108 protein-coding genes, 1 tRNA gene, 2 pseudogenes and 1 riboswitch (2 of these 112 running past the window's edge) are annotated in these 112,694 nt (G+C 64.6%); of the genes and pseudogenes, 71 read left to right on the forward strand and 40 right to left on the reverse strand.

The window, feature by feature from the left end; translation table 11 throughout:
- The 4 genes from PSO31014_RS07020 to PSO31014_RS07035 form a co-directional block, all read left to right on the forward strand.
- On the forward strand, positions 1–256 hold the 3' portion of the coding sequence (locus PSO31014_RS07020; protein WP_150550950.1) for a porin. Its footprint begins 941 nt before the window's first position; the window shows 256 of its 1,197 coding nt (coding positions 942–1,197); its start codon lies off the left edge, out of view; the stop codon is at positions 254–256.
- Between the two features lie 840 nt (positions 257–1,096).
- Positions 1,097–1,342, forward strand: a complete 246-nt coding sequence (locus tag PSO31014_RS07025; protein WP_150550951.1) for a hypothetical protein — start codon at positions 1,097–1,099, stop codon at positions 1,340–1,342.
- A gap of 261 nt (positions 1,343–1,603) precedes the next feature.
- A complete protein-coding gene (locus PSO31014_RS22620; RefSeq protein ID WP_246176457.1) occupies positions 1,604–2,437 on the forward strand; it encodes a helix-turn-helix domain-containing protein in 834 nt (277 codons plus the stop codon).
- A gap of 578 nt (positions 2,438–3,015) precedes the next feature.
- Positions 3,016–3,393 carry a helix-turn-helix domain-containing protein gene (locus PSO31014_RS07035; RefSeq protein WP_150550952.1) on the forward strand — a complete coding sequence of 126 codons (378 nt, stop codon included), beginning with the start codon at positions 3,016–3,018 and terminating at the stop codon, positions 3,391–3,393.
- A 97-nt stretch (positions 3,394–3,490) separates the two neighbouring features.
- On the opposite strand, the gene PSO31014_RS07040 is transcribed toward PSO31014_RS07035, so the two are convergent.
- Entirely contained in the window at positions 3,491–4,327 is an 837-nt protein-coding gene (locus PSO31014_RS07040; protein WP_150550953.1) for an alpha/beta fold hydrolase, read from the reverse strand.
- 152 nt (positions 4,328–4,479) lie between these two features.
- On the opposite strand from PSO31014_RS07040, the gene PSO31014_RS07045 reads away from it, so the two are divergent.
- The 11 genes from PSO31014_RS07045 to PSO31014_RS07095 all read left to right on the forward strand — a co-directional run bounded on the left by PSO31014_RS07045 (position 4,480) and on the right by PSO31014_RS07095 (position 18,005).
- Complete coding sequence (locus tag PSO31014_RS07045) at positions 4,480–5,031, forward strand: YaeQ family protein (protein ID WP_150550954.1); 552 nt, start codon at positions 4,480–4,482, stop codon at positions 5,029–5,031.
- Between the two features lie 287 nt (positions 5,032–5,318).
- A complete protein-coding gene (locus PSO31014_RS07050; RefSeq protein ID WP_150550955.1) occupies positions 5,319–6,263 on the forward strand; it encodes a 2-hydroxyacid dehydrogenase in 945 nt (314 codons plus the stop codon).
- Between the two features lie 49 nt (positions 6,264–6,312).
- Positions 6,313–7,254 (forward strand): hydroxymethylglutaryl-CoA lyase, encoded by a 942-nt coding sequence (locus PSO31014_RS07055; RefSeq protein ID WP_150550956.1) that lies wholly within the window; start codon positions 6,313–6,315, stop codon positions 7,252–7,254.
- Between the two features lie 58 nt (positions 7,255–7,312).
- Positions 7,313–7,831: a YbaK/EbsC family protein gene (locus PSO31014_RS07060; protein WP_150550957.1), complete on the forward strand. Its 519-nt coding sequence runs from the start codon at positions 7,313–7,315 to the stop codon at positions 7,829–7,831.
- A gap of 22 nt (positions 7,832–7,853) precedes the next feature.
- The gene (locus PSO31014_RS07065; RefSeq protein WP_150550958.1) at positions 7,854–8,096 is read left to right on the forward strand and encodes a DUF1289 domain-containing protein; all 243 of its coding nucleotides are present in this window, start codon (positions 7,854–7,856) and stop codon (positions 8,094–8,096) included.
- 34 nt (positions 8,097–8,130) lie between these two features.
- The gene (locus PSO31014_RS07070; protein ID WP_017233243.1) at positions 8,131–8,562 is read left to right on the forward strand and encodes a MaoC family dehydratase; all 432 of its coding nucleotides are present in this window, start codon (positions 8,131–8,133) and stop codon (positions 8,560–8,562) included.
- A gap of 43 nt (positions 8,563–8,605) precedes the next feature.
- Positions 8,606–9,529, forward strand: coding sequence for an MBL fold metallo-hydrolase (locus PSO31014_RS07075; protein ID WP_150550959.1), 924 nt, complete (start codon positions 8,606–8,608; stop codon positions 9,527–9,529).
- Positions 9,530–9,899: 370 nt separating this feature from the next.
- On the forward strand, positions 9,900–10,847 hold the full coding sequence (locus PSO31014_RS07080; RefSeq protein ID WP_150550960.1) for an NAD(P)H-dependent flavin oxidoreductase: 948 nt from the start codon (positions 9,900–9,902) through the stop codon (positions 10,845–10,847).
- 352 nt (positions 10,848–11,199) lie between these two features.
- A complete protein-coding gene (locus tag PSO31014_RS07085) occupies positions 11,200–13,305 on the forward strand; it encodes a hypothetical protein (protein ID WP_150550961.1) in 2,106 nt (701 codons plus the stop codon).
- Positions 13,306–13,703: 398 nt separating this feature from the next.
- Positions 13,704–15,662: a hypothetical protein gene (locus tag PSO31014_RS22360; RefSeq protein ID WP_217424909.1), complete on the forward strand. Its 1,959-nt coding sequence runs from the start codon at positions 13,704–13,706 to the stop codon at positions 15,660–15,662.
- Positions 15,663–15,827: 165 nt separating this feature from the next.
- Complete coding sequence (locus PSO31014_RS07095) at positions 15,828–18,005, forward strand: hypothetical protein (RefSeq protein ID WP_150550962.1); 2,178 nt, start codon at positions 15,828–15,830, stop codon at positions 18,003–18,005.
- A gap of 95 nt (positions 18,006–18,100) precedes the next feature.
- Here PSO31014_RS07095 and PSO31014_RS07100 read toward each other — a convergent pair whose 3' ends face one another.
- The 5 genes from PSO31014_RS07100 to PSO31014_RS07115 form a co-directional block, all read right to left on the reverse strand.
- Entirely contained in the window at positions 18,101–18,949 is an 849-nt protein-coding gene (locus PSO31014_RS07100; RefSeq protein ID WP_150550963.1) for a 3-hydroxybutyryl-CoA dehydrogenase, read from the reverse strand.
- A gap of 62 nt (positions 18,950–19,011) precedes the next feature.
- Positions 19,012–19,185 carry a hypothetical protein gene (locus PSO31014_RS22365; protein ID WP_174976423.1) on the reverse strand — a complete coding sequence of 58 codons (174 nt, stop codon included), beginning with the start codon at positions 19,183–19,185 and terminating at the stop codon, positions 19,012–19,014.
- A 110-nt stretch (positions 19,186–19,295) separates the two neighbouring features.
- Positions 19,296–20,336, reverse strand: coding sequence for a porin (locus tag PSO31014_RS07105; protein WP_150550964.1), 1,041 nt, complete (start codon positions 20,334–20,336; stop codon positions 19,296–19,298).
- 463 nt (positions 20,337–20,799) lie between these two features.
- Positions 20,800–21,081 carry a hypothetical protein gene (locus tag PSO31014_RS22370; RefSeq protein WP_174976432.1) on the reverse strand — a complete coding sequence of 94 codons (282 nt, stop codon included), beginning with the start codon at positions 21,079–21,081 and terminating at the stop codon, positions 20,800–20,802.
- 288 nt (positions 21,082–21,369) lie between these two features.
- The gene (locus PSO31014_RS07115; RefSeq protein WP_150550966.1) at positions 21,370–21,879 is read right to left on the reverse strand and encodes a hypothetical protein; all 510 of its coding nucleotides are present in this window, start codon (positions 21,877–21,879) and stop codon (positions 21,370–21,372) included.
- A 659-nt stretch (positions 21,880–22,538) separates the two neighbouring features.
- Between PSO31014_RS07115 and PSO31014_RS07120 the strand changes: the two genes are divergently transcribed.
- Positions 22,539–23,000: a hypothetical protein gene (locus tag PSO31014_RS07120; RefSeq protein WP_150550967.1), complete on the forward strand. Its 462-nt coding sequence runs from the start codon at positions 22,539–22,541 to the stop codon at positions 22,998–23,000.
- 168 nt (positions 23,001–23,168) lie between these two features.
- Positions 23,169–23,573: a hypothetical protein gene (locus PSO31014_RS07125; protein WP_150550968.1), complete on the forward strand. Its 405-nt coding sequence runs from the start codon at positions 23,169–23,171 to the stop codon at positions 23,571–23,573.
- 78 nt (positions 23,574–23,651) lie between these two features.
- Here the strand turns inward: PSO31014_RS07125 and PSO31014_RS07130 are convergent, their stop codons facing one another.
- Both PSO31014_RS07130 and PSO31014_RS07135 read right to left on the reverse strand, forming a co-directional pair.
- The gene (locus PSO31014_RS07130) at positions 23,652–24,233 is read right to left on the reverse strand and encodes an IMPACT family protein (protein ID WP_150550969.1); all 582 of its coding nucleotides are present in this window, start codon (positions 24,231–24,233) and stop codon (positions 23,652–23,654) included.
- A gap of 23 nt (positions 24,234–24,256) precedes the next feature.
- On the reverse strand, positions 24,257–25,126 hold the full coding sequence (locus PSO31014_RS07135; protein WP_150550970.1) for a PhzF family phenazine biosynthesis protein: 870 nt from the start codon (positions 25,124–25,126) through the stop codon (positions 24,257–24,259).
- Between the two features lie 377 nt (positions 25,127–25,503).
- Here PSO31014_RS07135 and PSO31014_RS07140 point away from each other — a divergent pair, with 377 nt between their 5' ends.
- From PSO31014_RS07140 to PSO31014_RS07185, 10 genes are all read left to right on the forward strand, one after another.
- A complete protein-coding gene (locus tag PSO31014_RS07140; protein ID WP_150550971.1) occupies positions 25,504–26,223 on the forward strand; it encodes a pirin family protein in 720 nt (239 codons plus the stop codon).
- 212 nt (positions 26,224–26,435) lie between these two features.
- Positions 26,436–27,860 (forward strand): F0F1 ATP synthase subunit beta, encoded by a 1,425-nt coding sequence (gene atpD, locus PSO31014_RS07145; protein WP_150551219.1) that lies wholly within the window; start codon positions 26,436–26,438, stop codon positions 27,858–27,860.
- Positions 27,861–27,874: 14 nt separating this feature from the next.
- Positions 27,875–28,306, forward strand: a complete 432-nt coding sequence (locus PSO31014_RS07150; protein WP_150550972.1) for a F0F1 ATP synthase subunit epsilon — start codon at positions 27,875–27,877, stop codon at positions 28,304–28,306.
- Positions 28,303–28,626 (forward strand): AtpZ/AtpI family protein, encoded by a 324-nt coding sequence (locus tag PSO31014_RS07155; RefSeq protein ID WP_150550973.1) that lies wholly within the window; start codon positions 28,303–28,305, stop codon positions 28,624–28,626. The genes PSO31014_RS07150 and PSO31014_RS07155 overlap by 4 nt, the downstream gene beginning before the upstream one ends.
- On the forward strand, positions 28,619–28,912 hold the full coding sequence (locus PSO31014_RS07160) for an N-ATPase subunit AtpR (protein WP_150550974.1): 294 nt from the start codon (positions 28,619–28,621) through the stop codon (positions 28,910–28,912). The genes PSO31014_RS07155 and PSO31014_RS07160 overlap by 8 nt, the downstream gene beginning before the upstream one ends.
- The gene (locus PSO31014_RS07165) at positions 28,909–29,607 is read left to right on the forward strand and encodes a F0F1 ATP synthase subunit A (protein ID WP_150550975.1); all 699 of its coding nucleotides are present in this window, start codon (positions 28,909–28,911) and stop codon (positions 29,605–29,607) included. The genes PSO31014_RS07160 and PSO31014_RS07165 overlap by 4 nt, the downstream gene beginning before the upstream one ends.
- Positions 29,604–29,849: a F0F1 ATP synthase subunit C gene (locus tag PSO31014_RS07170; protein ID WP_150550976.1), complete on the forward strand. Its 246-nt coding sequence runs from the start codon at positions 29,604–29,606 to the stop codon at positions 29,847–29,849. Before PSO31014_RS07165 ends, PSO31014_RS07170 begins: the two co-directional genes overlap by 4 nt.
- Before the next feature lie 8 nt (positions 29,850–29,857).
- Positions 29,858–30,604 (forward strand): F0F1 ATP synthase subunit B, encoded by a 747-nt coding sequence (locus PSO31014_RS07175; protein WP_150550977.1) that lies wholly within the window; start codon positions 29,858–29,860, stop codon positions 30,602–30,604.
- Positions 30,567–32,144, forward strand: coding sequence for a F0F1 ATP synthase subunit alpha (locus PSO31014_RS07180; RefSeq protein WP_425494855.1), 1,578 nt, complete (start codon positions 30,567–30,569; stop codon positions 32,142–32,144). The genes PSO31014_RS07175 and PSO31014_RS07180 overlap by 38 nt, the downstream gene beginning before the upstream one ends.
- Positions 32,113–33,033 carry a F0F1 ATP synthase subunit gamma gene (locus PSO31014_RS07185; protein ID WP_246176473.1) on the forward strand — a complete coding sequence of 307 codons (921 nt, stop codon included), beginning with the start codon at positions 32,113–32,115 and terminating at the stop codon, positions 33,031–33,033. The genes PSO31014_RS07180 and PSO31014_RS07185 overlap by 32 nt, the downstream gene beginning before the upstream one ends.
- Before the next feature lie 235 nt (positions 33,034–33,268).
- On the opposite strand, the gene PSO31014_RS07190 is transcribed toward PSO31014_RS07185, so the two are convergent.
- Positions 33,269–34,519: a GTP-binding protein gene (locus tag PSO31014_RS07190; protein WP_150550978.1), complete on the reverse strand. Its 1,251-nt coding sequence runs from the start codon at positions 34,517–34,519 to the stop codon at positions 33,269–33,271.
- Positions 34,520–34,933: 414 nt separating this feature from the next.
- Between PSO31014_RS07190 and PSO31014_RS07195 the strand changes: the two genes are divergently transcribed.
- From PSO31014_RS07195 to alkB, 5 genes are all read left to right on the forward strand, one after another.
- Positions 34,934–35,344 carry a copper resistance protein CopC gene (locus tag PSO31014_RS07195; protein ID WP_150550979.1) on the forward strand — a complete coding sequence of 137 codons (411 nt, stop codon included), beginning with the start codon at positions 34,934–34,936 and terminating at the stop codon, positions 35,342–35,344.
- Positions 35,344–36,333 carry a copper resistance D family protein gene (locus PSO31014_RS07200; protein ID WP_150550980.1) on the forward strand — a complete coding sequence of 330 codons (990 nt, stop codon included), beginning with the start codon at positions 35,344–35,346 and terminating at the stop codon, positions 36,331–36,333. Before PSO31014_RS07195 ends, PSO31014_RS07200 begins: the two co-directional genes overlap by 1 nt.
- A gap of 88 nt (positions 36,334–36,421) precedes the next feature.
- Complete coding sequence (gene ada, locus PSO31014_RS07205) at positions 36,422–37,627, forward strand: bifunctional DNA-binding transcriptional regulator/O6-methylguanine-DNA methyltransferase Ada (protein WP_246176475.1); 1,206 nt, start codon at positions 36,422–36,424, stop codon at positions 37,625–37,627.
- The gene (locus PSO31014_RS07210; RefSeq protein WP_150550981.1) at positions 37,624–38,364 is read left to right on the forward strand and encodes a 2OG-Fe(II) oxygenase; all 741 of its coding nucleotides are present in this window, start codon (positions 37,624–37,626) and stop codon (positions 38,362–38,364) included. Before ada ends, PSO31014_RS07210 begins: the two co-directional genes overlap by 4 nt.
- The gene (gene alkB, locus PSO31014_RS07215) at positions 38,361–39,020 is read left to right on the forward strand and encodes a DNA oxidative demethylase AlkB (protein ID WP_150550982.1); all 660 of its coding nucleotides are present in this window, start codon (positions 38,361–38,363) and stop codon (positions 39,018–39,020) included. The genes PSO31014_RS07210 and alkB overlap by 4 nt, the downstream gene beginning before the upstream one ends.
- A 48-nt stretch (positions 39,021–39,068) precedes the next feature.
- On the opposite strand, the gene PSO31014_RS07220 is transcribed toward alkB, so the two are convergent.
- Positions 39,069–39,689 (reverse strand): NAD(P)-dependent oxidoreductase, encoded by a 621-nt coding sequence (locus PSO31014_RS07220; protein ID WP_150550983.1) that lies wholly within the window; start codon positions 39,687–39,689, stop codon positions 39,069–39,071.
- A gap of 213 nt (positions 39,690–39,902) precedes the next feature.
- Between PSO31014_RS07220 and PSO31014_RS07225 the strand changes: the two genes are divergently transcribed.
- Together PSO31014_RS07225 and PSO31014_RS07230 are read left to right on the forward strand one after the other, a co-directional pair.
- Positions 39,903–40,832, forward strand: a complete 930-nt coding sequence (locus tag PSO31014_RS07225; protein ID WP_150550984.1) for a LysR family transcriptional regulator — start codon at positions 39,903–39,905, stop codon at positions 40,830–40,832.
- Positions 40,833–41,061: 229 nt separating this feature from the next.
- A complete protein-coding gene (locus tag PSO31014_RS07230) occupies positions 41,062–42,780 on the forward strand; it encodes an acid phosphatase (RefSeq protein ID WP_150550985.1) in 1,719 nt (572 codons plus the stop codon).
- A gap of 204 nt (positions 42,781–42,984) precedes the next feature.
- On the opposite strand, the gene PSO31014_RS07235 is transcribed toward PSO31014_RS07230, so the two are convergent.
- Positions 42,985–43,440, reverse strand: coding sequence for a MarR family winged helix-turn-helix transcriptional regulator (locus tag PSO31014_RS07235; RefSeq protein ID WP_150550986.1), 456 nt, complete (start codon positions 43,438–43,440; stop codon positions 42,985–42,987).
- A 192-nt stretch (positions 43,441–43,632) separates the two neighbouring features.
- Here PSO31014_RS07235 and PSO31014_RS07240 point away from each other — a divergent pair, with 192 nt between their 5' ends.
- The 6 genes from PSO31014_RS07240 to PSO31014_RS07265 all read left to right on the forward strand — a co-directional run bounded on the left by PSO31014_RS07240 (position 43,633) and on the right by PSO31014_RS07265 (position 48,680).
- The gene (locus tag PSO31014_RS07240) at positions 43,633–45,321 is read left to right on the forward strand and encodes an FAD-dependent monooxygenase (protein ID WP_150550987.1); all 1,689 of its coding nucleotides are present in this window, start codon (positions 43,633–43,635) and stop codon (positions 45,319–45,321) included.
- 29 nt (positions 45,322–45,350) lie between these two features.
- Positions 45,351–45,545: a DUF2783 domain-containing protein gene (locus PSO31014_RS07245; RefSeq protein WP_150550988.1), complete on the forward strand. Its 195-nt coding sequence runs from the start codon at positions 45,351–45,353 to the stop codon at positions 45,543–45,545.
- 98 nt (positions 45,546–45,643) lie between these two features.
- Positions 45,644–47,053, forward strand: a complete 1,410-nt coding sequence (locus PSO31014_RS07250) for an MFS transporter (RefSeq protein ID WP_150550989.1) — start codon at positions 45,644–45,646, stop codon at positions 47,051–47,053.
- Between the two features lie 72 nt (positions 47,054–47,125).
- Positions 47,126–47,914, forward strand: a complete 789-nt coding sequence (locus tag PSO31014_RS07255) for an NYN domain-containing protein (protein WP_051060351.1) — start codon at positions 47,126–47,128, stop codon at positions 47,912–47,914.
- A gap of 81 nt (positions 47,915–47,995) precedes the next feature.
- Positions 47,996–48,072 (forward strand) — tRNA-Val (locus PSO31014_RS07260).
- Positions 48,073–48,377: 305 nt separating this feature from the next.
- A complete protein-coding gene (locus tag PSO31014_RS07265; protein ID WP_150550990.1) occupies positions 48,378–48,680 on the forward strand; it encodes a hypothetical protein in 303 nt (100 codons plus the stop codon).
- 87 nt (positions 48,681–48,767) lie between these two features.
- Here the strand turns inward: PSO31014_RS07265 and PSO31014_RS07270 are convergent, their stop codons facing one another.
- Entirely contained in the window at positions 48,768–49,661 is an 894-nt protein-coding gene (locus PSO31014_RS07270) for a LysR family transcriptional regulator (RefSeq protein ID WP_150550991.1), read from the reverse strand.
- Between the two features lie 146 nt (positions 49,662–49,807).
- Between PSO31014_RS07270 and PSO31014_RS07275 the strand changes: the two genes are divergently transcribed.
- The 7 genes from PSO31014_RS07275 (at position 49,808) to PSO31014_RS07305 (ending at position 58,206) form a co-directional block, all read left to right on the forward strand.
- Entirely contained in the window at positions 49,808–50,497 is a 690-nt protein-coding gene (locus PSO31014_RS07275; RefSeq protein WP_150550992.1) for a glutathione S-transferase family protein, read from the forward strand.
- A 16-nt stretch (positions 50,498–50,513) separates the two neighbouring features.
- On the forward strand, positions 50,514–51,488 hold the full coding sequence (locus tag PSO31014_RS07280; RefSeq protein WP_150550993.1) for a pyridoxamine 5'-phosphate oxidase family protein: 975 nt from the start codon (positions 50,514–50,516) through the stop codon (positions 51,486–51,488).
- A gap of 481 nt (positions 51,489–51,969) precedes the next feature.
- Positions 51,970–52,818, forward strand: coding sequence for a DMT family transporter (locus tag PSO31014_RS07285; RefSeq protein ID WP_150550994.1), 849 nt, complete (start codon positions 51,970–51,972; stop codon positions 52,816–52,818).
- Positions 52,819–52,923: 105 nt separating this feature from the next.
- A complete protein-coding gene (locus tag PSO31014_RS07290; RefSeq protein WP_150550995.1) occupies positions 52,924–53,820 on the forward strand; it encodes a LysR family transcriptional regulator in 897 nt (298 codons plus the stop codon).
- 112 nt (positions 53,821–53,932) lie between these two features.
- The gene (argG, locus tag PSO31014_RS07295) at positions 53,933–55,267 is read left to right on the forward strand and encodes an argininosuccinate synthase (protein ID WP_150550996.1); all 1,335 of its coding nucleotides are present in this window, start codon (positions 53,933–53,935) and stop codon (positions 55,265–55,267) included.
- Positions 55,268–55,483: 216 nt separating this feature from the next.
- Positions 55,484–56,878 (forward strand): HdeD family acid-resistance protein, encoded by a 1,395-nt coding sequence (locus tag PSO31014_RS07300; protein ID WP_150550997.1) that lies wholly within the window; start codon positions 55,484–55,486, stop codon positions 56,876–56,878.
- Positions 56,879–57,033: 155 nt separating this feature from the next.
- Positions 57,034–58,206: an alpha/beta fold hydrolase gene (locus tag PSO31014_RS07305; RefSeq protein ID WP_150550998.1), complete on the forward strand. Its 1,173-nt coding sequence runs from the start codon at positions 57,034–57,036 to the stop codon at positions 58,204–58,206.
- A 280-nt stretch (positions 58,207–58,486) separates the two neighbouring features.
- Here the strand turns inward: PSO31014_RS07305 and PSO31014_RS22915 are convergent, their stop codons facing one another.
- The 4 genes from PSO31014_RS22915 to PSO31014_RS07325 all read right to left on the reverse strand — a co-directional run bounded on the left by PSO31014_RS22915 (position 58,487) and on the right by PSO31014_RS07325 (position 62,297).
- The gene (locus PSO31014_RS22915) at positions 58,487–58,657 is read right to left on the reverse strand and encodes a DUF6726 family protein (protein WP_315973487.1); all 171 of its coding nucleotides are present in this window, start codon (positions 58,655–58,657) and stop codon (positions 58,487–58,489) included.
- Positions 58,658–58,875: 218 nt separating this feature from the next.
- Entirely contained in the window at positions 58,876–59,157 is a 282-nt protein-coding gene (locus PSO31014_RS07315; RefSeq protein ID WP_150551000.1) for a DUF1653 domain-containing protein, read from the reverse strand.
- 66 nt (positions 59,158–59,223) lie between these two features.
- On the reverse strand, positions 59,224–59,994 hold the full coding sequence (locus PSO31014_RS07320; RefSeq protein ID WP_174976433.1) for a bestrophin-like domain: 771 nt from the start codon (positions 59,992–59,994) through the stop codon (positions 59,224–59,226).
- A 218-nt stretch (positions 59,995–60,212) separates the two neighbouring features.
- On the reverse strand, positions 60,213–62,297 hold the full coding sequence (locus PSO31014_RS07325) for an ATP-dependent helicase (RefSeq protein WP_150551002.1): 2,085 nt from the start codon (positions 62,295–62,297) through the stop codon (positions 60,213–60,215).
- 166 nt (positions 62,298–62,463) lie between these two features.
- Here PSO31014_RS07325 and PSO31014_RS07330 point away from each other — a divergent pair, with 166 nt between their 5' ends.
- On the forward strand, positions 62,464–63,414 hold the full coding sequence (locus PSO31014_RS07330) for a DUF72 domain-containing protein (RefSeq protein ID WP_150551003.1): 951 nt from the start codon (positions 62,464–62,466) through the stop codon (positions 63,412–63,414).
- On the opposite strand, the gene PSO31014_RS07335 is transcribed toward PSO31014_RS07330, so the two are convergent.
- Positions 63,411–64,748 carry a voltage-gated chloride channel family protein gene (locus tag PSO31014_RS07335; RefSeq protein WP_150551004.1) on the reverse strand — a complete coding sequence of 446 codons (1,338 nt, stop codon included), beginning with the start codon at positions 64,746–64,748 and terminating at the stop codon, positions 63,411–63,413. The two genes, PSO31014_RS07330 and PSO31014_RS07335, sit on opposite strands and share 4 nt — an antisense overlap.
- Positions 64,749–64,854: 106 nt before the next feature.
- Positions 64,855–64,933, reverse strand: a riboswitch (Fluoride riboswitch).
- A gap of 155 nt (positions 64,934–65,088) precedes the next feature.
- Here PSO31014_RS07335 and PSO31014_RS07340 point away from each other — a divergent pair.
- A complete protein-coding gene (locus PSO31014_RS07340; protein ID WP_150551005.1) occupies positions 65,089–65,649 on the forward strand; it encodes a restriction endonuclease in 561 nt (186 codons plus the stop codon).
- A gap of 252 nt (positions 65,650–65,901) precedes the next feature.
- A complete protein-coding gene (locus PSO31014_RS07345; RefSeq protein WP_150551006.1) occupies positions 65,902–66,255 on the forward strand; it encodes a hypothetical protein in 354 nt (117 codons plus the stop codon).
- A gap of 51 nt (positions 66,256–66,306) precedes the next feature.
- Here the strand turns inward: PSO31014_RS07345 and PSO31014_RS07350 are convergent.
- The 4 genes and pseudogenes from PSO31014_RS07350 to PSO31014_RS07365 form a co-directional block, all read right to left on the reverse strand.
- Positions 66,307–67,464: pseudogene (locus tag PSO31014_RS07350) on the reverse strand (cysteine desulfurase family protein); the annotation flags it as partial.
- A gap of 206 nt (positions 67,465–67,670) precedes the next feature.
- Positions 67,671–68,768: a saccharopine dehydrogenase family protein gene (locus PSO31014_RS07355; protein ID WP_174976434.1), complete on the reverse strand. Its 1,098-nt coding sequence runs from the start codon at positions 68,766–68,768 to the stop codon at positions 67,671–67,673.
- 312 nt (positions 68,769–69,080) lie between these two features.
- Positions 69,081–70,220 (reverse strand): nickel/cobalt efflux protein RcnA, encoded by a 1,140-nt coding sequence (locus tag PSO31014_RS07360; RefSeq protein ID WP_150551223.1) that lies wholly within the window; start codon positions 70,218–70,220, stop codon positions 69,081–69,083.
- Between the two features lie 123 nt (positions 70,221–70,343).
- Positions 70,344–72,386 (reverse strand): aconitase family protein, encoded by a 2,043-nt coding sequence (locus PSO31014_RS07365; RefSeq protein WP_150551009.1) that lies wholly within the window; start codon positions 72,384–72,386, stop codon positions 70,344–70,346.
- Positions 72,387–72,696: 310 nt separating this feature from the next.
- On the opposite strand from PSO31014_RS07365, the gene PSO31014_RS07370 reads away from it, so the two are divergent.
- A complete protein-coding gene (locus tag PSO31014_RS07370) occupies positions 72,697–73,683 on the forward strand; it encodes an SLAC1 anion channel family protein (protein WP_174976435.1) in 987 nt (328 codons plus the stop codon).
- 81 nt (positions 73,684–73,764) lie between these two features.
- Positions 73,765–74,091, forward strand: a complete 327-nt coding sequence (locus PSO31014_RS07375) for a DMT family transporter (RefSeq protein ID WP_130024625.1) — start codon at positions 73,765–73,767, stop codon at positions 74,089–74,091.
- Positions 74,092–74,170: 79 nt separating this feature from the next.
- On the opposite strand, the gene PSO31014_RS07380 is transcribed toward PSO31014_RS07375, so the two are convergent.
- Positions 74,171–75,130, reverse strand: coding sequence for a GlxA family transcriptional regulator (locus PSO31014_RS07380; RefSeq protein WP_150551010.1), 960 nt, complete (start codon positions 75,128–75,130; stop codon positions 74,171–74,173).
- A gap of 189 nt (positions 75,131–75,319) precedes the next feature.
- On the opposite strand from PSO31014_RS07380, the pseudogene PSO31014_RS22625 reads away from it, so the two are divergent.
- A pseudogene (locus PSO31014_RS22625) lies at positions 75,320–75,650 on the forward strand (transposase); the annotation flags it as partial.
- 234 nt (positions 75,651–75,884) lie between these two features.
- Here PSO31014_RS22625 and arsN2 read toward each other — a convergent pair.
- Positions 75,885–76,343 carry an arsenic resistance N-acetyltransferase ArsN2 gene (gene arsN2, locus PSO31014_RS07390; RefSeq protein WP_174976437.1) on the reverse strand — a complete coding sequence of 153 codons (459 nt, stop codon included), beginning with the start codon at positions 76,341–76,343 and terminating at the stop codon, positions 75,885–75,887.
- A gap of 317 nt (positions 76,344–76,660) precedes the next feature.
- Between arsN2 and arsH the strand changes: the two genes are divergently transcribed.
- On the forward strand, positions 76,661–77,431 hold the full coding sequence (arsH, locus tag PSO31014_RS07400; protein WP_150551013.1) for an arsenical resistance protein ArsH: 771 nt from the start codon (positions 76,661–76,663) through the stop codon (positions 77,429–77,431).
- 3 nt (positions 77,432–77,434) lie between these two features.
- Positions 77,435–77,764 carry an ArsR/SmtB family transcription factor gene (locus PSO31014_RS07405; RefSeq protein ID WP_343039574.1) on the forward strand — a complete coding sequence of 110 codons (330 nt, stop codon included), beginning with the start codon at positions 77,435–77,437 and terminating at the stop codon, positions 77,762–77,764.
- Positions 77,765–77,994: 230 nt separating this feature from the next.
- Here the strand turns inward: PSO31014_RS07405 and PSO31014_RS07410 are convergent, their stop codons facing one another.
- Positions 77,995–78,336: an ArsR/SmtB family transcription factor gene (locus PSO31014_RS07410; RefSeq protein WP_150551014.1), complete on the reverse strand. Its 342-nt coding sequence runs from the start codon at positions 78,334–78,336 to the stop codon at positions 77,995–77,997.
- 232 nt (positions 78,337–78,568) lie between these two features.
- On the opposite strand from PSO31014_RS07410, the gene PSO31014_RS07415 reads away from it, so the two are divergent.
- Together PSO31014_RS07415 and arsB are read left to right on the forward strand one after the other, a co-directional pair.
- Complete coding sequence (locus tag PSO31014_RS07415) at positions 78,569–79,084, forward strand: arsenate reductase ArsC (protein ID WP_150551015.1); 516 nt, start codon at positions 78,569–78,571, stop codon at positions 79,082–79,084.
- A gap of 2 nt (positions 79,085–79,086) precedes the next feature.
- Complete coding sequence (gene arsB, locus PSO31014_RS07420) at positions 79,087–80,160, forward strand: ACR3 family arsenite efflux transporter (RefSeq protein WP_150551016.1); 1,074 nt, start codon at positions 79,087–79,089, stop codon at positions 80,158–80,160.
- Positions 80,161–80,194: 34 nt separating this feature from the next.
- Here the strand turns inward: arsB and PSO31014_RS07425 are convergent, their stop codons facing one another.
- The 8 genes from PSO31014_RS07425 to PSO31014_RS07460 all read right to left on the reverse strand — a co-directional run bounded on the left by PSO31014_RS07425 (position 80,195) and on the right by PSO31014_RS07460 (position 88,131).
- Positions 80,195–80,335, reverse strand: coding sequence for a helix-turn-helix domain-containing protein (locus PSO31014_RS07425; protein ID WP_150551227.1), 141 nt, complete (start codon positions 80,333–80,335; stop codon positions 80,195–80,197).
- A gap of 175 nt (positions 80,336–80,510) precedes the next feature.
- A complete protein-coding gene (gene arsC, locus PSO31014_RS07430) occupies positions 80,511–80,939 on the reverse strand; it encodes an arsenate reductase (glutaredoxin) (RefSeq protein WP_150551017.1) in 429 nt (142 codons plus the stop codon).
- Positions 80,936–82,018: an ArsO family NAD(P)H-dependent flavin-containing monooxygenase gene (locus tag PSO31014_RS07435; RefSeq protein WP_150551018.1), complete on the reverse strand. Its 1,083-nt coding sequence runs from the start codon at positions 82,016–82,018 to the stop codon at positions 80,936–80,938. Before PSO31014_RS07435 ends, arsC begins: the two co-directional genes overlap by 4 nt.
- Before the next feature lie 465 nt (positions 82,019–82,483).
- Positions 82,484–84,313 carry a glutamine--fructose-6-phosphate transaminase (isomerizing) gene (gene glmS / locus PSO31014_RS07440; RefSeq protein WP_150551019.1) on the reverse strand — a complete coding sequence of 610 codons (1,830 nt, stop codon included), beginning with the start codon at positions 84,311–84,313 and terminating at the stop codon, positions 82,484–82,486.
- A gap of 118 nt (positions 84,314–84,431) precedes the next feature.
- Entirely contained in the window at positions 84,432–85,793 is a 1,362-nt protein-coding gene (glmU, locus tag PSO31014_RS07445) for a bifunctional UDP-N-acetylglucosamine diphosphorylase/glucosamine-1-phosphate N-acetyltransferase GlmU (RefSeq protein ID WP_150551020.1), read from the reverse strand.
- Positions 85,794–85,904: 111 nt separating this feature from the next.
- Complete coding sequence (gene ttcA, locus PSO31014_RS07450) at positions 85,905–86,849, reverse strand: tRNA 2-thiocytidine(32) synthetase TtcA (protein WP_150551228.1); 945 nt, start codon at positions 86,847–86,849, stop codon at positions 85,905–85,907.
- Between the two features lie 13 nt (positions 86,850–86,862).
- On the reverse strand, positions 86,863–87,258 hold the full coding sequence (locus PSO31014_RS07455; RefSeq protein WP_150551021.1) for a dihydroneopterin aldolase: 396 nt from the start codon (positions 87,256–87,258) through the stop codon (positions 86,863–86,865).
- Between the two features lie 21 nt (positions 87,259–87,279).
- Complete coding sequence (locus PSO31014_RS07460; protein ID WP_174976438.1) at positions 87,280–88,131, reverse strand: SDR family oxidoreductase; 852 nt, start codon at positions 88,129–88,131, stop codon at positions 87,280–87,282.
- 258 nt (positions 88,132–88,389) lie between these two features.
- Here PSO31014_RS07460 and PSO31014_RS07465 point away from each other — a divergent pair, with 258 nt between their 5' ends.
- The 3 genes from PSO31014_RS07465 to PSO31014_RS07475 all read left to right on the forward strand — a co-directional run bounded on the left by PSO31014_RS07465 (position 88,390) and on the right by PSO31014_RS07475 (position 90,974).
- Positions 88,390–89,604, forward strand: a complete 1,215-nt coding sequence (locus tag PSO31014_RS07465; RefSeq protein WP_150551022.1) for a class I SAM-dependent methyltransferase — start codon at positions 88,390–88,392, stop codon at positions 89,602–89,604.
- Between the two features lie 28 nt (positions 89,605–89,632).
- Positions 89,633–89,827 carry a DUF2905 domain-containing protein gene (locus tag PSO31014_RS07470; protein ID WP_017235747.1) on the forward strand — a complete coding sequence of 65 codons (195 nt, stop codon included), beginning with the start codon at positions 89,633–89,635 and terminating at the stop codon, positions 89,825–89,827.
- A gap of 244 nt (positions 89,828–90,071) precedes the next feature.
- Positions 90,072–90,974, forward strand: a complete 903-nt coding sequence (locus PSO31014_RS07475; protein ID WP_150551023.1) for a glutamate/aspartate ABC transporter substrate-binding protein — start codon at positions 90,072–90,074, stop codon at positions 90,972–90,974.
- Between the two features lie 59 nt (positions 90,975–91,033).
- Here PSO31014_RS07475 and PSO31014_RS07480 read toward each other — a convergent pair whose 3' ends face one another.
- From PSO31014_RS07480 to PSO31014_RS07495, 4 genes are all read right to left on the reverse strand, one after another.
- A complete protein-coding gene (locus PSO31014_RS07480) occupies positions 91,034–92,284 on the reverse strand; it encodes a multifunctional CCA addition/repair protein (RefSeq protein WP_150551024.1) in 1,251 nt (416 codons plus the stop codon).
- Positions 92,281–92,925 carry a glutathione S-transferase family protein gene (locus PSO31014_RS07485; RefSeq protein WP_150551025.1) on the reverse strand — a complete coding sequence of 215 codons (645 nt, stop codon included), beginning with the start codon at positions 92,923–92,925 and terminating at the stop codon, positions 92,281–92,283. The genes PSO31014_RS07480 and PSO31014_RS07485 overlap by 4 nt, the downstream gene beginning before the upstream one ends.
- Positions 92,926–92,989: 64 nt before the next feature.
- On the reverse strand, positions 92,990–93,940 hold the full coding sequence (locus PSO31014_RS07490) for a complex I NDUFA9 subunit family protein (RefSeq protein ID WP_150551026.1): 951 nt from the start codon (positions 93,938–93,940) through the stop codon (positions 92,990–92,992).
- A 51-nt stretch (positions 93,941–93,991) separates the two neighbouring features.
- Positions 93,992–95,998, reverse strand: a complete 2,007-nt coding sequence (locus PSO31014_RS07495) for a lytic transglycosylase domain-containing protein (protein ID WP_150551027.1) — start codon at positions 95,996–95,998, stop codon at positions 93,992–93,994.
- A 24-nt stretch (positions 95,999–96,022) separates the two neighbouring features.
- Here PSO31014_RS07495 and PSO31014_RS07500 point away from each other — a divergent pair, with 24 nt between their 5' ends.
- The 4 genes from PSO31014_RS07500 to pxpA are packed head-to-tail and all read left to right on the forward strand — an operon-like array spanning position 96,023 to position 99,140.
- Positions 96,023–96,694: a 5-formyltetrahydrofolate cyclo-ligase gene (locus PSO31014_RS07500; protein WP_425494856.1), complete on the forward strand. Its 672-nt coding sequence runs from the start codon at positions 96,023–96,025 to the stop codon at positions 96,692–96,694.
- Positions 96,691–97,344 carry a 5-oxoprolinase subunit PxpB gene (pxpB, locus tag PSO31014_RS07505; protein ID WP_150551029.1) on the forward strand — a complete coding sequence of 218 codons (654 nt, stop codon included), beginning with the start codon at positions 96,691–96,693 and terminating at the stop codon, positions 97,342–97,344. The genes PSO31014_RS07500 and pxpB overlap by 4 nt, the downstream gene beginning before the upstream one ends.
- The gene (locus PSO31014_RS07510) at positions 97,341–98,351 is read left to right on the forward strand and encodes a 5-oxoprolinase subunit C family protein (protein ID WP_150551030.1); all 1,011 of its coding nucleotides are present in this window, start codon (positions 97,341–97,343) and stop codon (positions 98,349–98,351) included. The genes pxpB and PSO31014_RS07510 overlap by 4 nt, the downstream gene beginning before the upstream one ends.
- A 42-nt stretch (positions 98,352–98,393) precedes the next feature.
- Positions 98,394–99,140: a 5-oxoprolinase subunit PxpA gene (gene pxpA, locus PSO31014_RS07515; protein ID WP_150551031.1), complete on the forward strand. Its 747-nt coding sequence runs from the start codon at positions 98,394–98,396 to the stop codon at positions 99,138–99,140.
- Between the two features lie 152 nt (positions 99,141–99,292).
- Here the strand turns inward: pxpA and PSO31014_RS07520 are convergent, their stop codons facing one another.
- Both PSO31014_RS07520 and aptA read right to left on the reverse strand, forming a co-directional pair.
- A complete protein-coding gene (locus PSO31014_RS07520; RefSeq protein ID WP_174976439.1) occupies positions 99,293–100,819 on the reverse strand; it encodes a CoA-acylating methylmalonate-semialdehyde dehydrogenase in 1,527 nt (508 codons plus the stop codon).
- A gap of 122 nt (positions 100,820–100,941) precedes the next feature.
- Positions 100,942–102,270 carry an omega-aminotransferase AptA gene (gene aptA, locus PSO31014_RS07525; protein ID WP_150551032.1) on the reverse strand — a complete coding sequence of 443 codons (1,329 nt, stop codon included), beginning with the start codon at positions 102,268–102,270 and terminating at the stop codon, positions 100,942–100,944.
- A gap of 188 nt (positions 102,271–102,458) precedes the next feature.
- Between aptA and PSO31014_RS07530 the strand changes: the two genes are divergently transcribed.
- Complete coding sequence (locus tag PSO31014_RS07530) at positions 102,459–103,907, forward strand: aminotransferase-like domain-containing protein (protein ID WP_150551033.1); 1,449 nt, start codon at positions 102,459–102,461, stop codon at positions 103,905–103,907.
- A gap of 22 nt (positions 103,908–103,929) precedes the next feature.
- On the opposite strand, the gene PSO31014_RS07535 is transcribed toward PSO31014_RS07530, so the two are convergent.
- The gene (locus tag PSO31014_RS07535; RefSeq protein ID WP_150551034.1) at positions 103,930–104,916 is read right to left on the reverse strand and encodes a GlxA family transcriptional regulator; all 987 of its coding nucleotides are present in this window, start codon (positions 104,914–104,916) and stop codon (positions 103,930–103,932) included.
- A gap of 21 nt (positions 104,917–104,937) precedes the next feature.
- Positions 104,938–106,143, reverse strand: coding sequence for an MFS transporter (locus tag PSO31014_RS07540; protein WP_246176549.1), 1,206 nt, complete (start codon positions 106,141–106,143; stop codon positions 104,938–104,940).
- Between the two features lie 631 nt (positions 106,144–106,774).
- Here PSO31014_RS07540 and urtA point away from each other — a divergent pair.
- The 6 genes from urtA to PSO31014_RS07570 all read left to right on the forward strand — a co-directional run.
- Positions 106,775–107,971: an urea ABC transporter substrate-binding protein gene (urtA, locus tag PSO31014_RS07545; RefSeq protein WP_425494861.1), complete on the forward strand. Its 1,197-nt coding sequence runs from the start codon at positions 106,775–106,777 to the stop codon at positions 107,969–107,971.
- Positions 107,972–108,033: 62 nt separating this feature from the next.
- Positions 108,034–109,656, forward strand: a complete 1,623-nt coding sequence (gene urtB / locus PSO31014_RS07550; RefSeq protein WP_150551037.1) for an urea ABC transporter permease subunit UrtB — start codon at positions 108,034–108,036, stop codon at positions 109,654–109,656.
- Positions 109,657–110,859 carry an urea ABC transporter permease subunit UrtC gene (gene urtC, locus PSO31014_RS07555; RefSeq protein ID WP_150551038.1) on the forward strand — a complete coding sequence of 401 codons (1,203 nt, stop codon included), beginning with the start codon at positions 109,657–109,659 and terminating at the stop codon, positions 110,857–110,859.
- A gap of 77 nt (positions 110,860–110,936) precedes the next feature.
- The gene (gene urtD, locus PSO31014_RS07560; protein ID WP_232424620.1) at positions 110,937–111,722 is read left to right on the forward strand and encodes an urea ABC transporter ATP-binding protein UrtD; all 786 of its coding nucleotides are present in this window, start codon (positions 110,937–110,939) and stop codon (positions 111,720–111,722) included.
- Between the two features lie 2 nt (positions 111,723–111,724).
- Complete coding sequence (gene urtE, locus PSO31014_RS07565) at positions 111,725–112,426, forward strand: urea ABC transporter ATP-binding subunit UrtE (RefSeq protein ID WP_150551039.1); 702 nt, start codon at positions 111,725–111,727, stop codon at positions 112,424–112,426.
- A gap of 77 nt (positions 112,427–112,503) precedes the next feature.
- On the forward strand, positions 112,504–112,694 hold the start of the coding sequence (locus tag PSO31014_RS07570; RefSeq protein ID WP_150551040.1) for an urease accessory protein UreD. Its footprint extends 661 nt past the window's final position; 191 of the gene's 852 nt are visible here — the first part of the coding sequence; the start codon lies at positions 112,504–112,506; the stop codon falls past the right edge of the window.

A 112,694-nucleotide genomic window follows, 5' to 3' on the forward strand; every position in this document is an offset into this window, starting at 1 on the left:
TATCGGCTATAGCTACACGCGAATGCGCGGTGCGCGCAACCTCGGCGCTCACTACAATCAGTTCAATGCAGGCGTCACCTATGCGCTGTCCAAGCGCACGTCGACCTACGTCATCGGTGGCTATCAACAGGCCATCGGCAAGACGCTGGATCGCGGACAAACGGTGGAAGCCACCGCGTCGGTCGGTTCGTACGGCTTCAACGCCGGCGCACGGACGCAGTTGCTGGTCGGCATGGGCCTGAAGCACAGCTTCTGACCCCCTTCGTCCTGATCGACCCGAACACGTGGAAACCCGCGGGTTCGGGCCGATTTTTCCAATGAATTTAGGCACCTAAAATTCAAACGGATGTTTGGACAATTGCGATTCCTCTGTCTTAAAAAATACACAATTTGTAATATTAGTATTTACCCTATTCGGGAATCTATTTAGAATTCGCTCCTGTTGAAGTTTGTTGCGGTAGCAACTGACCGGGGACTGTCGTCGCTTAGGGAGAGGGGTTGTGATTTTCGTCATTTGGCTAGGGGTCGCGTCGCTCGCCGTCACGGCGACGGTGGCACGTGTCATGCAACTGCAGCGCGCTGCGGCGCGCACCGCGGCGGCGACCCATGTCTCACGTGTCTTGCGATATCGCCGTAGTCATCGCCGCACCCCTTGCTCGCGCATTCGCTTCAAGGACGCCGCGTAATTTCACGTCGGCCAGCCACCGCTGGGGCCGACGTTGCCGGAACCGAAGTTGTCAGTCGCCGTTCAGCCAGTCGCATCGAGTTGTCGTCGTACCTGAAGTCGTAGTCCGTAGTCCGTAGTCCGCAGTACTCATGCTGTTTTCCGGCACAGATGTCCTCGCCGGATAGAGAGTCATCCCTCCCCGCCGTTATGAGGCATCGCTCTCACGCGTTAGCGCCGTACCGCCGCCCACGGCTCGGGCGGCCCATTTCGCGCCCACAGCCTCGTATTGCCCACGCATTGCATTCGCCCCCGACGCTCGCCATCGCGCGCCGTCGGATTACGCTCGCTCGCGTTATTGCGTGGGCGCTTCGGCATGCGCATCTCCCGCGCGGCATGCCCAATGTTTTGAACAAGAGAAAATTGGCAGACATGAAGACCGCCTCAGAGCGCATCACCCTCACCCTAGAGCTGCATCCGAACGATATGAAACAGCTCGATATCGCCTGCGAGCGCGTCGGCATGAATCGAGAAGACTTCTGCCGGCTGGCCACCCACCTGGAAGGCGCTCGCGTGCTCAATGGCGAGGGACTGGCCACGCTGTCGCGCCCGTTCGGCTTCGCCGCCGCGCTGCCCGCCGTCCTGCGCGGCGCGCTAGCCCGCCTCTGCTTGCGCTGATCTGCACCATCGACCTACGCCACGGCCAGCACAATCCGATGCGCTGGCGCCGCCCCCGTGCGCATGTCGCCCCACGGGCTGACAACGTCGCTTGGGCTGGCACTGCCTCATGAAATGGGAAGCGTCCGATAAGTTTTGCGCTTTAGAGGTCGCCGACTCTGTATAGAGGCCCGCCTGTAACGCATGGGGAGGAGAGCGATATAACGTCGCAAGACGCGGGGGGATTGATTACGCTGTGTGACTCGTCAACGGAGTTCCGCCATGCAAACGAATCCACTCGCGCTGTTCGGAGACCATCTGGCCTGCTTGCGCAAGGCGCGCGGTTGGTCGCAGGAGAAACTGGCGCTCGAGAGCGGTCTGGCACGCTCGTACGTCAGCGGCATCGAGCGCGGTCGACGCAACGTCGCTCTGGTCAATATCTGCGTACTGGCCGATACGCTCGGTGTGCCAACGTCCGAAATGCTGCGCTTTGCCCAGACGGCGGCAGGCGCCGCGGACGCCGCAGCGCTGCCCGATCGCACGCCGCTGCCGCAGATCAGCCGTTCGCTGTGCCGCCTCGAAAACCGCGATCAGGTCTGGCTCGCCGAGATCATTCGAAGCCTCAGCTCCCGCCTGAGTCAGGCGGCACCGCCGTCGGCCACCGACACTTACGCAGACCGATGCGGCCCCTTGTCGGTCACACACGGCAGTGCCTGTAGCGACGCGCGAGATCAGCGCAACCGTCGCAGTCGGCATGATCGGCACGAAGCGCGCGATGACATCGACGATGCCGAGGATCTCGACGATTTCGACGACCTCGATGACGCCGACACCCCTCCCGCGGCGCTCCCCAACGCCGCCAGACTTACGCCCATCGCCCCAGCGTTCTCCGCGGGCCTTCCTGCCCAACTTCAACTCGCCGCGCCGAGGGAAGCGGGCTACCGCGTTGCCGACGGCACCGGCACCGACGCCGCCCATCCCATTGCGCGCATCCGTGAACCCGGGCACCCCCCATCCGAATGCCACGACACATCCGTCACGTCGGCCCATTCCGCCAGATCCGACACCATCGCACGCGATGACTCGCGGCATTTCCCCTCCGGCGATGAAGAGTGAGCAATAAGGAGGCAATTGATTCTTAGGACATTGCGCAAAGTCCCCCCAGCGTCGCGGGGACGTTGCGCGAGCGTTCGTCTTGTAAGCGTGACCTGGCCTTCCGTGAAAACGCTCGCTGCGGCGAGCGTCTTATATCCCCGCAATAGACGTATCGCCGCGCCGCGCCTATCTCGCGCACGCCAGGCCTATCAAGCATGAGAGCCGGTCGACGACTACCGTCCATTCGGGCCGCTCGACATAACGTCCGGGTCGCCCCGTCGACATCGAGTGACATCCCAAGGCAGAAACTTTCAGAATCGCGTGATGGCTTGGGCCGGCATGTCCGGTGTCACACTGCGCGGCTCCGGTTCACGGGAGTGCGACAAGGCGTATCGCAATGCCTGCAGAGCGGTACGCAAGCTGGCGCCACCACTGCCGTCTGAAAGCGCGCACTCCTTGTGCCTTCTCCGAAAGTCCGCAAAAAATCCGCGTTGCAGACCCGGTAGTTCGTGCCTCGCAAACGGGGGATACCCGAGGCACCGTCCCCAATGCCGGTTTTTTGTTTCAATCTTCTTGTCCCTAACAAGGAAAACATTCGTATGGACACCAATTTATTCAGATTCGGCCGACACCTGGCCGGTTTGCGCAAGAAGTACAACTGGGCGCAAGACAAGCTTGCCCTGGAAAGCGGTCTGGCGCGCTCATACCTGAGCGGTGTCGAGCGAGGCAAGCGCAATATCTCGCTGCGCAACATCTGCATTCTCGCCGACACACTGGGACTACCGCCGCATGAGTTGCTGGCGTTCGATTCGTCGAACGGCATGGCGGCGGACTCGGGTGTGGCCGTGCCCTGCGATCCGTATCCGTCGCTCAACCGGGCCATGCAGAAATTGTCGGACCGCGATCAGGCGTGGATGGCCGATCTGGTCCGCACGCTGAGCTTGCGTCTGGGTCACGGCGTGTTGCGCGACGAATGAGAAAGGGACGAGTGATCGCGGGACGCGGTTTCCGCGTAACGCGCGCGTGTCCAGTGCCGGGCGACGCCGGCACGCGCCCCGGCGTCGGCCCTCGGGTTCAGTCGTTCCCGAGGAAGGCGTCCACCGCGCGGTGAAACGCAATCGGATTGGCCAGATTCATGCCGTGCGATGCATCCTGGATCACCATGCGACAGGCTTCAGGCATGGCGCAAGCGAGCGCGTTCAGCACGTCGGGATAGGGGGCGGGACTTTGCGCGCCACCCATCAGAAGCACCGGCGCATGCAAGGCGCCGAGGGCATCGATCGGCAACGGCGTACGCGGCTCGGCCACCTGACCGATCAGGGTGTGAGCGTTGTCGCGCACCATCTGCTTGAACCACGGCACCATGCGCCGCCACGTATCCGGGCCGCTCACGGTGTCGATGAAGATCGCCAGTCCGCCGTCGATATTGCCGGACTCGATGGCGGCAAGCGCCTGTTCGCGGAAGGTGCCGCGTTCGCGGTCGAGCGGCGTCTGCACCGGTCCGCCGCTGATTTCCACGCCCGGGTCGGCCAGGATCAGGGAGCGTACGGTGTCGGGCGCGAGCAGCGCCGTGCGCAACGCGACATAGCCGCCGCGCGAATGGCCGAGCACATGGACCGGGCCGACGCCCAGCGCCGTAATGAACGCGGCCAGGTCCTCGGCGTGTTGCTCGCCCGAGAACGTGCCGTCGTGGCCGCTCCAGGCTTCGGGCCAGTAGTGACGCAGACTCACTGAGATGACCCGCCGCCGAAGCCCCAACGGCGCCATGTTCGGCTTGAAGTAACGGCAATCGCAAAGCGAACCGTGAACCAGCAAGAGCGGCGCGCCACTGGCGTCGGCGGGGGCAGGGGTCTCGACGTACGCCATCGGATAACCGTTGACGTCGATCGTTTGCGGTACAGGAACCGGCATGGGAGACACATCAGGTAAGGCGGGGCCGCCAGTATACCGAGCTTGCCGCCCGCTTGCCGCGGTGCGCCATCGGTACCTCATACCGCCTGGGCGAGCGGGGACAACGCGCTAGTGTATGCTTGCGACTCCCTTCATTTTCGCGGTTTCCCGGTATGGCACTCAAAGCCACCATTTACAAGGCCGAGGTGCAGATCACCAACCTCGACCGCCACTACTACGCCGCGCATAGCCTGACGCTCGCCCGGCATCCGTCGGAAACCGACGAACGCATGATGGTGCGCCTGCTGGCCTTCATGCTGTATGCCGATGAACGGCTCGCGTTCGGCAAGGGCCTGTCCAACGCCGACGAGCCCGACCTGTGGGAGCACGACTTCGGGGGCGACATCGTCCGCTGGATCGACGTCGGGCAGCCCGACGCACGGCGCCTCGTCAAAGCCGCGGGCCGGGCGACGCATGTCGACGTCGTGGCGTACGGCGGCAAGCCCGCCGCCGTCTGGTGGCAAGCGACCGAGTCTCAGATCACCCGCTTGTCGAACCTCACGGTGCGGATGCTCGATGAGGCGTCCGCCGAGGCGCTCACGGCGCTCGCCGCGCGCACGATGCGCCTCCAGTGCACGATTCAGGACGGTGAAGTCTGGATCGCCGACGACAGCCACAATTTCGCCGTCAACCTCGTGACGCTGCGCGCCGCCGCCACCGACTGACCTTCGGTCATTCCGCTACGGCGGAGCGGCACTCTGTGCCGCTCCGCCGCTTCACAGCGTCACCGCCCCGCCCTCTCCCTCCTCTCCCTCCTCGCGCCTCGTCGCCCTCCGCGCCTCCGGCCACGCCCCAGTACGCGCGACACCACAAGCTGCGTTACACTTGACGTTAACGTCAATCGAGTGAACACGGCCGCGTCTTCAACGCCCACCGGAAAGACCGGCGCCTGTCGTCACCTCGCTGGCCCTATCGCCATGGCTCACTCCTATACGCGTCTGCCCCGCAACTCATGGACATTCTGATCTTTTCTCCAGACGGCAAGACCGCCGCCTATGAAACCGGCCTCGCCGAGCATCTGCCGCAGGCCGGCATTCGCGGCTGGCAGCCCGGCGACGCGGCACCCGCCGACTATCTGGTGCTCTGGAAGCCGAATGCGGAAGTGTTGCAACCGCGCGAGCGCCTGAAAGCGATTTTCAACCTGGGGGCCGGGGTGGACGGCGTGCTCGGCACGCACGGCGAAGAGGCACGCCGCCTGCCGGCGGGCGTACCGCTGATCCGTCTGGAAGACGCCGGCATGGCCGACCAGATGGCGCAGTACGTGAGCGCCGCCGCATTGCGCTACTTCCGTCGTCTCGACGAATTCGACGTGCAGCAAACCCGAAGTCAGTGGAAGTTCCAGAAGCCGAACCGTCTCGCGGACTTCCCCGTCGCGGTGCTCGGATACGGCACGCTCGGCGCGCGCGTCGCCAAGGCACTGAAGGCGTTCGGCTTTCCGGTCCGCGCATGGACCCGCAGCCAGCGCAGCGACGATAGCGGTATCGAATTGCACCACGGCGACGCCGGCTTCGATGCCTGCGTGTCCGGTGCCCGTATTCTCGTCAACCTGTTGCCGCTCACGCCGCAAACGGTCGATGTGCTCAATGCCAGGCTGTTTGCGAAGCTGGCGCAAGGGGCGTTCCTGATCAACGTCGCGCGCGGCGCGCACCTGGTTGAAGACGATCTGCTTGCCGCGCTGGACAGCGGCCAGATCGCCGCAGCCACGCTCGACGTGTTTCGCACGGAGCCGTTGCCGGCCGACCATCCGTTCTGGCACGCACCCGGCCTGACGCTTACGCCGCACATTTCCGCCCTGACATTGCGCGACGAAACGGTCGCGCAGATCGCCGGGAAGATCGCCGCGCTCGAACGCGGAGAAACCATCACCGGCATCGTCGACCCGGCGCGCGGCTACTGAGCCGTCGCCCACGCGCGTCATTGCCCGAACCCCTCCAAGGAGACACCGCATGTCCTTGTCCACGTCTACTCTGCCGAAGCACGTGAAAGTGGTCGAAGTCGGCCCGCGCGACGGTCTGCAAAACGAAAAACTGCCGGTACCGACCGATATCAAGATTGCGCTGATCGACCGACTCTCGGCCGCCGGGTTCGCCAATATCGAATCGACGTCGTTTGTCTCGCCCAAATGGGTGCCGCAGATGGCCGACGGCGCCGAGGTGATGGCGGGCATTACGCGTCGCCCCGGTACGATCTACTCGGTGCTCACGCCGAACCTGCGCGGCTTCGAGGGCGCGGTGGCAGCCAAGGCGGACGAAGTGGTGATCTTCGGCGCCGCGAGCGAAGCGTTCTCGCAACGCAATATCAACTGTTCCATCGTGGAGAGCATCGAGCGCTTCGCCCCCGTCGCGCGCGCGGCGAAGGACGCCGGTCTGCGCTTGCGCGGCAGCATCTCGTGCGCGCTCGGCTGCCCGTACCAAGGTGAAGTGTCCATCGCGAGCGTGGTCGACGTCGTGCAACGACTTGCGGCGCTCGGCTGCGACGAAATCGACATTGCGGACACCATTGGCGTGGGCACGCCCTCGCGTACCCGCGAAGTCATGGACGCCTGTGCGAAGGTGTTCCCGATCGAGCGTCTGTCCGGCCACTTCCACGACACTTACGGGCAGGCGACCGCCAACGTCTACGCCGCGCTGCTTTCGGGCATCTCGATTTTTCACTCGTCCGTCGCCGGTCTCGGCGGCTGCCCCTATGCCAAGGGCGCGACGGGCAACGTGGCAACGGAAGACGTGGTGTATCTGCTGCACGGTCTCGGCATCGAGACCGGCATCGATCTGGAGGCCGTCGTGCGCACGGGCGACTTCATTTCGCGCGCCATCGATCGCCCGAACGCGTCGCGCGTCGGGCGCGCCATGCTCGCGAAACTGCAGGATGCCGCGCCCACCTGTGTGTGATGCCGCGCGGGACAACGTGCCCGCGCCTACCCTCTGACTCGACGACACTGACACGACCATGAGCGAGACACCCCGGACGCCCGAACCCGCCCACCAGGACGATCTCCCCGAAGGCGCGCGTCACGTTGCGCGGCTGCTCGCCGGCATGGGTCACGATCAGCCGATCGTGCTCTTGCCGAGCACCGGCAAGACCTCGGCCGAGGCCGCCGCCGGCCTGGGGTGCGACGTGGCCCAGATTGCCAAGTCGATCCTCTTTCGCCGGGCCGCCGACGACACCCCGGTGCTGGTCATTGCGAGCGGCGTCAATCGCGTCGACGAGAAGAAGGTGGCAGCACAGGTCGGCGACCTCGCCCGCGCCGATGCGCGTTTCGTCAAGGAGAAGACGGGTTATTCGATTGGCGGCGTGAGCCCGATCGGGCACGTCGTGTCGCCACTCACGCTGATCGACGAAGACTTGCTCAAGCTCACCAGCCTCTGGGCCGCCGCCGGCCATCCGCATGCCGTGTTCAACCTCACACCAACGCAGCTCGTGGCGATGACGGGCGCGCCCGTCGTCGACGTGGCGCTGCGCGACTAAGCGCCCCCACCCCAAGGCCACCATGACCCTGCCCGAGTCCCCTGTGCCATCGCCCTGCACCAACATCTGCCGCATGAATCCAGCGACGGGGTGGTGCTCGGGTTGCTGGCGCACGCTCGACGAAATTGCCGCGTGGTCGACGATGGCCGAGGGCGACAAGCGCCACATCTGGTCACTGTTGCCCGCGCGACGTGTCGAGCACGAGCCGCCGCCGGTGCAGTATCGCCGCGTGATCGCCAACGATCCCGGCGCGGGCAACGCATGACGCGCCTCGACGCATAACGCTTTCAATACCGCATATGGGAAAAATCGTTGCCATTGGCGAGACCTTCGCCGCCACTCACCATTTTTCGCCTGACTCGATCCGCGAATTTTCCGCGCTGGCGCACGACTTCAATCCACTGCACCACGACGCGGACTACGCGGCCGCCGACCTGCGCTTCGGCGGACTGATCTCGTCGGGCACGCAGCAGATGTCGTATCTGGCCGCCCTGCTCGCCACGCACTATTCGAAGACGGCCCAACCGCTCGGGCTCGAATTCGACATGAAGTTGCGCCGCGCCGTGCACGCGGGCGACGACATCACCGTGCGCTGGACCGTGACCGACAGCCTGTGGAAAGACAAACTCGCGGGCGACATCGTGTCGCTCGACGGCGAGGCCGTCAATCAACGCGGCGAGACGGTGATCGCCGCCACGGCCAAGATCCTCGTGAGCGCCAAGCCGGCCTGACACGCCGCCAGCGCCCTGTGTTCCCCCTCATGCCCCTACGTCCATGACTTCGCATGCCCTGCCCGCCGGGCTTCGCGTGTTCGAGCGCGGCTGGCTCTCCTCGAACAACGTCCTGTTCCTCGGCGACGCGCCCACCCTCGTCGACAGCGGGTACGTCACGCACGCGGAGCAGACGCTGGCGCTCGTCGCGCACGCGCTGCCGCACGGCCAGCCGCTCGCACGGCTCGTCAACACGCATCTGCACTCCGATCATTGCGGCGGCAATGCGGCGCTTCAAGCGCGTTACGGTTGCCGCACATGGGTCCCCGCCGCCGACGCCGACCCCGTGCGCCGCTGGGATGCACGGCGTCTGTCGTTCGAAGCGACGGGCCAGCAGTGCGCGCGCTTCACCTTCGACGACACCCTCTCGCCCGGCGACGCGATGACGCTCGGCGGGCGTGAATGGCTCGTTCTCGGCGCCCCGGGCCACGATCCGCACGCGCTGATGCTCTACAACGCCGCCGACGGCATCCTGATATCCGGCGATGCGCTGTGGGAACGCGGCTTCGGCGTGATCTTTCCGGAACTCGACGGCGAGTCCGGATTCGCAGAACAGGCGGCCGTGCTCGACCTCATCGAGCAACTCGACGTGGCGCAGGTGATTCCAGGACACGGCAAACCGTTCGGCGATATCGACGGCGCACTCGCCACCGCGCGCGCGCGTCTCGACTATCTGCAAAGCGATCCGGCACGCAACGCGCGCAACGCGCTCAAGGTGCTGATCGTTTTCCGTCTCATGGCCGAGAATGCCATGACGGGTGCAACGCTCAAGGCCACACTCGACACCGCGCGAGCCTGGCGCAGTGCGGCCGCGATGCTTGCACCGCCGTCGGCCTGGCCCGATCTGCTCGACCGCCTCGTGGCGGAACTCGCCAAGGCCGGCGCATTGCGCTACGCGCGTGAGACGGATACGTTGTATGCCGTCTAGGCGCACCGGGCTTTCGATATGTTGGAAAAAACAACGCCGCTTGCCAGTCACGGCAAGCGGCGTTTGAGGACGTGACGTGCCGGACGAACGCTGCGGTCGCTAACGCGGCGCCCGTCCTGTGGCGTCTTGATGCTGACGCCGCTTGGCACGCGCTTTCATCCTAGTCGCGACGCCCCCGTCCCCCAAGGGGACTTTCCCTGATACGAGCGCGAATTCCCTCGACGGAACCGAAGCTTTCTTCGAGTGCCCGCTCACCGGGCGACGAGCGAATCCCCCTATAATCGAACGATCGTTCGCGAAAATAACCCTCTGCGAATTGGGCGTCGACGCAATGATGCCGCCCGCCGAACGTCCTGCTCGAGGAGACTTCATGGCCCTTCCCAAGATTCTGCAAAACCTGGCGCTGCCTGTCGTGGCGTCGCCGATGTTCATCGTCAGCTACCCGGAACTGGTGCTCGCACAGTGCAAGGCCGGGATCGTCGGCTCATTCCCCGCGCTGAACGCGCGCGAGCCGCAAATTCTCGAAGACTGGCTCTCTCGCATCACCGAAGAACTCGCCGCGTATCAGGCGGCGAATCCGGACGCCGTCGTGGGCCCACTCGCCGTCAATCAGATCGTGCATCAGTCGAACCAGCGCCTCGAACACGACGTGCGGGTTTGCGTGGAGCATCGCGTGCCGATCTTCATCACGAGCTTGCGCGCGCCGCCCAAGGAGGTGCTCGACGCCGTACACAGCTACGGGGGCATCGTGCTGCACGACGTGATCAATCTACGTCATGCGAACAAGGCGCTCGAAGCCGGTGTGGATGGGCTGATCCTCGTCGCCGCCGGGGCGGGCGGGCACGCGGGCATGCTCTCGCCGTTCGCGCTGGTGGGCGAGGTGCGCAAGATCTTCGACGGCCCGATCGTGCTCTCCGGCGCGATTGCCAACGGCGGCTCGGTCCTGGCTGCCCAGGCCATGGGCGCCGATCTCGCCTATATCGGCACGCGGTTCATCGCCTCTTCCGAAGCCAACGCCAGCGACACCTACAAACAGGCGATCGTCGAGGCCAGCGCCAACGACATCATCTATACGAACCTGTTCACCGGCGTATCGGGCAACTACATCCGCCAGAGCATTCTGAATGCGGGCCTCGACCCCGATGACCTGCCCACGGCAGACAAGAGCGCCATGAACTTCTCCAAGGCGAAGGCGTGGAAGGACATCTGGGGCGCGGGTCAGGGGGTGGGATTGATGGACGACGTGCGCCCCGCAGCCGAGATCGTTGCGCGCCTGAAGCAGGAATACGACGACACGCGCAAACGACTGGCCGGCTGAAGTCGCAGGCTCGCGCCGAGCGCCTCATGGTCTCGGCGCGGCGCGGTACTGCGGTGCGGGCCGCGCCCCCTCCGTCTCCCCTCGCCTTGCGTCCCCCTGCTTCTCCTGCTTCTCCTGCTTCTCCTGCTTCTCCTGCTTCTCCTGCTTCTCCTGCTTCCTCCGCTTCCTCCTGTGCCGCCCCGCGGTCGCCCCTTCACGCCACGACCTCGCGGCAACGCGCCGAAATCGACAGTTCATCCGGCCGAAGCGCAAACACACCTCGGTATGCGATGGCAGTCTTCCCCCATGGCGGCCGAATCGACTTCTTGCCGACGCGTGCCCATACCTTCCCCGATCGTCAGGAGGCAACATCATGCGGTTCTCGACGCACCATCGCGCGATCCATCCCCCGCCCTGCTACGGGGCCCGCGACGCCACGCCCGCTCGTCAGACCGAGGCGCTCACTGCGCAGACCTTCCCTCACGCATTCCACAGCACACGCAATGACCGCCAGCGCTTCGGCCGCTACGCCTCGGCCTGTCACCGCGCCAGCCCGCCCGCGCCGTCGGCGACCAGCCCATGGTCGGCCGCCTTCGCCGTGCTCATGGTTGCCAATCTCATGATTCCGCCCGCACGCGCCACGCCGATGCTTCCGCGACGCTCAGACATGCGCCACGAGGAGGGAGACACGCCCGGCGACACCACCACGATCGCCCCGGACGCGCGAGAGGGATTCCCAAGCGATGTCGACCGGCATCCGCTCACCGCGCCGCTGATCAAATCGCACTACACCTTTCGTGAATTTCTCCGGGCCGTGGCCACCGCCAGCGCGCCGTTTCGGCATCTCGGCAAGACGATCGGCGACGCCTACAGCGCTGTGAGCGGCAACGAAGTGGACCCGCCAACGATCGAGACCGCGCAGCGCATCGGCAGCGTCCTGGATGTGGCGACGGGACTGATCCCGGACGTCCAACTGAGTCGACTGCCCGGCCAATTCGCCGATCTGGCCGCGGATGTGCTCGACGGCAAGCCTCCGCCATCGACGAAGCTCACCGACTTCCTGCAATACGGCGATCCGCGCGCAATGGGGCCCCACATGCCGATACAGCACGCATCGGCGCCGGCGCAACCGGTACTGTTCAGGCGTGCCCCGGTGCATGAACCGGCGTCGGCACACGGCATCGATGCGGATGCGCCGGTCGCCCCCGCGGCCGAGGGCGACGGACTCGATCCGCTGCCCTGCGCACCGCCTGAACACAGCTTGGAGATCGTAGACGCGCCAATCTCCAACGCAGAAAGTATCGGCATCGATCACGGATCGCGCATCGGAGGCGAGCACGAATTCCTTCAGGGATACGCACAATCGCTGCCGATAGCGCACGTCCCGGACGGCCCGCGTCGGCAACTGATGACAATCAACGGTCGCCACTTTCTCGGCGGGGAATCCGGCTATTACCACGTAACGCCCGGGCAGCACGCGCACGACTGGCTGATCCACGCGCCGCGCGGTACACGCGCGCAAGTGCCGGTGACCTACGACGCGCAAACCGGCGAGTGGCGCGCGGGCGCCCCGTTGCGCCTGTGCGGCGGTGGATGCGGGCCGAGCCGGGCGTCCACGCCCGACAGCGTCGCCATGAGCAAGAACGACGTCGCCGACGCGATCCGCCATATTGCGGATCACGACGTGCGGCGTGCGATACAGCAGGCGTACAGCGACCTGGCAGACTTGCACCTGATGCGAACGAACCGTGAGGACCTGCGGGCATTGCGCGACAACTCGATCATTGAGCATCGCCGCATTCTGGTCCCGCAGTTGATGCGAATCGACCCGCACTCCACGTTGTTCGAGCAACAACGCGAGGCCGCTCTGATCACGGCGATTCACTACGACAACTACTCGGAATACCCCATCCCGGACCTCAGCTCGGAAGCCTTCTGCCAGGAGAACGCGGAGATTCTCTTTCACTATCTCCTGACCCGAGGGGTTCCCAGTCACCATATCCGGATGATCACCGTGCAGCCGCAAGGTCGCCCGCAGCATGTCATGGTGCTCTATTCGGAATCGGATCAATTCATCGATCTGCTCGACCTGTCCACGCCGCAGCCGCCGGTGAAAGGCCATGTCGATGGCATCGGCAGCGATCGATTTACGGCTGCCGTGTTCCTCACGCGCGACACCACCGTGCTGCTCGACCCGTGGAGCCGAATCAAGGCATCGTCGTTCCGGCGCGCCAACGACGTCGAGGAGTTGATGGGCATGCTGGACATTTCGCTCGCGGATGCCGGCCACCGTGCCGGCAACCCCTACACGGTGTCGCTGACGCGCCCCTACCCGACGCCGCGCGAGCGTGCAGCGGCCACCAGCATGGGGAGTCCACGACGTGCCGGGCATGCGGAGAGTGTGTTGCTACGATCCGGCTCGGCTCGTCGGAACCCACCGAGTCAAGCCGCTGGCGGCGAGACAGGCACGCCGGTTTGATACCGGCCTGGGTCGCGCCCCGATGCGTTCGTACACGGCTACGGTCTTACCCGACCGCGACGGCGAAGGCACCCAACCCTCGCAGGCGCGCGCCAGCGGTCCCAATTCGCGGGCCTCGCCTTTCCGCACTCGGATAACGATGTCCCATCCCCTCGGAGGCGTTCATGCCATTGGCATCGCACTACCGCGACATGCGAGTCGCACCGGCTTACGGATTGCCTCATATGCCTCGCCATCACGGCAACAAGCGGAGTACCGCGGCAGGCTGGCCTCGCGCCTTTCGCGGTGCACACTCCACTTGTCACGACGAGACTGGCCCGTCTGCGCCCTCGCGACGTGAGCGCGCCGCAACCAGCCGGTCGTCGGAGGCAAACGTCTGGCCCGCCGCGCTCGCCATCATGCTTGTCGCCAACCTCGCAGTCCCGGCTGCCGCGCGAGTGCCCTGGCGCTCGCGTCATGCGCGCGACGGCGAGAGCACCGACACCCAACGCGCCGGAGCGTTGGATGCCGATGCGCTGCCGCCTGCCCACACCGGCGCCACGTCGGCGTCCGAAGACGTGATCATCCGAGCAGTCAGGCACTCGTCAACCGTCAAATCCGACTACAGCCTCCACGACGTCCTGAGCGCCGCGGCCAGCGCGCGCGCCCCTTTCCACTATCTATGGGAATCGGTCGGTGACACTTACGAAATCCTGAGCGGCCGGCGGATCGATCCTCAAATTCGTCGCGGCGTTCAACAAGGCGCCGATGTCCTGGACGTCGCTACCGCCGTGCTGCCCGGCGTGCGCTTGTTGCGACTCCCCGGCGATCTGGCAGACATTGCCGACGATGCACTCGAAGGCAAGCCGCCCGATCCCGGCAAGCTCGCAGGATTTCTGCAATATGCCGACCCGCGCATGATGGGTTCGGTGCCGCGCACGCACGGCGACTCACTCGCGCGGGAGAAGGGCAAAGACGTCGACGTGGCCGATGCTGTGGATGCTGTGGATGCTGTGGATGCTGTGGATGCTGGGGATGCTGGGGATGCTGGGGCGGCGGCGGATGCGGTTGAGCCGGTTGAGCCGGTCGAGCCAGTTGATGCGGTCGATGCCATTGATGCCATTGATGCCGTTGATCCGGAAAGCGTTGCGCGTGCGCCTCTGCCTCCCGCCGGGCACCGGGCGATTGCGCCTGCACCAGCGCGGCGACCTCGGATCGTCGATGAACACGCCCATCTGAATGGCTACGCCCGATCTCTGCCGGTCGATCAACGCCCAAACGGCGAGACGTCGCTCCTCGTGGTTGTGGACGGTCATCACTACCTGAGGGGCGAGGCGGGCTATTACCGGGCCAATCGCGGCATCAGCGCCGACCATTGGCTGATCGATGCGCCGCCAGGCAGCGAGCAGCGGGCACAGGTGCCGGTGACGTACGAATCGAGCACCGGCACCTGGCACGCGCACGCGCCACTGCGGCTATGCGGTGGCGGATGTGGGCCGAGTCGCCCCGACGATCCCCCCGACAGCATCGCCAACAGCGTTGAAGACATCCTCACGACGATACGCCACGTGCCCGACGCGCACGCGCAGCGGGCGATTCAGAATGCCTTCTCCGACTTGAGCGCCCTGCACTTGCGCAGAACGAATCGCGCCGATCTGCAATCCGGTCGCGACAACTCGATCGTCGCTCACCGGATCGCCCTGCGCGGCGCCATGAGAAAGCGGATTGATCCGAATGCGCCGCTGATCAAGCAACAACGGATCGCGTCCACGATCACGGCGGCGCATTACGGGTGGAGCGAGGCCGGTGAAGCGTTTTGTCAGGAAAACGCGGAGATTCTGTTTCACAGCCTGCTCGAGCATGGTATTTCACGAGATCAGATTCGCATGATCACCATCAAACCGCACAACAAGCCTTCGCATGTGGCCGTGCTCTACACGGATTCCGAGAGCTTCATCGCGCTGCTGGATCGCTCGACACCACTGCCGCCGTCTCCCCAACATCACGACGGCATCCGTTACGAGTTGTTCCAGGAAGCCGTCTTCCTGACGCGCCACTCGACGGTGCTGCTCGATCCGTGGAGCAGGACGAAAGCCGTTTCCTTTGCCAGTGCAACCAGCCAATACGACGCGGGCCGCATGATCCACCGGGCGCTCAACGATATCGGACACGTCGCCGGAACCCCTTACGTTGTCTCCGTCACGCGCCCGCTCGGCATGCACCGAGCGAACCCGATTGGTCGAGCGGGGCAGGGGAATCCGCCAAGCCCGGCCGGGCGATCCGACGCAGCGGCGTCGAGTGCCGTGAGCGCCGGCGAACGTCGTTCGTCCGCAGAGCAGCCATCCTTGCGCGCCGACGACGTCGGTTCAGCGGATTGACGGGCCTCTCACGCTCTATCACGGGGGTGAGGTTGGCGTTCATCGCGACGCCGTGCCGCGGCGTCCTTGCCTTGCATGCGTTCCCTTGTTCGTTGCCCACACCTCGCGCATGCCGCGCGTCACGGTGATCGGCTTGCTTCGCCGATCGCTCCTCTGGAGGTCTTCATGCCATTTGCTTCGCATCATCGCGCCATCCATGTCGCGCCGTGCTACGGACTGCCCCCTGCACGCCCACAGCGCGAGAACGGTCCGGGTGCCGCCGTGGGGTTGTCCCGTGCGTTTCACGGCGCGCGCTCCGGGCGCCCCGAGACAGGGCTGCCCGTCACCGGGCATCCCGGCCGCCCGCGCACCGGCCAGCCGACGCACAGCGCGGCATGGCCCGCTGCGCTCGCGATCCTGCTGGTCGCCAATCTTGCCGCTCCCGCGTCAGGTGCGGTGCCAAGGCGCGCCCGCCCCGCCGAGGGTTCCGGCGAAACAGGCGCCGACATCGACTCGTCGTTCGATCCCGAAGCGCTGCCGTCGGCCAACGCGACGGCATGGACGGCGCTCGACGACGTGGTCATCCAACCGGTGGAACGCCCGTTGATCAAGTCGGATTACACCTTCCACGACTTCCTGAAGGCGGTAGCCGCGGCACGCGCGCCGTTTCGCCACTTCGGCGAATCGGCGGGTGACGCCTACGAGATCCTGAGTGGCGAGGATGTCGATCCGCAGGTGCGGCGAAACGTTCGCCACGGCGCCGAAGTGCTGGATCTCGCGACGGGACTGCTGCCCGGCGTGCCGATGTTGCGACTGCCGGGCGAACTGGCGGACATCGCCGACGACGCACTTGAACGCAAGGCGCCCGACGCGGAAAAAATCGCCGGATTTCTTCAGTATGGCGACCCACGCGTCACCGGATCGGCGCCGCAGCGTCTCGGTGGTTCATCGTCGCCGGAGCGCTCTCCGTCGGCGTCTCAACTGGCATCCAAATCCCTGAAGCCGCGCGATGTCGACCTCATGCCCATCGACCTGATGCGCAACAGCCATGCCGCCGACGGCGCGCACGCCGTCGCGCCCGACGAAATGAGCGACGTCCATGGCGAAGATAGCAACGTTGGCGCCGACGGCACGGGAGAGGCTGGGCGCTTTTCCTTTGCGCCGCGCGTCAACGAAGGGGGCGACGTTGCCGTCCCAGGGCAGACGAAGATTTTCGGCGAAGACGACCATCTGCAAGGATACGCGCAGCCTTTGCCGGCCGATCAGATCCCCACCGGCGAACAGGCGCGCGTCGTTCTCGTCAAGGGTCAGCATTACCTGCGGGGCGAAGCCGGTTACTATCGGGCCCGGCGCGGCCTCAGTGACGATCACTGGCTGATCGATGCCCCTCAAGGCGCCGAAAGGCGTGCACAAGTGCCGGTGACATATGACGTGGGCACCGGAGAATGGCGGGCTCACGCGCCGCTGCGACTATGCGGCGGCGGATGCGGTTCGAGCCGGTTCGCTTACCCGCCCGACAGCATCGCCACAAGCTTCGACGACATTTCGCGTGCCATCCGCCACGTGCCCGACGAAAGCTCGCAGGAAGCCATTCAACTCGCGTTTGCCGAACTGAGCGAATTGCACCTGCTGCGAACCAATCGCGCCGATCTGCAACCGATTCGAGACAATTCGATCATCAATCATCGAACCGCCCTTCGCAACTCCATGAGCAAGGAAATCGACCCGACCTTGCCGTTGCCAAAACAACAGCGCATCGCGGCTGATATCACGTCAACGCATTACGAGTGGAATTCCGCAGCCGAAGCGTTCTGTCAGGAGAACGCCGAAATACTCTTCCATCGTCTGCTCACGAACGGCGTCCCGAAGGATGATATCCGCATGATCACCTTCAAGCCGCAGAATCGGCCGCCCCATGTCATGGTTATTTATACGGAGTCCGAACATTTTATCCAGTTGATGGATCGCTCTACGCCGAACCAACCGGACCCGCGATTTCGCGACGGCATCAGTCAGGAATTTTTTCGGGAAGCCGCGTACTTGACGCGCCACTCCACGTTGCTGCTGGATCCATGGAGCACCACGAAAGCCATTTCGTTCGCCGGCGCCACGTCCCGCTACGACGCCGGCCGCTTGATCAACCGGGCGCTCATCGATATCGGACATATGCCGGGCAACCCCTACACTGTGTCCCTCACGCGCCCGCTCGGCATTCACCGGCCGACCCTGAAGGGTTCGGTCGAACTGGCAAGTTCGGGGACGTCGTCAGGGCAGTCGGCGTCGGCCAGCGCGAGCCAGGACTCAAGCTGGACATCGCTGGAAACCGCGCTGTCCCAAGATACCGCGCCCGCGTCGTCAAACTGAGGCACGGGTCACACGCGCATATCCCGGATAACGTGCCTTCGCATCCGCCACCGGCGCGTCGCACGCGCCGGTGGTGCCGTCCGCTCAACCGGCCATCAATACGTGTACACGCCGCGCCCGGTCTTGCGTCCGAGGTACCCGGCGGCGACCATTTCCTTGAGCAACGGGCACGGACGGTACTTCGAGTCCGCAAATGATTCGTAGTAGACGTTCATCACGGACAGACAAACATCCAGACCGATCATGTCGGCGAGCGCCAACGGTCCGATCGGATGATTGCAGCCGAGCTTCATGCCTTCGTCGATCTCTTCGGGCGACGCCAGATGCTCGGCCAGCACGAAGAAGGCCTCATTGATCATCGGCACCAGGATCCGGTTGACGACGAAGCCCGGCGCGTTCTTCACCGTGATCGGCGACTTGCCGAGTCGGCGCGCGAGGGCATCGACACGCGCGTGCGTCGCGTCGCTCGTCTGCAAGCCGCGGATGATCTCCACGAGCGCCATCAGCGGCACCGGGTTGAAGAAGTGCATGCCGATGAATTGCGTCGGCTTGGCGACCACGGCGGCAAGCTGGGTGATCGAGATCGACGACGTGTTGGACGCGAGAATCGCACTGTCCTTCGTCGCGCCCTCGAGCTGTTTGAGAATCTTGACCTTCAGATCGAAGTTCTCTGTGGCCGCCTCGATCACGATGTCGGCGTCGGCCAGCGAGGCGTAGTCGGTTGAGGTCGTGATGCGCGCCAGGGCGGCTTGCTTGTCGGCGGCCGTGAGCTTGTCTTTTTTGATCAGGCGATCGAGGCTGCCGGCAATCGTCGCCACGCCTTTCTGTACGGCGGCATCGCTGATATCGACCATCGTCACCGGCAGCCCGGCCACCGCACAGGCCTGTGCAATGCCGTTGCCCATGGTGCCTGCGCCAATGATGCCTACGTGTTGAATCGTCATGTCGTCTCTACTCCGTTTGTGCTCGGGGGATGGCGGAAATACCGTCTTGCGCGGTGCACAAATCATAGCGCGGACCCGTCGATTCGGTGACACATGAAACCGCTCTGCGAAACGACGCTGACTTGGGCGTGTGATCTGCCGGGAGTGCTTGTGTCGGCGTCGGCTTCGGCGTCGGCATCGGCATCGGCGTCGGCATCGGCATCGGCATCGGCATCGGCATCGGCATCGGCAAACAATGACATTGCGATCGACATAACGAACGAAGGGGGCAGACGCGCCCAATCGGCGTCTGCCCCCTTCGATGATTTCCTTCAGCACGCGTATCCAGTCCGCGTGCGCCGGGACGTCAGAACTTCATGCGAACGCCGCCGCCGAAGGTATCGCCACCCGACAGCGTGCTCACCTTGTCGTTCATGTACGCGGCGTAGATGTCGGTGCGCTTCGAGAGCGGGTAGTCGTAGCCGAGCGCCCACGTCTTGCGGTTGACGTTGCTCGCGCCCGAACTCTTCGTATAAGCATACGACGCGAGCACGCTGCCGTTGCCCAGCGGCACCGACACGCCAAGCTGGCCGCCGTTCTCCGACACGCCGCCGCCGGTGATGTTGTTGCGGATGTACTGATACTGACCGAACAACTTCACGACTTGCAGGTCGTACGTCGCCCCCAGTTGCACGGCCTGCTGGCTGCGAAAGCCCGTCATGCCGGCGAGGTCGTCCGGTTGCGAATCGAACTTCACCTGCTGGTAAGCGACGGTCGCCGCAAACGGACCGTTGAAGTACAACGCCGACGCGCTCCACTTGTTCTGCCCCGTCTCACCGGCCTTGTTGCCGAACGCATACGAGACGCTGCCCGACAGCCCCTTGAAGTTCGGCGTCGTGTACATCACCGCGTTGCTCCAGCCGGAGTCGCCCACGATGCCCTGACCGGCCACGCCGATGTACGTGTGGAACACCATCGGACTGAAGGTGTACGAATCGACGAACGGGTTGAACAGGATCGTCGAGACGAAGTACGAGGTGGTGAGACGGCCGAGCGTGACCGTGCCGGCGGTGTCCGACGACAGACCGACGTACGCGTTGCGCGAGAACATCGAGTCGCCCTGGAAGCGGCCGTACTGACCGTTCTGCGGACGGAAGAAGTCTTCCAGCACGAACACGGCCTTCAGGCCACCGCCGAGATCTTCGTTACCCTTCATGCCCCAGTACGACGTCGACATGCCGCCGCCGCCCTGCGTCCAGGCGCGATCGCCGCCCGGGTTCTTGACCGCGCCCATCCAGGCGTCGACCTGACCGTACAGCGTGACGTTCGATTGTGCGAACGCCGGCGCGCTCATGCACGCGCCCAACACGAGTGCCCCGCCCAAGCCCTTGGCCATGCTCCGCTTCATTCACTTCTCCTTGGTTTATGTCTTTTGTGTGCCCGTTCCCGGTGTACATGGGAGCGGCCGGCGCCCGCTGGCGAAGCGCCTCCCTGATAAACGGCCGTGATTCTCGCACAGGCGCGCCGTGCGCAGATAGGCCGAAACGTCGAGAAAAAACGCACCACACGAAGTGGCCGGGAAATGGTGGGGAGACAAAATTCAGCCGACCATCCGCGCCAAAGTTAGTCTCGGTATAACGAAATCGATATGTCCCTTACATCAGCAAGTTAGCGATTGCTCACATTCGCCGTGATGTAGGGAAATAAAAGAGGTTCGGGACGCGTGATTGACAGACGTTGCTGGGAATGCGCGAGCGTATCCGATGTTGCACATGTGCAACGCCTGGTTCGTCCGGGGACGTTGGAGGGGAAGAGGAAAACCGGAAACGGGAACAGCAACGCCGGCGGGGAACCGCGCGTGGCAACAGGCGTCAGCGACCGCGACGGCCGCCACCGCCACCGCCACCGCCACCGCCGCGCGACCCGCGTGGCTCGCCTTGCGGCGAGTATTGGCGCTCACGCGGCTCCGCCGGGGCCGCCCAGTTCGGATAGGCCGCCTGACCACGGCCGCGATCGGCGCTGAAGCGGCTGATGTCTTCCCGCAGCGATGCCTTGTTGAAATCCAGCATGTCGCGCCCGCGCCCACCCCCTGCCCAGGCAGGATAGGCACACACAAGCAGCAACAGGAAACAGTAACGAAGTCGGGCACTCATTTGGGTTCAGCCATCGCACCCGGCCCTAAGGTGGGGCCGGTTGGCACGAGACGCGGACGGCACCGGCGGGTTGCCTGTGCGCCATACGCCTCAAGAATGACTGTACCGGGTCGGTCGAACGAGCGTCGACCGAAAAGATGTTAATGCGTGGCGCGGTCTGCAACCGTTTGTAACGGCAACATCACGGTGACGCCAGACGCGTAGCCAGCCCCGTCCGGCGGGACTGGGCGCGCCGCCCTGCCGCCGATGGCGAGACGGTATTCAACCTCGGCGACGGTAGCGTACCGCTTACTTCTCGATCTGCTTTTCGACGGACAGCGAGATTTCTCGCAAGCGCTCGCCGCGCGACGTGACCAGGTCCTGTGCCGTGACGGTGAAGTTGACCGGACGCGCATACTTCCGGCTCGCGCTCTGCCATTCGGCGGGCAAACCGGCAGCGTTTGTCGTGGTCGTGCGCAGCGTGGTCACACCCCGGGTGCAGCGCGAGACCTGCGTGGCGAATCCCTGCGCCTCGCGACGCAGATCCGTCGGCGTGATCTTCTGGTAATCCCAGACACATTCGTAAGTCGGTGCGAGCCCCTTCGCCCGGAACACCTTGCAGTCGCCACCCGGCACCGAGTAGGTCGCCTGATAGCTTTCGCCGCGGTCGTTCTTGGCCGCGAGCGGGCCGGAGATGTTGTCAAAGCCGGTCTGCGCGCTCTTGGCCAGCATGAGGATACCCTCGCACTGGTCGGCGGCGAACGCCGACTGCGCCGTGCAGAGGCAGGCAAGCAGGGTCCATCGTTGTAGAGAATTCATTGCCATCATTGGAATGTTCGGCTGAAGCCTGGCGTCGTATCGCGCGTTGACGATGCGGCAGCCGCATGCCTTGCGATCACGTCTTGAATGGTGACATTAGACCTCAAAGTCGGCGCGGACGAAACCGTGGGCACGAGGGAAATCCTGTGTCAATTCGGGCGCTTGCCTACCGAAGGGTTCGCCCGTGGCGCCCCCTCATCCGAAAAGTCGATTCGCTGACGAGCGGGCGACCTATACTCAAGGGGCAGTCAAACTGCATGGGCGCGGCCGAGAACCGGAATCGGTTCAGTGCATGACGGCAATGCCTTCCGGTGCCAAGTCTACTTGGCCCATACCATGCCGCGCCGGTACACGCGGCTGGCGACGCCCCGATGGGGCCTCAACCGGCGGCTCAGTCCGCCGGTTTTCATTGGGTCGTCGCGCGCCACCTATTCCCTGCCGCCGTCTGGAGCAAGATCGTCGGCACCTCATGCCGACGGATTAGGCGAAAGTGCGGATTTCGCCCGTTGCCTTCGTCTGCAACTATCAAATCACTAGACCAATATTCGCCGGGCACGCAACTTCGGGAAGTCGACGGAGTGTTTGTGGATACCTGTACGTCTTGGGTAATACTTGGCTTGCCGTGCGCACGCGTGGTTGTGCGTTACGCGGGGTGAACCATGGGACACCCTACGCTTCCCGGCCGTCTTCGCCCCGGCACGCCAGACCCTGACATTGCGTTGGCGCATGACCCGTCGTGCCTGATGGCGTGCGTTCGTGGTCATGGCGGCACGCTGGCCCACGTGCTCGGCGCCCTCGGCGCGTTCCGCGCCCGGCACGGTCATTGGCCCCGCCGCCTCTACCTCTACCCCGAAACCCTCGCTGCGCTAGTGCAGGATCTCAAGCCCCTGGGCTTCTACCGATGCCAGCAACGGCTCGACATCCTGACGGACCTGGAGCGCGACCTGTTCTGTGCCGACGACAGTGGCAACGTGTCGATCTACCGCATACAGGCCGCAGCGGACCTGGCAGGCATTAACGCGGCCGCCGTCTGGCTAGGACTGGCGCCACTGACGGCCGGCTACCCGGACGACCCGAACGACCCGCCACGGTCGTTGGTCACACCGAAACCGCCCCGCTGACGACGACTTCCGAACCCCGGGCGGCTGTCACGGAGATATCGCATTGCGTGGCTAGTCTGGCCTGCCGCCAAGTACCGGAACCCGCCTCTGACTGTTGGACCGCAACCGGACCCCGTCGCCTTGCGCGGGGCGATCTTACCTCCGCACCTTTTTCGTCGGAGAGATGCCATGAACCGAACCGCGATTGTTCTGGATGGTTTGATGCTGCTCTATCTCGCTGCGGCAACGGTCGTCGGCGTGCAATCGAGCGCCGCCGACGGGCACGCACTGCTCGCCAACGTGCTTGGCGTGCTCCTCGCGCTTTGCGTGCTGGCGCTGTTTGCCGCCCCGTTCTATGTCTCGCTCGTTGTGCTCGTGGCGCAATCCGAGCGTCATCTGCGGCTGGCGACGTGGCTGCATCGTGCGATGCTGGCGATCATGGTGGCGTTGACACTCGTCTCGCTGCTCGCGCGAGACACCATCGAAGTCTCCGCGCCCCTCTTCGCGCTGGTCGCGCTCGTCTGCATCGTCAATCTCGTGGCGCTCTCGCGACGGCGGAACCACTTCGAGGCCTTCCACCTCTTCGAGCATTGACCCCGCACCTCGCCGCCATGGGCCTTCCTGTCCAGCCATGGCGCGCCGTCTCACGCGACGACCGACCGCCTCATCGCGTCAATCGCACCGCGTGAGGCCGCCGCTGAGGGCTTCCGTCGCGTCGGCTTCGAACGCCGCCACGTCACGCACCTTCAGTCGTAACCGCAGCGTGACGGCGTCGTCGTAGGCGGCGTCGAGCACCTCGGCGCCGCGACGCTCCGCCAACCTGCGCAGCGTCCCTTCGTGGGCAAAGGTGCAGCGGTAGCGCGGCTCGGTGGTCGGCTCGACCGCCGTGAGCGTGGCGAGCTTGAGTGCTTCGCTCACCGCCTGCCCGTAGGCGCGGGTCAGGCCGCCCGCGCCCAGTTTGATACCGCCGTAATAGCGCACGACGACCGCCAGCACATTCGTCAGGCCCTTGTGCATGAGCACGTTGTACATGGGTTTGGCCGCCGTGCCGCCCGGCTCGCCATCGTCGTCGAAACCCGACGCGCCCTCGCACAACAACACCCAGCAATAGTGCGTGGCGTTGGGATAACGCACGCGCAGCGCGCCGAGTTCGCGCATGGCCGCCTCGCGCGACGTCACCGGCATGACGATGCCGATGAACCGGCTCTTCTTGATGTCCAGCTCGGTGTCGACCGGCGCTGCCAATGCATACATACGGCTGTCGTCCTCCCGGCGCCTTACAGGCGCACCTCGCCGCGCGCGAGTTCAATGACGTTGCCGCCCACCAGGATCCGACGATCCGCCGTGACTTCGAGGGTCAACCGGCACGGTCGCTCGATGGCGTCGCCCTGCGACACGCGCGCGCGCACCGGCAGCGGATACCCTTGCCCGATCAGCCAGCCGCCAAGGTTGGCGCAAGCGGACCCCGTGCCCGGGTCCTCGCTCACACCGCCGCCCTGCGTCGTGAAGAAGTAGCGGGCCGTGACCTGCAACTCGCCGCCCGTCTCCTCGTCGATGGAAAACACGTAACCCGTTTTACGCTCGAGACTCGAGAGCGGCCAGCGTTCCAGACGCGCGCTGTCGGGTTGCGCCCGCGCGACCGCGTCGGCGTCGCGCAGCGGAATCAGCAGTTGATCGGCCCCGGTATCGACCCATTGGGGCGCGTGCGCGAGATCATCGCGCCCCAGCCGCACCAGCGCGGCGATGTCGGCATCGGCCTCGCTCGCATGCGTGATCTTCGGCTCGCCCGACGACGGGGCCGTCAGCGTCCAGTGATCGCCGCTCGCCTGCACCGGCACCAGGCCGGCGGCAAACTGCAGCGTCACGCGGTCGCCCAGGGCGTGCATGGCACGCAGCACGTGCGCCGTACCCAGCGTGGGATGCCCGGCAAAACGCATCTCGTAACCGGGCGTGAAAATTCGCACGTGTGCGTCGACGGTCTCGGAGGGCAGAATGAACGTCGTCTCGGACAGATTGAACTGTCGCGCGAGCGATCCCATCTCGGCGTCGCTCAGCCCGCGCGCGTCTTCGAAAACGCACAGCGGATTGCCTCCGAAGGTCGTCTCGGCGAAAACGTTGACGATACGAAATGCATAGGTGCGGCTCATGACGAATCTCCAGTGGGGGGCGGGTCGGACGACCGCACGGCCCTCAAGCCATGCGCGTACAGGTGTCCGATAACAGCCTGCCGTGCCTGCTCGCGCATTGGCCGGCCAGCCTTGGGAAAGAAGGTCCGTAGTCTCGCACATCGCGCATCGGCACGCGCGCCCACGCCCGCGCTTTCGGCCGTTTGAACCCCACGGATCAAGAATCGTCCGCCCCACGTCCGGGAGATGGGTGATCGTCGCCGGCCTCAATTGTCACCTAATTCAGGACAATTATTCGCAAATCACGAGGATTGTGGTTTTCCGTCAGGACTCTACAATGACATTCATCGAGGCCAACCCAGCCTCTCAACGAAACGATGAAGACACAGGAGCCCATCATGCTGGACATCAGAAAAGCTGCGGACCGAGGCGTTGCCAACCATGGCTGGCTGAACTCGCACCACACGTTTTCGTTTGCGAATTACTACGATCCGAAGCAAGTCGGCTTTTCCGATCTGCTGGTGATCAACGACGACCGCGTGGCGCCGGCACAGGGCTTCGGCAAGCACCCGCACCGCGACATGGAGATCTTTTCCTACGTGCTCGAGGGTGCGCTCGAACACAAGGACACCATGGGTACGGGGTCGGTGATCGAACCGGGCGACGTGCAGTTGATGTGCGCCGGGCGCGGCGTGGCACACAGCGAGTTCAACCACTCGCCCACCTCGCCGGTGCACTTCCTGCAGATCTGGATCGTGCCGAATCAGGCAGGCATTGCGCCCGAGTATCAGCAACAGCGCTTCACGCCGGAAGAAAAGCGCGGCCAGCTGCGCCTGATCATCTCGCCCGATGGCAGCGACAACTCGCTGCACATCCATCAGGATGCGCGTGTATACGCCGGCCTGTTCGATGGCGACGAGTCGGCCACGCTCGCACTTGCGCCGAACCGCTACGCCTATGTGCACGTTGCACGCGGCAGCGTAAGCTTGAACGGCGTGGCGCTGACGGAAGGCGACGGGGTGCGCGTGCGCAACGAAACCGCGCTCACGCTCTCGCACGGCAACGACGCGGAAGTGCTCGTGTTCGACCTGCGCCCGGTGGAAACGCCTGACTTCTAAGGCGCGGCAGGCAGACGCACCGTACGGCGATTTTCGCGCCCTACGGTGCGTCGCGCGCTCGGTCTGGTGCAACCGATGTCCGCAAAGTTTGATCCGGATCAGTTCTCTTCTTCGGGGTGCCACTATCGTGAAGGAGTTCCGTGTCCGATCGTGGAGAACGCGCCGTGCCGATTGCTGCCAACACCGACTGTCAGGACACCGCGACGTGCGCAATGACTGCCGCGGCGTGTGGTCGAGTGAGCGCAGTGCGCGGTGCGATCATCGACGTCGAGTTCGATGCGAAGCACCTACCCCCGGTCAATAGCGCGGTATGGATTGCGCTCCAAGGCGGTTCGCGGATCCTCGCAGAAGTCCAGGCGCACACCGGCGCGTGCACCGCGCGCGCGCTTGCGTTGCACGCGACCGCGGGACTTGCACGCGGCGCGGAGGTGCGAGCGAGCGGCAAGCCCATCGACGTGCCCGTGGGCGACGCGGTGCTCGGCAGGCTGCTCGATGTGGCCGGGATGACCCGCGACGGCGGTGAACGTTTGCCCGACGCCGTCGAGCGCCGACCGATTCATCGCGCGCCGCCGCCGCTCTCCTCACAGCAAGGCACGACTCGTCTGTTCGAGACGGGAATCAAGATCATCGATTTGCTGGCACCGATCGCGCATGGCGGCAAGGCTGCCATGTTCGGTGGCGCGGGCGTCGGCAAGACCGTGCTCGTGATGGAACTGATTCACGTGATGGCAGCGCAGTATGGCGGGATGTCGGTGTTCGCTGGCGTCGGCGAGCGCTCTCGCGAAGGGCATGAAATGCTGGCGGACATGCGCAGCTCCGGTGTTTTGCCGCGCGCGGTACTCGTCTATGGACAGATGAACGAGCCGCCCGGCGCGCGTTGGCGCGTGCCGCTCACCGCGGTAACGATCGCCGAGTATTTCCGCGATGATCGCGGCCAGAACGTATTGCTGCTAATGGACAACATATTTCGTTTCGTGCAGGCGGGGGCGGAGGTCTCGGGGCTGCTCGGACGCATGCCTTCGAGGGTCGGCTATCAGCCAACCCTCGCTAGCGAAGTCGCGGCGTTGCAGGAGCGAATCGTGTCGGTGGGAAATGCGGCGGTCACTGCGATCGAAGCCGTCTACGTCCCCGCCGACGACTTTACCGACCCCGCCGTGACGACGATCGCGTCGCACGTCGACAGCATGATCGTCTTGTCGCGCTCGCTCGCCGCGGAAGGTATATACCCCGCTATCGATCCCATCGCGTCATCGTCGATCCTGCTCGATCCGCTCGTCGTTGGCGAAATGCACGCGGCAGTCGCCAACGAGGTGCGGCGCGTGATCGAGCATCAACGCGAACTTCAGGACGTCGTCGCGTTACTCGGCATTGAGGAACTTGGCATCGACGATCGTCTTGCCGTGCAACGCGCGCGCCGACTGCAGCGATTTTTCACGCAACCGTTCACGGTCACCGAAGCCTTCTCGGGCCAGCCCGGCCAATCGGTCGCGCTCGCCGACACGATCGCCGGCAGCAAGGCGATTCTCGCGGGCGAGTGCGACGACTGGCAGGAGAGTTCCCTATATATGGTCGGCACGCTAGACGAGGCGCGCGCGAAGGAAGCGCGCAGCAAGAAAGCGGCGGCTGGCCCTACGTGAGAGGAGGCCCCGCCATGACAGACCGTTGTTTCACGCTGACGATCGCCACGCCGTCGCAAATCGTCGTCGACGGACTCGCGGCATCGTCTTTACGTGCCGAGGACGACAGTGGGGCATTTGGCATTCACGCCGGACACGCGGATCTTGTCACGCTGCTGAGTGCATCCGTCGTGCGCTGGCGCGGGGCCGATGGCAGCGAGCATTACTGTGCGATCGACGGCGGCGTGCTTGTCGTGTCGGGCGGCACAGACGTTTCACTTGCGTGTCGCGAAGCAGTTTCAGGCGCTTCGCTCGATCGGCTCGAAGCGGAGGTGCGCCGCGCCCGCGCCGCGCAACTCGACGCGACGCGGCGCGCGCGCGTCGAACAGACGCGTCTGCATGCGCAGGCTGTGCGTGAGATGCTGCGTTATCTTCGGCCGCAGCCCAAGCGAGGAGCCGCGCAATGACGTCTTGGCCGCCTTCCGGAGACGCCGACGGGAAAGACGGCGATCGCATCGCGCAAGCGGCGAAGCGCGCCGCGAGACGCGAGCAGATCGCACGCGCGACCCCGGAGCCGTCGCTTGGCGCGCGGCTCGGACAGATTGGCATTCTCGGCTGGACGATCGTTCTGCCGATACTCGTTTTCCTTGCGCTCGGGCACTGGCTGGACCGCATTGCCGGCACGCGCGTGCTTTTTTCCGCGCCGCTACTGATGATCGGCGCGGCCGTCGGCATGTGGTGCGCATGGCGCTGGATCCATCGGCAGCAAAGGAGGGATCATGATTGACTTGAGCCTATTGCCCTTGGCCAACACACTCATGCTCGCGAGCACCGGGCTCGTGGTGGGGCGGTTCGCTGGCGCGCTGCATTTCACGTCGTTGCGCTGGAGCGTGGCGGGCTTCGCACAAGGCCGCGTGACGCTCGCGCTGGCGATGCAGTTGGCACGCCTCGCAATCACCGGTTCAGTGTTCGTATGGCTTTCGAGCATGGGGGCGTTCACAGTCTTCGGCGGGGTCGGCGGCTTTCTCTGGGCTCGTGGCGTCGCGCTGGCACTACGCGGGGTGGCGTCGTGATTCACGCGCCGTTTATCGCGGAGCCGCTGCTACGTGCGGGACCTCTCATCCTCACGGCGCCCGTGGTCGTGACGTGGGCGATCATGGCCGCGATGACGGGCGCCTCGCTGCTGCTTACACGCAAGCTGTCAGTCTTTCCGTCGCGTGTGCAAACCGCGCTCGAACTGCTGGTCGGCACGCTCGACACTGAAATTCGCGCGACGATGCAGACCGACCCCGCGCCGTACCGTTCGCTGATCGGCACGTTGTTCCTGTTCGTGTTGGTCGCAAACTGGTCGTCGCTCATTCCGGGGGTCGAACCGCCGACCGCGCATCTGGAAACGGACGCCGCGCTCGCGCTGCTCGTGCTCTGCGCGACGTTCGTGTCCGGCGTGCGCACGCGCGGCATTCGCGGCTACCTCGCCACGTTCGCCGAACCGACGTGGGTCATGATTCCGTTGAACGTCGTCGAGCAAGTCACGCGAACGTTCTCGCTCGTGGTCCGCCTGTTTGGCAACGTGATGAGCGGCGTGTTCGTGGTCGGCATCGTGCTGTCGCTCGCCGGGCTGCTCGTGCCCATTCCGCTGATGGCGCTCGACCTGCTGACCGGCGCGGTTCAGGCTTACATTTTCGCGGTGCTCGCGATGGTTTTTATCGGCGCGGCAGTCGGCAAGTCAGGCATTTCCGTTCACGACAAGCCCAAAGGACAGACATGAGCCTCATTGAAATCATCAGCATCGCCGCGGCCGCACTTGCCGTGTCGTTCGGCGCGATCGGCCCCGCGCTTGCCGAGGGCCGTGCGGTCGCGGCCGCGATGGATGCAATCGCCCGTCAGCCCGATGCGGCAGGCACGCTATCGCGCACGCTGTTCGTCGGCCTTGCCATGATCGAGACAATGGCGATCTATTGCCTTGTCGTCGCGTTATTGCTGTTGTTCGCGAACCCATTCGTGAAATAGGGCGCGCGATGAAACTCGACTGGTCGACGCTGGCACTGCAAACAATCAACGCGCTCATTCTCGTATGGCTGCTCGCACGCTTTTTGTTCCGTCCGGTCGCGAAGATCATGGCCGAGCGTCAGGCCAGTGCCAATGCACTGATGAGCGACGCGAAGGCAGCAAAGCTCGCGGCGCAGGCCGAGCGCGATACGGTGCAGGCAGAGCGCGAGCAGATTGCCGCACAGCGAGCACAGACATTCGCTCGCTTCGAGACCGAAGCGCAAGCGCAGCGCGCGACGCTGCTTGCCGCAGCGCAGGAAGAAGTGTCTCGGCATCGCGCCCAGGCGTCGGCTGAAATCGCGCGCGAGCGGGCAGCACAGGCCGAAGCGGCGTCGGCGGCAACGCTGCGACTCGCTGTCGACATCGCTGGGAAGTTGCTTGACCAACTGCCCGACGGCATGCGCGTGACAGCGTTCATCGCCGGACTGGCGAATGGCGTTCGCCTGCTGTCACCGGCCGCGCGCGCAGAAATGGCCGCGGACACATCGCTGCGGCTCATAGCGCCGCGCGCGTTGTCGGCGGATGAACGTGCCGCGTGCGCCGCAGCGCTCGCCACCATGCTCGGGCGTCGCGTCGAGTTCACGACCGAGGTCGACCGGGCGTTGATCGCGGGACTTGAGTTGTCGGGCACGCACGGCGTAGTACGCAATAGCTGGCGAGATCAGCTGGAACAGATTCATGGCGGGTTACTTCGCGATGACGGCCCCAAACGCTGATCTCAACGACGAACAGTCGGCCGACGTGTGGCTCGCCCGCCAGCGTGAAGCGCTCGAACGCCTCACCCCCGAACCGAGTGCGGCCAGCATCGGGCGCATCGAGCTAATCGCCGACGGCATCGCGTTTCTCTCGGGCCTGCCCGACGCCGCGCTTGACGAGGTGGTCGAGATCGAGTGCGGAGTGCGCGGATTCATTCATTCGCTCTACGAAGCCACCGCCAGCGTTGTTTTGCTCGACGGCGACACGCCGGTGCAGGCCGGGATGCAAGTCGTTCGTACCGGATGCATGCTCGACGTACCCGTTGGCGATGCGCTGCTCGGCCGGGTCGTTGATCCGCTTGGCAGACCGCTCGACGCAGGCGAGCCCCCCAAATGCGAAGCGCGCCTGCCCGTGGAGCGCCCGGCGCCTGCGATCATCGAGCGCGATTTCGTGCGTGAGCCGCTCGAGACGGGTGTGCTGGTCGTCGATTCGCTTTTTGCCATCGGACGCGGCCAACGTGAGCTGATCATCGGAGACCGCGCAACGGGCAAGACCTCGCTTGCCATCGACGCGATCGTCAATCAGAAGCATAGCGACGTGATCTGCGTCTATGTCGCGGTCGGGCAACGCTCCACGGAGGTGCAGCGCGCAATCAATGCCGTGCGCGAGCACGGCGCGCCCGAGCGCTGCATTTTCGTCGTCGCATCGGCAGCAACGCCGTCCGGGCTGCAATGGATTGCGCCGTTTGCGGGCTTTTCGATTGCCGAGTTCTTTCGCGATCGCGGCAAAGACGCGCTGATCGTCATCGACGATTTGACAAAACACGCGGCAACGCATCGCGAGCTCGCATTGCTCACGCGCGAGCCGCCCGGGCGCGAGGCGTATCCCGGCGATATCTTCTATCTCCATGCGCGCCTGCTCGAACGCGCAGCCAAGTTGTCGCCAGCGCTTGGTGGCGGCTCATTGACCGCGCTGCCGATCGCCGAGACGTACGCCGGCAATCTATCGGCATATATCCCGACGAACCTGATCTCGATCACAGACGGACAAATCGTGCTTGACGCGGCGCTTTTCGCCGCGAATCAACGGCCCGCGGTTGATGTCGGGCTGAGCGTAAGCCGCGTCGGCGGCAAGGCGCAGCGCGCGGCGCTACGCGATGTCGCGGGCCGTTTGCGGCTCGACTACGCGCAGTTTCTCGAACTCGAGATGTTCAGCCACTTCGGCGGTCTCGCGGACGCACGCGTGAACGCGAAAATCGAGCGGGGCGGGCGGATCCGTGCACTGATCACGCAACCGCGCTTCAGCGCATTGCGCGTGGCAGATCAAATTGCGTTGCTCGCGGCCCTCGATGACGGCGTCTTCGACGGCGTCCCGCGCGACGTCACGGCCTGGGTTCGCGACAAACTGAGGATTTCGAACGAGGCGGTTCGCGATGGCGCCGCTGAGGCCTGGCTCTTGAGCGTGCTCGACGACGCGCAGCGCAAGCGTCAGATCGAACGGATCCGCACGCTTGTCGAACGTGCCGCACATGAGCACATCAATCGGGGGGCCGAGCGGTGACATCGCGATGACCAGCAAGCTCAGTGAGATCGAGAGTCGCGCCGCGTCGGCGACACAACTCGAAGCGGTGATCGGCGCGATGCGTGGCATCGCGGCCGCGCGCGAGCGTGAAGCGCAGGCGCGGCTCGCTGGTATTCGCTCGAGCGCGGCAACCGTCGGCGAGGCGATCGGCTGGGTGCTGTCGGCTGCGCCGTCAGGCTATGCGCCAGATCCCGCGCCAGCGGAAAGCGGGACCCGCATCCTGATCGTCGTGTGCACAGAGCAGGGATTCGTCGGCGGTTTCAACGAGCATCTGCTCGCGCGGGTCGAATGGCTGAAGGGTGATGCGCCAGGCGAGATCTTCGTGGTCGGTACGCGAGGCGCAATGCTGGCTCGGGAACGGGCATTGCCGTGCGTCTGGTCTGTGCCCATGGCCTCGCACGCCGACGACGCAATGCGGGTGGCCGGGCAGATCGCCGATGCGGTATTCGCGCGCTTTCGCAACCGTGCATCGTCGGCGCTGTGGCTCGTCCACGCGACGCCCGGCCCTGCCCTGGGCGAACAAATTGTGACGCGCAGACTCGTGCCGTTCGAGTTCGCGCGATTCACATCGTCGTCGCGCAGGCAGCCGCCGCTCTTCAATCTTCCACTCGACCAGTTGTTGACTGGACTCACGGAGCGCTATGTGTACCTTGAGCTATGCGAAGGCCTGATGCAGTCGTTCGCTTCGGAAAATGCGGCGCGCCTGGCGGCGATGCTCGCGGCCAGTCATCATGTGAAGGACCAGCTTGCGGCGCTCATGCGCGAGTCCCGTATCGTCCGGCAAGACGCAATTACCGATGAAGTCGCCGAGTTGGCTGCGGCAGGGATTTGTGCGCAATCCTCGCCCTCCATCCAGGTACCGCCGTAATCGGTCCGGCGCCCGCTTGCTGGACAACGCGTTGCTCGGGGCAATGCTGCGGTGCAAGTCGGGCCCGATGCTCGCCCGCATTCAAGACCGCGAGATGCCCGGCGGAATCAATTCCGCACCCTTGAATCATTCGACGGTCGCGTTTCCGGCGCCATCGCAGCAAGGGAAGGCCCTGAGCGCCGTCAATTCATGCGTGTCCAGAGAGGAACAGCTCGTCGGCTGCTGTCTCACCGGCTCACGCGCCCCCATCGTCAGCGAGCAGCGGCAACACTTGCGCGTCGTCGCGCCAGGCGGCATCGCCGAGCGAGCGCTCGACGGTGCTCAGACAGCACGCGTCGAATGCCTTTTCGATGGCGTCACGATCCATGCCGCGTCCGATGAACACCACTTCGTTGAGGCGATCGCCCCAGGTCGCTTCCCAATTCGCCTCGATGGCGGCGCGTTGCGGATCGCCCTCGGGCGGCCACACGTCCTGATCCACGGCCGCCCACCAGTGCCCCATCGGCTCCAGCGTCGCCGTATTGCCGGCGCGCGAATAGGCGAGCGCCCACGCCGGACGGCTCGCGGACCAGACATACCCTTTGGCACGGATCAGGCCGTCGAACGGCATCGCCATGAACGACGCAAAACGCGCCGGATGCAGCGGCTCACGCCGACGCAGCACAAAGCTCGTCACACCATAAGTGTCGGATTCTGACGCGGCATCGCCCTCGAGCGCCTGCGCCCATCCGGCCATTCGCTCGGCGCGCTCGGGATCGAAAAGCCCCGTACCCAGCACGTCGGCGAGCGGCACCTGCCCGTGCTCGCCCAGCACGATGCGGGCCGACGGATTGAGACCCGCGATCAGCGCCTTGACGGCGTCGAGCCGCGCCGCGTCCACGCGATCCCCCTTGCTCACGACCACCACATCCGCGAACTCGATCTGCTCGGTCAGCAGTTCGGCAAGACGCCGCTCATCCTCCTCACCGGCCACCTCGCCGCGCTGCGCGAGCGTGTCGATGCTGTGGAAGTCAGCCAGCACATGCAGGGCATCGACGACGGTCACCATCGTGTCGAGCCGGGCGATGTCGGCGAGCGATTGCCCGGCGTCGTCGCGAAATTCGAACGTCGCGGCCACGGGCATCGGCTCGGCAATGCCCGTGGACTCGATGAGCAGGTAATCGAAGCGGCCCTCCCGCGCCAGATCGCGCACCGCGATAAGCAAATCCTCGCGCAGTGTGCAGCAGATGCAGCCGTTGCTCATCTCGACGAGGCGCTCCTGCGTGCGCGAGAGCGCCGCGCCCGCCTTGTCCGCACCGCGCTCCACGAACGAGGCATCGATGTTCACCTCGCTCATGTCGTTGACGAGCACCGCCACGCGCAGGCCCTCGCGATTGCGCAGCACATGGTTGAGCAGCGTGGTCTTGCCGGCCCCGAGAAAACCGGAAAGCACGGTCACGGGCAGGCGACGGTCAGCGTCGCCGGATGCCCCGAGAGGAATCGTCATGGCAGCAAAGTCCTGTGATCTTGTAAGGCCGGAACGGCGCGCGGACGTCCCATAGCGCGCGTCACGCCCGCCCGTCCCCGCCGCCGCGCGGTTCGCGGGCCGATTAATGCAACCAAGTTGCAATATGGTGCGATGATACTGAGGTCGACGTCATTTTGCAACTCAGTTGCAGAATGACGAGCATGCGTCGATGCAATCGGCGCGACACATTGCCGCGCGAGACGCGCCCCCCTGGGAACCCGCAGATGGCTGCGTCGGTCTGCAAGGTCTGCGATACTGCGCGAGCGGCGTTGAGCGCGCCTGCGCGCAGGACAACGCGAGCGCGTTCGGCCCTACCGCCGGCCTACGAACACCGCCACCCTAATGTCTTCGCGGCTTGTTCAGATCATTACCCAACTCGTTAGCCCACTCGATATGCGCACTTCCAAGAACGCTTCCCATGCTCCTCGTGCCACCGGCTTCCTGCGTCGCGCGACGCACGGACTCACACTGGCTGCCGTGGTCGGCTTGACCGCGCTCTCGCAGGAGGCGTGGGCCCATGCACACGTCGTCTCGAGCGATCCGGCCGCGCAGGCGAGTGTCGCGGCGCCGAAGGCCGTGCGCGTGACGTTCGACTCGACGCTCGAAGGCGCCCTTTCGAAGCTTGGCGTCGTCGACGCCCAAGGCAAACCGGTCACACAGGCCAAGGCCGAACTCGACGCCTCGCGCAAGACGCTCACGTTGCCGCTTCCCGCGCTTGTCGCGGGTCACTATCAGGCGAACTGGGTTGCCGTCGCGAGTGACGGCCATCGCACGCAAGGCAACGTCAAGTTCTCCGTGAAGTGATGTCGGCCGATCTGGCCGCCGGCACCTGGCAGCCTGCCACCGCAGGACTGCTGAACCTCGCGCTGGCACTGGCCCTCGGTGTGCTGCTGCTGCGCAGTCCGCACGCGGTGCGGCGCGGTCTCACGCTGCGCGTTCTGCCGGCCTTTGCGGCGGGACTCGCCGTACTCGCGTGGATCGCCTACGTGTTCGCAAGCACCGATGCGATGACGGGCGGCGACTGGGAAAGCGCGTCTGCCATGATGGGCGACGTGTGGGTGGTGCTCACCCAAACCCACTTCGGCCGGATGCAATGGATCGCCGCGCTAGGCGTCGCACTGCTGTGCACGGGCGTCTGGGCCTGGTACGACGCGCGACGCCGCCTGCGCGCGGCGCTGCCGATCGCCGATGATCCCCGCGACCGGCATCATCGGCGCGAGCACCGTCAGGAGCGTTATGCACGCATGGTCTACACCAGCGGCGCCGTGATGCTGGCGCTCGCCCGCGCCGGGACGGGGCACGCGGTCGATGCGTCCGTGCCGTGGCTCGCCATCGGCGTTCATACGTTACATGTCGCCGCCGCGGCGTCGTGGACCGGTGCGCTCCTCGTCGCCGGATGCGCGATCCCGGGCTGGCGTCATTGGCCAGTGGGCGCGCGGGCAGCTTATGGCGAACGGCTTTCCTCGGTCGCCGCGCTGGCCATGGTCGTCGCGCTGGTGACGGGGGCGTTCAACGCGTGGCGCACGCTCGGTGAAACGCCCTCGCTGTGGTTCGCCCCGCAGAACGCGCCTTACCTTGCGTGGCTTGTGACGAAGCTCGTGCTCGTCGGCATGGCCGCGTTGCTCGGTGCATGGAACCGCTGGCACTTCCTGCCGCGCCTTGTGCTGGACACCGGGGAGACGCCGCTTGATACGACGGCCTTCGCGCGCGTGGTCGCCATCGAGGCGCTCGTGCTCGTGATGGCGATGAGTCTTGCGGCCAAGCTTGGCACGACGCTGCCGCCGGGCGTCTGACCGAATTCGATAGCAAGAAACGGAGCGCGGCATCGCGACCGGCTCCCTACACTGAAGGCAAGTCCTCAGTCATCGGGAGACCCCTGAAATGCCCACCTATCCAATGATCGCCAAACGTCCCCTTCGCCCCGGCAGCCACACCGGCAGCCCGAGTCTCTCGCACGCACAGCCGTCTTCTGTCCCGACGAGCAACCGCGCGGCCGAATCGCACTACGCGACCGACGACGCCAAGTGGGCGGCGGTTGCCGCGCGCGACAAGCAGGCGGATGGCGAATTCTTCTACGCCGTGCGTACGACTGGGGTGTATTGCCGCCCCTCATGTGGCGCGCGACTGGCGCGGCGCGAAAACGTGACGTTCCATGCCGATAGCGCCGCGGCCGAGCGCGCGGGCTTTCGCGCCTGCAAACGTTGCCAGCCGACGCTCGGCGCATCCGGTGCGCGCCAGGCCCGTCACGCCGCACTGGTGACGGCCGCCTGTCGGCAGATCGAGACGGCCGAGGTGCCACCGCGTCTGAACGCGCTCGCGGCCGAGGCCGGCCTGAGCCCGCACTATTTCCACCGGCTCTTTCGCGCGGTGACCGGCGTGACCCCACGCGCTTATGCCAACGCGCGTCGCGCCGAGCGTGTACGCGACGCACTGACCGCGGCCGAGAGCGTCACGTCGGCGTACTACGACGCCGGCTTCAATTCCAACGGCCGCTTCTACGCGAGTGCCGATGCGCTGCTCGGCATGAAGCCCGCGGCGTTCCGCGCGGGCGGCAAGGCCGAATCGATTCGCTTCGCCGTCGCGCAGTGCTCGCTCGGCGCATTGCTGGTCGCCGCTACGCCGCGCGGACTCTGCGCCGTGGCGTTGGGCGACGACCCCGACACGCTCGTAAAGGACTTGCAGGACCGCTTTCCGCGGGCCGAACTGGTCGGTGCCGACGCCGAGTTCGAGCGATGGGTGGCCCAGGTGGTGGGGTTTGTGGAGTCGCCGCGCGCCGGTCTGTCGTTGCCGCTCGACGTACGCGGCACGGCGTTCCAGCAACGCGTGTGGCAAGCACTGCGCGACGTGCCGGCCGGTGCGACGGCCAGCTACATGCAGATCGCCGAGCGCATTGGGGCCCCTCGGGCGGTGCGGGCGGTAGCGCAGGCATGCGCATCGAACCCGTTGGCCGTCGTGATTCCGTGCCACCGCATCGTGCGCCACGACGGCGCGCTGTCGGGCTATCGCTGGGGCGTCGAGCGCAAACGCGCCTTGCTGGCCCACGAAGGCGAGGAAAGCGGCGACGCGACGACCAAGGTGACGCGGTGAGCGCGCGCGTGCAGTCGCTCGATTGGGCCGCCCTCGAAGACGAACTCAATCGCTACGGCGCGGCGCGCATTCCTCAACTGCTGAACGCGAGCGAGTGCGCCGCGCTTTGCGAGATGTACGGCGAGACCGACGCGCCACGGAGCACACTGAGCACTAAGCCCACGTCGCCGCGTTTCCGCAGCCGTATCGTGATGGCGCGTCACGGGTTCGGGCAGGGCGAATATCAGTACTTCGCTTACCCGCTGCCGCCGCCGGTCGCCGCGTTGCGTGAAGCGTTCTACGCGCCGTTGCGCGACATCGCGCACCGCTGGCACGCGGCGATGGGCATCGACACGCGCTATCCGCCCACACACCGCGACTATCTCGCGCAATGTCACGGCGCCGGTCAGCGCCGCCCCACGCCGTTGCTGCTGCGCTATGCGGCTGGCGATTACAATTGCCTGCATCAAGACCTCTACGGAGAACACGTCTTCCCGTTGCAGGTGGCCATTCTGCTGTCTCAGCCCGGCGAGGATTTCACGGGCGGCGAGTTCGTCGTCACCGAACAGCGCCCGCGCATGCAGTCGCGCGCCGAGGTGGTGCCGCTCACGCGCGGCGATGCGGTCTTGTTCGCCGTGCATCACCGTCCGGTGAACGGCACGCGCGGGGTGTACCGCGTCAACCTGCGACACGGGGTGAGCCGGGTGCGCAGCGGCCATCGACACACGCTCGGCGTGATCCTGCACGACGCCACATGACACTCGACCTTTTCGGCCCAGCGCATGACGACACGGGCCACGACACGCCGCAAGTTGACGCACTCGGTCCGGGCGCGCTCGTGTTGCGCGGGTTCGCCCAGGCGCAACTGGCGACATTGCAGGCGGATATCGACGCGGTGATCGCGCAAGCGCCGCTGCGTCACTGGCTGACGCCGGGCGGCAAGCGCATGTCGGTCGCCATGACGAATTGCGGGGACGTGGGATGGATCAGCGACCGACAAGGGTACCGCTATGGCACGCACGATCCGCTTTCGCAGCACCCGTGGCCGTCGATGCCGACATCGTTTGTCGCGCTCGCGCGCCGCGCTGCCGACGCGGCGGGGTATCGCGACTTCGCGCCAGACGCCTGTCTCGTCAATCGTTACTCGCTGGATGCGCGGCTCACGTTGCATCGGGATCACGACGAGCGCGACCTGAGCGCGCCCATCGTGTCGGTGTCGCTTGGACTTCCCGCAACGTTTCTGTGGGGTGGATTGCATCGTAGCGATCGCACCCGCCGCATTCGTCTTGCCCCGGGCGACGTGGTCGTCTGGGGCGGGCCGTCGCGACTCGTCTATCACGGCATTGCGGGCGTCGAAGGTAGCTTCGACGCCCAAGCCGTGCGTTACAACCTCACGTTCCGGCAGGCGCGCTGATCGCGCGGACGATCGACGCGCACCGCCGTCATCTCACGCTCAACAGCTTCAGTAGCCGACGGTAAAGCGCGCGCGCGGATGCGCGTTGCGCTCGAGCTCGTCGACCAGTGCGATGGCATAGTCTTCCATCGAGATCCAGCTCTTGCCGTTGGCATCGACGAGCAAACCGTCGCCACCGAGACGGAACTTGCCGGTGCGCTCGCCCGGCTCGAACAATGCCGACGGCGACAGGAATGTCCAGTTCAGCGGTGACGCCTTCGGCTCGGCGCGCAGCACTTGCAGGAACACGCGGCCTGCGCTGGCTTCCGGCTTGTACGCCTCCGGGAATTCCGGCGTATCGATCAGCGCCTTGCCCGGCGCGATGTCGAGGCTGCCCGCACCGCCCACCACGAGCAGACGCGGTACGGCGGCACGCTTGACGGCGTCGATGAGCTTGGCGGCGTCCATGGATACGAAGCGACCCGCGCTGATCACGGCATCGTGACCGGCGAGCTGCGGCGCGAGCGACGCCGGGTCGGTGGCGTCGCCCTTGACGACGGTGAGCCCCTGCTCGGCTTCGACGCGTTCGGGATTGCGGGCGATCCCCGTCACAGTGTGTTGACGTTGCAACAGTTCGGCGGCAACGCGTGTACCCACGCGGCCGGTAATACCAATCAAGGCGACTTTCATCAGGATTCTCCTGGGAGTGACGAGGGAATTCGCGACAAGCGGCAGACGCTCAACGCGCACAACGGTCGGGATCGTATTGGAACGACCTGCTGGCATCGCCTTGCGGCGACAATGCCGTCGTTCGATACCGCTCATGCTTGCCATCGTAGTCGCGTCAGTCGCGCAAAAAAAGCCCATAATGGCGATCACTTTGTTGCATCGATCGGGCAAATCATGGATCGTCTGACGGCAATGCGGGTGTTCACCGAAGTGGCCGAGCGGGGGTCGCTGACGGCAGCCGCGCAGCGGCTGGATATGTCGCGGGCGATGGTCTCGCGCTATCTGGCCGAACTCGAAGCGTGGCTTGGCACGCGGCTGCTGCATCGGACGACCCGTGCGGTCAGCCTCACCGACGCCGGGAACGACGCGTTGCCGCGTTGTCGCGAGATGCTGGGTATCGCCGACGATCTGGCGTGTGCCTCGCACGCCGACACTGCGCCGCGCGGCCTGTTGCGAGTGGCTTGCAGCACGTCGCTCGCTCAGGCATTCCTGGCGGCGGCGGTCACGCGGTTCATCTTGCGGTATCCCGGTGTCGCCATCGATCTCGTGGTGGCGGACCGCACCGTCGACCTGGTGGACGAGCGCATTGACCTGGCGATTCGCGTAACGTCCGAGCCGTCGCCCGGACTGATTGCCCGTCGTCTCGCCACGTGCCATTCGGTGGTCTGCGCGGCGCCGTCATATCTCCAGCGCCATGGCACGCCGGAGCGCGCCGAAGACCTCGCTCTGCACAACTGCCTGACCTACACGTACTTCGGCAAAAGCCTCTGGCAATTCACGCACAACGACACACCGCTGGGCGTGCCCGTCGGCGGCAATCTATCGGCCAATGAAGTCAATGTCGTCTTCGCCGCTACGCTTGCGGGTGCGGGCATCTCGATGCAACCGGTCTACTCGGCGCTGCCGCATCTGCGCAATGGCACCTTGCGTGCGCTGCTGCCCAATTACGTGCCACGCGAGATGACCGTCTACGGCGTCTATATGTCGCGCAAACAGATGCCCAGCGCGTTGCGCGCCCTGCTCGACGATCTGGTCGAACAGTTCCAAACCGAGCTGTTCGAGGACACGGGCTACGCCGGGCATCCGGTCACGCCCGCAGCGTGATCCGCCTGAGTCACTGGCACCGCGTGAGCCACGCCACCGAGTTGTGTCTGTCGTGACGCCGCGACGGCGTCACCGAATTGTCACACTCCCCGCGTAAAAACGTCGTCTGCCCGACCTGCCCCGGCAGGCGGACGACGCGGCTCCCGCGCGTCAGCCGTTGCCGAGCGCATGCGGGTGTGCACGCCTGCCTCGCCGAACGCCTCTGCCCGACTCGCCCATCAAGGACATCATGACGCACGACGCCAAGCCCCAACCTCAGGATCCCGCGCTCGACGCCGACCTCGCGCACGACGACAACCCAGCCGATCCGTCGCGCCGCCGTCTGCTTCAGGGCCTGGCTGCCATCGGTGCGGCCAGCGCGGCGGGTGCCACCACGGCCCTGGCCGGCTGCGCAGCCGAAGGCGGTGCCGGAGCGCCGACGGCCGTCGCCGCAGGCGGCACGTTCGACGCCCAGCTCAAGGCCAACATCAAGACGGTGGTCGTGATCTATCTCGAGAACCGCAGCTTCAACAATCTGTTTGCCGATTTCCCCGGCTTGGAGAAGCCGCTCGCGAAAGTGCCGGCATCGGTCTGCACCCAACTCGACCGCGACGGCAAAACGCCAATGCCGCTGCTGCCGCCGATCTTCGAGGGTCTCGTGCCGCGCGCTCAGAAGATCGGTGGAAAGAAGTACCACATCACCGAGAAGAACATCGCGCGGCAGCCGAACGCACCGTTCATGCTCAAGGATGCCGAGGGCCAGTTGCTGCCGACGTCGGTCATCACGCGCGATCTGTGGCATCTGTTCTGGCAGAACCAGATGCAGATCAACGGCGGCACGAACAACCAGTTCGCCGCATGGGCCAACTCAGGCGGTCTGACGATGGGTTACTACGGCGAGACGGCCAAGACACTCGACATGTACAAGATCGCGCAGCAGTACACGATGTGCGACAACTTCTTCATGGCGGCTTTCGGCGGTTCGTTCCTGAACCACCAGTTCCTGATCTCGGGACGCCCGCCGGTGTATCCGAACGCCGCGCAAAGTCCGGCCAAGGACAAGATCGCCGTGCTGGTCGATGGGCCGCAAGGTGTACGTCTGGCCGTGTCGCCGGCGTCGCCCGCGTCGGCGGCGGATGGTCCGCCGAAGTTCGTGCGCGACGGTGCCATCACGCCCGACAACTTTGCCGTGAATACGATGATGCCGGCTTATCAGCCGTCGCCGGTCAAGCCCGCCGCTTCCGGCGACAAGCGTCTGGCCGATCCGTCGAACCCCGCCACGCTGCCGCCGCAAACGTTCGCGACCATCGGCGACGTGCTCTCGACGAAGGGCGTGTCGTGGGCGTGGTACGCGGGCGCGTGGCAGTCGGCGCTCGATCATAAGGGCGGTGCGGACAAACCGAACTTCCAGTATCACCATCAACCGTTCAACTACTTCGCCCAGTTCGCACCCGGCACGGCCGCACGCGAGAGACATCTGCGCGATGCCGGTGAAGGCGACAGCCCGATCGCGAACAAATTCATCGCCGACGCCATCGCCGGCAAGCTGCCCGCCGTCACGTTCTACAAGCCGCAGGGCAACCTGAACCAACACGCGGGGTATTCCGATGTGGAGTCGGGTGACCAACACGTGGCGAACGTGCTGGCCCATCTGATGAAGTCGCCGCAGTGGCAGAACATGATGGTCGTGATTACGTACGACGAGAACGGCGGGTGGTGGGATCACGTCGCGCCGCCGCAGGGCGACCGCTGGGGACCGGGCTCACGCGTTCCGGCGCTGGTGGTCTCGCCGTTCGCCAAGCGCGGCAATGTCGATCACACGTTCTACGACACCACGTCGATCCTGCGCTTCATCACGCGCCTGTACGATCTGCCGACCCTCGAAGGCATCGCCCATCGCAACGCCGCCTTCGCGGCGCGCGGGGCCATGCCGCCGGGCGATCTGACGAAGACGCTGTCGTTCGCGTAACGAGGGTTAAGGTCGGCATCACGCGTGCAACGCGATGACGTTGAGGCATTGGATCGCTTCGACGTGCGCGTATCGCACTTGAGCCAAAGGGCACCTGCGTGGCAGCTCCCCGATCTTTGGGGCGCTGTTTCACGCGGGTGCCCTTTCCGTTTTCCGTGGCACCACGTAGGCGGCACGCGGCGCATGCCCCCCGGGTGAGATCGATCAGCCCTGCCCGTCGAGTTCGTCCGAGCGCAGCAGCAGTTTGTCGAGCAGTTGCTCGTACACGCACATCTCTTCGTCAGTCAGCGTGTCGAACAATCGGTCGTAGTGGGCGCGCGCCGCATCGATCACCACGCGCCACACACGCTCGCCTTCCGGCGTGAGCGTGACCTTGACCGCGCGGCCGTCGTGTTCGTCCGGCGCGCGGCGCACCAATCCGCGCGACACCAGCCCGTCTGCCCCCCGGCTCGCCTGACTCTTGTCGAGATTCGCGCGACGCGCCAGTTCCGAGTTCGACAACGCCCCCGCCGTGCCTACCGCCGCCAACACACGCGACTCGGCCAGACTCAGTTGCGCCGTGTCGGCATACGACTGCGCGATACGTTTGTCGTGCTGCTTCATCAGTCGGTGCATCTTGTACGTCAAGAACTGGTCGAGCGATGGGTGGACAGGCCGCATCTCAGTGTTTTTCCCTAGTCGAAAACGGTCGATATTTTGTTGCGAGCGCAACCTTAGCACACTAGAATGGTTGCGTTAGCAACTATATGCTCGTTGGCGTTTTCGCCATTCGCGCGCTGCGCCTGCGCCGTCTCCCCGCTGACAAGAGACCCGCGGCGTACGTGCCGAGCCGAATTTTTTGGGTGCCGCATCATGTATCGACCAGAGACCACCCCGCGCGCGTCGCTTTATCACGCGTACCGCGTCCATCCCCACTTTGCGCCGCAGGGCGAGACAACCCCGGACGTACCGGTCACCGTCGTTGGCGGCGGCCCCATCGGTATGGTCACGGCGCTCGCGCTGGCACGCCACGGGGTGCGCTGTGTGGTGCTGCAGGCCGAACAGCAAGTCTCGGAAGGCAGCCGCGCCATCGTCTTCACGCGGCGCTCGCAGGAGATTCTGCAAGCCGTGGGCGTGGCCGACGCCGTGATTGCCAAGGGTCTGCCGTGGACCAGCGGGAATTCTTACTATCGCGGCCAGCGCGTCTTCCGCATGGAGTCGCCGGTGGACGAAGACGACCGCTTCGCGCCGCTCATCAACCTGCAACAAAACGTGCTCGAGAGCTATCTGGTCGATGCCGTCGAGCGCCAGCCGCTCATCGAGATGCGATGGGGCAACAAGCTCGTTGCGCTGACGCAGGACGACCACGGCGTGGCGCTGCAGATCGATACGCCCGACGGCGAGTACACGCAACGCACGGGTTGGCTCGTCGCCGCCGACGGCGCGCGCTCGACGGTGCGCACCGCGCTCGGCTTGCGCTTCGAAGGGGCGAGCTACGAAGGCCGCTTCGTCATCGCCGACATTCGCATCGATCTCGACCTGCCGACCGAGCGCCTGGCGTACTTCGCCCCCGACTGGAATCCCGGCAACACGGTGCTGATGCATCGCGAGCCGGATGGCATCTGGCGCGTCGATTATCAATTGCCCGCGTCGGAGACGTCCGAGCACGCGCTGCAACCCGAGACAATTCGTGAGCGCATCGATGCGCAGCTCGAGATGATGGGCCTGGGCGGCACGCCGTGGGAACTCGACTGGTGCTCGGTCTATTCCGCGCGCGCGCTTACGCTGCCCGACTACGTCCACGGACGCATCCTCTTCGCGGGCGACGCCGCTCACCTGCTGCCAATTTTCGGCGTGCGCGGCGCCAACACCGGCTTCCAGGACGCCATCGATCTGTCGTGGAAACTCGCTGCGGTCGCCAAGGGTGCGGCGCCGGCGTCATTGCTCGCGTCGTACACGCACGACCGCGTGGGCGCGGCGCGCGAGATCATCGCGGAGGCCGGCAAAAGCACGCGCTTCATGACGCCGCCCTCGCATGGCTTCCGTGTGTTGCGCGACGCCGTGCTCGATCTCTCGCTCGATCACGAATTCGTGCGGCCGCTGTTCCACTGGCGCACCTCGCGCGCGCACGACTACCGCGACTCGCCGCTCAACAGCGCCAACGACGACAACGCGCGGATGACGGCGGGACCCGGCGTTGGCGCGCCGGCCCCGAACGTCAAGCTCGGCGACAACAACTATCTGTACGACCATCTCGGCGCCGCATTTCATCTGCTGACGTTTGGCGATGCCCCGCTCGACGATGCCGTGCGTCATGCGCTGATGACGTGGCGCGAGCGCGGTGTGCCGGTGAAGGTGATCGCATTCGCGCCGTCGGAAGGCGACGTGACGGGCGCGGACCTCAGGCTGCCCGATCCGACGGGCCATGCCGCGACGAAGTACGGTGCCGCCAACGGCACGGCGTACCTCGTGCGTCCCGATCATCATGTCTGCGCCCGCTGGCAGCAGCTCGACGCCACGCGTCTTGCCAGCGCGCTCGCGCAAGCGACGGCCCACGCCTGAGCCGTCACGTCATCCAAGGAAGCTCCGCCATGACCGCCCAACAAACCGCCAACGCCGGCCTCGAGGAGATTTACGACGCCCTCGCCCTGGCCATCGACGCCGCGCAGGAAGACAAGCGCGAGCTGCTGCTCGCCAAGGTCGTTCTGCTGCTGGCGCATGAGATCCGCGAGCCGCAGCGCGTGATCGACCTCATTCGGCAAGCCGCCCACGGCGCGCAGGATTAAACACAGTTCCCTTCGGCGTCCGCCCTTGACGGCGGGCCCGTTTTCATCACACCGCCACACAGTATCCGAGGCGGGGAGCGTTGGAGAAGACACCCATCATGAGTCGTATCACGTCTGCCGCCGGTATCGCCGGCGGAATCGCTGCACCCGCATCGCCCGCCGCTGTCGCCCTCGATGGCACGCCGGCGTCGCACTGTCTTCCGAACGAGGCCCTGGAGCGCGAAGTCGTACGCAAGGTCTCGCGCCGCCTGCTGGGTTTCCTGTTCGTGCTGTTCCTGTTTTCGTTTCTCGATCGCATCAACGTCGGCTTCGCCGCGCTCACGATGAGCCAGGATCTGAAGCTCACGAGCACGATGTTCGGCATGGCCTCGACCGTGTTCTACCTCACGTATGTGCTGTGCGGCGTGCCGAGCAATCTGATGCTGGTGAAGGTCGGCGCGCGTCGCTGGATCGGCACGATTCTGATCGCGTGGGGTTTCGCGTCGAGCGCCACGATGTTCGCGCACGACGCCACGAGCCTCTATCTCATTCGCGCCATCGTCGGCATTACCGAAGCGGGTTTCCTGCCGGGCATGCTGCTCTACATGGGCGACTGGTTTCCCTCGGCCGCGCGCGCACGTGCCAATGCCTGGTTCATGATCGCGATGCCGGTGACGTCCGCACTCGGCGCCGCCGCTTCGGGCTATTTGCTGCGGCTCGACGGCGTGGGCGGACTCGCCGGGTGGCAGTGGCTCTTCGTGCTCGAAGGACTGCCGACGGTCTTGCTCGGCGTCGTCACCTGGTGGTATCTGGACGACAAGCCCGCCGACGCGCGCTGGTTGAGCGTCGCCGAGAAGCACGCGCTCGACACGATGATCGCCCGCGACCGCGCTGCCGCGCTCACGCAACAGACGGGCGGTGCGGCGCACGCCGGCAACAGTATGTGGCGCGCCATTCTCACACCGAGCGTGGTGAAGTTCGCGCTGGGGTACTTCTGTCTCGTCAATACGCTCTCGCTGGCATCGTTGTGGATTCCGCAGATCGTAAAGAGCTTCGGCACGACGAGCAGCAACGTGACCATCGGCTTGCTCGCGGCGATTCCGTCGGTCTGCACGATTGCCGGCATGATCTGGTGGGGACGCCGCTCCGACCGGTTGCAGGAACGCCGCTGGCATCTGGTGCTGCCCATGCTCTTCTCCGCGGCGGGCTGGGTCGTCACGTGCTTCGCGCCGGAGCCGTCGCTGCGCCTCGCCGGGGTGGCGATGGCCTCGACCGGCGCCTACACCGCCATGGCGATCTTCTGGACGGTGCCCGACCGCAGTCTCGCCCCGCACACACGCGCCCTCGGGTTGGCGGTCATCAACGCCGTCGGCAATCTCGGCTCGGCGCTCAGTCCGATTGTCGTGGGCGCACTCAAGGACTGGACGCACTCGTTCACCTCGGGCCTGATGTTCGCTGCCGTGAGCTTGCTCGTCGGCATTGTGGTGCTGTGGTTCGCCCCGCTGGGGCAGCGTCGCGGCAACCGCTGATTCCGGTCACGGCATGACGGACACCGTTCCGGGCCATAATGCGAAACGTCTTCGCGTTCAAGGAACCCCGTCATGCCAGTGACACCCCCTGTGGCCGCCCAAGGCCCCACGCTCGTCGTTCTGATCGACGCCGATAACGCCGCGCCCGCCATCGTCGAAGGCCTGCTCACCGAAGTGGCCAAGTACGGCGTGGCGAGCGTGAAGCGCATCTACGGCGACTGGACCAAACCCAATCTCGACGGGTGGAAGAAGTGCCTGCTCGAATACTCGATCCAGCCGATCCAGCAGTTCCGCTACACCGTCGGCAAGAACGCCACCGACAGTGCCATGATCATCGACGCGATGGATCTGCTCTACACGGGACGCTTCGACGGCTTCTGCCTCGTCTCCAGCGACAGCGATTTCACGCGGCTCGCCTCGCGCATCCGTGAGCAGGGGCTGATCGTGTACGGCTTCGGCGAGCGCAAGACGCCGCAGCCGTTCGTCACGGCCTGCGACAAGTTCATCTACACGGAATTGCTGCGTCAGGACGACGAGCCGGACGGCGACGAAGCCCCGGCGCCGCGCAAGCGCCGCAGCGCGTCGGACCTGAAGCGCGACACGCGCCTCGTGCGGCTACTGCGTAACGCCGTGACCGGCGTGTCGGACGAGGACGGGTGGGCGAGCCTTGGCCCCATCGGCAGCCATATCGCCAAACAAGCGCCGGACTTCGACTCGCGCAATTATGGGTTCGGCAAGCTGAGCGACCTCGTGGCGACCATCGGCCTGTTCGACGTCGAGCAGCGCACGGGCAGCGGCGGGAACAAGAGCCTCTGGGTACGCATCAAGCCCAGGCGCGGCACGGCGAAACGCGGCGAATGAGCGCGCCCGAAACTTTTTTCGACGATATCGCGCGAAACGCTTGTCAGGTTCCGGAATTCCCCCTATACTCGCGGTCTTTCTAGGCTCGTAGCTCAGCTGGTTAGAGCACCACCTTGACATGGTGGGGGTCGTTGGTTCGAGTCCAATCGAGCCTACCAACGAATCAAAAGCACAAGGCGTTGCGCGTTTTTCGCGTAACGCCTTTTGTTTTTTCCGCGACCGCGCGAGGGCCATCCCCCGCGTTACAAAACGACACATCCCCGACAAACTGGTAGCACCTGCTGCGCAGGGTCGTCGATACACTGGCTTCAACGGTTCGACGAAAGCATCTGGATGGGAATACTTCCCGGCTTGCACCGCCTTCGCGAATCGATCCGACTCACTGGCTTCATTGCCCACGCGCACGCAGTCGCACCCTGTCATCGAACAATGCATCGACCTGCGAGCGTCACTGGAGGACATCATGAAACGCATGTTTATCGTCGCTGCCCTTGGCGCTGCCGCCGCGCTTGCTTCCAGCGCCGCGTCGGCCCGTGTAGATGTTGGCGTCTATCTCGGCTTGCCCGCGCCAGTGATTGAAGCGCCGCCGGTCTACGTGGCACCACAGCCGGTCTATGTGCAGCCGCGCCCCATGTACGAAGCCCCGCGTCCGGTTGTCTACTACGGTCGCGACCGCTGGGACGACTGGCGCGATCGCCGCTGGGAAGACCGTCACGATCGCGGCCACCACCGCGGCTGGGGCTGGCGTCACGGCGACGACGACTGATTCCATAACGAACGAAGCGGTCCGCCGATTGGCGTCGGCGGGCTTTTTACGCGGGAAGCGGCACTGTCGCTTTCCGCGTTCTTTTGTTCATCGCATCGACACGTCGCGCAACTCCCGCTTCATCCACTCCACGAACACGCGCGTGCGCGACGGCAACAGTCGCGCGTGGGGATACACGATATTGACCGGCCGTGCCGGTCCTTCGTAGTCCTTGAGCACGCGTACCAGACGGCCGTCGGCCATCGGCGCAGCGACCTGATACGAGAGGAAGCACCCGTACCCCATTCCGTCCAGGCACGCGTCGATGGCCGTGAGGCCATGACTGACCTCGAGATTGCCGTCGACCGGTACGACGAACTCGCGTCCGCCCTCCCAGAACCGCCACTGCCCGAAGCCACCACCGTGCGAGCGGATGCAATTTTTGCCCGCCAGGTCGCGCGGGTGCGTCACTTCCCCCTGCTCGGCCAGACACGCCGGACTCGCCACCACCACGCGACGAATGGCCCCGAGGCTTTGCGCAACGAGCGTGGAGTCGTCCAGCGGCGAGATGCGAATCCCGACGTCGATGCCTTCCTCCCAGAGATTCACCACGCGATCGTTGAGCAACAGACGGCATTTGACGGCCGGATAGGCGCGCAGGAAACGATATAGCGCGGGCGCGACGTGCAACTGCCCGAACAGCACCGGCGCCGTGACCACGAGTGTGCCGCTCGGCGCCTCGTGCCGCGCGGCCAGCCGCGCTTCAGCCTCCTGGAGTTCGCTCAGGATCTGGCGGCACGTGTCGAGATACGTGCGCCCCTCTTCGGTAAGCGCGATGCGGCGCGTGGTGCGATTGAGCAGCCGGACATCGAGCGATGTCTCGAGCGCCGCCAGCGTGCGCACGACCGCCGGGAGTGAGGACTCGAGCGCGCGCGCCGCCGCACTCAGGCTGCCCTGATCGACGATGGCGACAAACGTCTGCATGGCACGAAGTTTATCCATACCATGCATCATTACTCCGAATATTGGAGCAGTCAAATCAGCTTTACGGTATTTATCCGGAAATCGGCTTGATGGAAAATCGGTGCATCGCGTGACGCCCCTAAGCGCAGGACTCACGCGGCCTCGCTCACCACCGGAGACATCTCATGGTCCACCCCGCCGAAACGCATGCCCCCTCGCCCGCGCCGTCCTTGCGCCCAACGCGTCCGATTCGCCTGTATCGGCATGCGCTGTCAGGGCACTGCCATCGTGTCGAACTGATGCTGAACCTGCTGGCGCTGCCGTACGAGACCGTCGACATCGACCTCGTCGTGGGCGAGCAACAGCAACCGGCGTTTCTGGCCGTCAACCCTTTCGGGCAAGTACCGGCCATCGTCGATGACGGGCAGGTGATCGCCGATTCGAATGCGATTCTCGTCTACCTCGCAAGTCGCTACGATGCGCATGGGACCTGGTTGCCCCGCGACCCCGTGACGGCCGCCACGGTGCAGCGCTGGCTGTCGGTGGCCGCTGGCGATCTGGCCTTCGGGCCGGCGGCCGCGCGCGTGGTTGTCGTGTTCAAGCGCCCCGTCGACGCCACGGCGATGATCGAGCGCGCCACACTGCTCCTGTCGCGCATGCAAGCCTATCTGTCGGCACCGCAGGCGACGCCGTTTCTCGCCGGCGACACGCCAACGATCGCGGACGTGGCGTGCTACACGTATCTCGCGCATGCGCCCGAGGGCAACGTCTCGCTCGAACCCTATCCGGCCGTGCTTGCGTGGTTGGCCCGTGTAGCCGCGTTGCCGCGCTTCGTACCGATGGTGTCGACCGCTTGCGGCCTTAACGCCGCCTGAGCCTCGAGAGGACATCATGAATACGTCGGAACCCACTTCCGTCCCCACGTCGCCGTTCCATGCAGGCGAAATCGCCGTACAGACACTGGCCGGTTCGCGCGAAGCGATAGCGGAAGTCGGGGCGCGGGTGATCCGCACCGCGATGCCCGATCAACATCGTCAGTTCTTCGCGCAGTTGCCGTTTCTGGTCGTAGGTGCGCTCGACGCACAGGGGCAGCCCTGGGCAACCCTGTTAAGCGGCACGCCCGGCTTCGCCCAGGCGCCGGACCCGACGTTGCTGCGGGTGAATGCCTTGCCGCCCGCCACCGATCCTTTGTACGGCGCCGTGACGCCAGGCGCGCCGGTAGGCGTGTTGGGGCTCGAGCCGTCGACACGCCGCCGGAACCGTGTGAACGGACAGGTCGTCGACGCGGACGCGCAGGGCTTTGCGATTCGCGTTGCGCAGAGCTTCGGCAACTGCCCGCAGTACATCCACAAACGCGACATCACGCCGCAAGCGCACGCTGCACCGGCACTCGCCGAGCCGCCGCAGTCATCGCTCGACGACGAGGCCCAATGGCAGATCGCCAGCGCCGACACGTTCTTCGTCGCGACGCATTACGCGGGAGACGGCACGACCGAGCGCAGCGCCGGCACGGACGTCTCGCATCGCGGCGGCAAGCCGGGGTTCGTGCGTGTCGACGATGCCAACACGCTCACGTGGCCGGACTTCCGCGGCAACGCCTACTACAACACGCTGGGCAACCTGTACGCCAATCCGCGGGCGGGACTGGTGTTCGTCGACTTTGCGTCGGGCGACTTTCTGCACGTGGCAGGCGACGCGGAAATTATTTGGCATGACGAAACGGCGAGCGGCTTCGCCGGCGCACAGCGGCTTGTGCGCATGCGGGTGCGCGAGGTTCGGCGCGTGCGCGGCGCGCTGCCGGCCGCGTGGCGCGACGGCGAGGCGTCGCCAAGCGTCGATCGCACGGGCGAGTGGCCAATGGCGTGACGTCGTGCGTTCGTCTCGCGCTTGCCGTCTTCAAAAGTGCCGTGTAAAGTGTGTTCACGCCCGTCGAGTGACGGGCGTCGCTTTTCTTCTCATCGATCCATGACTGCTCACACGTCCCTCCGACTTGCCGTAGCACCGCCGCAACGCGCGGTGGGTTCACGGCTGCGCGGACGTTTTGCGGCAGTCGCGCCTCCCCCGCCGGCCGGCGTGGCCCCCCCCCCGCCGGGGTGGTCGCGGCCGTAGTCGTCGGCGTCGTAGCCTGACGCCAGCGTAGGCGCGCTGGGCGGTCGTCGCCCGGCTCAATTCCTTTACATCCGAATTTCAGTTTCGATCCGCCTGTCCGCGCATCGTGCGCCGAACGTCATGACACGTTGTCATGTCGCGTCGGCGGCGACATCGCGCCAGAGGAACCGGCATCGTTGAGCCATTTCCCCTGACGTCGCGCCCCGACAGGCCGGACATCCTGTTCAGGGGAAGATCGATGCAATCAGAAGGTCTCGCGTGGCGCCGGCACGGCGCGACGCTCTTGTTTGTTCTGCTATGGAGCGGCGGCGCACTGGCCGCCAAATGGGGGCTGGCGCATGCGTCGGCGTTTGCGTTTTTCGTCGTCCGACTCGGCGTGGCGCTGGCTGCGCTCACACTCGTCGCCCTGACGCGCCGTCAATGGTGGCCGGCCGCGAACACCCGCTGGCAAGTGGCGGGCACCGGCGTGCTGCTCATTGGCGGCTATCAGGCGGCGTACCTGCTGGCGCTCTCGCATGGCATTACGCCCGGCGCGCTCGCCACGGTGCTGGGCGTGCAGCCGATTCTTACGCTCGTGGCGCTGGAGCGGGCGCATAGCAAGCAACGTCTCGCAGGGCTGGCCGTCGCCTTGGCCGGTCTTGCGCTGGTCGTCGCACAAAGCCTGATGTCGGCGCGGCTGTCGGCGGCGGGCTCGCTGTGGGCGCTGGCCGCGCTGGCGTGCATGACGCTTGGTACCCTCGCGCAGAAAAGCTCGCGACAAACGCCACTCGACGTGCTGCCGCTGCAATACGCGGTCGGGTTCGCGCTGGCGTTACTCGTCGCGCCGACGCAGCCGTGGCATGTCGACGCGTCGCTCGGTTTCTGGCTGCCACTGCTCTACATGGCGCTCGTGATTTCGGTCGGCGCGACCCTGTTGCTCTACCGCATGATCGCCACGGGCAATCTCGTCACGGTCACCAGCCTGTTCTACCTGGTGCCCGTGGTGACGGCGCTGCTCGACTGGGGCATCTTCGGCCATCGTCCCACGGCGCTCGCGGTCGCAGGCACTGCCGCGATCCTGCTGGGACTGCGACTGGCGCTTCGATAGGCCAGTCGCGCGTCATCTCGGCTAAGATTGTCGGCTACCGGGTGACAATGATGAGACGAACCCTCTCGTTGTCACCCGGATCTTCTTATGACTGGGAGCTTGCGGATGGATTTACTCGACGACATGCGGATCTTCGTCACCGCGGTCGATGCCATGAGCTTCACGGGCGCGGCGGCGAAGCTCGGCCTGTCGAAGCAGTTCGTGAGCCGCCGCATCTCGTCGCTGGAGCAGGCGCTCGGCGTACGTTTGTTGTTGCGCACGACGCGGCGACTCGCGGTCACGGACCTCGGCCGCGTCTATTACGAGCGCGCACGACGCATTCTCGACGACGTGGAAGCCGCCAATCTCGCGGTGAGCAGTCAAGGGGAGCGTCCGCGTGGCAATCTGCGGGTCTCCGCCCCCATGTCGTTCGGCACGATGTTTCTCGGATCGGTCATTCCGTCGTTCCTCACGACCTATCCGGACGTCACCATCGAACTGGAACTCAATGACCGCACCGTCGACATCATCGGCGAAGGCTACGACGTGGCGGTGCGCATCGGCGCACTGGCCGATTCGTCGCTGATCGGCCGCGCGGTCGCGCCCATGCGCATGGTGACCTGCGCCAGCCCGCGGTATCTGGAGGCGCACGATGCGCCGCAGACACCGGAAGATCTGCGCGACCACGCCCTGCTGCCCTATGGACATAGCCAGCGCGTGAGTTGGAGTTACGCGCGAGACGGGCATCCGGTCGAGATTCCGGTGACCGGTCGCCTGCGCGTGAACAACGGCGAACTGGCACGCGACGCCGCCGTGGCCGGGCTCGGCATCACGTGGCTGCCGGTGTTCATCGTCGCGCCCGCCTTGCTGAGCGGGCGGCTGGTCACCGTTCTCGACGCGTTCGCACCCGCGCCGTCGGCGATCCACGTGGTCTACCCGCAGCATCGTCAGGCATCGCTCGTGATTCGCGCGTTTTCCGATTTCCTGTCGTCCGCATGCCGCGTGGCCGGCACCCAGTGGTGACCCTTTGGGCAATGTTTCGCGTCCCGACGCACGGGAATCGGCCGTCAGACTTGACCATCCATAGCCCGGACGGGGATACTTGACAGGTTAAAAACCCAGCTTTTCCACGCCGATGACCACGATTCTGCAACACATTCCCACGGGACAACGGGTCGGTATCGCCTTTTCGGGCGGTCTCGACACCAGCGCCGCGCTGCTTTGGATGCGCCAAAAGGGCGCGATTCCGTACGCTTACACGGCCAATCTGGGTCAGCCGGACGAACCGGACTATGACGAAATCCCGCGCCGCGCCATGGGTTATGGCGCCGAGAACGCCCGTCTGATCGACTGCCGTGCGCAACTCGTGGCCGAAGGCATCGCCGCCCTGCAATCGGGCGCGTTCCACATCTCGACCGCCGGCGTCACGTACTTCAATACCACGCCGATCGGCCGCGCCGTCACGGGCACGATGCTCGTTGCCGCGATGAAGGAAGATGACGTCAATATCTGGGGCGATGGCAGCACGTTCAAGGGCAATGACATCGAGCGCTTCTACCGCTACGGTCTCTTGACCAACCCGGGCCTGCAAATCTACAAGCCGTGGCTCGACCAGACGTTCATCGACGAACTGGGCGGCCGCAAGGAAATGTCGGAATTCCTGATCGCCAACGGCTTCGATTACAAGATGTCGGTCGAGAAGGCTTATTCGACGGATTCGAACATGCTGGGGGCGACGCACGAAGCCAAGGACCTCGAGCATCTGAATTCGGGTATCAAGATCGTGCAGCCGATCATGGGCGTGCCGTTTTGGCGCGACGACTGCGCGATCAAGGCCGAGGAAGTCACCGTGCGCTTCGAAGAAGGCCAGCCGGTGGCGCTCAATGGCAAGACGTTCGCCAGCGCCGTCGAGTTGTTCGAGGAAGCCAATCGCATCGGCGGCCGTCACGGCCTGGGCATGAGCGACCAGATCGAGAACCGCATCATCGAAGCCAAGAGCCGTGGCATCTATGAAGCTCCGGGCCTCGCGCTGCTGTTCATCGCCTACGAGCGTCTGGTCACCGGCATCCACAACGAAGACACCATCGAGCAATACCGCGAGAATGGCCGCCGCCTGGGCCGTCTGCTGTATCAGGGCCGCTGGTTCGACCCGCAAGCCATCATGCTGCGCGAGTCGGCACAGCGCTGGGTGGCACGTGCCGTGACCGGCGAAGTGACCGTCGAGCTGCGTCGCGGCAACGATTACTCGCTGCTCAACACGACGTCGCCGAACCTGACGTACAAGCCCGAGCGCCTGACGATGGAAAAGGGCGACTCGGTGTTCACGCCGCTCGACCGTATCGGCCAGCTCACGATGCGCACGCTCGACATCGTCGACACGCGCGAGAAGCTCATGACCTACGCCAAGGCCGGTCTGCTCACCGCATCGAGCGACGACGCCCTGCCGCAGCTCGAAAGCAAGAAGGACTGAGTCGGCCAACACTCGCCGTGCCTCTCGGGGCGCTGCGAGCGACGCCCGCCACAACAGGCGGCGCGCCCTGAAAGGAGCGCGCCGCCTTTGTTTTTGGTCTGTCACGGTTCACGCGCTAAGATAGCGTCAAAATCAGCCACATCCCCAATCCTCACGCATTCGGGGTGCGCGCCGTGTCCCGTCTCGCGGACAGGCGCATGCGATGGAGACCCTGCGTTGGTACGCTTGATATTGCTGCTGCTCGGCGTCGATTACTTGCGCCGCCGCGCCCTCGCCCTGATCTGGATCGGGGCGATTTTCTTAGCTTTCGGGCTTGCGCTGATCGTCGATGCCCTCGACGGGGTGGTGCACTTCCCGCTCAACGTGTTCGCCTGGCTGTTGCTGCTCGAAGGCCTCGCGACGCTGGCCATCGTCAGTATCGGCGTGGGCGGTCAACGCATCGTGCGCGGACTCAAGGGAGGCACCTTTACCCTCGCCGCGCTGCTGGTGCTCTTCTTTCATCAACAGCACGGTAACTTCTGGCTGTCGATGCTGTTCGGTACGCTATTCCTCGCCGATGGACTGTTGCAATGCGTGGCGGCCTATGTCGTGCGGTATCCGCGCTGGATGTGGGCCACGGCGGGGGGATTGGTCGAGATTGCCGTGGCGATCTTCTTCTATCAGCCGTATCCGACGCACTACAAGGGCACCTTGCCCTACGCCATCGGGCTGGGGCTCGCGTTCACCGGGTGGAACTTACTGGTCCTCGCCATGCGCGCGCGGCGCCTGCGACGCGACTTCCGCGTCGAGCAGATTCTCGGCAGCCCCAGCGACAAACGCGGCTTGTGGAGGAATCGTCCCCGCGCACCGCGCTGGGAGGGCCCGCCCGCCGAAGGCGAACCCGCGTTGACGGTGCACGTATGGACACCATCGGGCTCGTCCAAGGCCCCGGCGCGCCGTCACCCGGTCATCGATCGTTATATCGCCGCCGTCGACGGGAATGGCGTGATCTCGACGGGTCACGCCGCGCTGGAGAGTCACGAAGGCGTGTATGTGAGTCTGTATCCCGCCAAGGAAATCGACCGTTCTCCGGATCAATTCGGGCAATTGCTGCGCGCCACGCGCGAGAATGATGTCCCCGGCGTGTTCCAGCCGGACTATGCGACCGAATCGAAGGCCTGGTGTGCGTCCACCGTCAAGGTGCGCATTCGCAACTACAGCCCGCGCCAGTTAGGCGCGTTCTGGCTGACTTACCGTCAGAACGCCACGTATAACCTCACGCACCGCAACTGCTCGAGCAGTGTGGCCAAGGCGCTCGAGGCAGCGATCGAAGGCCGTGTGGGTCAACTGCCCGGCGGGGTGGATGCCGGCTGGTGGACTTTCGTGCGGCTGTGGCTCACGCCCGAGTTGTGGGTCGCCGCGCAACTGCGCAAGCGGGCCGAGACGATGGCCTGGACGCCAGGCCTGGTGCTCGATTACGCGCGGGCCGTGAGCATGCTTGTCGACCCGCGTCCGTTCGGCTGGATCACGATGTCGTCGCTCGCGCTGCGTCGCATGCGCCGGGCGCGTCGCGCGTGGCGGGAGGCCGCCGACCTGGCTACCGAGGCACAAGCGCAGGAGAATCGGCCATAGCGCGGCCAACGGATAACGGAAACGCCTGCGACATTTGGATGGCGACGGCGTAACGGCATGAGTACGACGCAAGGCAATGGCAGCAAGTCCGCGGGCGCCGCGTGATCTTCACTCACGCGCTACAGAAGTACAACTCCATACGAGGACAGTTCAGCATGTTCCATCGCCTCTGGCGCTTTATCAGCGCCGCCCTGTTTGCCAGTCTGGTCATCGGCCGCGCGGCCCAAGCGATCACACCCGAAACCGCTCCCGCCACCCTTCCACACGGGGCCATCGTCGACCGGCAGCCGCTCGATGCCGACCACGGCTTGCCCGAGGCCGGCGAGCAGTTCCGCATTCGTTACAGTTCCATCGATGGCGTGGGGGGTATCGAAGCCCGTGAAGACACGGGCGCTGTCTTCCTTCCCAAAGGACCGACACCGCCCGGCGGCTGGCCGGTCGTTGTGTGGGCGCACGGCACGGTGGGCGTCGCCAGCGCGTGCGCGCCGTCGCTCAACGTGCGCAGCCAGCGCGACATTCAATATCTGGGCACGTGGCTCTCGCTCGGCTTCGCCATCGTGGCCCCCGATTACGCGGGTCTGGGCTCGCCCGGGCTACACCACTATCTGAATTCGCGCGCGCAAGCCTACAGCGTGCTCGACAGCCTGCTGGCCGCACGCAGCGTCTTCCCGTTGCAGAACCGCGTCGTCCTCGTCGGACAATCGCAGGGTGCGCACGCGGCGTTCTCGGCCGCCGGTTATCAGCCGCAATACGCGCCAGACGTCAAAGTGATCGGGACTGTGCTCACGGGCACACCGTATTTCAACGCCCAGACGTCGGCCGCCATGCTGTTCGCGAGCCAACCCGATCCGGGCGCGCCGGATCCGAAGATTCCGTACGCGATGTACCTGTTCCTGTCGGCGGCCGACCGCGATCCGACGATGCAGGCGTCGCGCTACTTCTCGCCGCAGGCGTTGCCTGTGCTGAACGAAGCCCGCACGCTTTGCATCGACGAACTGACCGATCACTCCACGGCCGCCGGCCTGAATGCGGGCAACAGCATGCAGCCGGATATCCAGAAGCTGCTCGACAACGAGACGCCTTCTCTGCGCTACCCGACGCTGCATATCAAGCATCCGGTGTTCATCGGCATGGGCATGAACGACATCGACGTGCCGGTCATCATGCAACAAGCGTTTGCGCGCGATGTGGCCCAAGCGGGAACCACCACCCTGGTGCGTACGTACGAAGGGCTGGATCACGATGCGACCGTCAATCCCTCGCTGCGCGATTCGGTGCCATTCGTCCTCGACCTGATGTCGGCGAGAAAGCGTGCGCACGCACAATAATTAGAGGGACGCCTCGAAATTTTGAATGAAAAAAGTGGGGGGATTGATGATGAGAAAATCTAAGTAACTGATTTTATTATTGTTATTTTGCGTTGCATGTACGCAACACGCGGGTAACTACGTAAAATTACATATGGTGCGTCGCAACACGGCGTCCTATACTGAACTCGTCTCCTCCATGTCTCCTCCTGATATGGATTAAGCCCGCCATTCGCGGGCTTTCTTTTTTTCTGCTGCCGGAATTCGCTCGACCGTCCGGCGCGGTCATGGCCCAGCGCGCTCAGTCGATAGCGGCGGCACACGCGTCCGTCGGCGTGGCCAGCACGCCCCCCACCCCCGGAATGATCTTCAGCCCCGCCGACGCCACCCGACAGGGCGCCGCCATCAGTCCACACCCCGACACCGACGTCACGAACGGCAGAATGGCGAACAAGGCCCACCACCGGCGCAGATTGCGCGGGGCGGGCTTCGACGCCAATGTCGCGTCCCCCGCGTCGGCGGGGCGGAGCGCTTGTCCGTCGGCCGTTACCGGGCCGGCGCGCAAAGCGTCAATGGCGTGATGGGGCATTGGGGGGAGCAGCGTCATGTGGGGGAGTCCTGATAAGGGCGGGATGCCAGTCGTTCATGCGATTTGCCTCGGGCGTCGCAAAGCGAGCGAGGCGACGTGGCTCAGGGAGCAGGCGTCGTGTGGCCGATGTAGGTGAAGCGCGGCACCGGGCCGCTCTCCGTCTCCACCGGTTCGTTCCAGATGTGCAACAGGCGGGTGCTCATGGGCAGCCCTTCGCGCGGGTACAGCCGCGTGTAGACGACCACCGGCTCATCGGTCTCGTCGGCGCGGGCGACGCCAAGCGCGAGATAACAATTGCCTTTGTAATGGCGGTAGACACCCGGGCGGAACGCCTCGATTTCCGGCGTGGATTCCGCCGACGGCGCGGACACATTCGATACCATCGTTCTCTTCTCCTGCTGGCCACAACCGGATACGGTCCGGCAAAAAATGCTCGCTGAAGTTCCGCGTCAGCGCGGCACCGCGATCCCTACCGATTTCGCAAGCGGCGCGGGCGAGATGCCCGACGCGCCGCGGAACGGCTCATCGAGGTTGACGATCAACGCGATCACCATGCCGATCGCGCCCATGTGGATCGCGATGATGAAATTGCTTTTCCATGAGCCCGGATACCGGCCGTTCATTGCCATCGCCGCCAGCATGAAGAGCGCGATGACCCACCAGAACACGTCGGGCACGGTTTTCGTCGAGTTCTCGAAACGTCCTTGACGGGCCTCTTCCAACCGATCGAGCAAGGTCCGGATCGAACTGGCGCTGTCCTCGTGTTTCGCAACCACACGGCGCGTAGCCCCGACAAACGCCGTCAATGCCGCTTCGGTCACGGGCGACAGATCCGGGTCGGCGGTGCTCAGCGTCTTCCATTCGTCGGTGACGGCGGACGTCACGTAGCCGCGCAGCAACACGCGCGCGGTCTGCGCATCGGTGTCGCCGACCGCCTTGAGTTCTCGATCGAGGCGTCTGACCACCGACGCCTCGCGCAGCGCCTGATCGTCCGCATGGCCGAGGTTGGCGCGCACGTCGGTCAACACATGGGCGAGCACGAAGACGATGAACGCTAGCAGGCTACCGTGGACGACATCGGATACCGTGCCGCGTACCTCGGACGGGTCGGCCAATCGATCGAACAACCAGACGCGCGCCAGCCACGCGACGGCCACGGCAAGCACCGCCGTGCCGACGGCCATGCAAACGAGCAACAGCCCCGTCGGCATCAACGTCATTTGGTTCACCAGCCATTGCATTCGCGTTCCCCCGCATCCGTCTCGACAAAGCTTTGCGAAACTTACATGGCGGCGGTAAGCCCTGCACCGCCGCCGATGCGGCGACTATACCTGATGCGCGCCCGGCGGCAACGTGGTGATTCGTGGGCGCCGGGCGCGCGCGAATATCGCCGCGCCTTCGAACGTCCGCATGAACGCCCGGGACGCGCCATACGACCTCAAGACCACGCGTTACGAAGCTTGCGAGCGACATCGATGTGCACGGTCACGTCGCCCACCGGCCCTCGCGGCGCCTCGCCCTCGCGCGGCTTCGGGAGAATTTCGTACAGCGGCAACATCGTGTCGGAGACGAATCGGCTGCGCGTGCCGTACACGTGGCGATCGCCCATTCCCGTTTGCTGATGCACATAAAATCGCTGAGGCACGACCAGTTGCAGCGATTCCTTCGCGCGCGTCATCGCCACATACAAGAGCCGCCGCTCTTCCTCGATGTCCTCGTCGTCGCCCGTGCTCATGTCAGACGGAATGCAGCCGTCGACGACGTTGAGCACATAGACCGAGCGCCACTCCTGCCCTTTCGCACTGTGGATCGTCGACAGAATCAGGTAGTCCTCGTCGAGTAACGGCGGACCGGATTGCGCACTCGTGGCATCGGGAGGATCGAGGGTCAGCTCGGTCAGGAACTGCTCACGCGACCCATACGTGCCCGCAATGCGTGCGAGTTGTTCGAGGTCCGCCTGGCGCACGGCCGCGTCGTCGAAGCGTTGTGTCAGCAACGGCGCATACCAGCGCAGCGCCAGATCGACATCGGCCGGCCACGACAGCCGCGTGTCGTGCAACGCGATGAAGACGTCGACGAATGCGCGCCAATCGGCAGCGGCCGCCGACGGCGGCTTGAAGCCCGCGAGCACCTGCGCGGGCGTGGCGGAGGCCGACATGGCGTCGAGCAATCGGGTTGCACTCACGGGCCCGATCCCGGGGATCAACTGGGCGACACGAAACCCCGACAAGCGGCTGGCCGGATTGTGCGCCCAGCGCAGGATCGACAACATATCCTTGACGTGCGCCGCTTCGAGAAACTTCAAGCCGCCGAATTTCACGAACGGAATATTGCGGCGCGTGAGTTCCAGCTCCAGTGCCGCGCTATGGCTCCCGGTGCGGAACAGCACCGCCTGCTGCATCAATCGGGTGCCGGTCTCACGTTGCGCCAGCACCTGATCGGCAACCCAGCGAGCCTGCCCCGACTCGTCGCTCACATTGACGAGTTGCGGCAGATGCGTCGATTGACGATCGGTCCACAGCGCCTTCGCGTAGCGCTCGTTCGACTCGGCGATGACGGCATTGGACGCATCGAGAATCGGTTGCGTCGAACGGTAATTCCGCTCGAGCGTGACCACATGGGCGGGCTCGGCAAATTGACCGGGAAAGTCGAGAATGTTTCGGATGGTGGCCGCGCGGAACGCATAAATCGACTGCGCATCATCCCCCACGACGGTGAGGCCGCGCCCGTCGGGCTTCATCGCGAGCAGGATCTGCGCCTGCAGTCGATTGGTGTCCTGGTATTCGTCGACGAGCACGTGGTCGAAGCGCTCGCCCAGTTCGCGCGCGAGTTCCGGCGCGCTCATCGTCTCGGCCCAGTACAGCAGCAGATCGTCGTAATCGAGAACGTGCTGCGCTTGCTTCGCGTCGACGTAGGCACCGAAGAGCGTCTTGAGCTGCGCCTCCCATTGCGCGCACCATGGGAAGTGGTTCGCGAGCACTTCCGCGAGCGGTGCCTGACTGTTCACGACGCGCGAATAGATCGAGAGGCATGTGCCCTTGAGCGGGAAGCGCGACTGCGTGGCGGAAAAGCCGAGGTCGTGGCGCGCAAGGCCCAGCAAATCCTCGGCATCGCTGCGGTCGTGAATGGTGAACGCTTCCGACAGGCCGATGCGCGTTGCCACATCGCGCAGAATGCGAGCGCCAATGGCGTGAAACGTGCCGGCCCACGGCAGCGACGGCGGTTGCGACGACGCCAGACCCAGCACCTTTTGCAGCACCGCACCTACGCGTCGCTCCATCTCGCCGGCGGCGCGACGCGAGAAGGTAAGCAGCAAAATGCGGTTGGGGTCGGCCCCGCGCACGATGAGGTTGGCGACGCGATGCGCAAGCGTGCTGGTCTTGCCCGAGCCGGCACCGGCGATGACGAGCAATGGCCCGCCGGGCGCGCCGTTGTCGCCCACGCCATAGTCGACGGCTTCGCGCTGGCGGTCGTTGAGTTCGGCCCACGGATCGCGGGCGGGGGCGGTCGGCTGTTCGGACATGCGAGATCTGGGAGCGCCACGAAAAGGCGGGCCGTGGCCCGCAAGTACGCTCATCGAGTACTGTATATTTATACATTATAACGATGGCTTCGACGCCCATCGAGTCCCTTCGCACATTGAGACAAATTCCCGCTGTCGCCCGTCTGACGGCCCACTGATCGACCTCATGACGATTCGTACCGGCACATCGTCCTGGACCGATCCGACGCTCATTGCGTGTGGACGGTTCTACCCGCCGGGCGTCGATACGCCCGAGGCGCGGTTGCGTCATTACGCGTCGCTGTTCGATCTGGTCGAGGTCGACAGCAGCTACTACCGGCTGCCCGACGCCGCCATGGCATGGCGCTGGACGCAACGCACATCCCCGTCGTTTCGCTTTCACATCAAGGCATTTCGGGCGTTCACCGGCCATACGACGCCGCGCGCGGCACTGCCGCGCGATATCGCGCAGGCGCTGGGTGCGGGGGACGACGCAAGCGCAGGGCCAGATGGCCCGCTTGCGTCGCTTGGATCTCTCGCGCCGCAAGAACTCCCCGCAGAACTTCGCGACGAACTCTGGCGACGCTATCTCGAAGCCATCGAGCCGTTGCGTCAGCGCGGGCAACTGGCGGCGATTCACTTCCAATTCTCCCCGCGCGTGCAGAACGACCGCGCCGGGCGGGCCCTGGTGTTCGAGACCGCGCGACGGCTCGATGGCGAACGGCACGCCGTGGAATTTCGTCACCGTAGCTGGTTCGACACGCCCTCGCGCGAAGCCGCCACGCTGGCCATGCTGCGCGAGACAGGGGCGGCGCACACCATCGTCGACAGTCCCGGCGGATTCGACAACACGGTGCCTGCGGTCTGGGCGACAACACGCGACGACCTGTGCGTCGTCCGCCTGCACGGCCGCAACGCCGCCGCCTGGAACCGACAAGGCATCGCCGCCTCCTCGGGACGCTTCGTCTACGAGTACAGCGCGAGCGAGTTGATCGACATCTCGGCGCGCGTCCAGCGACTGGCCGCGACCGTCGACGACACGCATGTCCTCTTCAATACGAACCACGAAGATCAGGGGATGAAGAACGCGTCGGCGTTCGCGCGCACGCTCACGACACTTGCACGCGGCGTCGTTTAGGAGTGGTGCGCGTCGTCGGTCGGCCGGACGCCTGCCTTGAGCGTCTTGCGCCATGCGGGCAGGTCGCCGAGTCGCGCGCCTTCCGGTACGGCACCGTGCTTGCCAGACCCGACGCGTTGCGCGCGATAGATGCCCGTGTGCCCCGAGCACAGATACGCCAGTACGCAGGCAATCGCGGCATAGCCGCCGATCTGCGGGCCGAAGATCTCGATGGCCATCAACGTCGAGGCGATGGGCGTGTTGGCCGCGCCGGCGAACACGGCGACAAAACCGACGCCCGCGAGCACCGCCGCCGGCAACGCCAACACATGCGATAACGCGTTGCCCAGCGTTGCGCCGATATAGAACAGCGGTGTCACTTCCCCGCCCTTGAAGCCCGAGCCGAGCGTGATGACGGTGAAGACCGCCTTGCCAAGGAAGTCGTACCACGGCAACGACGTATGAAACGCGTCGACGATGGTCGGGATGCCCAACCCGAGGTACTGCGGCGTGCCCAGCACGGTGGCCGCCACTGCGACCAGCAGCCCGCCGGCGAATGGGCGCAGCGGGGCGTAGGCGATACGCCGCTTCATGAAGGCCGACGTGGCGTGCGTCGCCTGCGCGAACGCCATCCCGGCGAGTCCGCACAGCACACCCGCGGCAGCGGCACTGAGCGCTCCGGCGATCGACATCGACGCGGAGAACGCGCCTGGCGCGATCGTGTACGCGGTGTGATGCACGCCCCAGGCGCGCGTGACAGCGTCGCCCACGAGCGCCGCGACGAGGCACGGCAACAGGGCGTCGTAGCGCAGACGTCCGATGGCAAGCACCTCCAGGCCGAACACGGCGCCCGCGAGCGGTGTACCGAAAACCGAGGCGAAGCCTGCGGCGATGCCCGACATCAGCAGCACACGACGCTGCTCACCGGACAGACGGAAGACGTGGGTGAGTTGGTCGGCCAGCGCGCCGCCCATCTGCACGGCCGTGCCCTCGCGCCCGGCGGACCCGCCGACCAGATGCGTCACAACCGTGCCGAACAGCACGAGCGGCGCCATGCGCAACGGCACGACGCGCCGCGGATCGTGAATCTCGTCGATCAGCAGATTGTTGCCGGCTTCGACGCTCGCGCCGAGCCGCAGATAGAGCCAGCCCACCGCGAAGCCGGCAATGGGCAGCAGCCCGAGCAGCCACGGGTGAGCCAGACGCGTCTCGGTCGCGAGATCCAGTGCGACAAGAAACAGGGCCGACGCACTGCCGGCCATGATGCCGACGAGCGCCGCGAGCGAACTGGCGCGTGCCGCGCGCGGCAACACGCCGAACAAGTCGCGCAAGGGAGAGTCTTGAAACATCTTCATGGTGTCCAACAGGGGGGACGACCGACGCCGTCGACAAATTGCCTGAACCCTGCCGAGAATGAGAGAAACGCTCGCGCGCATAGCCCGCAACCTCCCGGCACGCCAGGATCTTGCAGGCATCATCAGCCCCGGGGAGGGGCGGTTTGCGGAACGAACGCCGGAGGTATGCCATCTCCGTGAAGCAGCCGACATGCTATCAGGAAGCACGAGCCCTCACAATGCGTGACATTCGCTGCGCCGAAATGCCGAACCGGATCGGCGCATTCCGATAAATCGGCGCATTGACGTTTCGCCGCCGCTCGCATCGCTAGAATCGGTATCCGGTTCACGGAGAGCGGGTATGGCGGCAGACAGCGAATACATCGAACGCGTCAGGGCGTACGACTGGGACGACGTCACCGGGTTGTGGCGCGACATTCAACGTTGCGCCACACCCGGATGGGACGCGGGCAAAGCGCTGGAATATCTCGTACTGAAGGGGTTCGAACTGGGCGGCGCGACGGTGAGGTGGCCTTATACGGTCAAGCTCGTCGATGAGAAGATCCTCGAGCAGATCGACGGCGTGATCTACGCCGCGGGCATCGCTGCCATGATCGAATGCAAGGATTATTCGGTCCCATCGAGTCGGACCAAACGACGCATCGGCTCCGACCCCATTGCCATCCTCCAGGCAAAGCTGACTCGCCGTCCTGCTGCCCTGATCGGCTGCCTGTTCGCCAGCGGCGAATTCACCGAAGCGGCAGAAGGACGGGTCAATTTCACCAAACCGGCGACCATCCTTTGCTGGACCGGCGACGATATCGATCGCTGTGTCCATCGACGAAATTTCACGCAGACGCTGCAGCGCAAATTTCGAATTTGCGTCGAGGAAGGCAAGCACCTCGCGAAGTGTTCTAGCTAAGGAGATCGTCGCATGAAAATACGGAGCATTGTTTGTCCCTCACAGGATAGCGTCACCTTTCTGAACGCTTGGCTGCCCCCGGAACTTTCCGCTTCGTCGCACTTCTTTTTCCCATCGCCGCTCAGTGATGCACCGGCAACCGCCAGGAACGTACTCGCAACACACCCCCTTCAAACGCTGCTCATCCGCAACGCCCACACGACGGACCCGGCCCTGATCAGTGACCTGGAGGTGTACGCGGAGGAAAGGTTGATGTTGTCGGCATCGAAGCAGCAGTTCGAGATCGAGGTCGTCTCACCGACGCTGCTGGCGATGCTCTTCGAAACGCAGGAAATATTCACGGCGATCTTTGGCGAGCGGGCGACCGATTTCCTGCACTTGATGGGCAGCTACGATCCCGAGCGGGCGGTCGGCGAAGCCGGCACCACGATAGCGGATATCATCGCCCATCTCGACGACACCACCCGTGCGTTGCTGCGCGCGACGCCGACGGCGCGGCGGATCCTTGCGCGCATCGCCAAACTCGACGCCAAGCCTTACCGGCGCGAAGACGACTGGGACGCTGCCTGGTATCGCGACCTGCCGCAGCCGACACGGTCGTATTGAATCGCCGACGGGTTCGGCCGCGCCAACGCGTGTTCGATACCCCCGCCCTCAAGCCGCCAATGCTCGGCACTGACCGACGACACGCTCGAAGCACGCCGTCGCGAAATCGACCGACGCTTCGGTCGTAAAGCGACCGAGGCTCACACGCACCGTGCGGCTCGCGGCGTCGTTGTCCAGACCAATGGCACTCAGCACGTGAGACGGCTGCCCCGACGCCGAGTTGCAGGCCGACGTCGACGACACGGCCAGATTGCCGTTGAGCATGAAGGTCGCGAAACCCGGATGCCGCACCGTCAAGCTCAATGTATGAGGAATACGCTGTGCCGTCGCGGCGTTGTGCACAATGCCATCGAGCCCCAGCACACCATCGAGCAGGCGGCGACTCAATTGCGCGATGCGCGCGTTGTCGGTCGTCATGGCCTGCATGGCGAGTTCGCATGCAGTGCCCATGCCGACGATCTGATGCGTCGCCAGCGTGCCCGAGCGCAGGCCTCGCTCGTGACCGCCACCATGCATCTGCGGGGCGATGCGCGTCATGACATCCTGGCGCACGTATAGGGCACCGATGCCCTTGGGGCCGTAGACCTTGTGCGCCGACATCGACATCAGGTCGATGCCCATCGCCTTGACGTCGATGGGGGTCTTACCAAGCGCCTGCGCCGCATCGACATGCAGCAACGCCCCGGCCGCATGCACCACCTTCGCGACGGCCGCCACGTCGGTCAGCGTGCCGAGTTCGTTATTGACGAGCATGACCGACACCAGTCCGGTGTCGGGACGTAGCGCTGCCGCCACGGCATCGGCGGTAATCTCGCCGGTAGTCGACGGCGTCAGATACGTGACGGATGCACCGCGCGATGCCAGACACGCCATCGTGTCGAGAATCGCCTTGTGTTCGAGCGCGCTCGTCACGAAATGTGCGCGCGACTGCCCGCGTTCCGCATAACCTTTAAGCGCGAGATTGTTCGACTCGGTCGCGCCGGACGTCCACACGATCTCGGCAGCCTGCGCACCAATGAGCGCCGCCACCTGGGCTCGTGAACGCTCCACAAGACGGCGCGCACTCACGCCCGCCGCATGCGAAGTCGAGGCCGGGTTACCGAAGACACCGTCCACGCCGAGACAATCGGCCATTGCGGCAATTACGGCAGCATCCGCCGGCGTCGTGGCCGCGTAATCGAAGTAGTGGAGTGGTTCTCTCTCGCGCATGATCGGCACCGAATAAAAAGTGCATCGATCGTACGCGCCGCAAACGAGAAAAGGCTTGCGGAATTCCCCGCAAACCGGGCGCTTTAGGTAAATTTCGTCCCAAAATGCGGCGAAATCAGGAATTTTATTCCAAGCACGATCAAGCACCCTCAATGGTGGGGAATCGCGCGCTAACCCCGACGCGAAGCCCCCGACCCTCTCTGGCGTCAGGAGAGGGATTCGATATGCGTCGAGTGTGCGTAGACCTGGCCGAACCGATTGGCCAGGAAATCCGCCAGGGCGATTTGTTCCTGACGCACGAAGCCACGTTGCGGCAACTGTCCGGCGAAGAACATGTCGAGCGCTGCGCAGATGGCCGATGCCGTAGTGATCTGGATCGCGCTGGCGCTGTGCCCGTTGTTGCGCTCGGCGAAGATCTTCCGCGCGAAGACTTCCTGCGTCAGCACCCCGCGGCGAAGGCCGCTCACGACGACGAAGATCAGCACCACGTCCTGCAGCGTGCTCGGCACCGCGCGTTTGAGAATCGTCTTGATCGTTTCCTGATCGTCTTTCAAGCGCAGTTCGTTGAGCAGCACCTTCATCAACGCACCGTGGCCCGGATAGCGCACGGATTTGTAATCGAGATCGCGCACGCGTCCGCCCAGCGTCTCGCAAAGCGTACCCAACCCGCCCGACGTGTTGAACGCTTCGTACTCCACACCGTCGAGCGAGAAGTGCTCCAGATCTTCCAGGGGCTGAACGCTCAGCCTGACCCCGTCTCGAATCGCTTCGCACGGCTGGCAGTACTCGTTGATGAGCCCGTCGACGCTCCACGTCAGGTTGTACTTCAGCGAGTTGGTGGGGAATGCCGGCAACGCGCCGACCCGCATCTTCACGGAGTCGACCTGATCGAACGTGGCGGCGAGATGATGCGCCGCGATGGCGATGAATCCGGGGGCCAGGCCGCATTGCGGCATCAGCACGGTCGACGCGCCCTCCGCCAGTTGCTGGATCGCATGGGTTGCGGCCACGTCTTCGGTCAGATCGAAGTAGTGACATCCCGCGGCGACGGCGGCCGTCGCCGCGCTCGTGGCCATGGTGTAGGGCAGCGCGTTGACGACGGCATCGTGGCCCGAGACGGCCCGTTGCAGTGAGCCCGTGTCGCATCCCGTCAGTTCGACGAACGCGTGGGCATGGTTGCGCACTACGGCAGCCGCCTGCGCGTTGCGGTCGAAAACCGTGACCCGGTAGTCGCCGCTATCGTGCAACAAGCGCGCGATGGTCTGGCCGATGTGTCCCGCGCCAAGCAAGGCGATCTTCTTCATGGTCTTCCCCTCGAATGGAAACGTCGAACGGTGGCGCTGGCCGGCATCACGCCGAATCGTTGGCTTCGACGTTTGTGCAAGGACCGCCACATCCATTCTAGGGAGAGTGTCGGATGATATGTAGCGTCATTTCGTCGTAATTTATGATTTATCTGCCGAAATGACGAACACTATGACGAATTGCGATGCCGTGAGCCGTTGCCATAGGGAACGTCGGCCGGCCCGGCATTCACGCAATGCGGTGCGCGCAGGAATGGCGACGGAGGGGACTCGGGCGGGCATGATGCCCGCCGATCGCCGGGACACGGCGTGTCAGTGAGTCACTGTCGCCAAGCCGAGATACCCCTGGTAACCCACGTACAAGCCGACCATCACGATCAGGGCGCTGGAAAAATAAGGCGCTTTGCGCGCGAACTCGCCGAAGCCGCTCCACCGTCTGGACACGTGTTTGACGCTGAGCGCGGCGAGCGTGCCGGAGGCCACCATGGTGAGCGCCAGTCCAATGCTGAAGCACAGTACCAGGCCTGCCCCAAGGGCGAACTTCTTGAGTTGAAGGCAAAGCAGCAACACCGTAATCGACGCCGGGCATGGCACCAGTCCGCCCGTGAGACCGAACATGACGATCTGCCCGGTCGTGACGTCGCGATTCGCGAAGCGGCGCTTGATGTCGTCTGCGTGTGCGCGCTCGTGGGCGTCCTGGTACTCGTCGGAAGCCACGTCCAGGCCGCCATGCGAATGATCGTGCTCCGTGAACTCGACATCGTAGCCATGGCGATGGAAGCCATGTTCCAGCAGCAGGCGCGCCTTGAACGCGTGAGGCTCCGGAATCTCTTCGACAGATTCGAGATACCCGTCACGGGACACAAACGTGAACGTTTGCTTGGCACCTCCCGGACGCTCGGTCTCGAGTCGCACGTTATCCGCCGCCCAATCCTGGCCGTGATTTCCTTGGCGGGATAAACGAAAGCGGGGAGGCACGCCCTCCTCGAAGATCGCCAGACGAACCAGACCGTGACCCGTATCGATGATTCGCGTCTCATCATGCTCGTGGGTGTGGCCGTGGCTGTGATCATGGTCGTGGCCGTGGTCATGACCGTGGTGGTCGTGGTGATGTTGGTCGCGCCAGGTGCGCCAGACCATCCAGCAGGCAACGGCGACGATCAGCACCGCCGAGGCGATCTGAAAGTACGGTTCGGTCGCTTGCGCGTCCCAATTCCGGCCGAGATACAAGCCGCCTAACGCCACGCCCCAAACGACGGCCGTATGCGACACCGTCGCGGACAGGCCGAGCAACACCGCTTGCCCAATGGTGCCGCGAATGGCCACGATGAACGCGGCCATCATCGTTTTGGAATGTCCAGGCTCCAGTCCGTGGAGCGCCCCGAGCAGGATTGCGCTGGGGATGAAAAGCCACGCGTTACCCTGCTGAAGTAGGTTGGCGAAGTCGGCCATGTCGGAGAAGGTGCATAGTGTGGGTGCGCCAATATACTCCACCCCAGTATATCGGCGCCACGTTTTTCTACACGTTTCTCGCGTCGCCCCCCCCTCAAGCCCTCGCCCGGGGGCGGGGATTGCTCAGGCACACGGCGACAAAGGGAGCGCTCTCGGCGAAGTCGATGGGGACTGCGCGTCCGGCGGGCGATCAGCGAACCGTCGCTGCAATTCCTCAAACGACATCAACTCACCGGCAATGGCGCTCGCGGCGACCGTCGGCGGACTGGCCAGCCAGACCTTGCCGGGTCCGGAGCGCCCTGGGAAGTTCCGATTGATGGCACTGATCGTCACCTGCTCGGCGTGCGTCGACGACCCCGGGCCACAGTTCGCACACGCGCCGCATGCCGGCTGCAATAATTCCGCGCCCACCTGCTCGAACGCTTTCAGGTAGCCACGACGCTCGCAATAGTCCCGAACGGCAACGGTCCCGAACTGCAGATACAACTTCACATGCGAGGGCACCTTCAGTCCGCGCTCCGCCGCCCATGACAGGACCGCATGGTAATAGTCGAAGTCTTCACGCTTGCCGGCGGTGCAGGATCCCCCATAGGCGATGTCGAAGCGAATCGGCCCTTCGGTGACGTCGGTGATCGGCACGCCGTTTCCGGGATCGCCCGGCCGCGCCACCATCGGGACGACCGCGCTGCAATCGATGCGAATGACGTCCGCATAGACCGCGCCCTCATCACTGTGCATCCAGTCTTCGATGACGAACGCCACCCCTCGGCGTTCGCGCAGGAATCGAACCGTTTCCTCGTCCGGCGCAACGATGCCGGTAAATCCGCCCAGTTCGGCGGTCATGTTCGTGAGCGTCGCGCGCTCGTCGGTCGACAACTGCTTGATCGCCGCTCCCGTGAACTCGAAGATCCTGCCCACGCCCGCGCCTGCCTTGATGCGGGGCGCCGCGAGCAGTTCGAGCACGATGTCCTTTGCCGTCACGCCCGCAGGAATCCGACCCACGAGATCGATGCGCAGCGACTCGGGCACCGTCAAGCGCACCGCGCCGGTGACCATGCTGTTGGCCATGTCCGTCGTTCCCACGCCGAAGGCCACGCAACCCACCGCACCGCTATGCGGCGTGTGCGAGTCCGTGCCGACCACAACCTGTCCTGGCAGTGCATAGGTCTCGGCCATCACGGCATGCGAAATGCCTTCGGACCCGTGTCCATGCGCCACGTCCGCGTCGCCGAGGTAGCCATGATTGCGAATGCCGTACTCGCGAACGAAGTCGCGATGCGCGTTCGACAAGTGGTAGACGCCGGTCATCAGCCCGTCCTGACGATGCACCGGACTGCGATTCGAATACGACAGATGATCTTCAAAGGCGATGATCGACTGCGGCTCACGGAGTGGGGTCGGTCGCCCGAATGCCGCATGCAGCATGTGGGTACACATGCCCGTGTAGTACTCGTGAATGAAACGCCAGTCGGCCCTCACGAATCCACCGACGCCGGGCTGCAAGCCGCCGTCGACATCGTCGGTCACAACGAGATGCCGCGATAGAATCTTTTCCGCGAGTGTCTGCGGCCGGGGCGACGTGTTCGCCATCGCATTCGCCATCGCGTAAGGGCGCACGTCGCGCATACGCGCCTGACCGTACTTGAGCAGGCCACCGTGCCTCAGAATCGCGGCAGCCAGCGTGTCGCGCGGCGCCACCAGTTCTTCAATATCGATCGCCTCACCCCGCTGGATTCGGTCGATCAGTCCGAAGTCCGTCGACGTGAACAAGCCGACGTTGTCGGCGTTCTGTCGATAGATGCGCTCGAAGCTTTCCGCGATGACCAGAACGATGCACGCACGACGTTCCGCGACCGGACTGTGTTCGCGCGAGGAGCCTTTCCCGTAGCGCTTGCCGGCGACCGTGACGCTGAACCCGCCAAGCTTCACGCTATCGGTGCCGATCGGTGTCCGCTCGCCGGCCTTCAGGCCGACGTAGGGATAGCGCGCCAGACGGTCGTCGTAATACGTCAGCACCGGAATCGGCGTGATCTCGTCGGTCGACACATCGTTGCGCAGCGACCCTGCCTGCGCCAGATTCAATGCACGCCCTTGAAGCTGGGCATCGATCGTGTCGGGGTCTTCGCTGAGGAAGAGAATGCGGCCTGGAATGTGAAGTTCGGTCATGCAGCGCTCCTGGTCTCGGAAATGTACCGAACGCTCACGCGATCCTGAAGTGCCGATTCATGCAGGTCGCCATCCTGATTTGCGAAGGCCCCGGCCTGCGCGCGCGACGCGCCTATGACGCATTGCTGGCGCGCCTTTCCCCGCGGATGGCAATGTTTGCCACAACGTTGGCAGGAATCGCCGCATTCCGTCACTTTCGGTCTTGCGCACCGCATCCCATAATTTCCTCACGGCGCGAGCGACGCTTCGCTCCAGCGAGCCGGATTGCCACCGCGGCACCGGCGTAAGACCGAAGGTCAGTGAGGACATCATGAGTCATGCCACCACCGCTACGCAATATGTTCAGCCGCGTAGCTCGGTAAAGCACCTGCCCGTCAATTTGTTTGCGTCAGTCATGGGCATTTCCGGACTGTCGCTTGCGTGGCGTGGCGCACATCAGCTCTTCGGTGCCGATGTGGAGATCGCCGAGGGGATTGGCGTCATCGCCATCCTCGCGTTCCTGGTCCTGGCAATCGGTTACGCCGTCAAGTGGGCGCGGTATCCCGCGGTCGTCAAAGCGGAATTCAATCATCCCGTCGCGGGCAACTTCTTTGGCACCATCACGATTGCGGTACTGCTGCTGTCGTCAGTCGTTGGCGTCTACAGCGCGGCGCTCGGTGAAGTCATCTGGACCATCGGGTCGATTCTGACGATCGGTCTGGCCTTCGTTATCGCGGGTCGGCTCTTCCGAGGCAAGGAGGATCCGGCCCACGCGGCACCGGCCTGGTTGATTCCCGGCGTTGCCACACTCGATATCGCCGTGGCGGGTGGCACGATGCCGATGGCGTGGGCGCACGAGCTCAACATGTTCGCGATTGCCATCGGCACGATGATGGCGCTCGTGTTCTTCACGATGATCTTCTCGCGCGTGGTGCATCAAGAACCGCTGCCGGCCGGCATGGTGCCGTCGCTGATCATCATGATTGCACCGTTCGAGGTGGGTTTCCTGGCGTACGTGAACGTCACCCATCATGTGGACATGTTTGCCGGCCTGCTCTTTTACTTCGGCCTGTTCCTGTTCATCTCGCTTTCGTTCAAGGTCTTCCGCCGGTCGATTCCCTTCGCTGCCTCGTGGTGGGCCATCAGCTTCCCGATCGCCGCGCTGTCCAATGCGGCCATCAAGTACGCGGCCTACTCGGATACCTGGGTGATCAAGGGGCTTGCCGGCCTTATCCTGGCCTTCCTGAGCGCTGCCATCCTCGTGCTCTTCGTGCGCACGTTGCACCGCTTGTTCACTCATCGGCTTCTGGTCGGCTGAAATTGCTGGCTCTGCCATGGCGCCCTCTGCCCGGAGGGCGTTTTCATTTTGATCGCCCCTACGTTACATCGGTAATTCGCTATGTCTTGGATCGTGCTCAGTGTCGCTGGACTTCTGGAAATTGCTTTCGCCTTCGGGATGAAATGGTCGGCGGGGTTCAGCCGGCTCTGGCCAAGCGTCTATGCCGCCATCACCGGACTAGGCAGCATCTGGTTGTTGAACACGTCGCTCAGATCGCTCCCGGTCGGCACGGCCTATGCAGTTTGGACAGGGATTGGCGCAGCCGGAACGGCCGTTGTCGGCATGATCTTCCTCGGCGAATCCGCGTCGGTGGCGCGCGTGGTATGTATCGCGCTCATTCTGTCCGGCGTCGTCGGCTTGCGCATTACGGCCGGTGCGATTGCTTAGCTTCGCGCCAATCGACATCGGTAGGCCGTGCCGACCGGCACGGCCCCACGAGGCGGGGCGACGCGTCAGTCGTATGCCGCTAAGCGGCTATCCGAAAGCGTCGGCGGTAGTCCACCGGGGAGACACTGAGCTTGCGCAGGAAGGCGCGCCGCAGTCCATTAGGGTCGGCAAAACCCGTCAGACTCGCCACTTTCTTCAAAGGGTGTTTTGTTTCCTCAAGCAGCCTGCGCGCCGCATCGATGCGGGCGTCCTCCACAAACGATGCGGGTGTCGTGCCACATTCTTGCTTGAATATGCGTGCGAAATTCCGCGCACTCATTCCGGCGCGCTCCGCGAGCGCTTCTACCGATAGCGGCTGGGAAAGATTCTGAAGCACCCATTCCTGCACATCTCGGATGGTGCTCTTCTCCGACGTCTGCGCCGTTAGATACGCGCTGAACTGGGACTGTCCACCGGGGCGCTTGAGAAACATGACGAACTGTCGCGCGACCTTCATGGCGACGGCTCGCCCCAGGTCTTCTTCGACGAGCGCCAATGCAAGGTCCAGGCCGGCCGTGACGCCCGCCGACGTGTAGATACCGTTGTCCCTGACGAAGATTTGATCCGGCTGAACATCCACTTTCGGATACAGGCGGCTCAGGCGCGCCGTGTAATTCCAGTGCGTGGTGGCCTTGCGCCCGTCGAGCAAGCCTGCGCGCGCGAGAAGGAGGGCGCCCGAACATACGGAGCCGATACGACGCGCCGTCTTTGCGTAACGCAATATCCAATGACGGATCGCTGCATCGTCCTCCAGAAGCCGCATCGACGGACTGCCGGCAATCAACAACGTATCGATATCCGCGCTGCTCGTGTCCAGCGTCGCATCGGGGGTGATCCGCATCCCGTTCGATGCCAGCAACACGCCAGACGTCGTCGAGACAATTTCGAACTGATAGGTCGACGGCGCGCCGGCCTGCCGCGCCGCTTCGTGAAAGACTTCCACCGGCCCGACAAGGTCCAGCATTTGCACGTTTGGAAAGGTGAGCACTGCAACTTTCATGGCCGCGACCTGTAGTCCCGATGACATTACAGTGTAGCTTCCGTGACCTGCGCTCGCCAGGACGTGGCCGAGAATTCGCAAATTCTGGCCGAGATCGGCATATCCCGCCGCGCCACGGACCGGAATGTAGTGGTCTAATGAACCCGGACACTGATTTACGCGAAAATGCTCGCCATGAAGAGGTGTCTGATGACCAAGCAACGACATACGTTTTCGCCGAAGTTCAAACAGCAAACCGCCTGTCTGGTGCTCGACCAGGGCTATAGCCATATTGAGCCGAGCCGATCGGTCGGCGTCAGCGAGACGGTGCTACGTGGCTGGGTGCACCAGCTTCAGCAGGAACGTCAAGGCATCACGCCGCAAGGCAAGGCGATCACGCCGGATCAGCAGCGCGTCAAAGAACTCGAGGCACGCATCGAACGCCTCGAGCGCGAGAAGGCCACTTTAAAAAAGCTACCGTGCTCTTGATGTCGGAAGGGATCGAACGTACGAAGTAATCGATCAGATTATTGAACGTCAACCGCCGACCCACAACGTAGCCGGCGCCCAACGCCCGCGCAGAGGGAGCGCGACCGGGTGCATGCAACCGCGGCACATACATGTTTGAGCCCTAGGCGAAGTACGGAAACGCTTCGCCATCTAGTTTCAGGTGCATCGAGATACCCCATATTTCTCATAGCGGACGCGCGATCCACGCCGTCTGGGCGGCGCCGACGAACGTATACCCAGGAATTCGGAGTACGTTAGATAAGCACTAAGGCCCGCCGTCTGCTTTGACCATGCAAACAGCCGACGCCGGGCAAATGCTTGCGAATTGCGAGCTTCGCTGGAGCGATTCCGGAGCGGCGCTTCGGTCCACAACCCCATATCCTCGGCGGGCGAAGAACTGGCTCGCAGTGGTCGTCAGCAAGTAAAGGGCAGCGACGGCTTGCTGTCGAGCCTCCTCTTCTGCTGCGGCGACGAGCGCATGTCCAATCTGCATCCCTCTGGCGTCTTCCGCGACGGCGAGAGAGCGCAGCAGGCCGATGGGGCCAGAAAGTTCCAAGCCGACACTTCCAACGATGCTCCCATCGGTCGCTACGGCGACGAGGAATCCAATACCCGCTGATTCAGTAACGTCTTCCCACGGCAATTCGCACTTGGCCAGCAGCGCTCTAATCTGCGGGATTTCGTCTGCGCGCGCCGGGCGAATCATTATGCCGCTGTCGTTCATCGCGAGTTACTCCGCTGAAACTGCTGACTGTGAGTGCGCGTGCTTTGGGGCATGCACGCCGCGAGCAAAATAAACGGCAAAAGCAAACGCTACTGCTGACATCAGCGAAACGGCTAGCACCACCCATTCGACCGGCAAGTACCGCTGCTGGACACTCCATATCGCGGCGACCGAAATCGGAGCGATGCCTCTCCCGTGTATTGCTTGGTCTAGAGCAGCGTCTTTCGGCGCCAGCGGATTGCGTTTGACGATTCTACTTGCAATCCTTTGATATTTCCATAAACTTGGAAACATAGGATCCTCAACGGACCAATTCAATGACCACGCCTAACTCGAACGCAACAACTCTTCCGGCTGCAAAGACTGAATATCTCGACATGTCCATCGCGGCACGCCTTGGTATGCCGGGCGCCGAACCCGTGCGAATTCTTCTTTTGTACGGCTCACTGCGTCAGCGCTCGTACTCTCGGCTGCTCGTAGAAGAAGCCGCTCGTTTGCTCGAGCTGTTCGGTGCCGAGACGCGCATTTTCGACCCGCGTGGCTTGCCGTATCCGGATGAGCCGGGTGTCGAAGACCATCCGAAGGTCAAGGAGCTGCGTGAGCTGTCCATCTGGTCTGAAGGCCAGGTTTGGTGCAGCCCGGAGCGCCACGGAACGGTATCTGGCGTCCTCAAGACGCAGATTGATCAGTTGCCTTTGTCGATGGGCGGGATTCGACCGACTCAAGGACGCACGCTTGCGGTGATGCAGGTCAGTGGCGGCTCGCAGTCGTTCAATACCGTGAATCAACTTCGACAGTTAGGTCGTTGGATGCGCATGTTCACCATCCCTAATCAGTCCTCGGTTGCGAAGGCCTACGACGAGTTCGATGAGACCGGCCGTATGAAGCCGTCGCCGTACTACGACCGCGTGGTGGATGTGATGGAAGAGCTCGTGAAATTCACACTGCTGCTGCGCGGACGTGCCGACTACCTTGTCGACCGATACAGCGAACGCGCCGAAGAGGGACGAGTCCTCGACGTGAACACGGACCTGGCATCGCTCGCGATGGGATTGAGCGCGGCGCTGCAACGTGAAGAGGTCGAGTAAGCCGTGGCCAGTATCGATTCGAAGCGCGCTGTTACCGCACTCGCCGCACTTGCGCAGGATTCGCGGCTAGCGGCATTCCGATTGCTCGTGACCGCTGGGTCGCCGGGCATGAACGCAGGTGCTATTGCCGACGCGCTCAATATGCCGGCCCCGAGTCTGTCGTTTCACCTGAAAGAGCTGACCCATGCCGGCCTTATCGAGGGCCATTCACATGGGAGGAACGTCATCTACCGGGCGAACTACGAAAACATGCAGGCTCTCATCGACTTTTTGCTCGAAAACTGTTGCGCAGCCGAAAAATTCGGCAGCGCTTCCAACGTAGTGGAGACTTAAATGAAGCGATTTCACATACATGTTGTCGTGCCGAGCCTACCACACGCTGAGGACCATTCCTGTCTATGGCAAGAACAGTCAAACGGCCGGAAAGGGATAGGCTTGCTGCATGCCGTTGACCAACAAGCCGACTGCGGATAGCGTGAAGTCCAGTTGCTGCCAAGTGCGGTGTAAATGCGAAATGGCCGCCAAATCACGCGGCCATTTTGTTTGTGCTCGTACCTAAAGGGTCAGGCAGCGACCGTCTTCGGTTTGCATTTGACCGCTGTCTTCGGCGTGCACGCCTCCGCGCCCTGGCAGCAATTCTCTGTCAGGAAGTCGATGAGGCTGTTCATGTGGTCGATTGCCGGTGCGTAATAGATGAATCGCCCCTCCTGGCGCGCCGTGACAAGGCCGGAGTGAGTCAATTCCTTCAAGTGGAAGGACAACGTAGCGCTCGCGAGACCGAGGGCTTCCTGAATCACACCAACGCTGAGCCCGTCCGGCGCGGCAGTGACGAGCAGGCGAAAAACCGCAAGGCGGGTAGGCTGCGCCAAGGCGGCAAGCGCTTTGACTGCGTCGTTTTCCTTCATAGTGCTTAGTCGCAATGGTTAGGCGACTATTCTAAGCCTATCGAGATGGCTGTGGCGCGTGAGCAGCAATTCGCGACTCGCAAGCGTTGCATCACATGGCCTCACCTCGTGAACCTGGTGCTCACCCAGCCCCGAGACCTGCCGCCCCAAAGGCGCTTGTCGGGCATCAACATTTCGATTATATTGGAGATGTCGATTTAATTCGACCATGCCCAACAAGCGGAGAATTTTCGTGACCGAACAACGCAAATACAACGTCCTCTTCCTGTGCACGCACAACTCTGCGCGCTCGATTCTCGCAGAGGCGGCGTTGAACGCGCTGGCCGGTGACAGATTTGTCGCCTACAGTGCGGGTAGCCATCCTGGGACGGCGCCGAATCCGCACGGTATCGAGTTGCTGCGCTCGCAGCACATTTCCGTTGAAGGGCTTCGCAGCAAGAGCTGGGACGAGTTTGCCGTCGATGGCGCACCGCGCATTGACTTCATTCTCACCGTTTGCGATGACGCGGCGGGTGAAGTCTGCCCGATTTGGCCAGGTCATCCGGCCAAGGCCCACTGGGGCGTGCCCGACCCGTCGCAGGTCGAGGGTAGCGAAGAGGAAAAGCGCCGGGCTTTCCTCAAGACCTTCGTGCAACTCAAGAAGCGCATCGAACTGTTCACCAACCTATCGCTCGATAAGCTCGACCGTATGGTGGTTCAGAAGGAAATGCAGAACATCGGCACGTCGTTGCGTGAGAAAGGGGAGTAAAGATGTCGGACAGTCAAACCGTCGATACGCCGTCGGAGAAGCCTGCGGGGGGTATCGGGTTCTTTGAGCGATACCTATCCGTGTGGGTCGCCTTGTGTATCGTTGCAGGTATCGGGCTCGGCAAACTGATGCCAGGCGCGGTGCAGTCGATTTCCGCACTTGAGGTCGCGCACGTCAACCTGCCAGTGGGCATTCTCATCTGGGTGATGATTATCCCGATGCTCCTGCGAATCGACTTCGCTTCGCTGGGCAAGGTTCGCAGCCAGGTTAAGGGCATTGGCGTTACGCTCGTCATCAACTGGGCGGTGAAGCCGTTCACGATGGCTTTCCTCGCCTGGGTGTTCGTGCGACATGTTTTCGCGTCGATGTTGCCGGCCGACCAGTTGGACAGCTACGTTGCCGGTCTGATTCTTCTGGCCGCTGCGCCGTGTACCGCCATGGTGTTCGTTTGGAGCCAACTGACGAAGGGTGACCCGTATTTCACGCTCTCGCAGGTAGCGCTCAATGACGTGATTATGGTTTTCGCGTTTGCCCCAGTTGTCGGCCTGCTGCTTGGCATCTCGAACATTACGGTTCCCTGGGACACGCTCCTGACGTCGGTGGTGCTTTACATCATCATCCCGGTCATCATTGCGCAGCTCCTTCGCAAGGTGCTGTTGGCAAATGGAGAAGCTAGTTTCCAGCGCGCACTCGCCAAGATTGGTCCGTTTTCCATTGCTGCGCTGCTGCTTACGCTGGTGCTGCTGTTTGCCTTCCAAGGTGAGCAAATCATTGAGCAGCCAGGCGTTATCGTGCTTCTCGCGGTGCCCATCCTGATTCAGGTCGTCATCAACGCTACGCTGGCTTATCTTGCCAACCGCAAGCTTGGCGTAGCTCACGATGTCGCCGCGCCGTCCTGCCTGATTGCAGCCTCGAACTTCTTCGAACTGGCCGTGGCGACTGCAATTAGCCTGTTTGGCCTTAAGTCCGGAGCGGCTCTGGCTACCGTCGTTGGTGTTCTGATTGAAGTGCCCCTCATGCTCGCCGTCGTGAAGGTGGTGAACTCCTCCCGACGGTGGTACCAACGCCAGTCGTAATGTCACCCGGCAGGCCGCGAATTCGCGGCCTGCTTCATTTTGATACGGCGTCGTGGGATTCGTGGCCGGCAATCGTGTAACGCCGCATCCGTTCCCACAAGCGCTTCCTCGATATCCCAAGCGCGGACGCCGTTTCGCTGATTCGGCCACCGTGCGTCAGCAAAGCTCCCTGGATATAGAGCGTTTCTCAGCGCTGGAGGTACTGCGACAACGGAGGCTCTTCGGCTTCATCATCCGAGCCTTCGCCACCTGACCCTGTCTCGGGAAAAATGTCGACGGCCCGCAGCACGGGTGTCCTGACGTGGATTCTGGCAGGCGCGCCACAGCGGTAGCGCGCCTGAACTTCCTGATTAGCCCTTGATGACGCGCTGGCCTTCACTGTCGACGACGACTTCCCCGTCTTCCTTGGTGAAGGCGCCTTTTTGCGGCGTCGGCAGGATGTCCAGAACAACCTCGGACGGGCGGCACAGTCGCACACCGAGTTCCGTCACAACGATAGGCCGATTGATGAGGATGGGATGCTCCATCATTGCATCCAAAAGCTGGTCGTCCGTCACGCCTTGTTCGCCGAGTCCCAGTTCTGCGAAGGGCGTGCCTTTCTCGCGGACCACCTCGCGCACGGAAAGACCCGATCGCTCAATGAGGTCGACGAGCCGGTCGCGTGTCGGCGGATTCTTGAGGTATTCAATGACTTCCGGCTCGATACCGGCGTTCTGAATCATGGCCAGCGTGTTGCGCGACGTCCCGCAATCCGGGTTGTGATAAATGGTGACCTTCACGAGCTACTCCGTTCTCGAATTGAAGCAAGGTATTCAGCAATCTGATTGGCTGTGTCTCGCGCACCACGCATCACGCCGATGAGCGTCGCTGATGCGAAGCCTGTCCACTCGCCATAGCCAACGAGCCATAGTCTGGGTTCGCGGATAGCGTGAGTACCGTCGGTCGCTACTCGCCCATCGCTTTCGAGCACGCCTAATCCGTCCAAATGGTCGAGCGCCGGTCGGAAGCCTGTGCACCAGATGACGGTATCCACCGGTGAGTGAGAGCCGTCCGCCCAGACCACGCCATCAGATACGAAGCGGGAGAACGGGCGAACCGAATGGAGGACGCCTCTGGACCTGGCCTCCTTCACGCTCTTCACCATCACTACGTCACCGAGGCCGCCGGTCGGCGCCGGGGCTGGTCTGCCTTCGCTTTGAGCCTTCCACTTTTCGGTCGCGCGCTCGAACAGCACTCTCCCGTCGACCTCGTCTGACAGAAAGAGGGGCTCATCCACCGTAACCCATGTCACGTTACAAACTTGCGACACCTCCGCCAATATTTGGGCGCCCGAGTTGCCCCCGCCGACGACAAGGACGTTCTTGCCGTGGAGCGTATCCGCATTTCGGTATCTGGCTGAGTGCAGTTGCTCGCCTTCGAACAACTCTTGCCCGGGATAAGACGGGATGAAAGGCTTCTTCCACGTGCCTGTTGCGCTAATCACCGTCTGAGCTAGCCAGTTGCCGTCATTGGTTTCGACAAGCAGGCCCGACTCGGCATGCTTCACAGACGTCACGTGGACGGGACGTCGAATCGGAATTTGGTACCGGAGTTCGTAATCGGTCAGATAGCGAATGACTTCGTCGCGCGACGGATATTCGCTCTCGTTACGCGGCATCGGCCAACCAGGGAGCGAGCTCCATTGCGCTGGCGAGAACAGTCGCAGTGAATCCCAAGCCTGCTGCCACGCGCCACCGGGAGACGGCTGCTCGTCCAACAGAACGTAGTTCAAGCCGGCACGGCGCAGGAAGTAGGCTGCCGCCAGCGCTGACTGGCCACCTCCAATCACGCAAACGTCGGTCGAAAGCGTTTGTTGCATCGTTAGTGAGGCCAAGTCCAAGGTTCATTCAATAATTCCATAATACCGGAAATATGAACAAGTAGATTGGATGAAATGTTCAGGCTGTTAGGGCGGCAGAATTTGACCTGCTCTCGGCGTATAGGCTCGGCCAGGAGCAAACAGGAACAAGCGTCGTTCGGACATCGATGTGCGAACTGCAGCCGACTGGATGTTGCCGGTGCGGCGGGTATTGAGGTGGAGAAACGCGTTGACGGCGAAAGAGCCGGATAAGGTAGGCTGGGGCCAAAGCTGCAGGTCCCAACCGAGGGGAAGATTTCCCCACGCCCGAGACACTCCCAGGGTACTTCACCCAAAGTCTATTAGTTTCCCTTAAGCCCCGTCCCGCCTTGGCTTTCGGGCGGTCTGGAGGCCTTAAGGAAAACTTTTGCAGCGGGCTTTAAGTAAAACTATTAGAACTTGCCCCCCTCCTTCGGCCGTCGTCCCTCACTCCACCGTCACCGACTTAGCCAGATTCCTAGGCTTATCGACATCGGTGCCGCGCGCGCAGGCAGTGTGATACGCGAGCAGTTGCAGCGGCACGACGTGCAGAATCGGCGACAGCTGGCCGTAGTGCTCCGGCATGCGAATCACGTGGATGCCGTCGGCGTTTGCGATCTGCGTGTCCGCGTCGGCGAAAACATACAACTGGCCGCCACGCGCACGCACTTCCTGCATGTTCGACTTCAGCTTCTCGACCAGCGCATCCCGCGGCGCGACCGTTACCACCGGCATCTCTTCCGTCACCAGCGCCAGCGGACCATGTTTGAGTTCGCCAGCCGGATACGCCTCGGCGTGAATGTACGAGATTTCCTTGAGCTTGAGCGCGCCTTCCAACGCGATCGGGTAATGCAGCCCACGCCCGAGGAACAGCGCATTCTCGCGACGCGCAAAGTCCTCCGCCCACGCGATGATCTGCGGCTCCAGCGCCAGCACGCTATGCAGCGCCGCCGGCAAATGGCGCAGCTCCGTCAGGTAGTCCGCTTCCTGGGCTGCCGACAAACGGCCGCGCAGCTTTGCAAGCGTCAGCGTCAGCAGGAACAGTGCCGTCAACTGCGTGGTGAACGCCTTCGTCGACGCCACCCCGATTTCCGTTCCCGCGCGCGTGAGGTAGTGCAGCGCCGTCTGACGCACCATCGCACTCGTGCCCACGTTGCAGATCGCCAGCGTGTTCGTCATGCCCAGCGACTGCGCATGTTGCAGCGCCGCCATCGTGTCGGCCGTCTCGCCCGACTGCGAAATCGTCACCACCAGCGTCTTCGGATTCGGCACGCTGTCGCGATAGCGATACTCGCTCGCCACTTCCACTTGCGTCGGAATCTGCGCCAGCGACTCCAGCCAGTACTTGGCCGTCAAGCCCGAGTAATAGCTCGTGCCGCACGCCAGAATCAGGATCGAGTCGACGCTGCTGAGCACCGCTTCGGCCTTCTCGCCAAAGAGCGTCGGCGAAATGCCTTCCACGCCCTCCATCGTGTCGCCAATCGCACGCGGCTGCTCGAAGATTTCCTTCTGCATGTAGTGACGATACGGCCCCAACTCCACCGCGCCCGTGTACGCCTGCACCGTGCGCACTTCGCGCTCGACGGCCGCATCGTTACGGTCCACGATCGTCACGCCCTCGAGCGTGAGTTCGACGACATCGCCCTCTTCCAGATAGATGAACCGATCGGTCGTGCCGGCCAGCGCCAGCGCATCCGAGGCGAGGAAGTTCTCGCCCTCACCCACGCCCACGACCAGCGGCGACCCCGCGCGCGCGCCGACTACGCGGTGCGGCTCCTCCTTGCGGAACACCGCGATGGCGTAAGCGCCGTGCAGACGGCGCGTCGCCAGACGCACCGCGTGATACAGATCGCCCGCGGCACCGTTCGACAGCAGGTGATGCACCAGGTGCGCAATGACCTCCGTGTCGGTCTGCGACACGAACTCGTAGCCCAGACCGCGCAGCTCGTCACGCAGGCTCTCATGGTTCTCGATGATGCCGTTGTGCACCAGCGCCACGTCGTCGCGCGAGAAGATCGGATGCGCATTGTCCGTGATCGGCGCGCCATGCGTCGCCCAGCGGGTGTGGGCAATGCCCGTCTCGCCGCCCAGGTGCGTCTGCGCCAGTTGCTCGTCGAGATCCGCCACGCGCGATACGCTGCGCGCACGCTGCGGCACGCCATCCTTCAATACCGCCACGCCGCACGAGTCGTAGCCGCGGTACTCCAGACGACGCAGCCCTTCGACCAACACCGGTACTACATTACGTCGCGCTACCGCGCCGACAATGCCGCACATATTCGCATCCCTTAGTGCCAGAAACCCTGGCGCTTTCGATCGGATTCAATCCGTTTTGACTCGCCGGCGCCCGCTTTGGCTTGCTTGTGCGTCGCGCGCCGGTCCATAACCGCCGATTTTACTGCTTCTGCTTGCGCGGACGAATGTAACCCGTCTTCGCTTCCTGCGTCTTGCCGTTGAGCACCAGCGAATCTTCCGGCGTGTCCTTCCAGACCGTGGTGCCGGCAGCAATCGTCGTGCCGCGTCGCACCGTTACCGGCGCCACGAGCTGCGTGTCCGAGCCGATGAAGACGTCGTCCTCGATCACCGTGCGATGCTTGTTGGCGCCATCGTAATTGCACGTAATGGTGCCCGCGCCGATGTTGACCCGCGCGCCCACGGTCGAGTCGCCGACATAGGCCAGATGGTTGGCCTTCGAGCCCTTCGCGAGCGACGCATTCTTCACTTCCACGAAGTTGCCGATGTGCACTTCGTCGGCCAGATCTGCGCCCGGGCGCAGACGCGCATACGGCCCCACGTGCGCGTCGGCGCCCACCACGGCACCGTCCAGATGACTGAACGCCTCGATGCGCGTGCCCGCGCCGATAGTGCTGTTGCGAACCACACAGTTCGGACCGATGGTCGCGCCGTCGCCAATCGTCACTTTGCCTTCGAACACGCAATTCACATCGATCGAGACGTCGGTGCCGCACGCGATCTCACCGCGCAGGTCGAAGCGAGCCGGATCGATCAGGGTCACGCCCGCCGCCAGCAGCACGCCCGCCGCATTGCGCTGGTAGTCACGCTCCAGCTCGGCAAGCTGCGCCTTGTCGTTCACGCCGTTGGGCTCCCACGCGAAGGCCGGCTGCGTGGTGACGACCGGCACGCCGTCCGCGACCGCACACGCGATCACGTCGGTCAGGTAGTACTCGCCCTGCGCGTTCTGATTCTTCAAACCGGCCAGCCAGCCCTTGAGCGCGCGCGTCGGCGCCACGATGATGCCGGTGTTGATCTCGCGAATGGCCAGTTCAGCCTCGTTGGCATCTTTCTGCTCGACGATGCGCAGCACGTTGCCCGCCGCGTCGCGCACGATCCGGCCATACCCGGTCGGGTTGTCCAGATCGACGGTGAGCACGCCCAGCTTCTCGCTGCCCGCAGCGTCGAGCAGTCCCCGCAAGGTCTCGGGGCGCGTGAGCGGCACGTCGCCGTAAAGCACCAGCGTCGGCACCGACTCGTCGAGCAGCGACGCCGCTTGCTGCACGGCGTGTCCGGTGCCCAACTGCTGCGCCTGCTCGGCGAAATGCACGCCGTCGCCGGACACCGCGTCGCGCACGGCCTCGCCACCGTGACCGATCACCACGATGAGCTTGCCCGGCGTGAGCTTGCGTGCGGTCGCAATCACGTGCGACAGAAGCGGCCGGCCGGCCAGCGGCTGCAACACCTTGGGCAGCTTCGAGCGCATGCGCTTACCCATGCCGGCGGCGAGAATCACAATATTCATGGCGTCGTGACGATTCGAGAGTGGAAATCCGTGTGTCGGGGTCAGGCGGCCGCGCCGGTCCGTCCGGCAGGCCGCGTCAGGTTTCAATGCAGCGAGTGGGGTCGCTCGCGATCAGTCGTCGAATTGCGTAATACGGATGATGCCCGCGTCGTTCTCGTCGCCGCACGGCGCCTCGTCGAACGCAATATCGCCGAGCGGATCGGGCTGCCCCGTCGCACGCAGATTCTTGAAGTCATGAAGGTTCGTATCCATCAGATGCGACGGCACCACGTTCGACAGCGCACTGAAAATCGATTTGATGCGCCCGGGATGCTGCTTCTCCCACAGGCGAATCAGCGACTTCATCTCGGCACGCTTCAGGTTCGGCTGGCTGCCGCACAGCGTGCACGGAATGATCGGGAACTGCTTGTACTCGGCGTAGCGTTCGAGATCCGATTCGCGCACGTAGGCAAGCGGGCGGATCACTACGTTCTTGCCGTCGTCCGACTGCAGCTTCGGCGGCATGCCCTTGAGCTTGCCACCGTAGAACAAATTCAGGAAGACGGTCTCGATGATGTCGTCGCGGTGGTGGCCCAGCGCCACCTTGGTCGCGCCGAGTTCGCCCGCCACGCGATAGAGAATGCCGCGACGCAAGCGCGAGCACAGCGAGCACGTGGTCTTGCCCTCGGGCACCACGCGCTTGACGATCGAGTACGTGTCCTGGTTCTCGATGTGGAAATCCACGCCGATGGAACGGAAGTAGTCGGGCAGCACATGCTCCGGGAAACCCGGCTGCTTCTGGTCGAGGTTGACGGCAACGATCGAGAAGTCGATCGGCGCACGCTCGCGAAGCTTGAGCAGGATGTCGAGCATGGCGTAGCTGTCCTTACCGCCGGACATGCACACCATCACACGATCGCCCTGCTCGATCATGTTGTAGTCGCCAATGGCCTGCCCCGTCAGACGGAACAGCCGCTTCTCGAGCTTGTTGTTCTCGAACGCGAGCTTCTGCGCTTTCTTCACGCTATCGGGGGCGACGTTTCCGGTCGCGACCAGCGGCGCGCCGGTCTCGGGCATGACGGCACTCATGTCAGACATCCTTCATCTTGAACACTTCGATACCGACCGAGTGGCAATCGGGATAGACGTCGGGCTTCTCGGTCGACACGCCCACGGCACGCACACGCGGATGCGCGAGCAGCGCACTCGCGACGTCGTCGCACAGGGTTTCCTGCAGATGGATGTGGCCCAGCCCTACGCGCTTGGCAATGGTCTCGCGCATGAAGTCGTAATCGACCACTTCGTCGAGCTTGTCCGCCAAGGGCGTGCTCTCGGCGAGCGGCACGAACAGTTGCACATTGATCAGCACGCGCTGCTCGCCACGCTTCTCGTAATCGTGCACGCCGATGTTGATGAACACTTCATAGTCGCGCAGGAACATGCGACGGCAGTCCATCAGGCGAGGGTGGGAAAGAGCGCTATGCATTTTGAAAACTCTTAATGACAATCAACGAGACCGGTCGGCATCGGCCGGCTCGGTCAGAAATTTCACGTCACGCGACGAACTCGCGAGATGTTGCCCACCATCGACATACAACACGGTGCCGGTCACCGCAGGCGCGTCGGCCAGATACGCCACCGCCTGCGCGATGTCCTCCGGCGTCGACGATGCGCCCAACGGCGTGGCCGCATGCGCCGCCGCAAAGCCCGTCGGGGTCTGGTCGACCGACAGCAGCGTTACGCCCGGCGCCACGCCGACCACGCGCAAGCGAGGCGCGAACGCCTGGGCAAGCAACGTCGTCGCCACCGCCAGCGCGGCCTTCGACAGCGTGTACGACAGGTAATCAGGGTTCGGATTCGCCAGCTTCTGATCCAGCAGATTGACGACGACGCCTCGCCCCGACTCGCCCAATGCGGCATGCATCTCGCGCGCGAGCACGAGCGGTGCGCCCGCATTCACGCGCATGTGGCGCTCCAGCGCCTGGTAGCCGAAATCGCCCGCGCTATCGTACTCGAAGCGCGAGGCATTGTTGACAAGGCAGGTGGGCACGCCCAGCGCCCCGGTACACCGGCCGATGAGCCCGGCCGTGGCGGCTTCGTCCGCCAGCGATGCCTGCAACGCGACCGCCCGGCGCCCCAGCGCCTCGATGGCCGCGACGGTCTCGAGCGCCTCGTCGTGCGAACGCTCGTAGTGAACGGCGACGTCCCACCCCATACCGGCGAGCCGCAGCGCGATCGCGCGGCCGATCCGGCGCGCGCCTCCCGTCACGAGCGCAACACGCGGCACGGGCGGCGCAGCCGGCGTGCTGGCGGTATCGCCTGCGGCAGACGTTGGGCGTGGCGTCGATGCAACGGTCATGCGGCGAATTCCTGTCAGAGGGCGGTTGGGTCGATGCACTTCGGACGGCGATGGGCTTGAATCAATGCTCGGCGCCGTCGCTCGCGACGCCCTCGCGCGGCATCCATTCAGTGGACATGCATCGCAAACGCTGGCGAAAACCGCGAAAAAAAGACTGAAAATTGACGAAAACTGGCAAAAATCACCCAAAAATCGTCCGCAGACGCGTCAATGCCAACCAAAGCAGCCAGCCGACACTGTCTCCGCTACAATGCCCGCATGAATCAGGCCGCACCGAAACCCCATAGTTTACCCGTTCCCGAGCCGGACGCGCTCGAACACTCGCGCCGCCTCACGGCCTATCTAGCCGACGCCATCGACGCGGCCGGCGGCTGGCTGCCGTTCGATCGCTTCATGGAACTGGCGCTATACGCGCCCGGCCTCGGTTACTACGCCGCCGGTGCCGCGAAATTCGGACGCCTGGCCGCCGACGGCAGTGACTTCGTCACCGCGCCGGAACTCACGCCGCTTTTCGCGCGCACGCTGGCCCGCCAGATCGGTGAGATTTTCGAACAGACGGGCGACGCGCAAGTGCTGGAATTCGGCGCGGGGTCCGGGCGTCTGGCGGCCGACCTGCTGCTCGCGCTCGACGCCGAAGGCACGCCCTGCGAGCGCTACTCGATCATGGAACTCTCCGGCGAGCTGCGAGCGCGCCAGCGCGAGACCATCGCCAACGCCGCGCCGCATCTGCTCGATCGCGTCACGTGGCTCGATCGGTTGCCCGACGCCTTCCACGGCGTGATGCTCGGCAATGAAGTACTCGACGCCATGCCGGTGCGCCTGTGGACACGCCGCCCCGACGACACTGGGCAGCCCGTCTGGTTCGAACGCGGCGTGGTGCGTACGCAAGACGGTTTCGCCTGGGAAGCCCATCGCCATACGGGCGCGCTGCCGCAGGCGCTCGACGCGCTGGCCGATCTGCCGCCGACGCAGGAATATCGGACGGAGACCCACGAAGCCGCCTCGGCATTCGTGCGCAGCGTGGCGCCCCTGCTCGCGCGCGGCGTCTTGCTGCTCGTCGATTACGGCTTCCCCGCGCGCGAGTACTATCATCCGCAGCGCGCAGACGGCACCCTGATGTGCCACTACCGCCACCACGCGCACGACGATCCGTTCTATTACCCCGGCTTGCAGGACATTACCGCGCACGTGGAGTTTTCAGGGATTGCCGATGCCGGTGTCGAAGCCGGTCTCGACTTGCTGGGATTCACGTCGCAAGCCCGATTCCTGATGAACGCCGGCATCATCGAGCTGATGAGCGCACTCGATCCGTCCGATCCGAAGACGTTCCTGCCGGCGGCCGCCGCCGCGCAGAAGCTGCTCTCGGAAGCGGAGATGGGCGAACTCTTCAAGGTCATCGCGTTCGGTCGCGGCATGGACGAGTGGGCGGGCCTGCTCGGCTTCGCCACCGGCGACCGCAGCCACGCCCTCTGACACCCCTTCACCGCGAGGCCACACCGATATGTTTCGCTGGATGTTCACGATCTTCATCGCGATCTGCATCCTCTCCGCGGCCTCGCCGTGGCTCACCAAACTCGGCATCGGCCGGTTGCCCGGGGACCTGCGTCTCCGCTGGCGCGGCCGCGAGATGGTGTTCCCGTTCGCCTCGACCGTCGTACTCTCACTCGTCTTCAATCTGCTGATTCGCCTGCTGTAGTCACTGGCGAGCGACGCAACACCTGTTGCAACATCCGCTCCCCCTCTCCGCGCGTCCACCCGCAGCCCCGATCCGCCGCCGATCGCCGGCCCGACGCATGTCTGCGCGCGTCGCCGTCATAGCGGCGCGCCGGACGGCAGCCATCGCTAGGGTTAACTACGATTTGATCATTTGTTGCAAAAAAATTACCATGCAACAAATGATTCAATCACGAATCAAAGTAAGGCCATTTCAGGAGCAGGACATGATCAAGATGCGATTGACCGGGGTGATGCTGGGCGTAGCGATGGGGTTCGCGGCGGGAGCGGCGCTGGCGCAGCCCGCCTCGGAGACGCTGCAGAAGATCGAGAGCAGCGGCGTGATCTCGATTGGGCATCGCGAGTCGTCGATTCCGTTTTCGTACTACGACAACAATCACAACGTCATCGGTTATTCGCAGGACCTGTGCAACAAGGTCGTCGATGCGGTGAAGACGCGCCTGAAGAAACCTGATCTGCAAGTGCGCTTCATCCCCGTCACCTCGCAAAACCGCATTGCCCTCGTGCAGAACGGCACCGTCGATATCGAGTGCGGCGTGACGACGAACCTGAAGGCGCGTCAGGCGCAGGTCGATTTCTCGAACACGTTCTTCGTCGCGGGCACGCGGCTGCTCGTGAATAAACACTCGGGCATCAAGGACTTCCCGGATCTGGCGGGCAAGCCGGTCGTGACCAATGCGGGCACGACGTCGGAACGCATCCTGAACAGGATGAACAACGAGAAAAAGATGAACATGAGCGTGATCTCGGGCAAGGACTATGGGGAATCCTTCACCATGCTCCAGGGCGGTCGCGTGCAGGCGTTCATGATGGACGACGTGCTGCTCGCAGGCGCGCGCACCATGGGCCGCAACCCCGACGACTGGGTCGTCACTGGCACGCCGCAATCGTTCGAGGCCTACGGCTTCATGACGAGACACGGCGACACCGAGTTCAAAAAACTCGTCGACGACACGCTCGCCGGCGTGATGAAGAGCGGCGAGATCAACACGATGTACAAGAAGTGGTTCGAATCGCCGGTGCCGCCGAAGCAGATCAACTTCAACTTCGCGATGAGCGAACAACTCAAGCAGCTCTACGCGAATCCGAACGACAAGGCGTTCGAGTAAGCGACCTTCGGATGTCGCGGGCATGCGCAGACGCGGACGTCTCGCATGCCCCCAGCGACTCAGTTCCCCTCGCCCCCCAGCCCCGCCGCCTCGACCGCATCGATTCTTGCGGCCTGCACGGCGTCGCGAATCTTCACAGGGTTGTCGGCATACCGTCGCGCCACCGCCCCCGCATCGATGCTGCGTGCCGCGCCAAGTGCCGCCATCAACCGATCACGCTGCGGATATGGCGCCGTGGCGAAGTCCCCGCCGCGTCCACGCGCATCGGCTTCGCAGGCCTGAAGTATCTCCACCAACCGGTCCGGCTTGCGCAGGGCGTCGCACCGCTCAAGCAGACGCACGAGCGCCGCCGCGCCAAACTTCGAACTCGCGTGGATATTGCCGTGCTCGCGTGCCACGACCTGCGCCAGCTCACGGCAATCGACTGGCACGCGCAAACGCGCACACAACGGCTTGAGCAAGTCGACACTGCGCCCCTCATGGCCGATGTGACGTGGCAACACGTCGTCAGGCGTGGTGCCTTTGCCGAGATCGTGCGTGAGGGCGGCGAAGCGTACCGGCAGCGAATATCCCTGCGTCGCGGCGTAGTCGAGCACCATCATCACGTGCACGCCGGTGTCCACTTCGGGATGGAAGTCGGCGCGCTGTGGCACCCCCCATAACCTGGCCACCTCGGGCAGAACGCGATCGATCGCGCCACACGCGCGCAAGACATCGAACATGCGCGACGGCCGATGCTCCATCAGCCCGCGTGAAATTTCCTGCCAGACGCGCTCGGCCACCAGCGCGTCGACCTCGCCGTTGGCCGTCATCTCGCGCATGAGCGTGAGCGTCTCGTCGGCCACCGAAAAGTCCGTGAAGCGCGCCGCAAAACGGGCGCACCGAAGAATCCGCACGGGATCTTCCGCGAAGGCCTCGCCGACATGGCGAAACAGCCTCGCTTCCAAATCGCGCCGGCCGCCATAGGGATCGACCAGTTGATCCGACAGACTGCCGTCGGGCATGACCTCGCGCGCCATCGCATTGATGGTGAAATCGCGTCGCACGAGGTCTTCTTCGAGGGTGACTTCGGGGGCGAAGTAGAACGAAAATCCGTGATAGCCGCGCGCCGTCTTGCGCTCGGTGCGCGCGAGCGCATACTCGGCCTGCGTCTGGGGATGGAGAAACACTGGGAAGTCGCGGCCCACCGGTTTAAAGCCTTGCCGCACCATCTCCTCGGGCGTCGCACCCACCACCACGTAGTCCCGATCCTTGACCGGCAAACCCAGCATGGCGTCGCGAATCGCGCCGCCGACGGCGTAAATCTTCATGGACGCGCTTCGTAGTAAGCCACACGCTGCGTCTCGCCGCGTCCCGCAGCCACCCACGCCTGCACGGCCGCCACTTCGCGCATGCGATCGGCATACGCCTGTGCGCGCGCCGACAACGCCGGCTCGAACGTTGCGAAACGCATCACCACAGGGGCGTAGAACGCATCGGCCATGGTGAAGTCGCCAAACAGGAACGGACCTCCGTGGCGCGCGAGGCAATCCTCCCAGATCGCTTCGATTCGACGGACATCGGCAAGCACTTCATCCGTCGCGGCTGCCCCCGGCCAATGCACGCCGACGTTCATCCACATATGCGTGCGCAGCGCGGTGAATCCGCTGTGCATCTCGGCACAAACGCTGCGCGCATGGGCTCGCGCTTCACGCGACTTCGGCCACAGCGGCAGATGCGGATAGCTCTCGGCCAGGTACTCGCAGATGGCAAACGAGTCCCAGACGGTAATGCCGTTATCGATCAGGCACGGGACTTTACCGGTGGGCGAATAGCGCAGAATCTGTTCACGCGAGTCGGGCTGCGCGAGCCAGACGTTGCATTCTTCGAAGGCGATGCCGAAGTGCTTGAGCACGACCCACGGGCGCATAGACCACGACGAGTATCGCTTGTTGGCAATGATCAGTTGCATGAAGACGTTCCTTGCGCGCATGACGCATCGGGGACTGACGCGCCGGATTGAAAAGAGTGAGGTGTCAGCGCCCCGCGTAACGCCGGTAGTCCGACAGACGACGCTCGTCGTTATCGCCGTCGAGATAATCGACGGCGATCTCGAGCCCATTCGGCGTAAGCCCGAGTTCGGGCGCCAGCGGGCCGCTCATGACGTTATCGACACGCATCGAATCGAGGTTGTCGCGCGTGATGATCGGCTCGCCCGGTAGCCACTCGAAGAAGGCGGCCTGCAGGCGCGCAGCGCCCTCGGGCAATCGCAGGATCGGCCGCTCGCAGCCACACGCGGCGCCCGCAAAGCGAACGAGCGCTTCAAGCGTGTAGACCTCCGGTCCGGCCAGTTCGTACGTCTTGCCAAGCGTGGCGTCGTTGTCGATCGCACTCGCGAAGGCCTGCGCCACATCCATCACGTAAATGGGCTGAAAGCGCGCCGTGGCGCACGCGAGCGGCACAACGGGCAAACGCCGCTGCAGCGCCGCGAAGGTATTCAGAAAGTGGTCGCCCGGACCGAACACCACCGACGGACGAAAGATCGTGACGGGAATCCCCGTCGCTCGAATCGCGACTTCGCCGTCGCCCTTCGAGCGCTGGTACATGCTAGGGCCGTTCGAATCGGCGCCCAGGGCGCTCATGTGGATGAGCCGCGCGATGCCCCGGTCGCTGCACGCTTGCGCGATCTTGCGCGGCAGCTCAACGTGTGCGCGCGCAAACGCGCGACCATAGGGCGTGCCTCGGTCGCCGTGCAGAATGCCCACGAGATTGATGACCGCGTCGCTGCTCGCGATCACGCGCTCCAGCGCGCGCGGATCGTGCACGTCGCATTCGACGAGTTCCACACCCGGCAGCACGCCGAGCGCCTTGGCGGCGTCGACACGCCGCGTTGGCAGGCGCACGGCGTATCCCATCGACACCAGCCGGGCAACCAGATGGCTGCCGACGAAGCCGGTGCCACCCACGACACAAACGTTATGGCGCATGCGTCACCTCCGCGACATGACGGTGGGTTCGCGGCTCCGACCGCTGCCGGGTCACTGGGGCAGGATGATGCCGAGCCGCTCCTTGAGCGATTGCGGACGGCCCGTGATCAGGGCCGAGTAGTACGTGGTATTCGACAACACGTTCTCGACATACGTGCGCGTCTCGTTGAACGGAATCGTCTCGGCGAAGATGGCCCCCTCGACCGGACGATCCAGCGTGGAGCGCCACGTGCGCGGACGTCCCGGACCGGCGTTGTAACCGGCCGACGCCAGCACCGCCGAGCCGTCGAACTTGTTGTAGATATCCGCCAGATAGCTCGTGCCCAGACGGATATTCGTGTCGATGTCGTGCATCATGCCCGGCTGGTAGTCCATGCCGATCTGCCGCGCGACCATCTTCGCGGTGGCCGGCATGATCTGCATCAGACCGCCTGCCCCGACCGACGAGCGGGCATTGATGATGAAGCGCGACTCCTGCCGGATCAGCCCGTAGGCCCACGCTTCGTCAAGATCGACGGCCGCGGCCAGCGGCTCCACCTTGTCGCGGAACGGCATCAGGTAGCGCAACGTGAAGTCGTGCTCGACCTTCGTGCGATCGGCCGTGTTGACCGTGCGATCGAACAGTTCGATATCGTTGGCGTACTGTGCGGCGGCGAGCAACTGACGATCCGTCATGTTGCGCAGTTCCCAGTTCCACTCGCGATTGCCTTCGAAACGCAAACCGAGATCGTAGAACTTTGCGGCGCGTCGGAAGCCGGCGTTCGCCCGGTTCGCATCGACCTCGGCCTGGGTGACGGTCGTGCGCGGTGGCAGCGACGTCTTGTTGCCCAGCTCCTCGTTTGCCAGTTGACCGTAGAAGTTGGGCTGCATGGCAATCTTCTGGAATTGCGCACGCGCGGCGTCGCCCTTGCCGGCTTCGCGCAGCGCACGGCCGTACCAGTAAGTCCAGACACCGTCGTCGCGCAACGCCGCCGGCATCGATTCAATGCCGGTGCGCACGAGATTCCAGTCGCCCGCGCGCAGCGCCGCACGAATCTTCCACTCCTGCGCCGTCGCCGAAAGCTTGGCGTTTCCGGCCTGGCGGTACCAGGTGATCGCCATCGGATTCTGCGACAACGCCCCGCGCATGCCGATACTGCCCCAGCCGATGGCGCGCTCGTCCGGCGACAGACTGCCCGCGACGCTGGAGAAACTGCTCGCCGCCAGCATGGCGTCGCTGCGGGCCATGCGCACGACGGCGAGCAGCGTGAGCTGACGCGACGCCTCCGAGCCGTCCACACCGCGCGCGAGAATCTGCGCCGGACGCGTGGCGGCCATGTCGAGCAGGCTGTCGTCCGGGCGCGTGGCGCCCAGCGCATCGGCGATCTGCTTGCCGAGCGAGGTGTAGTTTTCCTCGTAGGCCAGGCGAATCTGGTGCCAGACTTCCTTGCGCGGCAACTGGCCGCTTGCGGCCAGCGTATTGATCATGTCGACGCAACCCTCGCCGTAGTACTTCGGCGTGGTCAGCAGGTCGGTGGCGGCCTGCGTGACGTTTTCGCCACGCGCGGCACGCGACATCAGCGCGTAGCATTTGACCTGCGTGTCGTCGTCGAGCACGAACTTCGGATATTCGGCGTCGAACGTCTGCCAGTCGTGGCGCTTGCCCAGCACCAGCAACCAGTCGTTGCGCAGACGGTCGGCGATCGCCTGACCGTCATACGTGCGCAAGAACGCGCGGATATCATCGTCGGGCGCATCGATGAGCGCCTTGCCCGACCGGTCGAACATGCGCGGCTTGATCTGGAAGTACTGAACGTACGACGGCACGTCGTAGCCGGAGAGCATGGCCGCGAGCGCCGTGGCGCGCGGCGCGTCGTTGGCGCGGGCCGCTTCGCGCAGTTGCACGAAGATGTCATCGGGCGAGCGCTGTGCGAGCGCGTCGGCAGATGCCGTTGAGCGGCTTGCCGCCGAATGCGCCTTGGAACGACCGGTTGCCTGGGTCGTGCTGCAGGCAACGAGTGTGGCAGCGGTCAGGGCCAGCGCAACGGCGCGATATACTCGGGTCAAACGATCTGACATCTTCGGGGGAGCGTCGGGTAAAAAGTGAATCCAAGCATAGCACGGGACCCCGCCCAACCGGCGGCCCAAACGTCCGGAAATGGGACCGAATCGGTCGCCGGAAAGGCACGTTTGCGCAAGGCCTTGCTCGACACGCGCACCACGCTCGCCGGACGCGCCGCACGCGACGCAGCACTCGCCGCCCGACTGGCCGACGAGCTGACGCGCCGCGCGCCGCGCTGTGTCGGCTTCTACTGGCCGATCCAGGGCGAATTCGACGCCCGCGACGTCATCTCGGCATGGCTCGCGCAGGCGTCGCCCAAGGGGTTGCGCCTGGCCGCGCTGCCGGTCGTGACCGCCCCGGCCGCTCCACTCGTCTTTCACCGCTGGACCCCCGATGCCCGCATGACGGAAGGCCGCTACCGCATTCCCGTCCCGCTCGAGGCCGACGTGCTCGTGCCCGACCTGCTGTTGATTCCCTGCGTGGGCTTTACCCGCGACGGCCTGCGACTCGGCTACGGCGGGGGTTTCTACGACCGCACGCTGCATTCGATGTCCCCGGCCCCGCAAACGCTCGGCATTGCTTACGACGCACTCGAAATCGACGGTCTCACGGCCGAAGCCCACGATCTGGCGCTCGACGTCATCGTGACCGAATCGACCACCTTCGCGCGCGCAGACGCCAATCCTCGCGAATCGGGGATCACCTCGCCATGACAACGCTCAAGATTCTGCCGCTCGGCGACAGTGCACTCGTGTGCGAAGCGGGCACCACCCCCACGCTCGCGACCCAACGCCGCGTCTGGCACGTGGCGGCCCTCGCGAAGGATTGGCCTCACGTGCGCGAAGTCGTGCCGGGCATGAACAACCTCACGCTGGTGTTCGACCCGTTGGCCATCGATATCGACATGCTGAGCGAGCGCCTGCGTGACACCTGGCAGACGCAGCCGGTCGCCGGGGAAGTCGGGCGCGATATCGAGATTCCCGTGCACTACGGTGGCAAGCACGGCCCCGACCTTGCCGACGTCGCCAAGCACGCGCGTCTGCAACCGAAGACGGTCGTGCTGCGCCATACCGCACCGGAATACATCGTCTACTTTCTGGGTTTCCAGCCGGGCTTCGCCTATCTGGGCGGGCTCGACGAGTCGATTGCCACGCCACGCCGGGCGGAGCCGCGCCTGTCGGTGCCGGCGGGGTCGGTCGGCATCGGCGGCAACCAGACCGGCGTCTATCCGCTCGCCTCCCCCGGCGGCTGGCAAATCATTGGCCACACGTCCAGCGCGCTGTTCGACCCCACCGCGACACCACCCGCCTTGCTGGCGCCGGGCGACCGTGTGCGCTTCACCATCGCGAGTCTCGACCTGTGATCGATATCCTGCGTGCCGGCCTGCTCACCACGGTCCAGGATCTGGGCCGCTCCCGTCTGCGTGAATTCGGCGTTGCCAGCGGCGGCGCCGTCGATCCCCTGGCCTGCGCCGTCGCCAACCGGCTTGCGGGCAACGACCCGAACGCCGCCACGCTGGAAATCACGATGGGGGCGTGCGTGCTGCGCTTTGCGAGCGCGACCCTCGTGGCGCTGGCCGGTGCCGATTGCCATGCCGATCTCGACGGCACCCCCGTGTGGTCGTGGTGGCGCTTCCCCGTCGCGCGCGGCCAGACATTGACGTTGCGCCCGGCACGCTTCGGCATGCGCACTTACCTGGCCGTGGCGGGCGGCGTCGATGTCCCCGAGACACTCGGCTCGCGCAGCACCGATCTGGCGGCCGGCTTCGGCGGCTTCGAGGGCCGTGCCCTGCGCGACGGCGATCGCATCGCCATCGGGCAACCCAGCGCCGCCGCGCGCAAGGCCGCGCCGTTGGGGGTACGTCCGCCGGTGTGGTTATCCGATCCGCTGGCGCATCGCGTGCGGGTGCTGCCCGGTCCGGAATACGACGACTTCACAGCCGCCTCGCACAAGGGCTTCTGGGAGAATCCCTGGCACGTCACGCCCAACAGCAACCGCATGGGCTACCGGCTGTCGGGCCGGGAGCCGCTCGCGCGCAAGAAGAATCGCAGCCACGATCTGCTCTCGCACGGTGTGGTGCCGGGGGTGATTCAGGTGCCGCCGTCGGGACAGCCGATCATTCTGATGGCCGACGCCCAGACCACCGGCGGCTACCCGAAGATCGGCGTCGTGATCAGCGCCGATCTGTGGCGGCTCGGACAGGCGCGGCTCGGTAGCACGTTGTATTTTTCGGAATGCAGCGCCGCCGAGGCGCGCGAAGCGCTGCACGAACAGTCGCGCTATCTGGCCCAGATCGAGCGCGCGCTCGCGTGGCACGATCGCGGCATTCTGACGACATCGCGGCGACCGGCCATCTCACGCAAAGCCTGACACCACGCCCGCGCATCGTCGTCCCCCGCAGGAGAATCCTGGATGAAAATCGATCTTAACGTCGACCTCGGAGAAGGTTGCAACTACGACGAAGCACTCCTCGCCGAGGTCAGCTCGGCCAATGTGGCGTGTGGCTGGCACGCGGGCGACGCCGGCACGATGCAGCAGGTGGTGCGCTGGGCGCTGGCGTGCGGCGTGGCGATCGGCGCGCACCCAAGCTTTCCCGATCGCGCGAATTTCGGTCGCACGGAACTGCAGCTCCCGCTCGACGACATTCGCGCGGGCATGCTGTACCAGATCGGCGCCCTCGCCGCGATAGTGCGCGCCCAAGGCGGCTGGCTCTCGCACGTCAAGCCGCACGGTGCGCTCTACAATCAGGCGGCGCGCGACCCGGCAATGGCCGAGACGATCGTCGAAGCCATTCGCGCGTTCGACACCGATCTGGCGATTTTCGGGCTGGCAGGCGGCGAGTTGGTAAAGGCGGCGCGGGCCGCCGGCATGCAGGCCGTCGATGAAGTCTTCGCCGACCGGGGCTATAACCCGGACGGCTCGCTGGTCAAACGCGGCACGCCCGGCGCGTTGATCGAGCGCGAGGAAGATGCGCTCGCCCAAACGTTGATGATGGTGCGCGAGCAATGCGTACGCGCCGTCGACGGCTCGCTCGTGCCGATCCGGGCGCAGACCGTCTGCCTGCACGGCGACGGCGAACACGCGCTCGAATTCGCGCGGCGCATTCGCGCCTTCTTGCTCGACGAGGGCATCGGCGTCGCGCCGATTCGCCAGAACTGACGTTCGCGGGCATCTCAAGTCAAAGACGCCGTCCGAGGGCAGTTCAATCCCCCGGACGGCGTTTTCATGTCGATGCCGGCAAGCACCGGCACCTTCGCGGCACAGCTTGTTTGCCGAATGCGCTGATTATGCTGATCGGCGCTTGATCGCGGTTATTGGCCGAGCGTCGGCATGACGAGCGACGACGCGGCGTTCGCCGGACGTCCCTCCGACCAGCGACGCGTGACCACCTTCGAGCGCGTGTAGAAGCGTACCGACTCGGGTCCGTAGATGTGCTGGTCGCCGAACAGCGAATTGCGCCATCCGCCGAACGAGAAGTACGACACCGGCACCGGAATCGGCACGTTCACGCCGACCATGCCGACTTCGATCTCGTCTTCGAAGCGGCGCGCGGCACCGCCCGACGTCGTGAACACCGCCGTGCCGTTGGCGTACGGATTACGGTTGATGAGCGCGATCGCCTCTTCCAGCGTCTTCACACGCACCACGGCCAGCACCGGCCCGAAAATCTCGTGGCGATAAATCGACATCTCCGGCGTCACGTTGTCGAACAGGCACGGGCCGATGAAGAAGCCGTCGTCGCGCTGCGCGACCTTGAGGCCACGGCCGTCCACCACGAGCTTCGCACCTTCGCCGACACCGGCGTCGACATAGCCGCGCACCTTGTCGCAATGCGCGCGGGTAATCAGCGGCCCCATCTGCGCGACGGGGTCGGCACCGTCGCCGACCGGCAGCGACGTCGCGGCTTGCGCCAGACGTGCCACCAACGCATCCGCCACGTCGCCGACGGCCACGGCCACCGAGATCGCCATGCAACGCTCCCCCGCCGAACCGTACGCGGCGCCGATCAGCGCATCGACGGTGAAATCGAGGTCGGCGTCCGGCATCACCACGCCATGGTTCTTCGCGCCGCCGAGCGCCTGCACGCGCTTGCCGTGCGCCGACGCCGTGCTGTAGATGTATTGCGCGATCGGCGTCGAGCCGACGAACGACACGGCGTTCACGTCCGGATGCGTGAGCAGCGCATCGACCGCCGCCTTGTCGCCGTTCACGACGTTGAGCACGCCGTCGGGCAGCCCGGCGTCCTTGGCCAGGCGCGCGAGCAACAGCGCCGCCGAGGGCACCTTCTCCGACGGCTTGAGCACGAAGGTGTTGCCGCAGGCCACGGCCATCGGGAACATCCACAACGGCACCATCGCGGGGAAGTTGAATGGCGTGATGCCTGCGCAGACGCCGACCGGCTGATGAATCGAATACGTGTCCACGCCCGTGCCCACCTGCGGCGCGATCTCGCCCTTGAGCAACTGCGGGATGCCCATGGCGAATTCGACCACTTCGATACCGCGCGTGACTTCGCCGCGGGCGTCGTCGAGCGTCTTGCCATGTTCCTGCGTGATCAGTTGCACGAGTGCTTCGCGATTCGTTTCAAGCAGCTCGCGGTACTTCATCATCACGCGGGCGCGCTTCATCGGCGGCGTGGCGCGCCAGCCGGGCAAGGCGGCACGTGCGGCGGCCACCGCACCGGCGACATCCGTCGCGCCGCCCAGGGCTACCTGGCGGATAACTTCGCCGGTGGCCGGGTTCGTCACTTCGCCGAAGCGGCGATCGGCTTCTCCAGACGCGACGCTTGCGCCGCCAATCCAATGCTCGATACGTTCGGTGCTCACTCGTTGATTCATGTCGATGTCCGTGAAAACGCTGTCGGTGGGCGAGCGTCTGCTCGAGGCGGGCGTTCGTCCTGACTGTCTGATGGATGGCGGGGCGTCGCGCGGCGGCCGCCCAGCCTTGCTGTGGATGTCGCTTACGCCGTCTCGCGAATGGCTTCCGCCACGATGCTGAACAACTCGTCGATCTGTGCTTCGCTGATGATGAGCGGCGGCGAGAACGCCAGGATGTCGCCCGTGTAACGCACCAGTGCTCCCTTCTCGAAGCACTTGACGAAGATTTCATGCGCGCGTGCGCCCGGCTTGCCGTCGCGGTTGGACAGCTCGATGCCGCCGACCATCCCGAGGTTCCGGATGTCGATGACGTTCGGCAGATCGCGCAGACCGTGAATGACCTTCTCGAAATGCGGCGCAAGCGTGGCTGCGCGTTCGAACAGGCCGTCACTCTTGTACAGATCGAGCGCGGCGCACGCCGCGGCGGCGGCCAGCGGATGACCCGAGTAGGTATAGCCGTGGAAGAACTCGATCGCGCCCGAGTTACCGGCGTCGACGATGGTGTCGTGCACGCCCGTCTTCACCGCGACGGCGCCCATCGGAACGGCGGCATTGTTCACGCCCTTGGCCATCGTCATGATGTCCGGCGTCACGCCGAAATACTGGGCGGCGAACGGCTTGCCCAGGCGGCCAAGTCCGGTGATGACTTCGTCGAAAATCAGCAGAATGCCGTGCTTGTCGCAGATCTCGCGCAGCTTTTGCAGATAGCCGTGCGGCGGCACCAGCACCCCAGTGGAACCGGCGAGCGGCTCGACGATCACGGCGGCGATGGTCGACGCGTCGTGCAGCGTCACCAAACGTTCGAGTTCGTCGGCCAGATGGGCGCCCCAGGCCGGCTGCCCCTTCGTGAAGGCCGCTTCCTTGATGTTGAGCGTGTGCGGCAGATGGTCGACCGCCGGCAGCAGTTGCCCCGAATAGGCTTTGCGGTTCGGCGAGATGCCGCCGACCGAAATCCCGCCGAAGCCCACACCGTGATAACCGCGCTCGCGACCGATGAGGCGCGTGCGCTGGCCTTCACCGCGCGCACGATGGTAGGCCAGGGCGATCTTCAGGGCGGTGTCGACCGACTCCGAGCCCGAGTTCGTGAAGAAAATGCGATCGAGCCCCTGCGGCGTGATCGCGGCGATCTTGCTGGCGGCCTCGAACGCCTTCGGGTGGCCCATCTGGAACGTCGGCGCGAAGTCCATCTCGCCGGCCTGCTGACGGATCGCCTCGACGATCTCGGTGCGACAGTGGCCGGCGTTCACACACCACAGACCGGCGGTGCCATCGAGAATCTTGCGATTGTCCGACGACGTGTAATACATGCCCTCGGCCTTCACCAACAGGCGCGGCGAGCTTTTGAACTGACGGTTGTTGGTGAACGGCATCCAGAACGCCGTCATGTCGAGATTCAGGTCTTTCATGTTCATCGCGGGGTCTCCCCAGAGCTTGGCTCGATCAGAATGTCCCGCGCTCGGCACGACGGCGCGCCACGGGTGGATGGGATCGATCCTACGAGAGACGAACCGATACAGACATGTACAGTCACTCGTATAATGTATATTCTGTATTGGTCAATCGCCTCAACTGTATTGGCAACAGCCGATGCCCCGATACCATGGTCCAACCGCTTGCCTTTTCCCTGAACCGCGCCCAACCGGAAGCGCTCGTCGATCAGATCGTGCGGGAGGTCGAGCGAGCGTTACAGCGTCAGACGTTGCACGGCGGCATGCGCATGCCGTCGATCCGTTCGCTGGCCAAGGCGCACGGCATCAGCACGTTCACGGTGGTCGAGGCGTATGATCGGCTCGTCGCGCGCGGCACGCTCGTGGCCCGGCGCGGCGCGGGCTTCTTTGTCGCGGGGGCGGCCGACGCGCGAGACGCGGGGCTGACCAGCCCCGGCGGGGCGCTGGCGGTTAGCACCACGGCCAGCGAAGTCACCAATGCGTGGCTGCTTTCCGAGATCTTCGCGGACGACGCGATCGCGGTGAAGAGCGGCTGCGGATGGTTGCCTGACAGCTGGCTCGACGAAGACGGGCTGCATGGCGCGCTGCGTTCGCTCTCGAAGGGGCCGGGCGCGCATTTCGCGCACTACGGACATCCGCGGGGGTATGGGCCGTTGCGTCAGTGGCTGGCGCGGCGCCTCGGCGAGTTGTCCATCGACGCGCCGCCCGAGCACATCGTGCTCACGCATGGCGCGACGCAGGCGCTCGATCTGGTGGTGCGCACGCTGCTCAAGCCGGGCGATACGGTCTTGGTCGAGGCACCGGCGTACTGCAATCTGCTGGCGGTGTTGCGTCTCGCGGACCTCAACGTCGTGGGCATTCCGCGCACGGAGGCCGGTCTTGATCTCGCGGCGCTGGAGCAGGCGGCGCAGACGCATCGTCCGCGGGCGCTGTTCGTGAATCCGGCGTTGCAGAATCCGTTGGGTACCTCGCTCACACCGGCGGCGGCGCATCGCATCTTGCAGTGTGCCGAGCAGCATGGTTTCTGGATCGTCGAAGATGACATCTATCGCGAGTTGGCGCCGGCGGGCACACCGTCATTGGCGGCGATGGATGGTCTGTCGCGCGTGATCTACGTGTCGAGCTTTTCGAAGACAATTTCGCCGTCGGTGCGCGTGGGCTATCTGGCGTGTTCGCGCGATCTGGCGCATGAGATTGCGCGCAGCAAGATGGTGGCGGGCCTCACGTCTTCGGAAATCAATGAGCGCATCGTCCATGCGATTCTCACCGAGGGACGTCACCGAAAGCACATCGAACGACTGTCGGATCGGCTGACGCGTTCGCGCGCGCGTCTCATCACGCAATTGCAGTCGCACGGGGTGACGCTGCTGGCGCAGCCGGAAGGCGGGATGTTCGTGTGCGGCAGCTTGCCGGAGACGGCACGACCGGCGCGCGAACTGGCCGAAGCGGCGCTGTCTGAGAGCATCATGTTGGCACCGGGCGAGTTCTTTCTGGCTCACAACGAGCCCTGCCACTGGTTCCGCTTCAACGTTGCCTATTCGGACGACGCACGCCTGTTCCGCTTTCTCGATCGGGCAGCGACGGGGAAGTTGGCGGCTTGACGTGATTGCACATTCGCAATGCCTACGCCACGCCCATCATCCCAAACCGCTCCCGATACGCCACCGGCGTCACGCCGTACTGGCGTTGAAAGGCGCGGCGCAGGTTTTGTTCGTCGCCGAAGCCCACGCGTGCGGCGATGCGCTTGAGCGGCGCATCCGAGTCGAGCAACGCAAACCGGGCCGCTTCCAGACGCATGCGCTCGACCGCCTTGGCCGGCGTCGACCCCGTCCGCGCGAGATAACTCCGCGCAAACGTGCGCGCGCTCATGTTCGCCTGCTCGGCCAGCCGCACCACCGACAGATCGCCATCGAGCCGTTCGGACATCCACGCATGCAAATCCCCGAACGGCGCCCCCGCCGCGACCTGCGCCTGCAACGGCGGGCTGAACTGCGATTGCCCCCCAGCGCGCTTGAGGAACACCACCAACCGCCGCGCCGCCTGCAAAGCGATATCCGCACCCAAATCGTCCTCGACCAACGCCAACCCCAGGTCGATCCCCGCCGTAATGCCCGCCGACGTCCAGACCGGATCCTCACGCACATAAATTGGATCAGACTCGACCCGCGCCTTCGGAAAGCACGCCTGCAACATCGCCGTGTCGAGCCAGTGCGTCGTCGCGCGACGCCCATCCAACAACCCCGCCGCCCCAAGAATGAACGCCCCCACGCACACCGAACATACACGCCTCACGCGTGGGGCATAGTCGCGCAACCACTCGCCCACCTCACCCGGCACCGCCGGACGATGCGCCACCGCTCCGCCCACCGCAATCAACGTGTCGACGGGCATCGCTTCGAGTGCGCGCATCGGTTCGGTGTGCAACGTGATGCCGGAGCCCGTCTCCACCGGGCCACCGTGCTCGGACACCACCACGGTGCGATACGGCGTCGCCTGTCCCGACGCCGCGAAGTTGCGGATGACGGCGTGAAACGCATCGAGCGGTCCGGCCAGATCCAGCAGCACGAACGGCGGCACGATGAGAAAGGCAACGAGACGAGGTGGGCTCATGGTCACGAGAACATTGGTGGGTCAGGCGGTCGCCGGCACCGCACGGCGCTTCGCATCGAGCGCGTACCACACGGTCGCCAGCGCAGCGAGCGCGAGCAGCGGGAAGGTCGCCTGGTTGATGGTGGCCCAGCCGAAGCGAGCGAGCAACTGCCCCGCGAACAGACTCGCGAGCGCCGTCCCGGCGAAGGTGATGAATTCGTTGGCGGCCTGCGCGCGCGCACGCTCCGCCGGTCGGTACGACATCGTGAGCAACGTCGTGCCGCCCACGAACATGAAGTTCCATCCCACGCCGAGCAACGCCAACGCCGCATAGAAGTACGGCAGGCTCGTCGACGCGAGCGCCACGACACCGCACAGGGCGCTCATCGCAATGCCCGCCAGCAACACCGGCACCACGCCCCAGCGCTTGACGAGATGCCCCGAGAAGAACGACGGCGCATACATCCCCACCAAGTGCCACTCGATGATGTGCGCGCCGTCGTCGATGCTGTGCCCACACGTCACCGCCGCGATGGGCGTCGCCGTCATGACGAACATCATCACCATGAAGCCGATCAGGTTGTTCGCCAGCGCCGCCACATAAATCGGCTGACGCATGATCTCGCCGAGCGGTCGGGCCGGTAACGCACCCGCGTCTCCGGTGGCACTGGCGGCCGCATGCACCGGCAAATCGCGCAGCAATCCGACGAGCAACGCCAACGATATCGCCGAGAGAATCGCCACGACGAGATACGATCCCGCGAACGTCACCGGCGCGAGCCAGTTTTTACTGCCTGCCGCGAGCGCCGGTCCGATCACCGCCGCCAGCACGCCGCCGGTGAGCACGATGGAAATCGCGCGGGGCTTGTCGTCGAGCGGCACGACGTCGGCCGCTGCCAGCCGGTAATAGCGCGCGAACGCCTGAAACACCCCCACACACGCCGTACCCGCGCAGAACATCGCGAAGTGACGCTCATAGATCGCCATGACCGACACCAGCCCGCCGACCGTGCCGAACAATGCGCCCAGCGCGAAGCCGAGGCGCTGACCGATACGCTGGATCAACATCGACGCAAAGATCGTGGTGATGGCGGACGCCACGGTAATCAGCGAGAACGGCAGCGTCGCATAACCTTTGTCGGACGCCAGCATGTAGCCGACGAGCCCCGTCAACGTCAGGTCGACGGACATCGCCGCCGTGAATAGCGCCTGGCACGCGGCCAGCACCGCGGCATAGCGGCGGCCCATCGAACGATCGGGGCGACCGGAACGCTTCGGGCGCCCGCTGGGTTCGGAATCCGTGGGGCGCGCGGCGCGCCCGGCAATGGCATCGGTCATGAGCGTGTTGTCGAACAAGTCGGAGAGTCGTCGGGAGCCCTCATCTTGCCGTCGACCGGTTTGGCACGAATGCCAATCATGCATCAAAAAATGCCATCTCGTCGTCGGGCGTGTCGAGCGTTTCGGGCGCCACTCAGACATGGCGGCCGGCGAACTTCCTGACGCTCAGGTCACCGGATCGCGCCAACTCGGTGCGCACCAACTCAGCGCGCGGCCGCACCACACTGCTTCGTTCGGAGGACGACACGCCGATAAACCGCCGCGGAGAGTCCCCTGCGTGCGACGTGATCGACCCTATCGATTCGACGCGACAACGCCGCCCTCACGGGCCTGTGCGTGCTTTGCAACATCCGACACTTCCCCTTGCGCGAACGTGCACCGTTACCTCGCATGCCCAATCCCGCCCATCGCTGGCACGGCCTTTGCGTAAGTCCTCCGGTACCGGATCGACCGGTCTAACCAGGAAAGGGGAAGACGCACCATGAAACGACGCACGCTACTCCAGATGGCGGCCCTCTCGGGCGCCGCATCGCTGACCGGCATGGCGCCCAACTTGTTCGCGCAGAGCAAGTCGCCCATCAAGGTTGGCATCTTGCACTCGCTCTCGGGCACGATGGCCATCTCGGAGACGTCGCTCAAGGATGTCGCGCTCATGACGATTGCCGACATCAACGCCAAGGGTGGCGTCATGGGCCGCCCGCTCGAAGCCGTGGTGGTCGACCCGGCGTCGAACTGGCCGCTCTTCGCGGAAAAGGCGCGTCAACTGCTCACCAAGGACAAAGTCGCCGCCGTGTTCGGCTGCTGGACGTCGGTGTCGCGCAAGTCGGTGTTGCCCGTCTTCGAAGAACTCAACGGCCTGCTCTATTACCCGGTGCAGTACGAAGGCGAGGAGATGTCGAAGAACGTCTTCTACACGGGCGCGGCGCCGAATCAGCAGGCGATCCCGGCCGTGGAATACGTGATGAGCAAGGAAGGCGGCGGCGCCAAGCGCTTCTTCCTGCTCGGCACCGACTACGTCTACCCGCGCACGACCAACAAGATCCTGCGCGCCTTCCTGCACTCGAAGGGCGTGGCCGACAAGGACATCCAGGAGGTCTACACGCCGTTCGGCCACAGCGATTACCAGACCATCGTCGCCAACATCAAACAGTTCGCCCAGGGCGGCAAGACCACGGTCATCTCGACCATCAACGGCGATTCGAACGTGCCGTTCTACAAGGAACTCGGCAACCAGGGTCTGAAAGCCACCGACGTGCCTGTCGTGGCGTTCTCCGTCGGTGAAGAGGAACTGCGCGGCATCGACACAAAGCCGCTCGTGGGACACCTCGCGGCATGGAACTACTTCATGTCGGTGAAGAACCCGACCAACGACGCCTTCAAGAAGGAGTGGTTCGCCTACGTCAAGGCCAAGGGCCTGCCCGGCGGCGACAAGCGCGTCACGAACGATCCGATGGAAGCCACGTTCGTCGGCATGCATATGTGGAAGCAAGCGGTCGAAAAAGCGGGCAGCGTCGACGTCGACAAGGTACGCACCGCAATGATCGGCCAGTCCTTCAAGTCGCCGGACGGCTTCGACATGGTCATGGACGGCAATCACCACCTGCACAAGCCGGTGATGATTGGCGAGATCCGCTCGGACGGTCAGTTCAACGTCGTGTGGAAGACCAAGACCACGGTGCGTGCGCAGCCGTGGAGCCCGTACATCGCGGGTAACGAAGGCAAGCCCGACAAGGTCTGACCCTCCTTCCATTCCCTGCGCCGGCGCCGGATCGATGGCCGCCGGCGCGCGCAGAGGTTTTGATGATAACGATAAGACGCTGGACCGCTGCCGCCCTTGTCCTGCTCTCGCTGGGCGCCGCGCTGACCACTCCCTCCCTGGCCCATGCCGCCGTCTCGAGCGCCGACCTCACGGCGCTGGCCGGCGACGACTTCGACGCCAAGTCGCAGGCCATCGATCATCTTGCGTCCGACGACTCGCCGCAGGCCACCGCGCTCCTCAAGGCGCTGGCCGACGACACGGTCGTGACCGTGGGCGATCGCCTCGCCATCCAGGACGGCGAGAAGACCCTCGATCCGATCACGGGCGCCCCGATCAAGGGCGACAATGCGGGATCGATCACGCTCAACAACGTACTGCGCGCCAAGGTCGCTACGGCCGCCGCCGCCGGCGCCTTGCGCTCGCCCGATCACGACGCCCGGGCGCAAGCCATCGACACAATGCTGCAAAACCCGTCGCCCGCGTTCAAAACGCTCATCGAACAGGCGCGCCAGAAGGAGACCGATCCGACGCTGCGCAAACGGCTCGACCAGCTCTGGGCGCAAACGGCATTGCATGACACCGACGCGAAGAAGCGTCGTGAAGCCATCGATCTGATCGCCGCGGCGGGTGACCCCCAGATGCGCGATCTGCTGCTGCCCATCGTCGCGAAGCAAGCGGACGGCACCTATGCCGAACCCGACGCCAACGTGCGCAGCGCCGCCGACATCGCCCTGACGAAGCTGGCCGCGGCGCAGCGCCGCAGCGAGTTCTTCGGCACGCTCTTCGCCGGCCTGTCGCTCGGCAGTGTGCTGCTGCTCGCCGCGCTCGGCCTGGCCATCACCTATGGCCTGATCGGCGTCATCAACATGGCGCACGGCGAATTCCTGATGGTCGGTGCGTATGCCACGTATGTGGTGCAGACACTCTTTCAGCGCTTCCTGCCGGGGGCGTTCGACGCCTATCTGGTCGCCGCCGTGCCCGCCGCCTTTCTTGTGGCGGCCTTCCTCGGCTTCGTGCTGGAGCGCACCGTCATCAAGCATTTGTACGGCCGCCCGCTCGAAACGCTGCTCACGACGTTCGGTATCAGCCTGCTCATGATCCAGGGCGTGCGCACGCTGTTCGGCGCGCAGAACGTGGAAGTGATCAATCCCTCGTGGATGAGCGGCGGCGTCGCCGTACTGCCCAACCTGATGCTGCCGTATAACCGCATTGCGATCCTGATATTCGCGCTGGTCGTCGTGGCGCTCACGTGGTCGGTGCTCAACCTCACGCGCCTGGGGTTGTTCATTCGCGCCGTCACGCAGAACCGGTCGATGGCCGCCTGCGTCGGCGTGAAGACGGGACGCGTCGACAGCTATGCCTTCGCGTTTGGCGCGGGCATTGCCGGACTGGGCGGATGCGCGCTCTCGCAGATCGGCAACGTCGGCCCGGACCTCGGGCAGAGCTACATCATCGACTCGTTCATGGCCGTGGTGCTGGGCGGCGTGGGACAACTGGCCGGGACCATCGTCGGTGCGTTCGGCCTGGGCATCGCCAACAAGCTGCTCGAACCGGTGTGGGGCGCCGTGCTCGCCAAGATCGCCGTGCTGATCCTGATCGTGCTGTTCATCCAGAAACGCCCGCAGGGCATGTTTGCGCTCAAAGGGCGCAGCGCGGAGGCCTGAATGCAGACGTCGAACTTCCTGCCCGAAGGGATTACCCCTTCGATCTCGCTGGACGTGCCGCCGCGCGCCCGGCTCCTGCCGAAGCATGTCGCGCCCTTGCTGTTCGCGTTCGTGCTGGCGGTGACGATTCTCGTGCCGGTGTGTGCGCTGGTGCTGCCGGCCACGCACCCGTTGCATCTGTCGGCCTACGCGATGACGCTCGTGGGCAAGATCATGTGCTACGCGATTGCGGCGCTCGCGCTCGATCTGGTGTGGGGCTATTGCGGCATCCTGAGCCTGGGCCACGGCCTGTTCTTCGCGCTCGGCGGGTATGCCATGGGGATGTACCTGATGCGCGGCATCGGGCGCGACGGCGTGTATCACAGCAACTTGCCCGACTTCATGGTGTTTCTCGACTGGAAGTCGCTGCCCTGGTACTGGACCGGCACCGAGCATTTCGCCTGGGCGATGTTTCTCGTCGTGGCACTGCCCGGCGTGGTCGCGTGGCTCTTCGGATATCTGGCCTTCCGCTCACGCGTGAAGGGGGTGTACCTGTCGATCATCACGCAGGCGCTCACGTTCGCCGCCATGCTGCTTTTCTATCGCAACGAAACCGGCTTCGGCGGCAACAACGGCTTCACCGACTTCAAGCGCATTCTCGGCTACTCGATCACGTCGGCAAGCACGCGCACCGTGTTGTTCCTCGTGACGTTCGTCGTACTGATCGGTGCCTTCGTGCTGTGCCGCGCGCTGGTCGTCTCGAAGTTCGGCCGTGTGGTCACGGCCATTCGCGACGGCGAATCGCGCGCCATGTTCCTCGGCTACCGGCCGCTGAGCTACAAGCTGTTCGTGTGGACGTTGTCCGCCATGCTGTGCGGCATTGCGGGCGCGCTTTACGTGCCGCAGGTCGGCATCATCAACCCGAGCGAGATGGCGCCGGTCAACTCCATCGAGATGGCCATCTGGGTCGCCATCGGCGGACGCGGCTCGCTCGTGGGCGCGATTGCCGGTGCGTTCCTCGTCAACGGTGCGAAGAGCTTCTTCACGGCGTACTTCGCCGAGTACTGGCTGTTCTTCCTCGGCGCGATGTTCGTGCTCGTGCCGCTGCTGCTGCCGCAAGGCGTGATCGGCCTCGTCGCACAACTGTCCCGCAAGCGCACGCTGCACGCGCAGGCCGCCGCCGAAGGCGATGCGCCGCACCCCGCCACAGGAGACCGCGCATGAGACCCGACATCGACATCAGTTGGCAGATCGCCGACGCACCCGATGCATCCGTCACCGTCAGCGGCGACCCCACCGGGATGTCGCATCTCGTGGTGCCGGGAGAGATCGACACGTCGCACGGTCTTATCCTCTACCTCGAGAACATCTCCGTATCGTTCGACGGCTTTCGCGCCCTCAACGACCTGTCGCTGGCGATCAAGACCGACGAGTTGCGCTGCATCATTGGCCCGAACGGCGCGGGCAAGACAACGATGATGGACGTCGTGACGGGCAAGACCCGCCCCGATGCCGGCCGCGCCTTCCTCGGCCAGACGCTCGACCTCACCCGGCTGGACGAGCCTGCCATCGCGCAGGCGGGCGTGGGCCGCAAGTTCCAGAAGCCGACGGTGTTCGAACATCACAGCGTGTGGGAGAACCTCGAACTCGCGTGTGCGGGCGACAAACGCTGGTTCCGCGCACTGTGGGACATGCTCACGCCGACCATGCGACGCCGCATCGAGGAAGTGCTCACCCTCACGCACCTGGAGCATCAGGCACATGTGCGGGCGGGACAGTTGTCGCACGGCCAGAAGCAACGCCTGGAGATTGGCATGTTGCTCATGCAGCAACCGCAACTCCTGCTGCTCGACGAACCCGCCGCCGGCATGACCGACGAAGAGACCGCGCAGCTCGCCGAGTTGCTCAACCGGCTGCGCGGGCATTGTTCGATGATGGTGGTCGAGCACGACATGGCGTTCGTCGCCGCGCTCGCCGGCGAGACGGGACTCGTGACCGTGATGGCCGAAGGGCGGGTGCTGGCGGAAGGCACGCTCGATGTCGTGCAACGCGACGAGCGCGTGATCGAATCGTATCTGGGACGCTGACCATGTTGGAAATTCACGCACTCAATCAGTACTACAGCGGCAGCCACATTCTGCGCAACGTGGAGTTCACCGTGCCCGACGGTCAGCTCACCGTGATGCTCGGGCGCAATGGCGTGGGCAAGACCACACTGCTCAAGTGCCTCATGGGCGTGGTGCCGGTGAAGTCGGGCAGCATCGCGTGGCGCGGCACTGCCCTGACGTCAGCTCCCCCGTATTCGCGCGTGGCACATGGACTGGCGTATGTGCCGCAAGGACGCGAGATCTTCCCGCGTCTCACCGTCGAAGAGAATCTGTTGATCGGTGCGGCGAGCCGTCCCGCGCGCGAGGCCAAGCGCGGCGTGCCCGAGCACATCTACGAACTGTTCCCCGTGTTGCGCGATATGAAGCAGCGGCGCGGCGGCGACCTGTCCGGCGGGCAACAACAGCAACTCGCCATCGGACGCGCGCTCATGAGCGACCCGCAACTGCTGATCCTCGACGAGCCGACCGAAGGCATTCAACCGTCGATCATCAAGGACATCGGGACCACATTGCGGCGTCTGGTCGACGAACGCGGCATGACGGTGTTGCTGGTCGAGCAGTATTACGACTTTGCCCTCCAACTCGCGGATCACTATCGCGTGATGAGTCGGGGCGCCATCGTGGCGAGCGGCCTCGGCAAGGACATGGAAGCCGACGGCGTACGGCATCAGGTGGCCGTGTGAGACACAGGCGGCAGGTTTCGATGTCGCGCGCTGGCGGCGCGTGCTAGATTCGCGCCATCCATTGCCGAACGACTTTCATGAATTCCCTGCACACGCCCAGCGCCGGCTGGCACGCCGCGCTGACGCTCGGCTTCGCCCGTCACGAAGCACGCACCGTTCTCGCCACGCGACGCCACCACGGCCCGCTCGTCGTCCAGAAGTCGCTTCATCCGGAAGGCCCCGGCATTTGCCATGCCGTGGTCGTGCATCCGCCCGGCGGGATTGCGGG

This window comes from Pandoraea soli, assembly GCF_902459595.1.
Lineage (GTDB): Bacteria > Pseudomonadota > Gammaproteobacteria > Burkholderiales > Burkholderiaceae > Pandoraea > Pandoraea cepalis.

What these genes read in the sequence shown, in the direction of transcription:
- PSO31014_RS07025 (WP_150550951.1), top strand. Translation starts at nt 1,097, where the DNA reads ATGAAGACCGCCTCAGAGCGCATCACCCTCACCCTAGAGCTGCATCCG.
- PSO31014_RS22620 (WP_246176457.1), top strand. Translation starts at nt 1,604, where the DNA reads ATGCAAACGAATCCACTCGCGCTGTTCGGAGACCATCTGGCCTGCTTG.
- PSO31014_RS07035 (WP_150550952.1), top strand. Translation starts at nt 3,016, where the DNA reads ATGGACACCAATTTATTCAGATTCGGCCGACACCTGGCCGGTTTGCGC.
- PSO31014_RS07040 (WP_150550953.1), bottom strand. Translation starts at nt 4,327, where the DNA reads ATGCCGGTTCCTGTACCGCAAACGATCGACGTCAACGGTTATCCGATG.
- PSO31014_RS07045 (WP_150550954.1), top strand. Translation starts at nt 4,480, where the DNA reads ATGGCACTCAAAGCCACCATTTACAAGGCCGAGGTGCAGATCACCAAC.
- PSO31014_RS07050 (WP_150550955.1), top strand. Translation starts at nt 5,319, where the DNA reads ATGGACATTCTGATCTTTTCTCCAGACGGCAAGACCGCCGCCTATGAA.
- PSO31014_RS07055 (WP_150550956.1), top strand. Translation starts at nt 6,313, where the DNA reads ATGTCCTTGTCCACGTCTACTCTGCCGAAGCACGTGAAAGTGGTCGAA.
- PSO31014_RS07060 (WP_150550957.1), top strand. Translation starts at nt 7,313, where the DNA reads ATGAGCGAGACACCCCGGACGCCCGAACCCGCCCACCAGGACGATCTC.
- PSO31014_RS07065 (WP_150550958.1), top strand. Translation starts at nt 7,854, where the DNA reads ATGACCCTGCCCGAGTCCCCTGTGCCATCGCCCTGCACCAACATCTGC.
- PSO31014_RS07070 (WP_017233243.1), top strand. Translation starts at nt 8,131, where the DNA reads ATGGGAAAAATCGTTGCCATTGGCGAGACCTTCGCCGCCACTCACCAT.
- PSO31014_RS07075 (WP_150550959.1), top strand. Translation starts at nt 8,606, where the DNA reads ATGACTTCGCATGCCCTGCCCGCCGGGCTTCGCGTGTTCGAGCGCGGC.
- PSO31014_RS07080 (WP_150550960.1), top strand. Translation starts at nt 9,900, where the DNA reads ATGGCCCTTCCCAAGATTCTGCAAAACCTGGCGCTGCCTGTCGTGGCG.
- PSO31014_RS07085 (WP_150550961.1), top strand. Translation starts at nt 11,200, where the DNA reads ATGCGGTTCTCGACGCACCATCGCGCGATCCATCCCCCGCCCTGCTAC.
- PSO31014_RS22360 (WP_217424909.1), top strand. Translation starts at nt 13,704, where the DNA reads ATGCTTGTCGCCAACCTCGCAGTCCCGGCTGCCGCGCGAGTGCCCTGG.
- PSO31014_RS07095 (WP_150550962.1), top strand. Translation starts at nt 15,828, where the DNA reads ATGCCATTTGCTTCGCATCATCGCGCCATCCATGTCGCGCCGTGCTAC.
- PSO31014_RS07100 (WP_150550963.1), bottom strand. Translation starts at nt 18,949, where the DNA reads ATGACGATTCAACACGTAGGCATCATTGGCGCAGGCACCATGGGCAAC.
- PSO31014_RS07105 (WP_150550964.1), bottom strand. Translation starts at nt 20,336, where the DNA reads ATGAAGCGGAGCATGGCCAAGGGCTTGGGCGGGGCACTCGTGTTGGGC.
- PSO31014_RS22370 (WP_174976432.1), bottom strand. Translation starts at nt 21,081, where the DNA reads ATGAGTGCCCGACTTCGTTACTGTTTCCTGTTGCTGCTTGTGTGTGCC.
- PSO31014_RS07115 (WP_150550966.1), bottom strand. Translation starts at nt 21,879, where the DNA reads ATGAATTCTCTACAACGATGGACCCTGCTTGCCTGCCTCTGCACGGCG.
- PSO31014_RS07120 (WP_150550967.1), top strand. Translation starts at nt 22,539, where the DNA reads ATGGGACACCCTACGCTTCCCGGCCGTCTTCGCCCCGGCACGCCAGAC.
- PSO31014_RS07125 (WP_150550968.1), top strand. Translation starts at nt 23,169, where the DNA reads ATGAACCGAACCGCGATTGTTCTGGATGGTTTGATGCTGCTCTATCTC.
- PSO31014_RS07130 (WP_150550969.1), bottom strand. Translation starts at nt 24,233, where the DNA reads ATGTATGCATTGGCAGCGCCGGTCGACACCGAGCTGGACATCAAGAAG.
- PSO31014_RS07135 (WP_150550970.1), bottom strand. Translation starts at nt 25,126, where the DNA reads ATGAGCCGCACCTATGCATTTCGTATCGTCAACGTTTTCGCCGAGACG.
- PSO31014_RS07140 (WP_150550971.1), top strand. Translation starts at nt 25,504, where the DNA reads ATGCTGGACATCAGAAAAGCTGCGGACCGAGGCGTTGCCAACCATGGC.
- atpD (WP_150551219.1), top strand. Translation starts at nt 26,436, where the DNA reads ATGACTGCCGCGGCGTGTGGTCGAGTGAGCGCAGTGCGCGGTGCGATC.
- PSO31014_RS07150 (WP_150550972.1), top strand. Translation starts at nt 27,875, where the DNA reads ATGACAGACCGTTGTTTCACGCTGACGATCGCCACGCCGTCGCAAATC.
- PSO31014_RS07155 (WP_150550973.1), top strand. Translation starts at nt 28,303, where the DNA reads ATGACGTCTTGGCCGCCTTCCGGAGACGCCGACGGGAAAGACGGCGAT.
- PSO31014_RS07160 (WP_150550974.1), top strand. Translation starts at nt 28,619, where the DNA reads ATGATTGACTTGAGCCTATTGCCCTTGGCCAACACACTCATGCTCGCG.
- PSO31014_RS07170 (WP_150550976.1), top strand. Translation starts at nt 29,604, where the DNA reads ATGAGCCTCATTGAAATCATCAGCATCGCCGCGGCCGCACTTGCCGTG.
- PSO31014_RS07175 (WP_150550977.1), top strand. Translation starts at nt 29,858, where the DNA reads ATGAAACTCGACTGGTCGACGCTGGCACTGCAAACAATCAACGCGCTC.
- PSO31014_RS07180 (WP_425494855.1), top strand. Translation starts at nt 30,567, where the DNA reads ATGGCGGGTTACTTCGCGATGACGGCCCCAAACGCTGATCTCAACGAC.
- PSO31014_RS07185 (WP_246176473.1), top strand. Translation starts at nt 32,113, where the DNA reads ATGAGCACATCAATCGGGGGGCCGAGCGGTGACATCGCGATGACCAGC.
- PSO31014_RS07190 (WP_150550978.1), bottom strand. Translation starts at nt 34,519, where the DNA reads ATGACGATTCCTCTCGGGGCATCCGGCGACGCTGACCGTCGCCTGCCC.
- PSO31014_RS07195 (WP_150550979.1), top strand. Translation starts at nt 34,934, where the DNA reads ATGCGCACTTCCAAGAACGCTTCCCATGCTCCTCGTGCCACCGGCTTC.
- PSO31014_RS07200 (WP_150550980.1), top strand. Translation starts at nt 35,344, where the DNA reads ATGTCGGCCGATCTGGCCGCCGGCACCTGGCAGCCTGCCACCGCAGGA.
- ada (WP_246176475.1), top strand. Translation starts at nt 36,422, where the DNA reads ATGCCCACCTATCCAATGATCGCCAAACGTCCCCTTCGCCCCGGCAGC.
- alkB (WP_150550982.1), top strand. Translation starts at nt 38,361, where the DNA reads ATGACACTCGACCTTTTCGGCCCAGCGCATGACGACACGGGCCACGAC.
- PSO31014_RS07220 (WP_150550983.1), bottom strand. Translation starts at nt 39,689, where the DNA reads ATGAAAGTCGCCTTGATTGGTATTACCGGCCGCGTGGGTACACGCGTT.
- PSO31014_RS07225 (WP_150550984.1), top strand. Translation starts at nt 39,903, where the DNA reads ATGGATCGTCTGACGGCAATGCGGGTGTTCACCGAAGTGGCCGAGCGG.
- PSO31014_RS07230 (WP_150550985.1), top strand. Translation starts at nt 41,062, where the DNA reads ATGACGCACGACGCCAAGCCCCAACCTCAGGATCCCGCGCTCGACGCC.
- PSO31014_RS07235 (WP_150550986.1), bottom strand. Translation starts at nt 43,440, where the DNA reads ATGCGGCCTGTCCACCCATCGCTCGACCAGTTCTTGACGTACAAGATG.
- PSO31014_RS07240 (WP_150550987.1), top strand. Translation starts at nt 43,633, where the DNA reads ATGTATCGACCAGAGACCACCCCGCGCGCGTCGCTTTATCACGCGTAC.
- PSO31014_RS07245 (WP_150550988.1), top strand. Translation starts at nt 45,351, where the DNA reads ATGACCGCCCAACAAACCGCCAACGCCGGCCTCGAGGAGATTTACGAC.
- PSO31014_RS07250 (WP_150550989.1), top strand. Translation starts at nt 45,644, where the DNA reads ATGAGTCGTATCACGTCTGCCGCCGGTATCGCCGGCGGAATCGCTGCA.
- PSO31014_RS07255 (WP_051060351.1), top strand. Translation starts at nt 47,126, where the DNA reads ATGCCAGTGACACCCCCTGTGGCCGCCCAAGGCCCCACGCTCGTCGTT.
- PSO31014_RS07265 (WP_150550990.1), top strand. Translation starts at nt 48,378, where the DNA reads ATGAAACGCATGTTTATCGTCGCTGCCCTTGGCGCTGCCGCCGCGCTT.
- PSO31014_RS07270 (WP_150550991.1), bottom strand. Translation starts at nt 49,661, where the DNA reads ATGGATAAACTTCGTGCCATGCAGACGTTTGTCGCCATCGTCGATCAG.
- PSO31014_RS07275 (WP_150550992.1), top strand. Translation starts at nt 49,808, where the DNA reads ATGGTCCACCCCGCCGAAACGCATGCCCCCTCGCCCGCGCCGTCCTTG.
- PSO31014_RS07280 (WP_150550993.1), top strand. Translation starts at nt 50,514, where the DNA reads ATGAATACGTCGGAACCCACTTCCGTCCCCACGTCGCCGTTCCATGCA.
- PSO31014_RS07285 (WP_150550994.1), top strand. Translation starts at nt 51,970, where the DNA reads ATGCAATCAGAAGGTCTCGCGTGGCGCCGGCACGGCGCGACGCTCTTG.
- PSO31014_RS07290 (WP_150550995.1), top strand. Translation starts at nt 52,924, where the DNA reads ATGGATTTACTCGACGACATGCGGATCTTCGTCACCGCGGTCGATGCC.
- argG (WP_150550996.1), top strand. Translation starts at nt 53,933, where the DNA reads ATGACCACGATTCTGCAACACATTCCCACGGGACAACGGGTCGGTATC.
- PSO31014_RS07305 (WP_150550998.1), top strand. Translation starts at nt 57,034, where the DNA reads ATGTTCCATCGCCTCTGGCGCTTTATCAGCGCCGCCCTGTTTGCCAGT.
- PSO31014_RS07315 (WP_150551000.1), bottom strand. Translation starts at nt 59,157, where the DNA reads ATGGTATCGAATGTGTCCGCGCCGTCGGCGGAATCCACGCCGGAAATC.
- PSO31014_RS07320 (WP_174976433.1), bottom strand. Translation starts at nt 59,994, where the DNA reads ATGACGTTGATGCCGACGGGGCTGTTGCTCGTTTGCATGGCCGTCGGC.
- PSO31014_RS07325 (WP_150551002.1), bottom strand. Translation starts at nt 62,297, where the DNA reads ATGTCCGAACAGCCGACCGCCCCCGCCCGCGATCCGTGGGCCGAACTC.
- PSO31014_RS07330 (WP_150551003.1), top strand. Translation starts at nt 62,464, where the DNA reads ATGACGATTCGTACCGGCACATCGTCCTGGACCGATCCGACGCTCATT.
- PSO31014_RS07335 (WP_150551004.1), bottom strand. Translation starts at nt 64,748, where the DNA reads ATGAAGATGTTTCAAGACTCTCCCTTGCGCGACTTGTTCGGCGTGTTG.
- PSO31014_RS07340 (WP_150551005.1), top strand. Translation starts at nt 65,089, where the DNA reads ATGGCGGCAGACAGCGAATACATCGAACGCGTCAGGGCGTACGACTGG.
- PSO31014_RS07345 (WP_150551006.1), top strand. Translation starts at nt 65,902, where the DNA reads ATGTTGTCGGCATCGAAGCAGCAGTTCGAGATCGAGGTCGTCTCACCG.
- PSO31014_RS07355 (WP_174976434.1), bottom strand. Translation starts at nt 68,768, where the DNA reads ATGAAGAAGATCGCCTTGCTTGGCGCGGGACACATCGGCCAGACCATC.
- PSO31014_RS07360 (WP_150551223.1), bottom strand. Translation starts at nt 70,220, where the DNA reads ATGGCCGACTTCGCCAACCTACTTCAGCAGGGTAACGCGTGGCTTTTC.
- PSO31014_RS07365 (WP_150551009.1), bottom strand. Translation starts at nt 72,386, where the DNA reads ATGACCGAACTTCACATTCCAGGCCGCATTCTCTTCCTCAGCGAAGAC.
- PSO31014_RS07370 (WP_174976435.1), top strand. Translation starts at nt 72,697, where the DNA reads ATGAGTCATGCCACCACCGCTACGCAATATGTTCAGCCGCGTAGCTCG.
- PSO31014_RS07375 (WP_130024625.1), top strand. Translation starts at nt 73,765, where the DNA reads ATGTCTTGGATCGTGCTCAGTGTCGCTGGACTTCTGGAAATTGCTTTC.
- PSO31014_RS07380 (WP_150551010.1), bottom strand. Translation starts at nt 75,130, where the DNA reads ATGAAAGTTGCAGTGCTCACCTTTCCAAACGTGCAAATGCTGGACCTT.
- arsN2 (WP_174976437.1), bottom strand. Translation starts at nt 76,343, where the DNA reads ATGAACGACAGCGGCATAATGATTCGCCCGGCGCGCGCAGACGAAATC.
- arsH (WP_150551013.1), top strand. Translation starts at nt 76,661, where the DNA reads ATGACCACGCCTAACTCGAACGCAACAACTCTTCCGGCTGCAAAGACT.
- PSO31014_RS07410 (WP_150551014.1), bottom strand. Translation starts at nt 78,336, where the DNA reads ATGAAGGAAAACGACGCAGTCAAAGCGCTTGCCGCCTTGGCGCAGCCT.
- arsB (WP_150551016.1), top strand. Translation starts at nt 79,087, where the DNA reads ATGTCGGACAGTCAAACCGTCGATACGCCGTCGGAGAAGCCTGCGGGG.
- PSO31014_RS07435 (WP_150551018.1), bottom strand. Translation starts at nt 82,018, where the DNA reads ATGCAACAAACGCTTTCGACCGACGTTTGCGTGATTGGAGGTGGCCAG.
- glmS (WP_150551019.1), bottom strand. Translation starts at nt 84,313, where the DNA reads ATGTGCGGCATTGTCGGCGCGGTAGCGCGACGTAATGTAGTACCGGTG.
- glmU (WP_150551020.1), bottom strand. Translation starts at nt 85,793, where the DNA reads ATGAATATTGTGATTCTCGCCGCCGGCATGGGTAAGCGCATGCGCTCG.
- ttcA (WP_150551228.1), bottom strand. Translation starts at nt 86,849, where the DNA reads ATGCCCGAGACCGGCGCGCCGCTGGTCGCGACCGGAAACGTCGCCCCC.
- PSO31014_RS07455 (WP_150551021.1), bottom strand. Translation starts at nt 87,258, where the DNA reads ATGCATAGCGCTCTTTCCCACCCTCGCCTGATGGACTGCCGTCGCATG.
- PSO31014_RS07460 (WP_174976438.1), bottom strand. Translation starts at nt 88,131, where the DNA reads ATGACCGTTGCATCGACGCCACGCCCAACGTCTGCCGCAGGCGATACC.
- PSO31014_RS07465 (WP_150551022.1), top strand. Translation starts at nt 88,390, where the DNA reads ATGAATCAGGCCGCACCGAAACCCCATAGTTTACCCGTTCCCGAGCCG.
- PSO31014_RS07470 (WP_017235747.1), top strand. Translation starts at nt 89,633, where the DNA reads ATGTTTCGCTGGATGTTCACGATCTTCATCGCGATCTGCATCCTCTCC.
- PSO31014_RS07475 (WP_150551023.1), top strand. Translation starts at nt 90,072, where the DNA reads ATGATCAAGATGCGATTGACCGGGGTGATGCTGGGCGTAGCGATGGGG.
- PSO31014_RS07480 (WP_150551024.1), bottom strand. Translation starts at nt 92,284, where the DNA reads ATGAAGATTTACGCCGTCGGCGGCGCGATTCGCGACGCCATGCTGGGT.
- PSO31014_RS07485 (WP_150551025.1), bottom strand. Translation starts at nt 92,925, where the DNA reads ATGCAACTGATCATTGCCAACAAGCGATACTCGTCGTGGTCTATGCGC.
- PSO31014_RS07490 (WP_150551026.1), bottom strand. Translation starts at nt 93,940, where the DNA reads ATGCGCCATAACGTTTGTGTCGTGGGTGGCACCGGCTTCGTCGGCAGC.
- PSO31014_RS07495 (WP_150551027.1), bottom strand. Translation starts at nt 95,998, where the DNA reads ATGTCAGATCGTTTGACCCGAGTATATCGCGCCGTTGCGCTGGCCCTG.
- pxpB (WP_150551029.1), top strand. Translation starts at nt 96,691, where the DNA reads ATGACAACGCTCAAGATTCTGCCGCTCGGCGACAGTGCACTCGTGTGC.
- pxpA (WP_150551031.1), top strand. Translation starts at nt 98,394, where the DNA reads ATGAAAATCGATCTTAACGTCGACCTCGGAGAAGGTTGCAACTACGAC.
- PSO31014_RS07520 (WP_174976439.1), bottom strand. Translation starts at nt 100,819, where the DNA reads ATGAATCAACGAGTGAGCACCGAACGTATCGAGCATTGGATTGGCGGC.
- aptA (WP_150551032.1), bottom strand. Translation starts at nt 102,270, where the DNA reads ATGAACATGAAAGACCTGAATCTCGACATGACGGCGTTCTGGATGCCG.
- PSO31014_RS07530 (WP_150551033.1), top strand. Translation starts at nt 102,459, where the DNA reads ATGGTCCAACCGCTTGCCTTTTCCCTGAACCGCGCCCAACCGGAAGCG.
- PSO31014_RS07535 (WP_150551034.1), bottom strand. Translation starts at nt 104,916, where the DNA reads ATGAGCCCACCTCGTCTCGTTGCCTTTCTCATCGTGCCGCCGTTCGTG.
- PSO31014_RS07540 (WP_246176549.1), bottom strand. Translation starts at nt 106,143, where the DNA reads ATGGGCCGCCGCTATGCCGCGGTGCTGGCCGCGTGCCAGGCGCTATTC.
- urtA (WP_425494861.1), top strand. Translation starts at nt 106,775, where the DNA reads ATGGCGCCCAACTTGTTCGCGCAGAGCAAGTCGCCCATCAAGGTTGGC.
- urtB (WP_150551037.1), top strand. Translation starts at nt 108,034, where the DNA reads ATGATAACGATAAGACGCTGGACCGCTGCCGCCCTTGTCCTGCTCTCG.
- urtC (WP_150551038.1), top strand. Translation starts at nt 109,657, where the DNA reads ATGCAGACGTCGAACTTCCTGCCCGAAGGGATTACCCCTTCGATCTCG.
- urtD (WP_232424620.1), top strand. Translation starts at nt 110,937, where the DNA reads ATGTCGCATCTCGTGGTGCCGGGAGAGATCGACACGTCGCACGGTCTT.
- urtE (WP_150551039.1), top strand. Translation starts at nt 111,725, where the DNA reads ATGTTGGAAATTCACGCACTCAATCAGTACTACAGCGGCAGCCACATT.